The sequence below is a fragment of the Microbulbifer sp. CNSA002 genome, assembly GCF_047324085.1.
Classification (GTDB): Bacteria; Pseudomonadota; Gammaproteobacteria; order Pseudomonadales; family Cellvibrionaceae; genus Microbulbifer.
In genome coordinates, this window is sequence record NZ_CP172449.1 from 3,169,370 (window position 1) to 3,284,712 (window position 115,343).

General features: G+C 49.1%; 97 protein-coding genes and 1 riboswitch (1 of these 98 cut by a window edge). Of the genes, 42 read left to right on the forward strand and 55 right to left on the reverse strand.

Features of this window, described 5'->3' with window-relative positions; genetic code table 11:
• Positions 1-195 precede the first annotated feature (195 nt).
• Together ACG1BZ_RS14095 and ACG1BZ_RS14100 are read left to right on the forward strand one after the other, a co-directional pair.
• Positions 196-429 (forward strand): hypothetical protein, encoded by a 234-nt coding sequence (locus ACG1BZ_RS14095; protein ID WP_413662370.1) that lies wholly within the window; start codon positions 196-198, stop codon positions 427-429.
• A gap of 452 nt (positions 430-881) precedes the next feature.
• Positions 882-1,217 (forward strand): S26 family signal peptidase, encoded by a 336-nt coding sequence (locus tag ACG1BZ_RS14100; RefSeq protein WP_413662371.1) that lies wholly within the window; start codon positions 882-884, stop codon positions 1,215-1,217.
• 174 nt (positions 1,218-1,391) lie between these two features.
• Here the strand turns inward: ACG1BZ_RS14100 and ACG1BZ_RS14105 are convergent, their stop codons facing one another.
• The 4 genes from ACG1BZ_RS14105 to ACG1BZ_RS14120 form a co-directional block, all read right to left on the reverse strand.
• On the reverse strand, positions 1,392-2,861 hold the full coding sequence (locus ACG1BZ_RS14105; protein WP_413662372.1) for a hypothetical protein: 1,470 nt from the start codon (positions 2,859-2,861) through the stop codon (positions 1,392-1,394).
• A 327-nt stretch (positions 2,862-3,188) separates the two neighbouring features.
• The gene (locus tag ACG1BZ_RS14110) at positions 3,189-3,392 is read right to left on the reverse strand and encodes a hypothetical protein (protein ID WP_413662373.1); all 204 of its coding nucleotides are present in this window, start codon (positions 3,390-3,392) and stop codon (positions 3,189-3,191) included.
• Positions 3,389-4,195: a hypothetical protein gene (locus tag ACG1BZ_RS14115; protein ID WP_413662374.1), complete on the reverse strand. Its 807-nt coding sequence runs from the start codon at positions 4,193-4,195 to the stop codon at positions 3,389-3,391. The genes ACG1BZ_RS14110 and ACG1BZ_RS14115 overlap by 4 nt, the downstream gene beginning before the upstream one ends.
• A 519-nt stretch (positions 4,196-4,714) precedes the next feature.
• Positions 4,715-6,079, reverse strand: coding sequence for a hypothetical protein (locus tag ACG1BZ_RS14120; protein ID WP_413662375.1), 1,365 nt, complete (start codon positions 6,077-6,079; stop codon positions 4,715-4,717).
• A 302-nt stretch (positions 6,080-6,381) separates the two neighbouring features.
• Between ACG1BZ_RS14120 and ACG1BZ_RS14125 the strand changes: the two genes are divergently transcribed.
• Entirely contained in the window at positions 6,382-6,621 is a 240-nt protein-coding gene (locus tag ACG1BZ_RS14125; RefSeq protein ID WP_413662376.1) for a hypothetical protein, read from the forward strand.
• 140 nt (positions 6,622-6,761) lie between these two features.
• Entirely contained in the window at positions 6,762-6,968 is a 207-nt protein-coding gene (locus ACG1BZ_RS14130) for a hypothetical protein (RefSeq protein WP_413662377.1), read from the forward strand.
• 464 nt (positions 6,969-7,432) lie between these two features.
• Here the strand turns inward: ACG1BZ_RS14130 and ACG1BZ_RS14135 are convergent, their stop codons facing one another.
• The 3 genes from ACG1BZ_RS14135 to ACG1BZ_RS14145 form a co-directional block, all read right to left on the reverse strand.
• On the reverse strand, positions 7,433-8,809 hold the full coding sequence (locus tag ACG1BZ_RS14135; protein WP_413662378.1) for a hypothetical protein: 1,377 nt from the start codon (positions 8,807-8,809) through the stop codon (positions 7,433-7,435).
• Positions 8,810-9,260: 451 nt separating this feature from the next.
• Positions 9,261-10,064, reverse strand: coding sequence for a 2,5-didehydrogluconate reductase DkgB (gene dkgB / locus ACG1BZ_RS14140; RefSeq protein WP_413662379.1), 804 nt, complete (start codon positions 10,062-10,064; stop codon positions 9,261-9,263).
• Between the two features lie 56 nt (positions 10,065-10,120).
• Complete coding sequence (locus ACG1BZ_RS14145; protein ID WP_413662380.1) at positions 10,121-11,287, reverse strand: MFS transporter; 1,167 nt, start codon at positions 11,285-11,287, stop codon at positions 10,121-10,123.
• 91 nt (positions 11,288-11,378) lie between these two features.
• On the opposite strand from ACG1BZ_RS14145, the gene ACG1BZ_RS14150 reads away from it, so the two are divergent.
• A complete protein-coding gene (locus ACG1BZ_RS14150; protein ID WP_413662381.1) occupies positions 11,379-12,269 on the forward strand; it encodes a LysR family transcriptional regulator in 891 nt (296 codons plus the stop codon).
• 247 nt (positions 12,270-12,516) lie between these two features.
• Positions 12,517-13,542, forward strand: coding sequence for a Gfo/Idh/MocA family protein (locus ACG1BZ_RS14155; protein ID WP_413662382.1), 1,026 nt, complete (start codon positions 12,517-12,519; stop codon positions 13,540-13,542).
• 27 nt (positions 13,543-13,569) lie between these two features.
• On the opposite strand, the gene ACG1BZ_RS14160 is transcribed toward ACG1BZ_RS14155, so the two are convergent.
• Positions 13,570-13,974, reverse strand: a complete 405-nt coding sequence (locus tag ACG1BZ_RS14160) for a secondary thiamine-phosphate synthase enzyme YjbQ (RefSeq protein WP_413662383.1) — start codon at positions 13,972-13,974, stop codon at positions 13,570-13,572.
• Positions 13,975-14,027: 53 nt separating this feature from the next.
• Here ACG1BZ_RS14160 and trmA point away from each other — a divergent pair, with 53 nt between their 5' ends.
• Together trmA and ACG1BZ_RS14170 are read left to right on the forward strand one after the other, a co-directional pair.
• Positions 14,028-15,116, forward strand: a complete 1,089-nt coding sequence (gene trmA, locus ACG1BZ_RS14165) for a tRNA (uridine(54)-C5)-methyltransferase TrmA (RefSeq protein WP_413662384.1) — start codon at positions 14,028-14,030, stop codon at positions 15,114-15,116.
• A gap of 994 nt (positions 15,117-16,110) precedes the next feature.
• A complete protein-coding gene (locus ACG1BZ_RS14170) occupies positions 16,111-18,876 on the forward strand; it encodes a di-heme oxidoredictase family protein (RefSeq protein ID WP_413662385.1) in 2,766 nt (921 codons plus the stop codon).
• Positions 18,877-19,301: 425 nt separating this feature from the next.
• Here ACG1BZ_RS14170 and ACG1BZ_RS14175 read toward each other — a convergent pair whose 3' ends face one another.
• The 3 genes from ACG1BZ_RS14175 to ACG1BZ_RS14185 form a co-directional block, all read right to left on the reverse strand.
• A complete protein-coding gene (locus tag ACG1BZ_RS14175) occupies positions 19,302-20,252 on the reverse strand; it encodes a DUF2608 domain-containing protein (protein ID WP_282932393.1) in 951 nt (316 codons plus the stop codon).
• 427 nt (positions 20,253-20,679) lie between these two features.
• Positions 20,680-20,973, reverse strand: coding sequence for a hypothetical protein (locus tag ACG1BZ_RS14180; RefSeq protein WP_413662386.1), 294 nt, complete (start codon positions 20,971-20,973; stop codon positions 20,680-20,682).
• A gap of 33 nt (positions 20,974-21,006) precedes the next feature.
• Positions 21,007-21,843 carry an SDR family NAD(P)-dependent oxidoreductase gene (locus tag ACG1BZ_RS14185; protein ID WP_413662387.1) on the reverse strand — a complete coding sequence of 279 codons (837 nt, stop codon included), beginning with the start codon at positions 21,841-21,843 and terminating at the stop codon, positions 21,007-21,009.
• Between the two features lie 61 nt (positions 21,844-21,904).
• A riboswitch (TPP riboswitch) is annotated at positions 21,905-22,020 on the forward strand.
• 55 nt (positions 22,021-22,075) lie between these two features.
• On the opposite strand from ACG1BZ_RS14185, the gene ACG1BZ_RS14190 reads away from it, so the two are divergent.
• The 6 genes from ACG1BZ_RS14190 to ACG1BZ_RS14215 all read left to right on the forward strand — a co-directional run bounded on the left by ACG1BZ_RS14190 (position 22,076) and on the right by ACG1BZ_RS14215 (position 27,301).
• On the forward strand, positions 22,076-24,217 hold the full coding sequence (locus ACG1BZ_RS14190; RefSeq protein WP_413662388.1) for a TonB-dependent receptor: 2,142 nt from the start codon (positions 22,076-22,078) through the stop codon (positions 24,215-24,217).
• Positions 24,218-24,278: 61 nt separating this feature from the next.
• Positions 24,279-24,542 (forward strand): hypothetical protein, encoded by a 264-nt coding sequence (locus tag ACG1BZ_RS14195; RefSeq protein WP_413662389.1) that lies wholly within the window; start codon positions 24,279-24,281, stop codon positions 24,540-24,542.
• Complete coding sequence (pnuC, locus tag ACG1BZ_RS14200; protein ID WP_413662390.1) at positions 24,535-25,188, forward strand: nicotinamide riboside transporter PnuC; 654 nt, start codon at positions 24,535-24,537, stop codon at positions 25,186-25,188. Before ACG1BZ_RS14195 ends, pnuC begins: the two co-directional genes overlap by 8 nt.
• Positions 25,189-25,197: 9 nt before the next feature.
• Positions 25,198-26,079 carry a phosphotransferase gene (locus tag ACG1BZ_RS14205; protein WP_413662391.1) on the forward strand — a complete coding sequence of 294 codons (882 nt, stop codon included), beginning with the start codon at positions 25,198-25,200 and terminating at the stop codon, positions 26,077-26,079.
• A 154-nt stretch (positions 26,080-26,233) separates the two neighbouring features.
• Entirely contained in the window at positions 26,234-26,701 is a 468-nt protein-coding gene (locus ACG1BZ_RS14210; protein WP_282932387.1) for a nuclear transport factor 2 family protein, read from the forward strand.
• A gap of 156 nt (positions 26,702-26,857) precedes the next feature.
• Positions 26,858-27,301 carry a YtoQ family protein gene (locus tag ACG1BZ_RS14215; protein WP_413662392.1) on the forward strand — a complete coding sequence of 148 codons (444 nt, stop codon included), beginning with the start codon at positions 26,858-26,860 and terminating at the stop codon, positions 27,299-27,301.
• A 67-nt stretch (positions 27,302-27,368) separates the two neighbouring features.
• Here ACG1BZ_RS14215 and ACG1BZ_RS14220 read toward each other — a convergent pair whose 3' ends face one another.
• On the reverse strand, positions 27,369-27,668 hold the full coding sequence (locus ACG1BZ_RS14220) for a hypothetical protein (RefSeq protein WP_413662393.1): 300 nt from the start codon (positions 27,666-27,668) through the stop codon (positions 27,369-27,371).
• Between the two features lie 106 nt (positions 27,669-27,774).
• On the opposite strand from ACG1BZ_RS14220, the gene ACG1BZ_RS14225 reads away from it, so the two are divergent.
• From ACG1BZ_RS14225 to ACG1BZ_RS14240, 4 genes are all read left to right on the forward strand, one after another.
• Positions 27,775-28,686 carry a LysR family transcriptional regulator gene (locus ACG1BZ_RS14225; RefSeq protein ID WP_413662394.1) on the forward strand — a complete coding sequence of 304 codons (912 nt, stop codon included), beginning with the start codon at positions 27,775-27,777 and terminating at the stop codon, positions 28,684-28,686.
• A gap of 212 nt (positions 28,687-28,898) precedes the next feature.
• Complete coding sequence (locus tag ACG1BZ_RS14230; RefSeq protein ID WP_413662395.1) at positions 28,899-29,567, forward strand: class I SAM-dependent methyltransferase; 669 nt, start codon at positions 28,899-28,901, stop codon at positions 29,565-29,567.
• A gap of 24 nt (positions 29,568-29,591) precedes the next feature.
• Complete coding sequence (locus ACG1BZ_RS14235; protein ID WP_413662396.1) at positions 29,592-30,320, forward strand: hypothetical protein; 729 nt, start codon at positions 29,592-29,594, stop codon at positions 30,318-30,320.
• Positions 30,321-30,361: 41 nt separating this feature from the next.
• Complete coding sequence (locus tag ACG1BZ_RS14240) at positions 30,362-30,841, forward strand: low molecular weight protein-tyrosine-phosphatase (protein WP_413662397.1); 480 nt, start codon at positions 30,362-30,364, stop codon at positions 30,839-30,841.
• 18 nt (positions 30,842-30,859) lie between these two features.
• On the opposite strand, the gene ACG1BZ_RS14245 is transcribed toward ACG1BZ_RS14240, so the two are convergent.
• The 4 genes from ACG1BZ_RS14245 to ACG1BZ_RS14260 all read right to left on the reverse strand — a co-directional run bounded on the left by ACG1BZ_RS14245 (position 30,860) and on the right by ACG1BZ_RS14260 (position 35,072).
• Positions 30,860-31,807, reverse strand: coding sequence for a DUF5996 family protein (locus ACG1BZ_RS14245; RefSeq protein WP_413662398.1), 948 nt, complete (start codon positions 31,805-31,807; stop codon positions 30,860-30,862).
• A 138-nt stretch (positions 31,808-31,945) separates the two neighbouring features.
• Positions 31,946-32,902, reverse strand: coding sequence for an antibiotic biosynthesis monooxygenase (locus ACG1BZ_RS14250; protein ID WP_413662399.1), 957 nt, complete (start codon positions 32,900-32,902; stop codon positions 31,946-31,948).
• Between the two features lie 250 nt (positions 32,903-33,152).
• Positions 33,153-34,148 carry a zinc-dependent alcohol dehydrogenase family protein gene (locus ACG1BZ_RS14255; protein WP_413662400.1) on the reverse strand — a complete coding sequence of 332 codons (996 nt, stop codon included), beginning with the start codon at positions 34,146-34,148 and terminating at the stop codon, positions 33,153-33,155.
• Positions 34,149-34,418: 270 nt separating this feature from the next.
• Positions 34,419-35,072 (reverse strand): hypothetical protein, encoded by a 654-nt coding sequence (locus tag ACG1BZ_RS14260; RefSeq protein ID WP_413662401.1) that lies wholly within the window; start codon positions 35,070-35,072, stop codon positions 34,419-34,421.
• Positions 35,073-35,749: 677 nt separating this feature from the next.
• On the opposite strand from ACG1BZ_RS14260, the gene ACG1BZ_RS14265 reads away from it, so the two are divergent.
• Positions 35,750-36,622, forward strand: a complete 873-nt coding sequence (locus ACG1BZ_RS14265) for a M91 family zinc metallopeptidase (protein ID WP_413662402.1) — start codon at positions 35,750-35,752, stop codon at positions 36,620-36,622.
• A 257-nt stretch (positions 36,623-36,879) separates the two neighbouring features.
• Entirely contained in the window at positions 36,880-37,254 is a 375-nt protein-coding gene (locus ACG1BZ_RS14270) for a SirB2 family protein (RefSeq protein WP_413662403.1), read from the forward strand.
• A gap of 43 nt (positions 37,255-37,297) precedes the next feature.
• Here the strand turns inward: ACG1BZ_RS14270 and ACG1BZ_RS14275 are convergent, their stop codons facing one another.
• Both ACG1BZ_RS14275 and ACG1BZ_RS14280 read right to left on the reverse strand, forming a co-directional pair.
• Positions 37,298-38,764: an alanine/glycine:cation symporter family protein gene (locus tag ACG1BZ_RS14275; RefSeq protein ID WP_413662404.1), complete on the reverse strand. Its 1,467-nt coding sequence runs from the start codon at positions 38,762-38,764 to the stop codon at positions 37,298-37,300.
• Positions 38,765-39,011: 247 nt separating this feature from the next.
• Complete coding sequence (locus ACG1BZ_RS14280) at positions 39,012-39,866, reverse strand: 3-keto-5-aminohexanoate cleavage protein (protein ID WP_413662405.1); 855 nt, start codon at positions 39,864-39,866, stop codon at positions 39,012-39,014.
• Between the two features lie 262 nt (positions 39,867-40,128).
• Between ACG1BZ_RS14280 and ACG1BZ_RS14285 the strand changes: the two genes are divergently transcribed.
• Both ACG1BZ_RS14285 and greB read left to right on the forward strand, forming a co-directional pair.
• Positions 40,129-42,075: a prolyl oligopeptidase family serine peptidase gene (locus ACG1BZ_RS14285; RefSeq protein ID WP_413662406.1), complete on the forward strand. Its 1,947-nt coding sequence runs from the start codon at positions 40,129-40,131 to the stop codon at positions 42,073-42,075.
• 39 nt (positions 42,076-42,114) lie between these two features.
• Positions 42,115-42,615: a transcription elongation factor GreB gene (gene greB / locus ACG1BZ_RS14290; protein WP_413662407.1), complete on the forward strand. Its 501-nt coding sequence runs from the start codon at positions 42,115-42,117 to the stop codon at positions 42,613-42,615.
• A gap of 112 nt (positions 42,616-42,727) precedes the next feature.
• On the opposite strand, the gene ACG1BZ_RS14295 is transcribed toward greB, so the two are convergent.
• From ACG1BZ_RS14295 to ACG1BZ_RS14310, 4 genes are all read right to left on the reverse strand, one after another.
• On the reverse strand, positions 42,728-42,880 hold the full coding sequence (locus tag ACG1BZ_RS14295; RefSeq protein ID WP_413662408.1) for a hypothetical protein: 153 nt from the start codon (positions 42,878-42,880) through the stop codon (positions 42,728-42,730).
• Positions 42,881-42,901: 21 nt separating this feature from the next.
• A complete protein-coding gene (locus ACG1BZ_RS14300) occupies positions 42,902-43,195 on the reverse strand; it encodes a hypothetical protein (protein WP_413662409.1) in 294 nt (97 codons plus the stop codon).
• Between the two features lie 933 nt (positions 43,196-44,128).
• Positions 44,129-44,902: a type 1 glutamine amidotransferase domain-containing protein gene (locus ACG1BZ_RS14305; RefSeq protein ID WP_413662410.1), complete on the reverse strand. Its 774-nt coding sequence runs from the start codon at positions 44,900-44,902 to the stop codon at positions 44,129-44,131.
• A 185-nt stretch (positions 44,903-45,087) separates the two neighbouring features.
• Entirely contained in the window at positions 45,088-45,480 is a 393-nt protein-coding gene (locus ACG1BZ_RS14310) for a hypothetical protein (protein WP_413662411.1), read from the reverse strand.
• 438 nt (positions 45,481-45,918) lie between these two features.
• Here ACG1BZ_RS14310 and ACG1BZ_RS14315 point away from each other — a divergent pair, with 438 nt between their 5' ends.
• The 3 genes from ACG1BZ_RS14315 to ACG1BZ_RS14325 all read left to right on the forward strand — a co-directional run bounded on the left by ACG1BZ_RS14315 (position 45,919) and on the right by ACG1BZ_RS14325 (position 49,013).
• Positions 45,919-47,643, forward strand: coding sequence for a hypothetical protein (locus ACG1BZ_RS14315; protein WP_413662412.1), 1,725 nt, complete (start codon positions 45,919-45,921; stop codon positions 47,641-47,643).
• A gap of 168 nt (positions 47,644-47,811) precedes the next feature.
• Positions 47,812-48,261 (forward strand): MarR family winged helix-turn-helix transcriptional regulator, encoded by a 450-nt coding sequence (locus ACG1BZ_RS14320; RefSeq protein ID WP_413662413.1) that lies wholly within the window; start codon positions 47,812-47,814, stop codon positions 48,259-48,261.
• A 5-nt stretch (positions 48,262-48,266) separates the two neighbouring features.
• Entirely contained in the window at positions 48,267-49,013 is a 747-nt protein-coding gene (locus ACG1BZ_RS14325) for a siderophore-interacting protein (protein WP_413662414.1), read from the forward strand.
• Positions 49,014-49,031: 18 nt separating this feature from the next.
• Here ACG1BZ_RS14325 and ACG1BZ_RS14330 read toward each other — a convergent pair whose 3' ends face one another.
• Positions 49,032-49,583, reverse strand: coding sequence for a hypothetical protein (locus ACG1BZ_RS14330; protein WP_413662415.1), 552 nt, complete (start codon positions 49,581-49,583; stop codon positions 49,032-49,034).
• A 304-nt stretch (positions 49,584-49,887) separates the two neighbouring features.
• Between ACG1BZ_RS14330 and ACG1BZ_RS14335 the strand changes: the two genes are divergently transcribed.
• From ACG1BZ_RS14335 to ACG1BZ_RS14350, 4 genes are all read left to right on the forward strand, one after another.
• Positions 49,888-50,148, forward strand: a complete 261-nt coding sequence (locus ACG1BZ_RS14335; protein WP_413662416.1) for a hypothetical protein — start codon at positions 49,888-49,890, stop codon at positions 50,146-50,148.
• A 461-nt stretch (positions 50,149-50,609) separates the two neighbouring features.
• Positions 50,610-52,745, forward strand: a complete 2,136-nt coding sequence (locus tag ACG1BZ_RS14340) for an acylphosphatase (RefSeq protein ID WP_413662417.1) — start codon at positions 50,610-50,612, stop codon at positions 52,743-52,745.
• Between the two features lie 964 nt (positions 52,746-53,709).
• On the forward strand, positions 53,710-54,330 hold the full coding sequence (locus ACG1BZ_RS14345) for a hypothetical protein (protein WP_413662418.1): 621 nt from the start codon (positions 53,710-53,712) through the stop codon (positions 54,328-54,330).
• A gap of 529 nt (positions 54,331-54,859) precedes the next feature.
• Positions 54,860-56,164: a patatin-like phospholipase family protein gene (locus tag ACG1BZ_RS14350; protein WP_413662419.1), complete on the forward strand. Its 1,305-nt coding sequence runs from the start codon at positions 54,860-54,862 to the stop codon at positions 56,162-56,164.
• 44 nt (positions 56,165-56,208) lie between these two features.
• On the opposite strand, the gene ACG1BZ_RS14355 is transcribed toward ACG1BZ_RS14350, so the two are convergent.
• Positions 56,209-57,888 carry an NAD-dependent malic enzyme gene (locus ACG1BZ_RS14355; RefSeq protein ID WP_413662420.1) on the reverse strand — a complete coding sequence of 560 codons (1,680 nt, stop codon included), beginning with the start codon at positions 57,886-57,888 and terminating at the stop codon, positions 56,209-56,211.
• Positions 57,889-58,170: 282 nt separating this feature from the next.
• On the opposite strand from ACG1BZ_RS14355, the gene ACG1BZ_RS14360 reads away from it, so the two are divergent.
• Positions 58,171-60,138, forward strand: a complete 1,968-nt coding sequence (locus tag ACG1BZ_RS14360) for a DUF3604 domain-containing protein (RefSeq protein WP_413662421.1) — start codon at positions 58,171-58,173, stop codon at positions 60,136-60,138.
• A 299-nt stretch (positions 60,139-60,437) separates the two neighbouring features.
• Here the strand turns inward: ACG1BZ_RS14360 and ACG1BZ_RS14365 are convergent, their stop codons facing one another.
• Complete coding sequence (locus ACG1BZ_RS14365) at positions 60,438-60,887, reverse strand: GyrI-like domain-containing protein (RefSeq protein ID WP_413662422.1); 450 nt, start codon at positions 60,885-60,887, stop codon at positions 60,438-60,440.
• Between the two features lie 104 nt (positions 60,888-60,991).
• Positions 60,992-61,945 (reverse strand): helix-turn-helix transcriptional regulator, encoded by a 954-nt coding sequence (locus tag ACG1BZ_RS14370; RefSeq protein WP_413662423.1) that lies wholly within the window; start codon positions 61,943-61,945, stop codon positions 60,992-60,994.
• 1,047 nt (positions 61,946-62,992) lie between these two features.
• Here ACG1BZ_RS14370 and ACG1BZ_RS14375 point away from each other — a divergent pair.
• Positions 62,993-63,328, forward strand: coding sequence for a hypothetical protein (locus tag ACG1BZ_RS14375; RefSeq protein ID WP_413662424.1), 336 nt, complete (start codon positions 62,993-62,995; stop codon positions 63,326-63,328).
• Positions 63,329-63,425: 97 nt separating this feature from the next.
• On the opposite strand, the gene ACG1BZ_RS14380 is transcribed toward ACG1BZ_RS14375, so the two are convergent.
• The 14 genes from ACG1BZ_RS14380 to ACG1BZ_RS14445 form a co-directional block, all read right to left on the reverse strand.
• A complete protein-coding gene (locus tag ACG1BZ_RS14380) occupies positions 63,426-65,009 on the reverse strand; it encodes an alpha/beta fold hydrolase (RefSeq protein ID WP_413662425.1) in 1,584 nt (527 codons plus the stop codon).
• A gap of 659 nt (positions 65,010-65,668) precedes the next feature.
• Entirely contained in the window at positions 65,669-66,370 is a 702-nt protein-coding gene (locus tag ACG1BZ_RS14385; RefSeq protein WP_413662426.1) for a YopT-type cysteine protease domain-containing protein, read from the reverse strand.
• 775 nt (positions 66,371-67,145) lie between these two features.
• A complete protein-coding gene (locus tag ACG1BZ_RS14390; RefSeq protein ID WP_413662427.1) occupies positions 67,146-67,784 on the reverse strand; it encodes a LysE family translocator in 639 nt (212 codons plus the stop codon).
• A gap of 96 nt (positions 67,785-67,880) precedes the next feature.
• Positions 67,881-68,345 carry a thioesterase family protein gene (locus ACG1BZ_RS14395; protein ID WP_282932335.1) on the reverse strand — a complete coding sequence of 155 codons (465 nt, stop codon included), beginning with the start codon at positions 68,343-68,345 and terminating at the stop codon, positions 67,881-67,883.
• Entirely contained in the window at positions 68,342-69,739 is a 1,398-nt protein-coding gene (sthA, locus tag ACG1BZ_RS14400; RefSeq protein ID WP_108733649.1) for a Si-specific NAD(P)(+) transhydrogenase, read from the reverse strand. The genes ACG1BZ_RS14395 and sthA overlap by 4 nt, the downstream gene beginning before the upstream one ends.
• Before the next feature lie 142 nt (positions 69,740-69,881).
• On the reverse strand, positions 69,882-70,124 hold the full coding sequence (gene nqrM, locus ACG1BZ_RS14405) for a (Na+)-NQR maturation NqrM (protein WP_282932334.1): 243 nt from the start codon (positions 70,122-70,124) through the stop codon (positions 69,882-69,884).
• Complete coding sequence (locus ACG1BZ_RS14410; protein ID WP_413662428.1) at positions 70,121-71,182, reverse strand: FAD:protein FMN transferase; 1,062 nt, start codon at positions 71,180-71,182, stop codon at positions 70,121-70,123. Before ACG1BZ_RS14410 ends, nqrM begins: the two co-directional genes overlap by 4 nt.
• 14 nt (positions 71,183-71,196) lie before the next feature.
• Entirely contained in the window at positions 71,197-72,420 is a 1,224-nt protein-coding gene (nqrF, locus tag ACG1BZ_RS14415) for an NADH:ubiquinone reductase (Na(+)-transporting) subunit F (RefSeq protein WP_108733652.1), read from the reverse strand.
• Between the two features lie 17 nt (positions 72,421-72,437).
• A complete protein-coding gene (gene nqrE, locus ACG1BZ_RS14420; protein ID WP_370452159.1) occupies positions 72,438-72,998 on the reverse strand; it encodes an NADH:ubiquinone reductase (Na(+)-transporting) subunit E in 561 nt (186 codons plus the stop codon).
• 51 nt (positions 72,999-73,049) lie between these two features.
• Positions 73,050-73,706 carry an NADH:ubiquinone reductase (Na(+)-transporting) subunit D gene (locus tag ACG1BZ_RS14425; protein ID WP_282932331.1) on the reverse strand — a complete coding sequence of 219 codons (657 nt, stop codon included), beginning with the start codon at positions 73,704-73,706 and terminating at the stop codon, positions 73,050-73,052.
• A 2-nt stretch (positions 73,707-73,708) separates the two neighbouring features.
• Positions 73,709-74,491, reverse strand: coding sequence for a Na(+)-translocating NADH-quinone reductase subunit C (locus tag ACG1BZ_RS14430; RefSeq protein ID WP_282932330.1), 783 nt, complete (start codon positions 74,489-74,491; stop codon positions 73,709-73,711).
• Complete coding sequence (locus ACG1BZ_RS14435; protein ID WP_108733655.1) at positions 74,484-75,695, reverse strand: NADH:ubiquinone reductase (Na(+)-transporting) subunit B; 1,212 nt, start codon at positions 75,693-75,695, stop codon at positions 74,484-74,486. The genes ACG1BZ_RS14430 and ACG1BZ_RS14435 overlap by 8 nt, the downstream gene beginning before the upstream one ends.
• A gap of 2 nt (positions 75,696-75,697) precedes the next feature.
• The gene (locus ACG1BZ_RS14440; RefSeq protein WP_413662429.1) at positions 75,698-77,038 is read right to left on the reverse strand and encodes a Na(+)-translocating NADH-quinone reductase subunit A; all 1,341 of its coding nucleotides are present in this window, start codon (positions 77,036-77,038) and stop codon (positions 75,698-75,700) included.
• A gap of 374 nt (positions 77,039-77,412) precedes the next feature.
• Positions 77,413-78,798 carry a glyceraldehyde-3-phosphate dehydrogenase gene (locus tag ACG1BZ_RS14445; protein WP_413665874.1) on the reverse strand — a complete coding sequence of 462 codons (1,386 nt, stop codon included), beginning with the start codon at positions 78,796-78,798 and terminating at the stop codon, positions 77,413-77,415.
• Between the two features lie 379 nt (positions 78,799-79,177).
• Between ACG1BZ_RS14445 and mfd the strand changes: the two genes are divergently transcribed.
• The gene (mfd, locus tag ACG1BZ_RS14450) at positions 79,178-82,657 is read left to right on the forward strand and encodes a transcription-repair coupling factor (RefSeq protein WP_413662430.1); all 3,480 of its coding nucleotides are present in this window, start codon (positions 79,178-79,180) and stop codon (positions 82,655-82,657) included.
• A 123-nt stretch (positions 82,658-82,780) separates the two neighbouring features.
• A complete protein-coding gene (locus tag ACG1BZ_RS14455; RefSeq protein WP_413662431.1) occupies positions 82,781-83,776 on the forward strand; it encodes a CsiV family protein in 996 nt (331 codons plus the stop codon).
• 514 nt (positions 83,777-84,290) lie between these two features.
• On the opposite strand, the gene ACG1BZ_RS14460 is transcribed toward ACG1BZ_RS14455, so the two are convergent.
• The 5 genes from ACG1BZ_RS14460 to ACG1BZ_RS14480 all read right to left on the reverse strand — a co-directional run bounded on the left by ACG1BZ_RS14460 (position 84,291) and on the right by ACG1BZ_RS14480 (position 88,596).
• Positions 84,291-84,506: a cold-shock protein gene (locus tag ACG1BZ_RS14460; RefSeq protein WP_020413094.1), complete on the reverse strand. Its 216-nt coding sequence runs from the start codon at positions 84,504-84,506 to the stop codon at positions 84,291-84,293.
• Positions 84,507-84,805: 299 nt separating this feature from the next.
• On the reverse strand, positions 84,806-85,912 hold the full coding sequence (locus ACG1BZ_RS14465; RefSeq protein ID WP_413662432.1) for a mechanosensitive ion channel family protein: 1,107 nt from the start codon (positions 85,910-85,912) through the stop codon (positions 84,806-84,808).
• 81 nt (positions 85,913-85,993) lie between these two features.
• Positions 85,994-87,010 (reverse strand): beta-N-acetylhexosaminidase, encoded by a 1,017-nt coding sequence (gene nagZ, locus ACG1BZ_RS14470; RefSeq protein ID WP_413662433.1) that lies wholly within the window; start codon positions 87,008-87,010, stop codon positions 85,994-85,996.
• 33 nt (positions 87,011-87,043) lie between these two features.
• Positions 87,044-87,673 (reverse strand): TetR/AcrR family transcriptional regulator, encoded by a 630-nt coding sequence (locus tag ACG1BZ_RS14475; RefSeq protein ID WP_282932323.1) that lies wholly within the window; start codon positions 87,671-87,673, stop codon positions 87,044-87,046.
• A 284-nt stretch (positions 87,674-87,957) separates the two neighbouring features.
• Positions 87,958-88,596 (reverse strand): TIGR00730 family Rossman fold protein, encoded by a 639-nt coding sequence (locus ACG1BZ_RS14480; protein ID WP_282932322.1) that lies wholly within the window; start codon positions 88,594-88,596, stop codon positions 87,958-87,960.
• 160 nt (positions 88,597-88,756) lie between these two features.
• Here ACG1BZ_RS14480 and lexA point away from each other — a divergent pair, with 160 nt between their 5' ends.
• Positions 88,757-89,362, forward strand: coding sequence for a transcriptional repressor LexA (gene lexA / locus ACG1BZ_RS14485; protein WP_413662434.1), 606 nt, complete (start codon positions 88,757-88,759; stop codon positions 89,360-89,362).
• 63 nt (positions 89,363-89,425) lie between these two features.
• On the opposite strand, the gene ACG1BZ_RS14490 is transcribed toward lexA, so the two are convergent.
• From ACG1BZ_RS14490 to ACG1BZ_RS14505, 4 genes are all read right to left on the reverse strand, one after another.
• Complete coding sequence (locus tag ACG1BZ_RS14490) at positions 89,426-89,683, reverse strand: hypothetical protein (RefSeq protein ID WP_282932320.1); 258 nt, start codon at positions 89,681-89,683, stop codon at positions 89,426-89,428.
• A gap of 354 nt (positions 89,684-90,037) precedes the next feature.
• Positions 90,038-90,529 (reverse strand): DUF6586 family protein, encoded by a 492-nt coding sequence (locus ACG1BZ_RS14495; RefSeq protein ID WP_282932319.1) that lies wholly within the window; start codon positions 90,527-90,529, stop codon positions 90,038-90,040.
• 3 nt (positions 90,530-90,532) lie between these two features.
• The gene (gene topA, locus ACG1BZ_RS14500) at positions 90,533-93,220 is read right to left on the reverse strand and encodes a type I DNA topoisomerase (RefSeq protein ID WP_413662435.1); all 2,688 of its coding nucleotides are present in this window, start codon (positions 93,218-93,220) and stop codon (positions 90,533-90,535) included.
• Positions 93,221-93,427: 207 nt separating this feature from the next.
• Positions 93,428-93,958 carry a hypothetical protein gene (locus ACG1BZ_RS14505; protein ID WP_413662436.1) on the reverse strand — a complete coding sequence of 177 codons (531 nt, stop codon included), beginning with the start codon at positions 93,956-93,958 and terminating at the stop codon, positions 93,428-93,430.
• 145 nt (positions 93,959-94,103) lie between these two features.
• On the opposite strand from ACG1BZ_RS14505, the gene ACG1BZ_RS14510 reads away from it, so the two are divergent.
• Positions 94,104-94,547, forward strand: a complete 444-nt coding sequence (locus ACG1BZ_RS14510; protein WP_282932316.1) for a universal stress protein — start codon at positions 94,104-94,106, stop codon at positions 94,545-94,547.
• A 53-nt stretch (positions 94,548-94,600) separates the two neighbouring features.
• Here the strand turns inward: ACG1BZ_RS14510 and ACG1BZ_RS14515 are convergent, their stop codons facing one another.
• Entirely contained in the window at positions 94,601-96,466 is a 1,866-nt protein-coding gene (locus tag ACG1BZ_RS14515; protein WP_413662437.1) for an ATP-binding cassette domain-containing protein, read from the reverse strand.
• A 156-nt stretch (positions 96,467-96,622) separates the two neighbouring features.
• Between ACG1BZ_RS14515 and ACG1BZ_RS14520 the strand changes: the two genes are divergently transcribed.
• Complete coding sequence (locus tag ACG1BZ_RS14520; protein WP_413662438.1) at positions 96,623-98,629, forward strand: transglycosylase SLT domain-containing protein; 2,007 nt, start codon at positions 96,623-96,625, stop codon at positions 98,627-98,629.
• A 1-nt stretch (position 98,630) separates the two neighbouring features.
• Here the strand turns inward: ACG1BZ_RS14520 and ACG1BZ_RS14525 are convergent, their stop codons facing one another.
• Both ACG1BZ_RS14525 and ACG1BZ_RS14530 read right to left on the reverse strand, forming a co-directional pair.
• Positions 98,631-98,885, reverse strand: coding sequence for a glutaredoxin family protein (locus ACG1BZ_RS14525; protein WP_413662439.1), 255 nt, complete (start codon positions 98,883-98,885; stop codon positions 98,631-98,633).
• On the reverse strand, positions 98,882-99,742 hold the full coding sequence (locus ACG1BZ_RS14530; RefSeq protein WP_413662440.1) for an FHA domain-containing protein: 861 nt from the start codon (positions 99,740-99,742) through the stop codon (positions 98,882-98,884). The genes ACG1BZ_RS14525 and ACG1BZ_RS14530 overlap by 4 nt, the downstream gene beginning before the upstream one ends.
• A 319-nt stretch (positions 99,743-100,061) precedes the next feature.
• Between ACG1BZ_RS14530 and ACG1BZ_RS14535 the strand changes: the two genes are divergently transcribed.
• Both ACG1BZ_RS14535 and ACG1BZ_RS14540 read left to right on the forward strand, forming a co-directional pair.
• The gene (locus tag ACG1BZ_RS14535) at positions 100,062-100,979 is read left to right on the forward strand and encodes a PP2C family protein-serine/threonine phosphatase (RefSeq protein ID WP_413662441.1); all 918 of its coding nucleotides are present in this window, start codon (positions 100,062-100,064) and stop codon (positions 100,977-100,979) included.
• Positions 100,980-100,996: 17 nt separating this feature from the next.
• Positions 100,997-103,387, forward strand: coding sequence for a bifunctional serine/threonine-protein kinase/formylglycine-generating enzyme family protein (locus ACG1BZ_RS14540; RefSeq protein ID WP_413662442.1), 2,391 nt, complete (start codon positions 100,997-100,999; stop codon positions 103,385-103,387).
• Positions 103,388-103,647: 260 nt separating this feature from the next.
• On the opposite strand, the gene rlmKL is transcribed toward ACG1BZ_RS14540, so the two are convergent.
• Positions 103,648-105,846, reverse strand: a complete 2,199-nt coding sequence (gene rlmKL, locus ACG1BZ_RS14545; protein ID WP_413662443.1) for a bifunctional 23S rRNA (guanine(2069)-N(7))-methyltransferase RlmK/23S rRNA (guanine(2445)-N(2))-methyltransferase RlmL — start codon at positions 105,844-105,846, stop codon at positions 103,648-103,650.
• 434 nt (positions 105,847-106,280) lie between these two features.
• Here rlmKL and rmf point away from each other — a divergent pair, with 434 nt between their 5' ends.
• Positions 106,281-106,532, forward strand: a complete 252-nt coding sequence (rmf, locus tag ACG1BZ_RS14550; RefSeq protein WP_108733677.1) for a ribosome modulation factor — start codon at positions 106,281-106,283, stop codon at positions 106,530-106,532.
• A gap of 63 nt (positions 106,533-106,595) precedes the next feature.
• Here rmf and ACG1BZ_RS14555 read toward each other — a convergent pair whose 3' ends face one another.
• A complete protein-coding gene (locus tag ACG1BZ_RS14555; RefSeq protein ID WP_413662444.1) occupies positions 106,596-107,633 on the reverse strand; it encodes a quinone-dependent dihydroorotate dehydrogenase in 1,038 nt (345 codons plus the stop codon).
• Between the two features lie 104 nt (positions 107,634-107,737).
• Positions 107,738-112,627, reverse strand: coding sequence for an NAD-glutamate dehydrogenase (locus ACG1BZ_RS14560; RefSeq protein WP_413665875.1), 4,890 nt, complete (start codon positions 112,625-112,627; stop codon positions 107,738-107,740).
• A 315-nt stretch (positions 112,628-112,942) separates the two neighbouring features.
• On the opposite strand from ACG1BZ_RS14560, the gene ACG1BZ_RS14565 reads away from it, so the two are divergent.
• The 3 genes from ACG1BZ_RS14565 to ACG1BZ_RS14575 all read left to right on the forward strand — a co-directional run.
• The gene (locus ACG1BZ_RS14565; protein ID WP_282932305.1) at positions 112,943-113,914 is read left to right on the forward strand and encodes an AAA family ATPase; all 972 of its coding nucleotides are present in this window, start codon (positions 112,943-112,945) and stop codon (positions 113,912-113,914) included.
• Positions 113,914-114,891 carry a DUF58 domain-containing protein gene (locus tag ACG1BZ_RS14570; RefSeq protein ID WP_413662445.1) on the forward strand — a complete coding sequence of 326 codons (978 nt, stop codon included), beginning with the start codon at positions 113,914-113,916 and terminating at the stop codon, positions 114,889-114,891. Before ACG1BZ_RS14565 ends, ACG1BZ_RS14570 begins: the two co-directional genes overlap by 1 nt.
• 127 nt (positions 114,892-115,018) lie before the next feature.
• Positions 115,019-115,343 carry the 5' portion of a DUF4381 domain-containing protein gene (locus ACG1BZ_RS14575; RefSeq protein ID WP_413662446.1) on the forward strand. It continues 221 nt past the right edge of the window, so the window shows 325 of its 546 coding nt (coding positions 1-325); its start codon is at positions 115,019-115,021; its stop codon lies beyond the right edge, outside the window.

Here is a 115,343-nt window from a genome sequence, read left to right on the forward strand (position 1 = left end):
CTGTGTACGACGAACATTCCTTTGCGGCCGGGATAGTGCATCTGGAAAGGATTATGATTATCGGCGTGAGTGGATTGAAAACCGTATACATAAGTTGGCTGAAGTTTTTTCCCTGGATATTGCCACCTATGCCGTAATGAGCAATCACTTCCATATGGTACTCTATATTGACAAAAAATATTCAAAGCCTCTAATTTGGCCCAACGCTATCTAAACGGTGATGCTCTTGATCCCTGCGAGCTTACGGCACTAAAAAATGTCGCTTTAATATGGCGAGAACGCTTAACGGATATCAGCTGGTTTATGCGCTGCTTAAATAAGTCTGCCGCTCGCCAAGCTAACACTGAAGACAAATTTAAGCTGGGTCAAGGCGCTCTCGCTGCCTACATGGCCTATATCGACCTCAACTCTATCAAAATGTTACACTAGTCGTGTAACTAAGCGCTCACCAGAAAGCAGTACTCCCTCTCCATTAAACAAGTAAAAATTCAAGCATGTTAAAAGAGCTTTTACGAGTTCGCTCTCTACAATTATTTGCAGTACTTCTTAATGTGATTGTTCCTGGTGCAGGCCTAATGCTGATCGGGCGTTGGCAAGCAGCACTATTTACCCAAGCTGCGCTCATAACTCTAATCGTTACTCTATGCTGGTCTCGTTGGGTCTTTGAACCCATTGGGATTGTAATATGTCTTACTCTGGCGGGACTGGTCTATTTAGCTTCTACTGGCTTGTGTCTCAGTATACCCACCTCCCCTTCAAATAGACTTATTCGCCAGTTTTTGCACACTAATATATTTACATTCGCTTGCCTACTCGGTCTCATTGCGGGATTTCTTTACAAAGATCGTTGGCTGGGTATACATATAAACTATGTACCGAGCATGTCCATGTACCCAACACTGAAACCGGGGCAGTTCATTGTATTGGATACCTGGATATATCAGGACAGAGCACCCCAACCCGATGATGTGGTGGTATTTCAAAGGGGAAATAAAGGTCTCAGGCTTGTCAAACGTGTAGCCCTATGGCCAGATGGCAAGCTACAGCACGAGGGTTTATGGTATGTATTAGGCGATAATCAAGGTGCCAGCCATGATAGCCGATACTTTGGTGGGATTCACACCGAGCAGCTTGCGGGGCAGGTTAAACTAGTACTACTCACCATTGATCACCAGCATCAGTTATTGTCAGACGACACCTTGCGGATGGTGCGTTAGCGTACAAGATTAACTCTTTCAGGGGGGGCGGGGCCAACCTCCCCTGCTTTGACCTTGGCTCACACAGTTTTGATCTATTCTACAAACTCACACTCCTCAAACACCTCTGGCATAAGCACTTTCATTGCACTTATTTTGATATCTTTCTTAATCTGTGGATGCCCCTAATCTATGCTAAGCAACATACTCTGCTTTAAGTTGAGTCAGCTGATTTTTATCCGTACACGAATAAAAACCTCTATCTTCAGCCCATTTTGAAAAACGTTTTTCCATAACGCTCAGATGCTCTTCAACCAACTCCTTCGATTGGCTACAGCCTGAATATTGAAATCGGATAATGCCATTAAAACTCGGCTCAGGAGTAAAGGGCCTATCCTGAAACCTCATCTCCATATAGTTGAAACTATAACGCTGGGCTTCATCACGAGTATAGATTTCACCAAAACGTAGAGCGTCATCCAGACTTTCGCAGGCAATTCTGATAACAAGTTCTTTCTCAGCGGTATTATCTGGCGAGTAGTCTAACTTGATATCCATGTCAGGCTTCGATTCAAACTCCAGCACCTCATCTAAATGTTGAGGGTCAACTTCCAATACTGGGCCTTGAGCGACATACTGCGCATGAGTAACCAGAGAAAAATACTGCTTACCTGAGACTCTATCATGAAAGTCATGGCCTCCGACATAATAGCCTTCAGGAAGATCAATACGGCGCTGCAAAGTTAAACTATCTATATCGTAAATTAGAATCACTCTATCATCAAAATGACTGTAATATATATAGGAGTCATCAATATAAATAGACGGACCCCAGCGCCGATTAAGCGGCACTGAGGTTTCGGTGTCAATTCGATTGATCAGCTCACCACTGATAGCATTAATCAACAGAATCTCGTTCAACGAAACCACATAAAGTACGCCTCCAACCAACTGATAGATATCAACAGCATTAGGCATCTCACGCTCCCATACCACGCTGCCATCTTCATCGTTTAAACCCACCAACACACCGCCACTAAAAGCATAGTGGCTACGCCCCTCAACCTGCTGACGAGACTCTACTTGCGGCCCAATAAATGTAACGATTATACCCTCTATTAATATAGGCTGCAGGGCACTCTCGGATGGAAAATCTTGCTTATAAATCCAGACCTCATTTAAGTTAAGGTCATATTTGAAGAAATGCTCTGCCTTAACATCATAACCATATAGAAAATTATCTATTAAAACATCAGAAATAGAGCGAACTTCTTTAGAAACAAAGTTTCTTGAGTCAACATCAAAAACAGCCAAACTATTTTTAAATTTTTTCGGATAATTTAAGATGGTTGCTGGGAATCTATTTACCTCACCAACCAAGGGGTAAGCTGGAAAAATAACATCCAAAAACTCTTGTGGTAAATTCAATTCTCCCCCAGAACCATTTAAAAACAAAGCCCGATCTGACACCAAGTATCTTCTATACACACTCCCGGCAATTTGGTAAAAGTTAAAACGCTGATCATCACTCAAATATTCTTCATAAGTGACCTCACCATTCTTCAATTTAAAATTCCCGCCCACTCCTGCTGCTAGGTACAGAGTGTCTTTCTTCTCTGGATGACAATGGACGTAAACTCCCTCACAAAAACTATAAACCTTCATACCTAATCGCCCGATTTTATAATACTTTCATGAGCAATCAATGGGCATCCTAAACATTTCAATTGCCATGAGGTAACAGATAATTTGCTCAATATTCTTATCAATGTCATCCAGCCGTTTTAGATTACTGAGCGGAAGTAAGTCTGATATATTGTCAGCTGTCAAACGTTGCATTTCACCTTCTGTTTCCAAGTAAAAATAGCCTAGCCTAGAATCCCCCCTGAGCTAGCGTCTTCTATTAACGGATCTTCTGCAGTATGCATAAAAACTATAGATGCACCCATTTTCTCCAAGTTCTTCTTCAACGATAATAAGGAATATGGAGCCTCAAACCATTCCAGCCATAAATAATTTTTCTCTCACCAATTTATCAGGTGGAAATAAAAGCTCAACTAATTGAAAAATCCGCTTCCAGCCCGGCTTCACATCTTCAGAAAATGCTGGGCGACCTTTTGATGGTAATAGTGAACTCAGAGCTTCGATGATTTTATCATCGTCCGCATGCAGCAAAAAAGTAATAGCTAAGCTCATTCTTCCTGATCGCTTATTACGTTTTCCAAAGCTTCAGCTAATAGTGAAGGGGCATCATCAGCTTTAGCTACGGCAATTAACTTCCGTTTAAGCTCCAATCGATATGGACTTAACTCCGTATCATCGAGCCGCAACAAAACTTTGTACATATCCGACAAGGAATTTTTGTGAACAGGCGCCTTGACTAAATCGTGCAAGTCGCAATAGCGCACGCAATCCATAAAATAATCAAAGGTAAAACAACTGTAACTCCATTTATACTTAAATTCATCAGCAACTTCCCAGACTCGAGTAAAACCAACCATAAACCCCAATGGACTAACGGTAATCGCTCTTTGCTGAGAATTTTTCAGCATAAAATAATCTTTATTGAATAGAGCCTCAGCCACCATTTTTACCATTTTATCCCGCTCAGGAAAGCCATCCAGACAACCTGAAACATAACGTGCAGCACCATGCTGTTGTTCGCGTGCATAGCGTTTTGTAACGGCCTCACTCCAAAACTTTTTCGCCTGATCAACTGTTTCAAATGGCATGTAAGCAATACGATGCTTGAACTCAAACTTAATTATTTCACGCTCACCAGTATCTTCATCCTCTAAAAAACTGACTGGCTCCTTGCCAAACACATAAAACTCTCCTAAGTACTTGTTCAGCGGAGAGCCTCCCGCCACTTCAACATAGCGACGCCAATTTTCTTTACGCTTTTCTATCCATTGTGGGTCATCGGTTTTCCATAAATACTGGAACTGACCATAAACTTCACAGTCTTTTTGATAACTATGACCATAACCTGGCTTCACCCCATCATCTCCTCAAACATTTCTGAACACTCATCAAACATAAAGTATAAACCGCCAACACCATCGAAAAAAGAGTGTAAACCCACAAAATACTGGACATTAATCCAGCAAATGCGTGGACAATCAATGGCCCTACCGCGAAGCATCCAAATATCTCTTGATGAAACACCATATTACCATTGCATATCCCGCTGGGTGCACCGAGCATTCCTTTGTGGTCGGGATACTGTACCTGGAAAAGATTATGATTATCGGCGTGAGTGGATTGAAAACCGTATGTATAAGTTAGCTGAAGTTTTTCCCTGGATATTGCCACCTATGCCGTAATGAGTAATTACTTCCGCGTGGTATTCTATATTGACAAAAAATCTGCTGATAAGTGGTCTCTTTTCTAGGTGATTGATCGCTGGCAAAAGCAATTCATCGCCACTATTGCTAGCAACGTTGCTAACAACTTTCTATAATCTATGGATGCCCAGAATTGTATTAATCCCACTTCATTAAAATAGCTATTTATACTTAGCTCAACTCAATATCAATAGAAAATTGGTAGTCTTGTCCCGCACCAGGATATATTGCCATTTTGGCAAAATTTTCGCTCAAATTATCTACCCAAACTCTTAATTTTTCCTCTGCATCAGAGGGTAAGGCGTCCCTATCCACAACAACTTTAATCTTACCTTTATGGGATTTATCTGGGGTCATTAAAGGAACCCCCGAAGGTTCACCATAGGTATAGGCATATTCTGCTATTAAAACTGCGCCTAGTCGCCTTAGGTCATCTATAGAATTACAACTAATTTTAACTAAGTAGACCCTTTCACCTAATGAATCTTCCGTGACAAGCAATGAACTAGCCAGTTGTTTTTCAGTGTCAATACGACCACCAAAACAATCCTTTTCTACAACAAGTAATCCACTCCTAGCAAATTTTAATGTTGGATGATCCAATCGTAACTGGATACAAATATTCTCATCAGTCTCATAAGGGAGGCCAGCCAAACAAAATTTACAATCATTAGGTAGCTTTCCAATTGATATTAGCCTATCGGCAGCCAAACTATATCTATACAGTATTCGCGTTTTATTTGAACCGACTAAAATATCATTTCCATTTGGAAAAACAATTATCTCATTACCCAGACCCAACTCTATTGACTGTATAAACTCTCCGGTTATTCCATTCAAGACAATGATGTTGCCATTAAGAACCAAGAAATATTTATCCCCTTCCATAAAGGAAAATTCTGGCTCACCCTGATAAGTATATTCCCACACCACTTCGCCTCTATTGCGCGACAAAGCTATTACCTGACCTATATCTTCACCATATACTAACCCTCTATTAACAACCACTAGGTCATCAATGAAATACAGCCCAGACAACTTTCCAACATTTAAAGTTCTATAATCTCTATTAGAAAATAGGTCGACCGACCATTTCATTTCAAGCTTCAAATCAAAAGCTAATAAGCACCGCCCCTCGGTTGTAAAAATAATATTGCCATCTGTTGAAGCACCTATATACCCCCCCTTTATTTTCAAGCAGTCGTCATCTTCCAAATTCAAGACTGCGAGGTATTTTTCCCTCCAAGACCTGTAAATAACACCCGCATACAGACCTTTAATAGATATTGGATTATGAACTAGCAATTCATTTTTAAGGTCTACTTTCCCATCTTGAAGAAGGTGAATTTCGCCTGATTTTGACTTAACTATAATTTCATCTTCAACATAGCTCCAATTATCTAAAGTTGCCGTGGAATTTATATACTGAACAGAGTGCCCACAAACCTCATATATTGCAAAACAGTCCTCGGTAAGAAATGAGGAACCTTTTTTAAAGAACTTACCAAGATCTCCGTAAAACCAAAATATATTCATATTAATCAAAACTCTATCGGTCTTTAACTTTAAAAATCATGAGCAGTTATTGACACCCACACATATAAAGTATAAACCGCCAACGTCATTGGCAAAAGAGTTTCAACCTAAAGATCTATGGATATTAATCCGTATTTATCTACGTACAATTGATATCTCTATCGCGAAGCACCCAGATATTTCCTGATTCAACGCTCTACTTTCATTGCATATCCTTCTATGTACAGCGAACAGCCCTTTGCGCTCGGGATACTGTATCCAGGAAAGATTACCAGCATCGCCGCGAGCGGATTGAAAATCGTATGTATAATTTATCTGAGATTTTTGCCCTGGACCTTGCCGCCTATGCAGTAATGAGCAATCACTACCATGTAGTACTCTACATTGACAAAAAATCTGCCGATAAGTTAGAGGTGATTGATCGCCGGCAAAAAATATTCACGACCTCTAATTTGGCCCAACGCTATCTAAACGGTGATGCTCTTGATCCCTGCAAGCTTAAGGCACTAAAAACGTCGCTTCGATATGGCGACAACGCTTAACGAATGTCAGCTGGTTTATGCGCTGTTTAAATGAGTCTATCGCTCGCCAAGCTAACGCTGAAGACAAGTGCTCGGGGCGCTTCTGAGAATGACCTTTTAAATCCCAAGCTTTATAGGATGAAAAGGCCCTTGCCGCCTGTATGGCCTATGTAGTCCTCAACCTCATCCGCGCTAATATGGCAAAAACCCCTGAAGATTCTGATCACACTTCCATTCAGCAGCGTATTCGTGCATCAATCTTGGACGAGCAGCCCAAAGAGCTACTGCCACTTGTAGGCGGTGAGCGACTGAATATGCCTAAAGGACTTCCTTTTCGACTGGATCACTATTTAGATCTAGTCGATTAGAGCGGGCGGTATCTAAACTCCAGTAAGCTCGGAGCCATTGCTGAAAATATTCCTCCCATACTCGAGCGACTGGGTACTCCACCAAGGCACTGGCTTTATCTTAATCGTAATTTTGAAAGCCGCTTTAAACGTTCGGCAGGGTCTGCTGAGGCCGTACGACACGCTTGCAGGTGACTCAATAAACTGGGTACGCAGCATAGGCGATTCTCAGCTATACCTTTCTGCAACACCCTGCTAACTCCCTTCTATTCTCTCGATACTACTTTCCATACTCACCCATAACCACTGTTTTCTAAGCCCAAGAAAAGATCTTCATTCCGCACTTCACCTTAACTATAAAGCAGAAAGAAATAACTATTAAAACTAGCGACTCCCCTCAATCTATGGGCATCCAGAATTGTGTTATTACGGGAAAAATCGTTGGTTAGTTCGGGATGGCTATATGCCGACCACCCCTGATAATTCTAGCTGGTAAAACTAACCTCAACCTGTAAGTCCTTTGGCTCACCATTGGCATAAGCTTTATTCACAAGCTTTGCGTCATTGGCAATTTCATACAAAGAGGCCTCTAACGCTTTTTTCTGCTCGGCATCCAGAGCATCACAATTTTTAAATACTATTTCTATCTGACCGCCAAAATTTTCACTATAAGTTTGATTCTCATCGCCTGCCACATATTGTACTGCATGGCAAGTAATAGCATCTTCTAAAATAGCCAAACTCTGACGAATAATAGTAACGTAATCATGACTGGCATCAATGGAAAACGACAATATAAATAGCTGTTCACCTTCTGGATAGCGTTCCTGCTCATTATAGATGGGATGCTCTATTTCAAGCTCAAAATCATCGCTACTTAAGAAAGACGCCTTAGTAAAAGGGACAAAATATGCTTTCTTTAACAAAGGATTCCCAGTAGATGCATTACATCGCAATGCCAAACATTCATTTGATTCAGTAATAATCAGGGGGTAAAAACCATTTTGAACCACCTTCTTTTTCTTCAAAAGATCTAAAGAGTTCACATCGTATAAATATAAGTGAGGGTCTGATTCAAACCCAACATAAAAACAGTTATCAGACATCAAATACGCCGAAATTCTTCCCGGCAACTCAACACACTCTATATCTCCACTCAAATGATTCCAAACTAAAATTCTTCCGTTCGAAAAAATAAAATACTTATTACCAACCTTATAAACTGAAAAAGTATTAGAGCCGATATCCTCATATTCAAATTTTATTTTGAATGTGCGCAAATCAAGAACCTTTAGATCGTGTCTCGCCCCCAGATTACTGAAAAATAGATAAGAATCGATTGCAGTGTCACCAGAAGGAATTCCTGAATCATCATACTCAAGTGACGCCAATTCATTAAGCGTATTATCATATTTAACAAACGCTTTTCTTTTTCCGAGCCTAAAAACTAAGTCTCCTTCGGTCTCACAGATAAAAGACGCTCGCCTCTCCGTAAATTGGCGAGACTCCCCACTCAACCTTGAAATGATATCAAAAGACCAAAGACCTAGACTCACAATTTCATAGTTTTTAGTTGTTGTGGTACTTAACGAAGCCTTAAAAGCTTCATCCTCAACCTTAGATAGCTCGCTGTGATTATAGGTGTACCACTCACCCTCCACTGAAACCAGCCAAGCATCCTTATCTCTAGGATCAAGCTGTATAGAATTAAAATATCGATTGAATTCGATAAGCCTAAATTCGTTAAAATCTCCAAGCCATTCGATGTAAGGTTTCAATCCATCTATAAGAATACGATTATCATTTCCTACCGGCCTGATCCAAAATGCCCCCGGGATTAGAAATGTATTTACAACCGCCATAAGTGACTATCCTTTATTCAATGGCTTTAGCGCTAGCTATTATTTTCTCTAAGAATTCGGGGATCATTTTTATGGACACCCATCAGGCAGAAAGTATAAACTGCCAATCACATTAACAAAAGATCGCAAACCTACAGAATACTAGATATTCATTAAGAATTTTACGGGTACAATCGATACACTTCCCTCGAAGCACTCAGACATCTCTTGACGCAGCCTATTATTGCCACTGCGTATCTCACCATGTACGGCGAGCATTACTTTGTGACCGGGATACTAGATTTGGGATAGATTTCAAGTATCAGCCCGACTGTACTGCAAGCCATATAAGCTGATTGAAGCTTTTTCCTTAGACCTTTACCTCCATGTCAAGCGAAGCAATCACTTCTCAAACTAATACACAAAGCGATTGCCTCTATTACACGCATCAATATTTTGAACCTGCTATTGTTTAGTCCCAGTAAGGAGCAAACTCCGGGTTGGCGATACGTTCACCAGCCTCTAAAGCACTAATTTTCCGCATATCTTCATCTGTTAACGTGATCTTAAGTGCTTCCAAGTTTGCATCCAGGTTCTTGCGTTTTGTTGAGGAAGGTATAGTTACAAGCCCTTGTTTCAATTGCCACGCAATGGCAATTTGAGCTGGGGTTGCGTTGTAGCGCTCTGCAATTTTTAATAGCACATCATCAGACATAACTTTTCCCACCGCTAACGGCATATAATCCGTTACCGTAATACCTCTCTTCTTGCAATGCTCAATAACCGCAGTATTTTGCAAGTACGGGTGTACTTCAATTTGATTGGTGTAGATCTTGCCTTCACCCAGAATATCAATAGCGTTGTCAAGCTGTTTGATTGTGAAGTTTGAGACACCGATGTGCTTGGTAAGCCCTTTTTGTTGACACTGGGCTAATAACTTAAGATAGGTTTCCATGGAGGCCCTCCCATCTTTTTCTGGCCAGTGAATTAACAGCAGATCGACCGATTCAACCTTTAATTTTTTGAGGCTAACTTCTACGCTGCTTATGAATGCTTCTTGCGTTAAATTATCTAGCCATACTTTTGTAGTAAGGAACAATTCTTCACGGGTTATTCCACTTTTCTTTATGGCGATTCCAACCTCAGACTCATTGCCATAGATTTGTGCGGTATCAATATGGCGGTATCCCGCTTCAAGTGCCTGTTTAACTGACTCGATTGCGACATCACCTTCTAAGCGGAAGGTACCCATTCCCAAACTTGGTAATTCACTCATAGTACTTCTCTCTTAATGATATTTAACAGATTGTCTTTCATATTTAATAAATTGGCTTACGCCATTTTTAAATGACTATATTTATCCAGTGACCCAGATAGTCGGGTAAGCATCAGTGCCAAAATCATGATTGAGCCTCCGACCCAAGATGTATCCATGAGTGACATATCCTCAATGATGAGGCCACCCAAGAGTGAACCTAGTGCAATGCCAATGTTAAAAGCTGCAATATTGAGCCCTGATGCTACATCCACTGCATGTGGCGTATATTTTTGGGCGAGCTGCACAACATAAACTTGCAGCCCTGGGACATTGTCAAATGCAAACGCGCCCCAAATTAGAATTGTCAATACCGACGTGATGGGATTGGCTGCAGTGAATGTAAAAATAAACAAGATAAAAGCGAGTGCGGAAAATATAATGGATAGCGCCCGAATAGGCCCTAAGTTATCTGCAAGTTTGCCACCCAAAATATTACCAACTGCTACCGAAAAGCCATAGACCAGCATTATTAATCCGATAGCACCGGTCTCAAACCCAGAAACCTGCTCTAAGATTGGAGCTAAAAATGTAAATACGGTAAAAGTACCGCCATAGCCAACGGCAGTCATTGCGTACACTAAAAGTTGGGTTAACACACTGAGCTGCTGAGATAACCGTGCTGGCGGCGACTGTTTGAGATTATTGGGCACCAAAAGCGCACTGCCAATTAATGCAAGCACCCCCAACCCCGCTACCGCAATGAAGGTTGCTCGCCAGCCAAAATGCTGGCCGATCCATGTACCTAAGGGTACACCAGTCACAAGTGCAACCGTCAGCCCGGTAAACATAATGGCGATGGCACTAGCTTCTTTGTCTTTACTCACCAGCCCTGTGGCGATAGTCGAGCCAATTGAAAAGAAAACACCATGAGCGAGACCCGTCAAAATACGCGCCGTAATCAGCGAGCTATAACTGGGTGCCATCCATGCCAAAAGATTCCCAAGCACGAACAACGACATCAGAGCCAACAGCACATGCTTCCGCGGCCAACGGCCGGTTAAGGCCGTTAACACCGGCGCGCCCACGGCGACTCCAACAGCGTGCAAGCTGACCAACAATCCAGCTGACGGTAATGAAATACTCAAATCTTGAGCAATGATGGGCACCAATCCTACTATCACGAATTCGGTGGTCCCGATCGCAAAAGCACTCAGCGTGAGTGCCAACAATGCAATAGGCATACTCTTCTCCCGGAGCAATGAGGTTGCGCCGGAGTATGTGGGCTGATAATTTTATTAAAAACCGCAACACTATCAAATCACCTTTGCAAATATGGCAATAATCTCGCGTACCGAAGATCTAGAAATTTTCCTGGCAACCATTGACTCTGGTAGCTTGTCCGCAGCCGCGCGCGCCCTGGATATTCAGGTTGCACGGGTATCCAGGGCCTTGAGCCGCCTCGAGTCAGAACTAGACTGTACCCTGCTAAATCGGACCACACGCAAACTCGAGTTAACAGAGGAGGGGCGCCTCTTCAGCGACAGGGTGAGGCAAGGGCTGCGATGTTTAAGCCAAGCGGAAGACACCCTGAAAGAACTGAAGGAGCAGCCGTCAGGGCGGCTACGGGTGGATGCGGTGACGCCGTTTATGATTCACCAATTAGTGCCACTACTACCTGAATTTCAACAAGCCTATCCACACATAGAATTAGAGCTTGTCAGCAATGAGAGCATTATTGATCTCATTGAGCGTCGAACCGACGTTGCGGTTCGAATTGGCCCCTTAAAAGACTCCAACTTGCATGCGCGTTTTTTAGGGCGAAGCCCTTTATCCATTGTCGCCAGCCGGCAATATCTGGAGCGCTACGGCTCCCCTAACAATATTAATGAATTAACCAACCACAGGATCATCGGCTTTACTCAATCCACACATCTTAATAGTTGGCCTATCGGAAAAGGCGTTGACATAAAACCGAATATCAGTAGCAGCAACGGAGAGCTAATTCGACAAATGTGCCTGCAAGGGGAAGGCCTGGCATTATTATCGCATTTCATGATTAAGAAAGATTTAAAAACAAAGAAGCTAGTAGAAATACTACCTGGGAGTGTATCCAAGCAGAACCAGCGGGAACTCGTCAACGCCGTTTTCTATCGCAACACAGCCCTATCTTCTCGTATTCGTGCTTTTTTAGACTTTATTGAACCGCGCTTAACACTTGCATAGAAAACCGATGAAAATGCAACACCAATACACTCAAACCACAACGGCAAAAAGACCTAATCATGCACTTTTAAATATCCTGAAAAATCAGCCTGCCTCACTTTATTTTATTAGTCACTGAAACCACTATCCTTAAAAGCAAGGCCAAATTTGATAACCAAACACAAAACCAGCTTAACAAGCTTTGGTTATTCTATTCTCTACTAAACTGGTCCCTGCCATCCCTCAATCCACCTCAAGGCACCCTTCAATGGCGAGCATACGTTTCGGAGTTGTTGGCACAGGCAATATTGCTGACTTTACCTCCCAAGCCATCAGCCAAGCAGACAGCGCCAGTCTTTCCTCCGTCGCAAGCAGGCGGCACACACGGGCCAAAGAGTTCGCCCGCGAACACGGAATTCCCAATGTCTACCCGGATTGGAGGTCGCTGGTAGAGGCGGAAGATTCGGATGCCATTTACGTGGCTAGCCCCACCACCAGCCGCGAGGAAATCTGCCTCGCGGCACTGGCCAACCATAAGCATCTTCTCTGTGAGAAACCTTTTCTCAATACTGCCTCGGTCGACAAAGTTGCCGCTCGGGCTCAGTCTGAAGGGTTGGCATTTATGGATGCCACACATTTCACCCACCACCCCCGCACGGCCAAAATCATTCAGCAACAAAAAAAGAATCTGGGCCCAGTTAACAGAATTCACAGCGCCTTTTTTGTCTCGATGATGGACCGCAACAATATTCGCTTCGATTCACACAAAGAACCCACTGGCGCAATCGGGGATATCGGCTGGTACAACATGCGTGCAATCGTCGAATATATGCACCCCACAGGAGCAATAAAGACAATTTCAGGAGCGATAAAGCGGGACTCACAAACAGGGACCATTATTAGCGGTGCAGGCCTGATTGAATTTGCCAGCGGGCAGACTTCAACTTTTGAGTTCGGATATGACTCAGGCGTTTGGCAAATGGACCTGGATATTCTGGGAGAAAGCGGCCTGATCCAGCTAGACGACTTTGTACTCGACTGGAGAGACAGCGCTGCCTTTTACAATCCTGAATATACGCCAGAATTTGTGGTTCGCAGGGGGCAGGCATCGCCAGATAAGTTCGAACACCAACAAGTGCCAATAGAGCGATCGCAGGCGGTACAGATGATCGAAGACTTCTGCAGCTTAACAACCCCAGATAATCAAGTTGATCGTATCCAGGCTATAGAGAGGGCCCACGCAACCCAGTCATTGATCGACCAGTACTGTCAGGCAGTTGGCGTAGCTGTCTAGCTATCGCCACCAACGCGCGGTATTGAATCAGATATGGAGGATAACGTGCCGAGCCCCGTGGTGATGGCGGTGCTCCCAAAGGTAAATCCCCTGCCAGGTACCCAGCATCAAGCGCCCCTTTTGCACTGGAATGGACAAGCTGGTCGCGGTAAGGCTGCATTTGATATGGGCCGGCATATCATCTGGCCCTTCAAGGGTATGGGTATAAAGCGAGTCATTTTCCGGCACCAGTCGATTGAGCCAGTTCTCAAGGTCACGGCGCGCACTGGGGTCGGCATTCTCCTGGATCAGTAAGCTTGCAGAGGTGTGCTGTATGAAAAGTGTACACAACCCCTCATCGAGAGCCTGCTTACTGACCCAATCAACTACACTGCCGGTAAACTCGTGAAGCCCCTGCCCATGAACCGGAATTTTTATCTCACCTATTGCCATACGGTTTCCTATATAATTCGCGCCCGCTTTTTGTACTGACACCGCATTGTAATATGGCACTGTACCGCGTTAATACTGACGACTACCCACAACAGCTTCAAGACAAGGCCGAGCGCCTGCAAGAGGCTTACAGCAAGTTCACTGACCTGGAGCCGGAACTCTTCCCCTCCCCACCCATTCACTACCGCCTGCGCGCCGAATTCAAGGTGTGGCATGAGGGAGGTGTAGCCAATTACGCCATGTACCGCCAGGGTGAGTACAAGAAGCCCTTTATCATCGATGAGTTTACCGTCGGCTCTGAGCTGATGAACCAGTTGATGCCGAAGGTGCTGGCTGCTGTCAATAATAGCGAAGTCCTACGCAAACGCCTGTTCTCCGCCGAGTTTCTTACCACGCTGAATGGTGATGCGCTGATTACGCTGATCTACCACAAGAAACTGGATGAGACCTGGGAGGAGGAAACCAAAGCACTCCAGGCACAGCTGGGATTCCCGATTTTGGGGCGCTCACGCAAGCAAAAAGTGGTTTTGGAGCGTGACTTCGTTACCGAGAAACTGGATATCGATGGGAAAACTTACCAGTACAAACAGGTAGAAGGCAGCTTTACCCAACCCAATGGAGAGATCTGTCGTTCCATGATCCAGTGGGCGAGAAGTGCCTGCGGAGATAGTGATAGCGATCTGCTGGAGCTCTACTGTGGCAATGGCAATTTCACCATCCCGCTCAGTGAGAAATTCCGCAAGGTCCTGGCCACTGAAATCTCCAAGGTATCGGTAAATTCCGCCCAGGAGAATATCGCCAACAACCAGATCACCAATCTGGATATCGTACGCCTGTCCAGTGAAGAGTTTACCCAGGCCATTGATAAGGTACGCCCCTTTCGCCGCCTTAAGGATATAGATCTGGATAGCTACGATTTCTCCACCGTCCTGGTTGATCCTCCCCGAGCGGGCTTGGATGAAGACACCTGTGCGATGGTCGCCCACTTCCCGAGAATCCTGTATATCTCCTGCAATCCGGAAACCCAATTGGAAAACCTGGAGTCGCTGACCAAAACCCATCGCATTGAACGATTTGCTCTGTTTGATCAGTTCCCTTATACAGATCATACGGAAACCGGGTTATTGCTAGTGAGGAAGTAGTGCCTCACTAGCTGAAGTCCTCCAGCATTCTGATCCTATTGAACGCTGGAGGCCTTCCTAAGTCCATTTATAAAATCACCATAAAGATTCAAAGCTCAGCAATACAAGTAGCTTTTAAAAACTATACTCATTTCTCGATATTATCTGAGCCGAAGAGATTTCAACTTACTTTCCAAACGATGAGCACCATTAAATAATCTACACACCCTGCTCAAGTCATTGCTGTATTAATCAATAGCTAAAACCAACCACTCCAGTAAGCTTGGACTTTTTATAAGAATCAGGCTCGACGTAGCGATGATCAATGTTCGATAACCACTCATAAAAAAGTAAGGCCCACCTTTCAATATACATAATACCTTCACGTATAAAAAATGAATTATCGAGACTTAGAGCGTGACACCTAGTGTTGGTGAGCTTGTTAATTAATAAAAAACACCCATGGGAATAAAGGTAATTGTGGGTAGAAAACTAAATACCAATCTTTAAATAACTATTTTTAGCCGTGTCAAATCTTACACAAGACTAAAGATTAACTTTTTAACGCACTCAGCATCACAACTGACACACGATATCAATCTATAAGCCAGACCTATTAAATAAACCAATCTAAATCACGGACATAAGGTGAACCCTGTCGTATTCATCATGCGAAGTAAAACAGGAAGCTGAGAACAAGTTCATATCGCTTTCCTTCTTAACTTAAATTCATCCCCTCTGGGCGCAGCATAACGATGCACATAAAAAATATAACTATTATGTCGCCCTACAAATCAAGCTAGAAAATTCATTCCCAACATTAGCCAAGAGCAATCATTACCAAAAAACAGCAGCACATACAAACAAAAGGACACACACTAAAAATAATAGTTAAATTATTTTTACCCCGAACCAAGCACACTTAACAAGAATTTTGAAATTCTCCTTTTAAATTAAAGAAAAAGTTCATTTCATCACTATTACTATATATAGCTGTTGATAAAACGAGAAATATATGGATCCGTATTTCAAGAAAACAATCAATCCACTGGCAAAAATCTATTTAACAGCATTTTTCGCCTTATTCATAATGGTATTGTCCGGATGTGGTGGTGGAGGCGGGGATAATAGCTCTGATGAAGACCCCACAGAAGCTACCCCCAACTCTCAGGGCAACGGCTCCAGTGATGAAACACCGACTTCAAGCGATGACCCGGATGAGTCCGACGAAGAGACACCAAATTCAAACAGTGATCCAGCTGAGTCCGATAAAGAGGTTGGACAAAATATTGCAGGTAGTGGAACTATTTCTTCCAGTTCTGGCAACGGGGTCCTTGCCATTGATGACTTAAGAAGGACACTTTGGGAAAGTGGTGATACTGCCAGCACATCAAGCCTCACCCTTGACCTTAAATCTACACACTTGCTCAGCAAAGTGGTCATAGACTGGGGCGATCACAACGCAAAATCTTACGAGGTACTGGGCTCAAGCGACGGCACAACATGGACCACCCTGGCAACAGCTGATTCAGGAGAATATGGCCAACGCATTGATTCTCACCTAATTGGTGGAGAGTATCGCTATGTCCAGCTAAACGGAACTGAACTCAGTGAGGGGAGTTCGCAATATAGTTTGTGGGAACTGATGGTTTTTGATCGTGCGGCAGAGGAAATTAATCAAACCGTGCCCATAGAATATACCCCTCTATTTGATACTGAGCAGCCAGGAGAAGAGTCCCAACACTGGTATATTCAGGAAGATGGCACCATTGTAACACTGGCAAGTGGCCGAGCACGTCTGCGACATGAATCCGAGGATAGTTTTTACGAGTTCCCGACCTTCTACTTTGAACACAGAACCTTTGGCATAGAGATTCACGACCATACGCCCGCCGGTGAGAACCTGATTGAGATCTTTTACTCTGCCGAATACGCGCTTTATCGGCCACCCGAATGCCGCTCCTCTTATTCAAATGAACACCGCGCTGACTTTAATAGCAACGCCAGATTTGATGAAACCCCTTTCCGGGAAGCTGATGAAGATGGGAGAGGCCAAGTCTGGGTATGTCGTATCACCTACGATGCTCACGATGGTGATGACGGGCAGCTGGAAGTCGGCGAATGGATGGAGGTGGAGTTTCAGCAATTCATTGGCATTGAGGAGGGCGATGAGAATGTCAGTGGGCAGACAGTTTACTACACAGACACCTACCGCATTCTCCTGGGCCAACCCGGTATTCATATGGTTGCAGACCTGGAAACTGAGACCGCTGTTGAAAGTGCCGGTGAAGCAACCGCAGCATACATCAGGGCTACTGACCCGGTACCCGCTTCAGAAGTCATTTCAGTAAATACTGACGATAATACTCTTACCTACTATGCAGGCAGCGATGGTAAATGGGCAACGGCTTCCGACGCTGATGCCGTTGAAGTCACCTACCCAATACTGGATGGTATTGATGTCTATGATACTTACATCGTGGATAGCGGAATCGCCGACTGGACAGCCTATTTCAGAGAAGCCCTCAACATCCAGTGGGAGACGCACAACGAGTTTCTAGATGGTCGCAGGATATTCCACACTCGGTTTAATACCGGAGAGCACGAGGAACTCGGGAACCCAGACTTCAACCATATGGCAAACCTATCAGCAGGCTTAACCATTGAGCAATCATGTCTGGCGTGCCATATCAATAACGGCCGGGGCCCGGCCCCCTCAGAGGCTAGTGTTCCCAATTCGATGGTCTTTAAGCTGTCGTCCGGTGCAATAACCCAAGCAGGACAACCCCTGCCAAACCACTACTTTGGCCCTGTCCTCCAAACCCATTCACTCAATAGTGACATAGCCCCAGAAGGATCTATTCAAGTCACCTATAGCCCCATTCAAGGTAGCTATGCCAATGGGGATAGCTACACCCTACAGTCCCCCACTTATGTAGTAACAACCAATGAAGGTGAAAACACATCCGCTGATTACTTTTCGCCACGTATGCCACAAAACATCACTGGCTTGGGCTTACTTGAGGCGGTTGACGAAACAGAAATCCTTGAGTGGCACGACCCTAACGATTCCAATAGCGATGGTATCTCTGGGCGAGTATCACTGGTCGATACGGGCTCAACACCTCTTCCCCAGGTAGGACGCTTTGGCTGGAAGGCTACCCAACCGAGCTTGCGCAGCTTCTCAGCAGATGCGTTGAACAATGATATTGGCGTGAACACAGCACTGGAACCCAATGCAAACTGTGGTATCGAACAGCTGGAATGTAAAAAGCACAGTAATCACAACGAAGAGCTCACTGATTCTCACCTGGACGACCTAACTACTTATCTTCAGGCACTGGGCGCACCGCCCAGAAATCCCGATTTAATCAATGAATCCATCGTGGCTCAGGGTGAAGCTCTATTTGAATCGATCAACTGCTCATCCTGTCACCGGCCAGAGATGAACACCAATCACGCTCACCCTCTTGAGGAGTTGAGAGGCAAGGTCATTCGCCCCTATACAGACTTACTCCTGCATGATATGGGCGAAGGTTTGGCAGACAACTTGACGATTAGCGCGGAGTACAACCGCGAGTGGAGAACGCCTCCCTTATGGGGATTGGGTGTTAATAGCGCAGTGAATGGTCACAGTAATTTGTTGCATGATGGTCGCGCCCGGTCTATTGAAGAAGCCATTCTCTGGCACGGGGGAGAAGCTGCTGAGAGCCAACAGAACTATATTGATCTGTCGGCTTCAGAGCGAAACTCGCTACTCAAGTTCTTACAGTCGCTGTAAACCATAACCTAACCAATCACAAGGGTATCCAGCTAAGGTCATAGCTTGCTGGATACCTTTCTGGTGGAGATATACGTTATTGTTCACTGGAAAAATTCAAAGCTTTTACAGAAACGTCCATCCGCAAATAACGTGCTCTATTTTTATCAAAACTTAAAAAATCGATTCAGTAGCAATGGTGCGGCAAGCCTGCACTCCGCTAAAAAGACCTAGGCGCGTGGCTCGCGAAATTACAGCCGGTTAATGCTCCTCCCTCTTCAACTGAGTTATAACCGATTAATCGTTATACAACGACTACCATCTCTTCTGAGTGCTCTGCACCTCCAAAATCGATTAAACATTAGAGGTAGACGTATACACTTCCCTTTTTACTTGGATGACAGTTTAGAAATGGAGCCGTTGAGCTTAGTTACAAGGAAGTTAAACTAGTTTTCAACAGCCGGCATTAATAGCGCACTATTAAGACTCGCCATGATGGTTTCCCATCTCTTTTTCGCAGTTTCTTGTAATGCTTTTTTCTGAGGCCCGTCCATAAAATCCTGCTTGTGCTTACTTAGACGGGTGTAGTGCAGGGCTATTACCTCATACTTCTTATTGTCCTTGAATGCCTGGTAAACACTTTCGACATTCTCAAAACTGTCATCAATGAAGATAATGTTGGAAATTAGGTAGTGCTCACTACTATTAGCCGAAGAATTGTAGGATCGCAGCAAGCAGTCAAGCATAAAGCCTTTATCTTGCCCGGCTAAGTACATAATACCTTGCCGATAGCTTACTGGCCTTGCCTCACTTAAATCACAGGGCTTAAACGGACTTGCAAGGCTAAATTGATTATTTGGACTGAAGTTGAGAGTATTTGACCGAATAAGCTCTAATAAATTTTGGTAGGACGTATTCGGGGTTGGCAAGCGTTTGAACTGTCTCTCAGTAGCTGAAACATCTGCATCGCCCCTTGCAGTTTCAACCATCAATCGCACCCCACTTTGCCTCAAACTGTCAAGTACCGGCACAATATTGTCATCTGTATAAACCATATTGCTCACAGAGAAGAGCAAACCGGATATATTAATCAACTCCTCTTTTGTTTTTGCCACAAGGAAACCTGAATTAGGATCGGTTTCCAATAAAGTTTCCTGCCATGAGTACCAAGCTGCGCCACCAAGATATTGACATTGAGACTTTTCAGCGCAAGGCATCATACTCAAGGTGTCATCATTATCCATAACCAGTAACGTATTTATTGGGGTGGCTGATTCTTCAATTATATTCTGGACGTCCTCAAAGCTGTTCACCTCTTTCTTAATAGCACCGGCAGACACACAATGAGAAGCCACAATTAAAACAATCGAATACAGTAGAGAATTAAACTTGCTCATAAAATAAATTCCTTTTTACTTACCCTGATTATTAACACAAAAAAGTGAATGATTTTGGCGTAGCTGGAGACAGAGACTGTACTGGCATAATGCCTAGACTAGATAGTACTTAACTTGTGCCCCTGAAAAATAGCAATTTATCATTCAGAGCCAAAAAAACAGAAAATCGAATCAAGTTCTGAGGGGGTACCAAATAGGAAGCGTAAGCCGCCAGCTCTATTAGCAAAGAAATAATACTTAATCTGTGAATAATTTGAACAGAGCTTCATATTGTTGTCGTACAATACAACCACCAGCCCCTTAAAAGATATACTTTTCCCAAACCCGGATATTAGATTCTGCTATTAGCGGCATAAAGTTGCCCCTCCCCCAACTCGGCATGCTGATAATTCGGCACGCCGGGTGCTTCTAAATAAGCTGCTCCCCATTAAGCGAATCTGCGATCCAAATTCAAGGCACCACAGCCCTGACAGTGTTTTATAAACGCTTCTTCTATGCCCAGGGGCTCCTGGCAGTAAAAGCAGTGCCCAGATCTTACCGTTATATGAACAGCCAATTTTTTGCTGTAGAGCATAGGCAATTTAAGTTCACCGCTCAGCGCTTTTATCAAACTTACGCTAATACGCCCCTCAGAAAAATTCCGCGTAATTTTTTGAATGTTCGGCAGGGCCTTATCAGCAAACTCCCAAACTTCACCACAGTGGTCACAGGAAATCATCATTTCCCAATTTACTCCGCCTTTCCAAAGATACAATTATTTTAGTCCCAAAGGCTGAAGTATTTTCTCCATCTGCTTAAAGGAAAGGCGACACAGCAAAGAAGGAAATAATCTTTCCAGCCACCACAGCAACTTAAGTTTTGCTGGCACAACAATGATTTCTTTGTTCTTTGCAATTTGAAACAAAGCCTTTTCTGCAAAAGCATCAGCAGATATTGGCCCCAGAGGCTCGAACATCTCTGCCTGCTGTTGAAGTGGAATGGGGGTTGGCATCCGCCCACTGACGCCACCTCCCTGCAAAATCGGCGTTGATACTGCCCCGGGGCACAAAACACTCACTCGAACACCGCAGGACCCAGCTTCAGGGCGAATAGCCTTTGATATTGCCACCACAGCACTCTTGGAGGCTGAGTAGGCGGCCATTGCTGGCGACGGAACTAAAGCCGCCATTGAGGCAGTATTGATAATATGGCCAGAGCCCTGGCGCTTCATGGCCTGGAAACCACATTGGAGCCCATGAATAACGCCAAACAAATTGATATCAATCGCCGCTTTCCAATCTTCAAGATTATGATCGGAAAAATATCCACCCACCCCTATACCAGCATTGTTAAAAAGGAAATCTAACGGAGATATTTCACTAATGACCTGAAAAAATTGATCAAAATTACGAACATCCAAGTGAACAAACGATGCTCTCCCACCGGACTCCTGTATTTGGCTGACAACCTGCGTAGCCAGGTCCCGCTGGATATCCGCGATAATGACTTGAGCCCCAAGTGCTGCCAGTCGACATGCCAAGGCCGCACCGATTCCAGAAGCACCACCGGTAATCAGTGCCGTCTTGCCACTAAAGTAAGATACCTGATCCATAAGCGCTTTCCCTTCCTTGCTTTTACCACTTTATACCCCAGTTTCTGCTATCATCGCGCCCGCAAAACCTAAGGGGTGGCCTTGCCTGAGATGTCCGGGGATCAAATTGGTCTGTCGCGACAAACCCTTGAACCTGATCCGGTTAATACCGGCGTAGGAATAGGTAGACAAAGCAAAACCTCCCCACGTCGCACTCCGGGTCTCTTTCACTGCCGTTATTCGAGAGAGAACCATGAAAAAACAGTTTCCCACCCACCCTATTGCCTGGTCTGTCAGCCTTGCCAGCAGCCTGTTCGCCGGTATCGCCACCGCCAATACCGCAGAAACCGGGCTTGAGGAAGTGGTGGTTACGGCACAGCTACGGGAAACCAACCTTTTGGAGCTTCCTTCCAGTGTTACCGTACTGGATGAAAGCGCGATCGATGCGCGGGGCGCGGCCAATCTGGACCAGCTTTTAAACATGGCGCCCAATGTGAATTTTTCCTCCGGCGCCTCCAGGGGACGATTTGTTCAGATTCGCGGCATTGGTGAGCGCAGCCAGTTTATCGACCCAGTAAACCCCTCAGTTGGCCTGATCATCGACGGTATCGACTTTACTGGCCTGGGACTCGCAGCCAGCACCCTGGATATCGATCAAGTGGAAATCCTGCGGGGCCCACAGGGCACGGTGTACGGCGCTAATGCCCTGGCCGGCCTGATCAACATGACCAGTGCAGCGCCCACCAGTGAGTCAACCACCAAGGTGTCCGCCGAGCTAAGTGAGTACAATGGACAGAGTCTGTCCGCGGCTACCAGTGGTTCTTTGAGCGATGCTCTTGGCTATCGATTGGCTGCCAGCAAACGCAAATCCGACGGCTATACCGAGAATGTGTATCTCAACCGAGATGACACCAGTAATATTGACGAGTCTGTACTGCGCGGTAAGCTGGCCTACTCCCCGTCCGACGATTTAAAGCTGGGCGTTACCCTCTTCTATATCGATGTTGATAACGGCTACGATGCTTTCTCTCTCTATAACACTCGCGAAACCCAATCTGACCAGCCCGGCTGGGATCGCCAGGAAACCTTTGCCGGCGCATTGACTGCTCAATGGTCTGGTAACGAGAACTTTACTCTAGAAGGCACTCTCAGCCTCGCCGATTCAGATACAGAATATGGCTACGATGAGGATTGGAGCTATGTCGGCTTTCATTCCTGGGAATACAGCTCCACGGATAATTACCAGCGCGATAAAGACAATATCAGTATTGACCTTCGCGCACTCTCTACCGAAGAGTCCAAGTTATTCTGGGATCGCAGCCACTGGGTAGTGGGCCTTTACGGCCGCACGGAGCGCGAGGACCTGAATCGCAACCAGAGCTTCCGCAGCACTTTTGATACTGAAAACTCTGCCATCTACGGCCAGCTCTCTACGGAAATCACCCCAGCGATCAACTTGATCACCGGTCTTAGACTGGAAAGACGCGAAGCCGATTACTCTGACTCCTATAACATCGATGCAGATAATGGTGAAAATCTGTGGGGCGGCAATATATCCCTGCAATACCATTACACCGGCAACACCCTGCTCTACGCTACGGTTTCCCGGGGCTATAAAGCCGGCGGTGTAAACGGCAGAATCATCTCAGAATCAACAAGCAACACTGAGATCAACAGTGACATGTTCGAGTTCGATACCGAACAACTGCTCAACTATGAATTAGGTATTAAGGGCAGTTGGCTGGAGAATCGTTTGCAAGCCCAGGTTGCCGCTTTCTACCAGGACCGGGATGACGTTCAGGCCAAGGTTTCTATCTTTAACCCTGCCGACTACTCATTTAGTGACTACCTTGCCAATGCAGCCGGCGGAAGTACTACTGGTCTTGAGGTGGAACTGAACTATCAGGCTACCGACGCCCTGCGCTTTTTCGCCTCTGCTGGCTGGCTGAATGCAGAATTTAAAGACTACGAAAGCAGTTCCCACGTCGATGCCCGAGATGACTACGCAGGAACGGTGTTGGCTGCGGTTGATCTGGATGGCCGCGATATCGCTCACGCCCCCAACTACCAGTTCTTCACCGGTACAGAAATCGATCTGCTTCCCAACCTGATCTTGCGATTGGAGCTTGAGGGTAAAGACGAATTCTACTTCTCAAACAGCCACGACGAAAAATCCACAGCCTACGAACTGGTCAATGCTCGCCTGACCTACCAGGGAGATAACTGGGATGTTGCCCTGTGGGGAAGAAACCTGACTGATGAAGATTACTATGTGCGCGGGTTTTACTTCAGTAACCAGTATGGCAACAACCCGGCCAATGGCTACGCACCCGAGCCCTACTATCAGTATGGTGAGCCACGGATTGCCGGGGTAACAGGCACCTACACCTTCTAATCACTCAGTGACTTTGGGGCAGCGCTTCGCTGCTCCAGAACTCTCTATCAAGAGGGAAATTATGCAGCTCTCTATCGAAATCAGTATGTATCCGTTAAAGGACGAGTATATCCCGGCTATTCAAGCGTTTATCGCACAGTTAAACAGCCACCCAGAACTCAGGGTAATCACCAATACAATGAGTACTCAGGTGTTTGGCGATTACGATCTGCTGATGGATGTGCTCAAGTTGGAAATGCGCAAATCCTACGAGCAGTTTGGCCGCGCCATTTTTGTATGCAAGTTTATTGACGGCGACCTGGCCCCGGGAGAAGCGCATGTTTGACCAGGATATCAGCACCGCAATCAGCGCTTCGATTGCGGCCATGTCCCTCTGGGAGGTAGCCGCTGTAATACTGGCTCTGGCCTATTTGCTTCTGGCCATGAGGGAGAAAATCAGCTGCTGGTATGCCGCCTTTGTCAGTACGGCGATCTATCTGTTTCTGTTTTGGGATGTCAGCCTGTTAATGGAGTCTGCTCTACAGGTTTTCTATCTGCTGATGGCGGTTTATGGCTGGTGGCAATGGCGAAATCACCGCAACCGGCAGGACGATCTCAAAATCCACCGCTGGAGCGGAAAAACCCACTCGATAGTTATTGGCGCTACCCTGATACTGACGTTACTGATCGGCTACCTGCTGGATCGCAACACCAGTGCCGCCCTCCCCTACCTGGATTCATTCACGACTCTGGGGGCAATCGTCACCACCTATATGGTCACCCGGAAGGTACTGGAGAACTGGCTTTACTGGATTGTCGTAGACGGAGCTTCAATCTATCTCTACCTGGACAGAGAACTCTACCTTACTGCCGTATTGTTTATGCTGTACCTGGTGCTGGTTGTGATTGGCTATTTCCAGTGGTTGGCCATTTTCCGAAAAGAGAAACAACAACCCGATAGCGCTCCTCAAACAATGGCAGCGGCACAGTGAACAACTGATATGAGCCAGGACTTGAGCAACATCATCCCCAACGATTGGCATCATTGGAGCAAGGCCCGGCCCACGGTGGTCAGGGCCCTGGCTGGGGGGCTGACCAATAACGCCTTTCTGGTTGAGTCCGCCGATCAGCGGATGGTGCTGCGGATAAACTCCAGCATCAGCGATCAGCTCAATCTCGACAGGGCTGCTGAACAGCAGGCGCTGCAAGCTGCCACATATTCCGATAGTTGTGCCCCTTTGGTTTACTGTGACCCGCATTACCGATATTTGCTGACCCGCTATATTGAAGGCACTCCCTGGGATAAAAATGTCGCCCACAGTTTGGAAAAACTTGCCGATCTGCTGCGCCGTATACACGGCTCCCCTGCAATTGATGCCCAATTAAACATCGGTGAGAAAATCTCTAGTTACAGGCAGTTTATCGACAAGCGAGCCAGTTATTTCCACTTGCTTGACACACTGCAAGAGAAACTTCCGCAATTAATTGACGCTGCTTATCGGATGGGCGACGAATTTTGCCTGTGTCACAACGATCTAACGGTTGGCAACCTGATCTGGGCTCCCTCTGACAAGCTATACGCTATCGACTGGGAGTACGCAGCAATGGGGGATAAATTTTATGACCTCGCTGTTTTGGTAGAGGAACACAACTTGAATCAGCGAGAGCAAAATAGTTTACTGGAGTGCTATCTTAATCGCACTGTGTCACCTGAAGACAATCAGCGCTTGGGGTTATGGCAGCTGATCTACGGTTACCTTTGTATTCTCTGGCACGGGGTACAATGGAGTAACCAAACCCAAAGGTCCCCGGAGCAAGGGAGATATATCGGGAAAAAAGCCCAACAGTTATTGAAAGGCCTATCGGCTCACAGCCTCAGCTGAGTAATCCCTGCTAGAATAGGCCCAATCCCTAAGAAGCGACTTTCAGTCACTGCGGCGCAATCCAAGTTGCTGTCGAAGTAATTCAACTAGGGCCCGACTCGGCTAAAATACCCCCCTTTTTTCACACCCCTAAAATAACCACAGAGGTACTCCTGTGATCAGATCATTTTTTGCAATACTACTTACCTTGATCGCAATCAACGCACAAGCAGTAGAGAAACCCGAAGGTTTTAAAACGATAGACGGGCTGTTTGCTGCGCTTTCAAACCTGGATCACCAGGCTATGCGAGACGGCGTCAGCGACGATTTTATACTCCTTGAACACGGTGAAGTCTGGGATATTGAAGACCTTATCGCCGTAATGAAGCCCAAGCCCTCAAAGCTGGAAAGAATCAACTACTTCAGCATTATCAATTTTGAAGAGCGTGAGAACCTGCTGACCATCAACTACTGGACCAAGTCCATTTTTAAATCCGAGGATGGCAATAAAGAAGCGGTGTGGTTGGAAAGCGCCATTGTTAAGAAAATCGATGGCAAGTGGCTAGTAGCCCAATTGCACTCAACCCGCCTGCCCGCAGAGAAATTCCCCAAAGACGTCCAGTTTGAGCAGCAAGTCCTATAATAAAATGCCTTACAGGCCCTGATCGCACAGGGCCTGTGTCCATTTGATCGCTCTCAGGCCCCTCCCAACTGGAACAACTACCGGATTTCAAAGCTTCCAAGTGCTAGTATGTGACTCTAAATTGCATATTAGTCTCCAGTTCTAAAGGGCCACTCAATGAAGCTTAATGTTTACCTCTCCGGCGAAATCCACTCCGATTGGCGTGCGCAAATTATCGAAGGTTGCCAAAAAGAAGGGCTGGATATCTCCTTCTCTTCCGCAGTCACCAACCACGATGCCAGCGATGCCGCTGGTGATGGCCTGGGTGAGGAGCAGAACGCTTTCTGGCGGGATCACAAATCTGCCAAAGTTAACGCAATCCGAATCAAGCACCTGATTGAAAACTGTGATTTGGCGGTGATTCGATTTGGCGAGAAATACAAACAATGGAACGCCGCATTTGATGCGGGCTTTTGTGCAGCTTTAGGCAAGTCCTATATCACACTTCACGATGAATCCTTGGTGCACGCACTCAAGGAAGTGGACGGTGCCGCCCAGGCCTGGGCACAGACCCCCGCACAGGTTGTCGATATCCTGAAGTACTTAACCACTCAGGCCTAAAGAGCTTCTGGATAGCAGGCCGGCAGGCATCTACTGACAAAACTGCACAACCAGTAGGTGCCGCCAGCTAAAAGCCGTAATTAAGGACACCGGCATAGTTCGGCCGAGAGGCTGCCTCTGCTGATGGGTTGTGCACTAGCTCGCCGCTACGATTGATCGCATAGATTTCTGCACCGCAGTGCTTGCAGAATGCCTTCTCCCGTAAAGCCCCCTCTTTAAAGTGGTATTTGCGCAGTGACTTTTCAGGATCGCTGATATGGATAGCGACTTCAGTATCAGCGTGCCCCCTTTGGCCCGCTGGTACAAACAGGGCATCTATAAGCTTGTTGAAATGAATCGCTCCACAATGACAACTTAACGGATTCATAGCCTTATCTCCCTGGTCGATTAGTATGGGGAAGCAGTTTACTATTTACTTTAATTTAACAAAGGGGATATATTGAAAAGATCTTTTAGCTTTAAGGAAACAGTCTGTGCGTAGAGAGTACGACAAATACCATTTGATCAACGTTTTTTGTAGTGTTGTTGATCACGGTTCCTTAAGCAAAGCTGCCAAGCACTTGGGCCTGTCTACGCCCACCGTGAGCAAGACTCTCGCCCAACTTGAACAGGCCCTTGGCCAGGTATTACTCAATCGCACCACCCGGGCAATCGCTGTCACAGACGCCGGAAGGATTGCTTACCAGAAAGGGCAAAAAATAATCAGCTCATTCACCGAACTGGAAGACCAGATTGCAGAGGCGGCAACGCTCACCCGAGGAAAATTAAAAATTACTTTTCCGGAAACCCTCGGCTTAAAAGTATTCAGTCATATCTGCAATGACTTCCAGAAAGCATTCCCCGATTTCAGCTTGGAGCTTATCTTCAGCCCCTACCACCTGGATTTAATCGAGGACGATATCGACATTGCTTTTCGCGTCTGGGAAACCCTGCCCGATTGCCAGTTTTACGCCCAGCCCCTATTTAGTATCCGCCCTATTTTTATTGCCGCGCCGACCTATCTGGAAGAACACGGCAGCCCCAAATCCATTGCCGAGCTCAGCCAACACAACATCATGCTGACCCGCCTTGACGGCCTGGAAGATGGCTGGTCCATTGATGGGAAGTTCTATCAATTCAATGGAAATTTAATCTCCAATAAAACTTTCCATACCCGAGCAGCCGCATTAAACGGGAATGGCATTGCCAAGCTTCCCTCCTATTTTTGCCAACGGGATATCAAAAAGGGGCGACTGGTAGAGGTACTCCCTGAGCTGGAGCGAATAGATAAAACCGTAGGCGCTATCTATAAAGTAAAGCGAAAAGATTCAAAGAAAATTGACGTGTTTTTGAACTTTGCACAAGAGCGCTTGCAGGAGTATGACTTTAGCCTGTTTGATGAATGAGAATGTGCCACTAAAGAACTCTGCAGCGATTAGAGATCCTCTGTGAAACACTCAGCTGTTTAGCACCACATTAGGTGGTACCATAGAACAACAATAAGCGGCTTGCTGCTGGGGCTGAAGAGAGTGAAAACAATACTCTCGAAATACACTGTAGATACATCCCCTCTCCTTTATTGGTAAAGCCGCACAACAGTCATACATTGGAGCTTGAAGTGACAATCACTAAAGAGGTCGAACAAGGCCAAGCTGTCTATTCCAAACCCGTACTTTGGCTTTATGATATGTGGGTTCTGGGCATATCAAACCGCTTTATTTGGAAGTGCCCAACTCCTGGAATACTAGAGCACTTCAATCGAAATATATCCTCCAACCACTTGGATGTAGGTGTTGGAACGGGCTACTTTATGGACAAGTGCCATTTCCCCTCCGACAAAGTCCGCCTCGCCCTGATGGACCTGAATCAAAACAGCCTGGATATCTCAGCGCAAAGAGTGGCCCGGTATAATCCAGCACAGTTCCGCTGCAATGTCCTGGATAAAATTACTTTAGAGACTGAAGTTTTTGATTCAATTTCCTTAAATTACCTATTTCACTGCCTTCCCGGCAAGCTGTCAGAAAAACTGGTTGCGCTGGATAATGTCGCAACCCTGCTATCGGATTCAGGCACCGTCTTTGGTTCCACCATCCTGTCCGAAGGCGTACCGAAAAGTGGGGCAGCCAAGAAGTTAATGGCTATCTACAATAAGAAAGGAATATTTTCTAATACTCAGGATTGTGAAGAGGACCTCAATACATTCCTTGCCAGTCGATTTAAGGAGTACAAAATAGAGGTTCGCGGGTGTGTAGCACTATTCAGTGCGCGGTACAAAATCACTGGCTAGAGTATCTATAGGGCACTTATGAGGATGAAGTTCTCGTTTAAGTTGGGGCTGAATAGTCCACTGATATTCCTTCCCTTGTCAGCTTTAGCAGTAGCTCCCACTTATTGCCTGGGCCTGCATTTCAGTGTGTTTGAAGATAAATTTGAGTGCATTGATATTCACAATTCTCTAAACTGTGCACGGTCAATCGAAAGTGGATTGAGTGATCAGGTCAACCATATCCAGCGGACGCAACCAGGGCACCTGACTATAGCCCTGAATAGCGGAAAATCACTGACGTACACAGACATCCTTCCCGCTAATAATCCCGTAGAACATATAGCCTACTCTGCAATTGAGCAAATAACTGATAACCTGCTACTGATTCATCAACAGCTCTGGGAAGCACATTCCTATATTTTGCTCGACCTGAGAAACGGCCATGAATATTCTCTTGCCGGCTACCCTTTGCTGTCTCCACAAGGCGGCTACCTTTTTGTTGCCGAACAAGACCTGGACGCCGGTTTTAATGAAAATGCCTTACAAGTTTACCGCTTATCTGAAAATACTTTGAACTTACTATATGAGCTAAAGCCTGAAAACTGGGGGCCAGAGCAAGCTGACTGGGTAACAGAAAATACAGTCTCTTTCACACAAAAGCAGCTTAACCCCAACTATTTTTCAAATGAAAATCAGCCCTTTTATCTTGAGACTGAAGCTGTGCTCTCTATTGCCCCTGATAGCCAGCGTGTAAACATTCGATATTTTGATTAAAATACCCCTCTTTAATGTACCCGAAATATCTTGGAGCTATTTTGACAGCCAATTCAGATCTCTCGATATTATTTGTCTGCCTCGGTAATATTTGTCGTTCCCCCTTAGCCGAAGCCGTTTTCCGCACCAAGGCACAGCAGGCAGGTATTCCTGTTTCCGTCGACTCTGCGGGCATTATCAGCTACCACGCGGGTAAGCGACCAGATCCGCGAACTTTGGCTATTGGTGAAGAAAATGGCTATTCATTTGAAAATAGCTACGCTCGCCAGGTAGCCACCACCGACTTTACAAAATATGATCATATCTTTGCGATGGACAAAGATAACCTGGAAGCACTGCAATCCTTACAGCCTGATTCATCAGGCGCCCAACTAGGGTTATTTTTATCAGTGTTGCAAGATAGTGATTTAGCTGAAGTGCCCGATCCTTACTATGGTGGTATTGAAGGGTTTCAACATATTCTCCAGCTTATTGAACAAGCATCTGATGCATTTATCGAGCAGCTTAAAAACAGAGAATAAGCAAAGCCCCCACAAATTCTACCGGGCTTGTGGGGGGAAACTTTCCTCCAAGGCGGACCTATCCCACATTCCCTTATCGGCTGCGGCTTCATAAGTACTCTGCAAAAAATCAAACAGCGCCTCATCGGGGGAGCGTGAAGCTCTCACCGCATCATAGGGCAGCAAGAACTCTCCCAAATCTTTGGAATAGTAAGCTGAGGCGGGCGCGACCCTTGCTTCGGGAAATCCTTGGGGCTCTGGGTAAGTATATGAATAGAAGCAAGCACCATCTACACCACCGCCACCAGGCCAAAAACCGGCACTGCTAACTTCATGGGAGTATGCTTCCCTGGCCACCCAATCGGGAAAGTGTGGAACGCCTCCAGGGTGCGGAGGCGCCTCCCTGCCAGAAAAACGGGTAAGTGCTAAATCAAAACTTCCCCAAAAAAAATGAATTGGACTGCACTTGCCAATAAAGCGACTGCGAAACTCAGTGAAAACCCGATGAATTTGCACCAACGCCTGCCACAGCTGCCTAGCATATTCGGGATCATACTCGTAGTTATCCTGATCCCTCTCAAAGGGTATCGCATCCGCCACTTCGGATGGCATGGTGTTAATCTCAACCGGTATACCTAGCTGCTTGAGTGCAGCCATTACTTCCCAGTAGAAATCAGATACTGTGCGGGACTCCAAGGGTAATACCCATTCTCCCCCCTCAGTGGTCAACAGCTTCAGTACGTGATGATAGAAATCAAAGCTAATAGAAAACGACCGCCCTCCATAAGGGATAAGAGATGTCTCCAGCCCTCTGGCGGTAATATATAAAGGAACATGCCAGGAGTGATTGATCCAAGGAGTTTGTACCAGGCGAATCTTGCCAATAACCTGCATCCACATATGCAGGGTGGCAATCGTATTTACCGACTCAGCGTAGGGTAACTCTGGCCAGTCTTTACTCTCAGACCGATTCTTTAAGTTGCTCACTATACGTGCTCCATCTATCCTTTGACTCGCTCGATACCTAGTGCCTTCTGTTAACCGCCAAGCTTAGACCACTAAAAATACCCCGTCCGAAAAAAACTAAAAACAGATAAACAGCTCTCTTTTGATCATCATGAAAGACTACTTAAAACTCAGGCTCGACAGCCAAGCAACAAGCATTATCGAGACCCCATAGAGAACAATAATGATAAGGGTTCCGATAGTGTTGATTTTTGTTAGCTGTCCTGACTTGTCAGACAACCAAATATTAAAAGCTCTAGTGATCAGCGGCATCGCCACCCAAGTAAGCGACGCAACAATTAATAAGTTGATAAAGAAGTTAGTCGTCGCAAAGGGCCAACTCTCTACCAAAGGTAGCAACCACATCGTAATAACCATAACTATCGGATATAACATCAATAAAATGAGCATGGCCATTTTCCACTGCGAGGGCGCGGTGTCTTGAGCTCGGCCACGAGCCCGAGAAAACCAATCCTCAAAGCCATGCCCTATCCGCTTTATTTTTACATCTTCAAAAAACCCTTCACCACGTTTTACCAATCGCTTATGTTCATCAGAATTAAGCCAGTTATCTAAATGCTTATTGGAGTCAAATCGAAATATTGCAACCCACTCCTCTTGAACCCCCTTTATTGGCTTAGTTAGACCAGCACCCAAGAAGCCTGGATATTTTTTAAGTGCTTTATCAATTTCTTTCTGCCACTGCATATATTCACGAAAAAATTCAGGCTTCACTTTTTTGGATATCACAATCGTTACGGGCACTGTTAGTTGATCTGCACCAGCGATAACTTGAGATACTACTTCAACCGAGAATTTCTTCTCTAAAAAAGCAATTAGATCTTTAAGTAAGTTATTTCCAAGAAACGTTTCAAGGTGAGCAACCGTATCAAATTGAAATATTTGCACCCACTCATTTTGGATATTAGAAACGGGCTCTAACAAATTCACCTCGAGCAGCCCATCACAATCTAGCGCAACATCCACCAGCTTCTGATGCCATGATCGATACTCATCCCCCAGGTACTTTGGCACCTCCTGAGACAATACGAGACAAGCACTGGAACCTTCTTCCATTATCTGGCAGCAGCCTCCGGCGGATGAACTAGAGATCAAAGTATTATGCAAGCAGAATGTACTTGTGTTCATTTTTGCGAACGAATGCTTTTGCTGAAAACTATCGCAACAAACAAACTTAGACGAAATGTCCGGACTGACATCAAGGGTAGCATTTGGGAAGTAACGCTCCGTACGAATGACGGAGCGGTCTGCAGAAGTGTCGCCTATTTGGGTGACACTTCCGCTAGAAAAATAAATGCGCGAGCAATCAGCCAGTCAGGCTTTCACTAACAACCAGTACTTTGCCGTCACGCCCGCCTGCCGCAGCTATTCGTACCGCTTCTTTAATTTCAGACAGAGGGTATGTGCCATGAACTGGTGCAGATAACTTACCTTCCGCTACAAGCTTTGTGATAGTGCCAAAAACTTCCTGTTGCCGCTCTGGGGATGCCGAGCCGAACCATTTGGCCAACCAGAACCCGCGCACGGTGATATCTTTAAAGATGATCATCCCCGGTGCGATAACGCAGGGTTCCCCACTAAGCGCGCCATAATTCACTAAGGTTGCGCCATTTGACAGAGCTTCGCCCATGCGAGCAGTTGCCATTCCACCAACAGCATCAATGCCTAGCTTGATCTCAGCACCACCAGTAGCCTCAGCCACTCGCTTACCCAGGTGCTCACCATCCACGAGAACCACATCAGCGCCTGCGGCCTTCATCGGCTCAATCAAAGACTCACGGCGGACAACATTGATCACTTTCAGGCCCCGCAACTTGGCCAGGGTTGTCAGATAAGACCCCACCCCGGAGTTTGCGGCATTTTGAATAACCCAATCCCCCTCCTTGAGATCTACAAATTCGCTCAACAGCAAGTAAGCCGTTGGCGGATTAATCGTTATCATGGAAAGCTGTAGGGGGTCTACATTATTCGGGAGCGGAATCAGCCCCTGAGCATTGGCCACCATATGAGTGGCCCAGGTGCCGCTTCCTACCGGCAGGAGAACGACCTGGCCAATGGCTGGCGCGGTAACATTAGGTCCATGTTTGACGACCTTAGCAACACCTTCATTGCCTCCAACCGCAGGAAGAGGAGGCAACATCCCATAATCGCCCGTCAGGGTCAGAACATCTGAAGGGTTAATTGGAGCTGCCAGCATCTCCAGCAACACCTGCCCCTCTTGAAGTTCAGGGGTATCAAAGGACACCGCCTCAATAACATCCTGCGGCACTGGTCCGCGCTCTTGATATTCCGCCTTTAACATATCGCCGTATCCTTTTTCCGATTGATTATGAACAACGACCTTCACTCTGTACAAAATGTACCATGAACACTAGAGTTTGACGCTTATTAACAGTGGGGCCATTTAGCTTCCTCCTGATAAATCAAACCCATTTACAAATCGCCATTTGGATCTACTTATGTGTGGTTCAAGCTAGCAATTTCAAGTCAGCCACTTGAAGATACTAAAAAGGGAGAAGGGAAGAATACACCGCGCTTGGGACCCTATGAGGCATGGATGCCGATTAGGAGCTTACAGGGATGTATTCACAGCGTGTCTCGAGTGCGGTGTATTCTTTCCTTCCACCCCAGTAGTAAGTCCAATGAAGCAAATTGCAGCAGCGATAACAATAAGCAGAAAAGAAGTTAAATTAAGCAGGCCGAAGTAAATAACGGCACTTTTGTGTTCTACCCGATCAATTACCGCCTTAAGCACCGGGTCCGCAACAGCAAATGCAGGGTCAGGCTCTATCACAGAAGCTAGAATGGTATAATTCCTGCCCTTTATTGTTTCGAATACATGCAGTGTTTTTCCCATTGTTGACCTCCAAAATCCTGAGGCCTTGTCACCGCTCTTACCCACTGCAACCTCAACCCCCTCCTCTAAAATTGCCCAATCGATAGCCAGCGTTTCAGAATGAGCTTTATACTTTTCCCTATCAAGAAATTGAATACCCAACCGACAATTTTGCTCGTGAAAATCAAGCACCCTTTCTGTCCGCAACTCCAGCTCGTAGGGCACACTTAATTGCGATCGGAAGTTAAATTTACTTCTCCACTTTTTTGTAACATCAACAGGATACTCAACCGCTATCCATTTATATTTTCTATAGGAAACAGTTGCATATACCAGAATCAAAACCGCAATAACAACTAACACCAGCGCTAATTTAATGGTTAATCCCACACCTCTCCCCCAAATACTTTCCTTAATACGTCACAGCTACATCCCTTGAGGCCCAAGCAGAACCAAGAAAACACACAATGCAAGCCAAACTTAGCATTTCGCAGTACCCAAAAGCAGGCAAACACATACTAAAAAGGGAGAAGGAAAGAATACACCGCGCTTGGGAGCCTATGAGGCATGGATGCCGATTAGGAGCTTACAGGGATGTATTCACAGCGTGTCTCGAGTGCGGTGTATTCTTTCCTTCCACCCCAGTAGTAAGTTGCCAAATAGCGCTCTCCAACACTGCTCAACGGACAATTATTTAAATTTATTAAAATAATCATCATGGAAAATAAAATATATAGCAAAACGTACCAGTTGGGAGTAGAGTCGTAGAGGCATCCCTAAAATAATCATTTAGATAGTTACAAGATGTATTTCAAAAAAATTACAAAAAAAATTTTAATTTTCCAGGAATTCATCCTGCCTCGCTTACAAAATATACAACCTGACCAAAGAGAACTTTTCAGTTCAAAAATTCTAAGCAAGTACAGAACACTATTATCAAAATCATATCGATTAATACCTTTGGCTTTATGCTGCTTACGTATTAATTTCCATTTAAGAAACTTCAAAAAGTCACAGCTTTTCTCAGCCACGATAATTCGTATTGCGAGCAGGACAGGAGAATAACAATGGGACTCTGCATTGACTCCAGTAATATCACGTTTATCACACAAGTAAGGGCTGCCCTGAATACTCTTGTCGGCGGTGTCGGTACCGCGCTTACCTATACACAGGAGCGATACCGAACCGGGGGGCGACATGTGCTGCGAATTACAGAGGGAGTTGGTATTTTGACTGCAGCTGGCTTGAGGGCAAACAGCACCACTCTGCTACGCCGACTAATTACCAGCCGCCACGACACCAGAATTACTGAGCACCACGCTCTCGGATTTCGTCCCGACCAGTGGCTGATGGATCAGGTATGGAGCGGCTTTAAGAGCTACCTCCCACTAGTAAGCCCGGACAGAGGCTTTATGGCCAAAGTGATGAGCAGCGGCTCCAGCGGCGTTGTAATGTGGAACAATACAGCCCTGCAAACCGCCAACCTGGCCAACAACGGCACCGTGGCAATGGGGAATTGCCCAAGCTATATCACCCTGGCCCATGAATTGGTCCACGCTGACCGCTGTAATCGCGGGCGATACCTGTCGGGCAGTGCAAATTCCACTTTCCTGGCCGATGAACGCCAGGCTCCCATGGGTAGAGTGCTCCGCCAGCAAAATGCTCCCTTAACCATGGCCCGCATTGCCAATGGCGGTCTAAATATTGTTTATAACAATATAACTATCCCAAACCGCAACAACCTGATCTCAACCAGGACTAGCGGCTGGATTTGGGTAGGTGGCTCCATGGAATTGCGTGAGGAGATCGCCACTGTCGGGCTCAGTGACGATGACGGTAATGTACCTACTGACCCGCTAGCCATTAACGAAAATATGATTCGGGCTGAACATGGCGTAGCGCAACGAATGAAGTATGGCCAGATCAGAAACCTGAACTAATCTCGCGCATATGGCCCCCGCCGGCACCAAAACCTGAGGCCGGCCCACCAAAGCAAACTGACAGATATGATCTGTGTACCTACTGCTAGCAGTATTAACTTATAAGATATCGCTAGCAGTAGGTTTCTTGCCTTCCCCGCTTTGCATATTGCATCCGACCACAGCATGTCGTTATGCTTTGGCGGCTAGAATCACACCTTCCCTTTGTCTGGAAGGTACACAGAACACCTTGGTCAACATACAGCCAGATCATAACCATGATTGATTATGCCCTTATAAAACACGTTCACATGACTGCCGCAGCGCTCAGTATCCTGCTGTTTACCATCAGAGTGGGATTGGAGTTCAGCCACAACACGGACTGGCGAAATGGCCCTCTGCGCTGGGTGCCACACCTCAACGACACTTTGCTGTTAGCTGCGGCTGCCGGACTGGTGGTTCTCGGCAGCTGGAACCCGGGCACATCGCCCTGGCTAGCTGCGAAAGTAGCCCTGGTATTTGGCTACATTATTGCTGGCGTCTTCGCTTTGCGCCCCAACTTCTCCAAGCCAATTAGAATCACAGCCTGTGTACTTGCCTTCCTGCAAGTAGTCGCTATTTTCTATCTGGCGATGCACAAGCCCAGCTTGTAACTGGATGGCATTGAGTACTCTTGGTATCAACCTCAAACTGGTATCAACCCCAAACATCGTGCTCAATGCCTTTTATTTTAAATTTACTTCCATTGAACACCGGCTCACGCACCCCGGAAGACAACTGACTCTCGTAATCTGCCATTACCTTAAAGGCCACACCAGACAAAAGTAAGATGGCTATAAGGTTTGCCGATGCCATAAAACCCATCGAGACATCGGCCATACGCCAAAGAAAGACAAAGTTTTCCGCACTTCCCGTATCTGCCACCCAAGCCCCAAAAAGTACGAACATCAAAAACAATAGCCGATAGCATAAGATGGATGTTCGGGTGTGGTAGAGGTAATAAATATTGGTTTCGCCGTAATAGTAGTTACCGATAATTGATGTAAAGGCAAAAAACATCAATGCAGTAGCAATAAAACTGCTTCCCCAGGTACCCACCTCGCTCGCCAGCGCGTCTTGAACCAACTCAACCCCTTCCAAATTACCGACCATAAAGACATCTGCCACCAAGATAATTGCTGCCGTGGAAGTGCAGATAATAATGGTATCGAGAAATACCGATGCCATTTGCACGTATCCCTGCACCATTGGGTGTTTTACATCTGCAGCAGCAGCGACATTCGGCGAGGAGCCAAGTCCAGCTTCATTGGAAAACAGGCCCCGCTTGATTCCATTGGCCACCGCCGCACCAAAGGCCCCCGCCCCAGCCTCCTGAAACCCGAAGGCATTTGCCAGAATTTCCAACAGCACCCCAGGTAATTCAGCAATATTGGCGACCAACACATAGAATGCTACCAACAAGTAACCAATTGCCATAAAAGGGACAACAATACCGGCAAAGCGCGCAATTGAACGAATACCGCCAAAAACAATAATCCCGGCAAAGAGCGCAATAAAAAAGCCCACCCATAAAGGGCTTACACCCCAAGCTCCATACAATGCGGCAGCCATCGTATTTGACTGCACAGCATTAAAGGTAAATCCGTAACAAATCATGAGAAAAACTGAAAAAGTCAGGGACAGCCATTTCCACTGTGGTCCCAGCCCCTTTTCAATGTAATAGGCAGGCCCGCCGCGAAACGCCCCGGGAACATCGCCGCGCTCTTTGTAAGTTTGCGCGAGAGTATTCTCCACCAAACTGGTAGCCATCCCCAGCAAGGCCACCAGCCACATCCAAAACACCGCTCCGGGCCCGCCAGCGGTTATAGCCACAGCCACACCAGCAATATTTCCGGTGCCGATTCTCGCAGCTGCGCTAGTGGCAAATGCCTGAAATGCGGTTACTGAATTTTCATTTTCCTTATGGATGCCACGAATCATGACTTTGACCATATGACCAAAGTGACGAAATTGTATAAAGCGAGTGCGAATAGAAAAGTAGAGCCCCGCCGGCAGCAATCCTAAAATCAAGATTCCAAGCCACCAGATGCCACCGACGCCACCCCAGGCAAGCAGGTTTGCCCACTCGATCAGGGTAGTGAAATGATCCAGAAACCCTTGCATTGACCACTCCCAGGACAACTTATCGTTATTAAACAAATCTGTTATTTGGCTCTAAGACTAGCAGGCCAATCTACTAGTCACCTTGGAGTTAATGCTGGAAAAACAGAGCCCATCGGCTCCGTATGACAGAGCCGCACCAGTATTCTGATGCGGCCCAAAAGGAAGAAAAGTAATAGCTGACAGTCTACAGCCTCGGAAAGTAATTCCGCAGCAAGGGGCCGGACGCAAACATTGGCGCATGCTGCTTTTAGCAGAAAATCTCTCGCGCCCGACTCGGGGACACCACCTTTCGCCCAGTCTCTTCAGCTACAGCCGCAAGAGCCTCAATCAATTGACCATTCCCTGAAGTTCGCTCTCCTCCCGGCAAGTAAAAGGTATCTTCAACTCCAGTGCGCAAATGGCCGCCCAATTCTGCAGTCTTGCGATGCACCGGCCAGATTTCCTCACGGCCGATCACTGTGCTCTGCCATAAGCTGCCGGGCTTCATATATTTTGGAATAATTTCCAGCAAATCGGGATCGGCAGGCATACCTGAAGCCACTCCCATCACCAGGTTGTAGTTGGGCTTATCCACCATCCCTACATCCGCATACATTCCCACAGAGCGAACGATACCGATATCAAAGCACTCAAATTCCGGGCGGGTACCGGTCTCCCGACAAACTGCCAACAGCTCCTCTACCTTACCGACCGGGTTATCAAATACCATGGGTGGCCAAGCCCAGGTGCCGTTGGATCGCGCCTTTAAATAGTTCAGGCTTCCCGCATTACAGGCGGCAATTTCCGGCTTACCGGCACGCACACAACTCAAGGGGCCTTGCTGATCCCGTCCGATAGTGCCAGTTGAAAAATTTAGAATAACGCCAGGGCATTTATCGCGAATTGCATCGGCAATTTCCAAGGCTATTTGCGGGTCCCAGGTGGGTAAATGGCCTTTATTTTCCTCTTGCGCGCGGAAATGAACATGCATAACGGAAGCCCCCGCATCGTAGGCTTCACGGGCGGATTCCGCCATTTCCTTGGGGGTTACCGGGACCGGGTGCTGCTGGGGGTTGGTAAGCACTCCGGTTAGGGCGCAAGTAATCACCACTTCATCAGACATCGCTGGCTCTCCTGAATTATCTTTGTTAAGGCCGCTGTTTACAGGGCTATCCAGCGTTGAGCGCCGCTCCTACAACACCAACTGATCGTAAAAGGACCAGAGCGAGTGGAAGAGCTGATTCTGGATAGTGCATCGACAAAATACAGCACCAAGCGCTTGCTTGGTTACGCGAGACTATCATAGGGCCCCCGCCAAGGCACCTTGTTTCCCCGGATTCATCTCGGCAGAATGCGAAAAAACCCAATAAGGAAGTAAGTACCTCATGAGCGAGACTATCACTCCAACCATCGCCACTTACGGCAGCTGGAAATCTGCAATCAACGCAGAACTTCTCGTGGAGGGCAGCGTTCGCCTGGCAGAAGCCAATTTAGTAGATGGCCGCTATTACTGGCTGGAGTCCCGCCCGTCTGAAAAAGGCAGGAATGTACTGGTGCAGTATTGTCCAAAGAATGGGCGCAGAGATCTCACCCCCGCCCCAATCGCCGTACGCACCAAAGCCCATGAATACGGAGGCGGCAGTTACCTTGTTCACGGTGACACCGCCTATTTCGTACTGGCAGAAGATCAGCGCATTTATCGCATGAAGCTCGACAATGCGATCCCCGAAGCAATCACCGCAGAAAATAGCTCCCGCTACGCCGATCTGATTATCGACCCTCTGAGAAATCGATTAATTTGTGTCGAGGAAGATGCCAGTGGCCACCAGCAGGGCGAGGAACCCCGTGCGCGCATTATCGCGGTAGACCTAAACAACCCACTGGCTAATTCACCGACAATCCTTCAGGAGGGGGCAGACTTTTATTCGAACCCAACCCTGAATCCGGCCGGTGATCGACTCGCATTTCTGCGCTGGCACCACCCTAACCTCCCCTGGGACGCGACAGAGCTCTGTATCGCCAAACTCGATCAGGTGGGGGATATCAGTGAAGTCACCCAAGTAGCCGGCGGTGAGAATGAATCCGTCTTTCAGCCCCAGTGGTCTCCTGAGGGCGAACTCTGCTATGTCTCTGATCGCAACAACTGGTGGAACCTATATAGGCTGGGACAAAGCGAACCCTTGTGGAAAAAAGAAGCAGAATTCGCCACACCACAGTGGGTATTTGGAATGTCCACTTACGGCTTTATTAGCCCCACGGAAATCCTCTGTACCTACACCCAGAATGGCACTTGGCACCTTGGAAAGGTCGACATAAAAAGCGGAGAGCATCAAACTCTTCCCCAGCCTTATTGTGATATCGAAAGCCTGCACTGTGAAAATGGCAACGGGGTGATGATTGCCGCAGGTGCAGAGAGCTTTCCCGCTGTTATTAGCTTTAACCAAAAGACGGGTAAAACGAAACAGATTGCCAGTAGCAATAGCAGCTCGCTGCCAACCGATTTGTTCTCCATCGCTCAAGCCGTCACTTTCCAAGTGGATAATCGCGCGGTACACGGGTTTTATTACCCACCCCACAACCCCAACTTCCAAGCACCTAGTGGCGATAAGCCACCGCTGATTGTATTTAGTCATGGAGGCCCCACCGGCGCTACATCAGCAGGCCTCAGCCTGAAAGTTCAATACTGGACAAGCCGGGGATTCGCCATTTTGGACGTAAACTACTCCGGCAGTACCGGCTATGGCCGCAAGTATCGGGACCGCCTCGCCGATAAATGGGGCATCTATGACGTGGAAGATGTCTGCGCTGGTGCAGAATACCTGGTAGAAGATGGGCTCGCCGACCCCAATCGCCTGCTGATCAAAGGCGGTAGTGCCGGCGGTTACACAGTGTTGGCAGCGTTGACTTACCACGATACCTTTAAAGCGGGTGCCAGCCATTATGGAATTGGGGAGTTGAGCAGTCTCGCCAAAGACACCCATAAGTTTGAGTCCCGCTACCTGGATAAACTGGTAGGACCCTGGCCTTCCGCAGAAAAAATCTACCTTCAGCGCTCACCCATTAACGATGTGGAAAAGCTGAATTGCCCCGTGATTTTCTTCCAGGGCATGGAGGACAAGGTAGTACCACCCAACCAAGCCGAAACCATGGTGGATGCCCTGAGGGAGCGCGGCATTCCGGTGTCTTATATTACATTTGCCAACGAAGGACATGGGTTCCGCAGTGGCGACAGTATCAAGTTGGCTCTTGAGGGAGAGCTTGAATTCTACAGCCGCATATTTAATTTCCCGCTCGCAGAACCCGGCCCGGGAATTACCATCGAAAACCTATAATTAAACAATATTGAATTAAAAAGAGTTTAAAAAAATACTATGGGAAGATGGAGACCGCCGCGTCCACGCGGCTCCCGCTACATCACCGCAGAGGGCGCGCAACGTATGCGCGCCGAAGTTAAGCACCTCTGGGAGGAGGAACGCCCCCGGGTAACCCAGGCGGTTAGCGACGCCGCCAAACTGGGAGATCGCTCGGAAAACGCAGATTATATCTACGGTAAAAAAAGACTGCGGGAAATCGACAGCCGCGTGCGCTTTCTCACTAAGCGCCTGGAAGAGATTTCTGTTGTAGATCGAATACCGGACGATAAGGAAAAGGTTTTTTTTGGGGCCTGGGTAACGCTTGAAGATGATGAGGGCGAGAGCGTTTGCTACCGCATTGTAGGACCCGATGAATTCGATGTAAAAGCTGGCTTGATATCCATGGACTCCCCCGTTGCCCGTGCCTTATTAGGGCGCAAGCTCGATGATGAAGTGGATATCCGTCAGGGGGAAAAGTGGCAGACTTTTTATATTACTGACATTCGTTACGAGGAGTAGAGATCTTGACTTTCTCAAATACTTAGTTTGAAGGAGTCAATTTAGCAATCCCGTAATTAAAAAGGCTTATTCCACAGAAATAAGCCTTCAAAACTAAACTGCAAGAACATCTTCAGAGATTATTATAATACTGAATCACACCAACAATGCTTCCACCAGCAAAAGCAGATTTAACCTGCTCTGAACTCATTCCAATTTTCAAATCTGCATTGTTCACGTTGAGCTCAACAAACAGGCTTCCCGCTTGGGAATAAGCATATTCCACTCGACCACCGCCTCACTGAGGTCAATAATAACTGCTATATAGTTTTGCCCCCTCTTCATCAGAGATCGCAGTTTGAAAATCGCTTATCGCATCGGAAACATCACTTTCAATTCTTTGCCGCTCTTGCAACACGGCCTGTAAATTATCTTCAACTTGCTGGGTTTCTTCTGTTAGCTGTCCAAAGCTCTGAGACAGTACTTGCAGAGTGGATACATCAGTAGTGATCAGGTCCATCTCTGCCTGCTGATCCTGAATACTCTTTTGATCCGCAACAATTTTTGCAGCAGCCACCGGCCCCATCACAAACCATTTCAACAAGCCCTCTGGAAAAGCCACGATAGAAGCAACCGTACCGAGAGAGATAACAGTGGCATCGGCAATATCCAGCGTAACGATGCTGGCAGTCAGGGGTTTGATATCTGCCTGTAAATTCTTGATATCCTGCCCCAGATCAGCAATTTTCTGCTCGTCAGCCTGGGAATCCTTTACAGAATTATCGAGATAGGTTGCTTCTTATAATGAATCGCAAGCAAAAATACATTTATATTCACATTGCTGCTATCAAATCAAACCCTCTAGTCCAGTAAGCACCGATCAGAATCACTCAGCCTGGCAACTATCTCCGTCAAATGCTGCAATCAAATCCAAGGCACCCCCAACCTCTTTATATATGATTAGCTTCCGACTATAAGAACCCAGCAGCCACGAGCCGCAGGCCACCCAGTAAGTGACTTCTCTTGAGGTAACACAGAAGACGCTTTGCGCATCAGATACACGCCAAAACAATCGTCCTTTGGAAAACCCCCTACTCTCGAGTCTCAAAACGCCAATATTATTCTGTTTAGCCCATTGAAGAATTTGCTCCCTGAAAAACTCGGATCTAATCGGCATTAACAAATAGGGAACCACACCCAACAGGGCCAATAAGGCCACTATTACATTATTCCCAAGAGAGGGGCTAAACACATAGGCCAGCTTCCCCAAAGTTACCGATATTATTAATACAATAAATGGACGCATATTCACTGCCGCCGATTTCAGTTCCCTTTAGAAAGAATGGTAGATAAATATGCAGAGACAAGATTAAGCTACAGGGCGATCGAGTAATCCCGAATTGGTTGCCCTCGCTATAGCATATTGAAACCAACAGGTAGAGATTGGTCGCATCGAGGCCAAACTCGTTAGAGGTTGACCCGCAGAGTGACTGCCTAACGATAGAGCAAATACACAATAAAGTACTGGAGCAATTTAGTTGCTCTCGATTAAACCCAGCATTTCTTTTGCAACCAGCGCAGAAGAAGGTAAAAACATTGTAGAAACTATACGCTGATCGGATATGACATCATGCTTATCTGCAACATTATCCTTATTAATAATAATGGCTCCATTCTCTCGAAGGCGTTCCTCTACCAAGAACGGTAATAAAGTGCCCTGCTTAGCCCAAGACTTCTCTTTTTCTGTGGAGTCCGGGAAACCGGCAACCTTCTTGCCCTTTACCATATAATGGCCATCTTTCAGTTTCACATCAGCAAACGCACCTGCCCCATGGCCACAGCTGCCCACAACTCCCCCTTTCTGGTAAATCCCACCCATAATATTTAGCAGCTCACGATTGGATGCCACATCAAATAAGGTTCCATAGCCACCACCGATATAAACAGCTGCATAATTCTCTATAACTACTTGCTCAGGCTTTAGTGAACTATTAGCCCGCTCTAAAAAACCTTCATGTTTGATGGTGTAACTACTAATTCCCAGTGGATCCATCATAAACGGGACCACGCCACCTTTTGGCGAAACAAAGTCCACGTCATACCCATGGGAAACAAAAATATGGTAAGGCGGAGCGTACTCCCACAAATTATTTCTCGCATCATGCTTCTCCGGATCACCCATATCCTGAAGATTAGAAGCAACGATTAGTATCCGCTTAGTCTCAGCTGCTTGTGAAGGTGTAATAAAGCCCATCACAAGAATTATCATATTGCAGATAAGGCTACAGATTTTTGCCGTTTTTCTCACGTTTAACTTCCCCATTCGAATAACTTTGATACGAAATAGATAGATTACATGAGTAACGTACAACCTTGTCATAAGATCGATAGTTTGCAGGAGAAAAGCGATATAGCGAGATCAAACTGCCACTGAAGTAACAACGGCCAACATTTCTATAGCGCGAAGCCTACCACCACAAAGTTAACACCCTATTACCGAGCAGCCTTAATACTTAGGGCAGTAACAACACCCCAAATCCAATTGAAAAATAACACCAGGACTGGTGTTAAGACTCCCAACTCAAATCCGGCAACACCCTTCCCCGCCATCACAGGGAAAACCACAAACAATTGAAATGCAGAGGGAAACAAACTAAGAAGAGCTCCTTTTAAAAGTAACTTTGATGACCAGAATGGAAGAATAAATAGCAGTCCCCACAAGCCACCCCAAACAATACGAGGATAAAGCCACTCAGGAGATAGCGGAGGGGCAATTGATACGCCAAAAGCGGCATTAATCCCCAACTGGCCAAATAGCCACACCGCAATACTGTTTGCCAAAGCACCGAGACTTCCGGCTGCGAAGAATATCAGTAGGTTTTTCATCTCCCTCTCCTAGAGTTGTAGGGCCACTGCAATATTTACTCGCGAATCAATCCACAATATAGAAGAACCATCGTCACCCAACGGAAAATAACCTCGCTCACGATTCACAACCCCACCCGAGATGACAGAGTAATTTTTCTACTTTACCTACCCAATAATACAGAGCATAAACCAGATTTATCTTGAGTACGTCTGCGTACCAATTAGACACAGCAGAAACGCCAGAAAAATTAGATAAAGCACCAGCCCCCTACTTCTCAAGAATGACTACTTAAAAAATATTTTCAATTTGAGAACCAGCAATATCCGCTGATCGTTTTTGCAACTAATCCCGAAAGAAAATAACTAGCTTCTCAAGCGCCAAATTTATGTAATAGGTAAGTGGTACGCTTGTATTTATTTTATAAATCAATTAAAACCAAATAGGAACTAGTACTTATGAAAGTGCCATCAGCAGGAGTGCTGTACCCGATTTTATTAGGATTGGCGATCCAGTCAGCGACTTCTCAAGCCCAGTCCTTTGATGAGAGCGCCTATATTGACAGGCAGCTACAATATATTGAGGAAGGAGTCACCTCTACCAACGATACTGCCGTCGTACTTCAGGCATACACCGGTGATGATCTCAACTGGGATGCGCTAAATAAGAACCTGGATGTACTCCGCAACGGCGGCAAGAAAAATTCTGACTTCACTCTCACCCGCCTAATCCGCATCTTGTTCTTCCGCCCCGAAATAAAAGACGAACTCTTTGCCGCACTCGACGGCTATCACTTCTGGTTTAAAGAAGGCGGGACGGGTGACCATGTCTTTGCTTCAGAAAACCATATGATCATGTACACCTCTGCCCAATATCTCCTCCAGGAGAAATATGGGGCATTTGAGGACGACAGAACTTATAAGCGCCTAAAGCGTTATCTGGAAGTGAAGAACCAATATGGTTACTATGAGTTTTACTCCCCTGTTTACTACCCCTATACCCTCTCTGCACTGCTAAACCTTGTAGACTTTGCAGAAGATGAGGAGATCCGTGAACTTGCAATTGGCGCTGCTCATCGCTTGCTGCAAGATATTTTATTAGTGACCAACGACCAGGGGATCAACTTCGCCGCTGCCGGGCGCAGCAATGACGGCTACCGCCGCAATGGGTCCGGAGGGAATATCAACCGGATTATCTACCTCCTGACAGGTCTGGGCAAAGAGTCAGTTCGCACCCCCAGTCCCGCCGGCGTAATGCTCGCCACATCAGGTTTGGAAATCACCGATGAGGTTTTCGAATATTTCGGTAAAGATCTCAACATAAATTATTCAGTCGGCCATTCGCTGGGGGATGCCAGAAACGAGATCTATGCAGACTTTCCCCGAGAAGAGCGCGTACCCTTCTATTGGAGCCAGGGAGCCTACTTCCACCCCGATGTCGCAGCGGATACCGCCTGGTTCGCCAGCAAATACCAACTCGAAGGTTATGAGGGGCTCAAAGCATTTGACCAGTTCCTGGGACTATCAGAAGCAGCCGCCCCTGCGGCCGCCAAGGCCGGGGCTGTATTCAGCCGCAGCTCTGTCCTCTCCTCGGCCAACTTCTCCATGTACAAAGATGGCGGAGTCATGATGCACTCCATCCAGAATTATTGGGGAGGCCGCCAGGGCTACCAGCAAACCCCCTGGATAGCCACCACCGGTTCCCAATCTATCTGGGCAAAAGTCGGTGACGGCAATAGCACCATGCAAAATGACCACCTGCCGAAAATAAAGCAGGTAAACAATGTCGCCGTGATCCAATACAACCCCTACCCGGAGATAGAACTGTTTCACTCCGGCGGCTCCGATGTCGCTCTACAGTGGCCCGAAGAGTTCGAGGAGGAGTCCCGCAGCGGTAACTGGAAGTTTGGTAGGGAAGATGATGGATACGTGGCCGTCCGCTACCCCTGTGGCAACGGTGACTCCAACACTGTGACCTGTGATTGGAACGAGCAGACCTGGGTCGTCATCATGGGAAGTGAAGAGCGCTACGGCAGCTTTGATGCTTTTAGACAGAAAGTACTCAATGAGGTCAGTTACGATGCCGACTGGGAATGGCACGGCTCCTTCTGGAAAGGCACCTTGAAGTATGTGTACGATTCAGATGTAAAGTTTGATGGAACCGATATCAGCTTAACTTGGTAACACCTAATTAAGCTCACGGGAAGGGGATACCCCCTTCCCAGCCTCCCTGCACCCCCAACCAAATTACCCTCCACAGACTATCAACCCAACCTCCTTCCATCTGAACTTAGTTGACAGAGTCAACCAATATCAATAAGGTTGACACTATCAACCAGTTAGCATGGCGCCATGAAAGATACCGCAATCAATGAATCCCTCCACCAGCTTATTCACGCCTACAAACGGCGTTTGCGAGCTGGAATACAGGAGCAGCAAATTGGCTTGCCGGTGAGCCATATACGGGTACTCAAAGGTGTCTTCAAATTTCCACTGAGTACTGCCCGGTCAATTGCCCAGCGGATGAATTTGGACAAAGCCCAAGTAACACGAGTGCTAAACGACCTGGTGCACTCAGGGCTAATCGCAAAGACCGACAACCCCAACGACCGGCGCAGCCAGTTTTTGACACTAACTACTAACGGAATAAGCACGCTGGAAAAAGTGAGCAGACAAGAAGCTGAAGTGGCCAGGCAAATGACTCGCAACTTGAGTACTGAAGAGCTAGAAAACTTCGCCCGCATTGCCAGCGTTATGGTCGCCAATATGAAAGAGCACCCCACCCCTGACGAAAGGAGCTAAACCCTATGGCCGAGAAAGTTACCAGAGAATTGGTCGTTATTCGCAGGACACAAATTACTGAAAATATGCTGCGCATCACCCTCGGTGGCGATGATTTAAAAACTCTCGCCCCCAATCAGGAAAGCGCCTATATCAAATTTCTGTTTCCACAAGCTGGAAGCGAGCGCCCGCTATTGCGAAGCTATACCATCAGGCACCAGCGTGAATCTGAAATTGATATCGACTTCGCCCTGCATGAACACGAAGGGCCCGCTCTAAGCTGGGCACTTAAAACACAGCCCGGCGATACGATTTTAACCCGAGGCCCCGGCCCCAAAAAAATGACCAATCCTGAGGCAGACTGGTTTTTACTATTGGGGGACATGACTGCACTGCCAGCCATCAGCGTAAACCTTGCGGAGCTACCCAAGGATGCAAAGGGTTACGCATTAATTGAGGTCTCCAGTGAAGCGGATATTCAGGAACTGGAGCACCCAGAGAATCTGCAAATCCAATGGATTATCAATCCGGCTCCATCCGGCGAGAAACTACTGGAAAAATTACAAACACTAACTTGGCTCGATGGACAGGCCTCCGTATGGGCCGCCTGTGAGTTCGACAGCATGCGCACCCTACGGCAGTTCTTTAAGCAGGAAAGAGTAATCCCCAAAACCCATATTTATATCTCCAGTTACTGGAAAATTGGGCAGTCGGACGAAGGCCACAAACTCGCCAAGCGCATGGACAATGAAAAGATGGAAGGACAGGGATAACTTATAGGTAGGCTTTCCCTATTCAACAGAAGTAGGCTTACCTAATCGATACCAGTAATTAGACAAAAAACCCCGGGCATCGGGTTTAGAAATCTGCCTGATAATTTCCGGGGTACCGGACCTGCAGCGCCATTGGTACATCGAGGCACGGCCAGCCACTACCGCAGGGATGATCCCGGAACTTTGATTATCTTTGCAATATGAAAGCATGGCACTACTCGGCTCCTGACCAGTGTCAGCTTTCTCATCACAGGGGAGATTAGCCCCAACAAAGCAGGCATAGACACTTCCATCCATACATCGCCAATAAGTCCCCCCCGCAATCCAACCTTCAGGCGCTTCTGCACCGAGATTGACCGCTCTTCTGATACCATCAACGATTTCCTTCGGCATAGCTTGGCCGGCAAAGCGCTGAACTGGGTTATCATCGTTTACCACCGCCACACAGTAGTCGAAAGGACTAGTGAGAGCGCTCACCTCTCCCACTTTTTTATCTATAGAGTTAACGTAATTTATTGCAGCAAAGAAGAATACAAAACCTAAAACTGTTGCACCCAAGTTTTTCTGCATCAATACTCTCCTCAAATAAAAAACAAGCCAACCACCTAACTGAAGATTCAATACACCATAAATATCAGAAGCATCTACTTTAGTTTGATCAAACCTACCCCTTAAGGCCGAACAAAAAGTGTTACACATAAGTTGCTTTTTCAAACTGACAGTAAAAAAACCACTACCACAAATCAACCAATAAATCCAAAAGCGATACCCGAATAAAATTTAAAAAGAAAAAATGGGGATGCCTAAAAAAAACAATCTAGAAAAAGACAGAAAAACTGATATATTTCTTAAAAATTCGAACCGGAGACTTCCATTGAGCCAAGATCTGCCACCCTCTGCCAAAGGTGTACCCAACTTAGAACTGCCCCAATGGATTAATTGCCAAGAACGCTTGCCCGAGCAGTCCGATGCGACCTCTCGCGGTTACGTCCGAGTCATATGGAAATCCACCAACAGCTCTAATGGTGTTATTACGCGCACCTGGGAAGTTGGCATGGACCACTATGAAAATGCCCACAATTATCTGGGCTGGATGCCTATCTCAATCATTGTCGAATCTACCGAAACCCATTAAAGCGAACAGTTCAGTTCTGACAGGTATGAACTCTTCGACAGCTGCTGATATTGCACAGCACACCAGTAGCAGCTACAAACCCTTCACCCTAAAAAGGGGCAACCAAACAGGTCAGCCCCCTCCAAGCCAGATTCTATCTCACTGATTGACCCCGCCCATCACTGAACAGCAAACAGCCAATCCAACTCCTCAAGCTTTCAACAGCCTCCCATTGACTACAATCATACTGCGCCTGCCGATATCCAACTGAGAGAATCTGGCTAAGGCTCCGCAAGAATCATCCTGCATTTCACTGTTCAACCTTATCGACGCCAAAATGTTAGTAAGCTTGCCATCACCCAATTCTTGCGAAGTGGTCTCAGATACTATGACGAGCGGCCTGACTCTCGGCAGGATACTTGCCTTTTTGATTGCATTTCTCAGTTCAAATCTCCCATCAATGCAGTGAATAGTGTTCAGCCATGACCCAAATTGTTGAAAACGTCAATGCCAAGCAATCACCCTCTTTCTCCTTAGATAACCTGCTAAAAAGCGACCTCTTTGAGCGTGAAAATAGCTATCTCGATTCGAAGTATTTTGGAATGAAAGGAGAAATTAATCAGCTGTTGATTACTGAAACAGCCAAAGATATGGGAATGCAGGTCGATTATTACTCCAAAGATTTATACAAGATTACATATCAAGAAAAATATGTACTCTTTTGCGGAAACTCTGCACTGGTATCTGAGGCCTATCGTGCTTGCGCTCAACAGAAGCATCTGACGAAAGACTTGCTTGCTAGGAATGGTGTCCCCGTGGCAACAGGTCGGGTCTTCGACGATATCAAAGCTGCAACAGACTATTTCTCAACACTTCACTACCCTGTGGTCATCAAGCCAGTTACAGGTAGTCATGGCCGAGGTATTACCACGGGGATCACATCGGTCGATGCATTGCAAGATGCCTGGAAAACCGCCAGCGCCAAATCAAATAAAATAATCATCGAGCGCCATATCAGTGGCTGCGACTTAAGAGTGAATGTTATCGGGGGATGCGCGGTGTCTGCTTGCCTGAGAATTGCTCCCAACGTCATTGGAGATGGAACGCATAACATCAACGAACTAATCTCGGAGAAAAAAAACAATAAAAGTAAACGCAACCCAAAGTATCGTGTGGACTCGGACTACATACTCAGAACAGAACTGCTGGATGTGAATGGTATTTCCCGTGAATATGTTCCTGCTGAAGGAGAACGCATCTGGTTGGCGGGCGTAGCAAATATTTCTGCGGGAGGAGAAAGTATTCAGTTATTGGACAGACTCGACACTGAGGTCATTCAGGTTGCAGAGCGTGCAGCCAGTGCATTTCCTGGGATTTACTATGTTGGAGTGGATATTATTGTCCCTGACAACTCCTCCGAGACAGCCAGCTCTCCCTATGTGATCGAAGTCAATACAAACTCTGCAACCTCAACACCAGTTTTTCCTGATTTTGGTAAACCGATCGACCTCCCAAGGCTACTTCTGGAATATCTATTCAGCGCCTCCGGGCCAGCCCGCACCATTCAGCACGCCGAGAAAGGCCAGTATTGTCCTGGGCCCCACCCTATCAGACTAGCGGCACCATGGAACTATCCATTCTACACACCAAGATTCCGAAACCGACAAAACGCGCTGATCAGCTTGGCTGCATATAAATACGATTTGAAGCCCTACAACATCAGCACCAGTATCTCTGGTGTCGTATACGGCGACAAACATGTCTTGTTTCATCAATCGACCCCCGATCTTGTGCCTCAAGTAGCGCGTCGTGCCTGCCTAAACCGTGTATTACGAAACAAGAGACTAAACGAAGCAGGGATCAATACGAGCTTGACTTCATCCACTCATGATCCTGGTAAAGTGCCTTCTCGGCTCCGAAAATTTCGTGCCCTTACCATTGGCGGACAGGTTGTTGCCGCATTGGAAAGAGGGATAGAACCAATCCGCAATTATGAAAGTAATAACATTGAGACACACCAGCAGCGCTTCGGAGAATTTTTTCGCGACGTCAGTGAAATATTGCATGCAGATTTCGCATCAATTGCGACCCAATCTGTAGAGGCGCTATTTAATCCACTAATTGCGGGAGTCGACATAGTCGCAGAAGACATTAGTCGGCCATTACCATCTCAGTATTGGATGGTAAGCCAAATCACATGTAGCCCCTCGCTAGATTGGCATTACTTTCCCACTTATGGTGTTGGGCGCGATGTCGCCTCGGCATTGCTACTGCAACTCTTTCCCAGGTTGGAACAAACCATAATTCAGTTGCAGCACTGGAGAATCAGGGTCAAAGGAAAAGTTCAAGGTATTGGATATCGAAAGTGGGTTCAACGTTCAGCATTTAGCAAGGGCATCGTCGGAAAGGTATTGAATAGACCTGACAAAAGCGTAGAGATATGGGCGCAGGGCTCTCATACCGCCCTTGCCGCGTTACTTGACCAATGTGCATATGGCCCACATGAAAAGCCAAGCTTCGATATCGATCTGGAACCTCTCCCCATTACCGAATATCAAGGCTTTCGGGTTGATCACTCAAGTTCTGCCGCACATCCTGGAACTTCGTTGAAAGAGTGAAGTTCCAATGACCGTCAGCCACTACTCAATACAATAAAGCTGGCGTATGTATCCGCCACAGACCGACGCTATGTCGCGTAGCCTCGCCGTATTGAGGGCTTCTTTTCCGGGACTCAAATCAACCGGGGAGACCGTCATCACCTGGCTTCTCAGAAAATCATCACAACCCTCAACGCCCCCCTTGTTCCTGTAGCAGCAGTAGAAAGCTTGAACGCCGTGTATTTCTTTCACTCTCCGCTTTTAGTTACAGCCCGCTTCCTGCCTGAAAAAACCTCTCAGAAAATGCAATAAATAAATACCCGCCGCTCAAGCGAAGCTGTTTACCTAAGGGTTTCGAAGCTGCTAAATCACTGAGAAAAGCTGACAGAAATTCTATCCCACAAGCCAGAATTATTTGATAAACGCGCCAAGGCGAAAAACTATAAAAATCAATCCAACTAACCCACGCTATTTGGTAGTTCTAATCGGCCTTATATTGACTAACCACTACCAAAAGGCACCAACCACCTGTAGCAATCCCCGCCCTTTTAGTCGAGGAGGATTTTAAACCACAGCCCTTTGCTTTAAGATCGCTTGAAACAACTGATTAGGAGGTTTTTATCAAGCCGAGTGGCCAGTTCTATTGATTAACCCAGCCTTTTAGTGAATAGAAATATAATTAGCCACAAAGCTACAATCTCACTTTTTGCAGTAATAGCCGCCATTGGATAGACCACTGTCGGCGAATGGAAAATAAATAGGCCAGCACAACATAAGTCTTTGCTGGAAGGTGCTAAGCGCATCTAAAACATCTTTTCATTCAAAAGGCTGCGCATACTTTTTATCTGAAAACTGTCAACAAAATGTAACCAAAAATCCAACTGGATTATTTACTAGCTTTCAAATGAATTCACTTTAAGCCTTAAAATTTTGACATCCCTGAGTATCAGAAAGCCCTAATCCAAAAACCCTAAGGAGGTTTATCATGGAAATGAACTTTAAAGATAGAGGATTTCTCTCAACGTGGCATTTAAATATGGTCACCTTTGATAGAGAAGATAACCTGTGGTGCGTTGGAACTTCAAATAATATCGGAAAGTGGAATTCAAGAACTTTTGGTCTCGTTGACAAAAAAGAGTACAACCAATCCTGGGATTCCAAAATGATTGCATTTGACAAGTCAAATGCCATGTGGAGCGTTGGGACTAAAGGTAATCTTGCCAAGTGGAATACCACCGCTGGAGCCTGGGAGGAACCTGAGATTAAAAAGCCCTGGCCCCTAAAAATGATTGCCTTCGATAACTTTGGAGTAATGTGGTGTGTAGGCGCTGACGGTAATGTAGGTCAATGGAACCCCATTGACGGCAAGTGGGATGATCAGGGTGATCTCGGCGGCTGGAAACTGGATTGGATAGCCTTTAGACCTGGTGACCCAAGAAATGATATCTACTGCGTGGGAACCGAGCACAACCTGGGACTTCACGACCCCAAATTCCCAAATGACACTTTCCATATCGCCTCCAATTTTGAATGTAAAAGCCTCTTTTTCCATGAAATATTTGGATTCTGTGTCGGTACTGAAGGCAATATGGGTGTCTCAATTTAATAGGCAATAACTTTATCTGCTGAATAATATTCATTATTTTCAAGCTATTTCGTTGCCCCACCCAAAAAGTGCTCCTCTGGACCTTTTTGGGTGGGGCGCGGCACTTATCAGGTAAATAGTCCAACAACTAGATACTCTCCTGACCAAACCATTTCCCAGCCAATAAATGGAGCTCTCAGTGGGTTTCAAGGGCTGGACAAGTGGACCTCCCATTTCGCAGTGAAGGGAAGCTGTTCTCGCAAATGACATCGTCCTCCTGAACAACTCACCCTCAGTCTCCATCAGGTAAGCACCACGCCATTGCATCGACCATGCCAGCAAGTACGAATCCCGCTATATATCCAAACACAGCCACAGCAAGATATTTCATCGTTTAATGAGTCAAGTAGTATTCAAGCGGGAAAGCAAATAAAGACGACTAGATGCTATGACGAATTTGATTCTGGGTGATACCCTGCCTTTTTCACCTACAAGCGGATAAATTGTCTAAATTCTCTTGTAGATCGCTGTCACAGTACGGAAAGCCGACATGCAAAAATCGCCATGGGTTGAAAACGCCATCGCAAAAGCGGATGCACACTGGCAGGCATCCAAGTCCACCATTGAAGGAAAAGTATTCAGTGATGTACAGGACAACCAGGGCCTTCAGTATGTCGATATCGTGATGGAAGGTGGCGGTATGCTGGGGATCGCCCTGGTCGGATATACCTACATTCTGGAAAAGGCGGGAATTCGGTTTCGCAAAATTGCTGGAACCTCAGCGGGTGCCATCAATGCGCTCTTCTTGGCAGCGGCCGGTACACCGAGCACTGGCAAGAGCGAAAAGCTCTTGGGTATCCTCGCCAATGCCGACTTTGCCAGTTTTGAAGATGGCGAGCGCTATGCACGCAATACGGTACAGCGCCTGCTCAAGGGCAAAGGCTTGATGAGTAGTTTGGCACTGCACCCCTTCGATTCTATCCGCACCTTGCGGCACCTGCTCAGACATAAGGGGCTAAATCCGGGAGATACCTTTACCCAGTGGTTACAAACGGAGTTGAAACAGCTGGGCATCACCAACACCGCACAGCTCAACCAGAGAATTAACCAGTTCCCACAGCTTCTGTACCGCGGCACACCAGATCACTTGATAGGTAGCGGCGAGGTTGCCCTGGTGGCAGCGGATATCACTACCGAGACCCGCGCGGTATTTCCAGCCAAGGCGCCGCTCTACTTCGATAATCCGAGCGCAGTAAACCCCGCGGAGTTCGTACGTGCCTCCATGTCGGTACCCGGTTTCTTTAAGCCCTACACCGTAAAGGGCATCCCCCAATTAAGTGAGTGCAATACTGTCGCCGAGAATTGGCGCAGCATTAAAGGTATCGGTGATCCCAAACGTTTTTTCCGCGCTGGCTTTCCCAAAGATATTGAATTTGTTGACGGCGGCCTTGTCTCCAACTTCCCTTTCGATATCTTCCATAAACCCATCGGCACCCCCAAATTGCCAACCTTTGGGATCAAGTTGGAAGTGGACCTGTACCAGCCAAAATCAGATAAGGTAGGAAGGTTTGCGATGGGGCTGATCAGCACTTGTCGCAATATGCTCGACAACCATGTACGCGCGAGCTTGAACGCGGAATACCATGCGCTGGTAAAAGAAATCCCCATCAACCCCACCGATACCGGAGAAAACCCGCACTGGCTGGATTTTTCCATGCCGGACCACCACTGCGAACACCTGTTCCTATCTGGCGTCAATGCAGCAATTGAGTTTTTGAATCAGGGATTCCACTGGGAGGATTACTTGGTGTTGCGCCAGCCAGACTCCTTCTATACCGGGGAAAAGCTGGCTTAGAGACAGGCCCGAAGCGATAGTCGCAAGGGGCCCAGCGCTCTTATTTAGAAAGAGCGACGACGATAAGAGCGGTAATCTGCACGCCAGAAGTTACGCTCTAGCAAACGCTCTAAATGCTCGCGGCTCACCTTGGGCGCAACGCCATCCAATTGCGCCTGGGCAGCCACTGCCCTGGCAATATGCATGCTCACTTCGCGAATATCATTCAGGTGTGGCAATAAGGCACCCTCGCCATCTTTCACCACCGGCGCCTGCTCCGCCAGGGCGTTGGATGCTGCCATCAACATACTGTCAGTCACTTTCGAAGCACCGGAAGCAATCACGCCGAGGCCAATACCTGGGAATATGTAGACATTGTTACACTGCGCTACCGCATAGTGATGACCATCGATTTCTACCGCTGCAAAGGGGCTGCCGGTAGCTACCAAAGCCTCGCCCTTGGTCCAGCTGAATATCTCAGTTGGAGTCGCTTCAGCCCGGGAAGTGGGGTTTGAAAGTGGCATCACCAAAGGTCGGCGGTGCCCCTTGTGCAAAGCTTCGATTACTGGCTGGGTAAACAGGCCACCCTGCCCCGAAACACCAATCAGGATGCTGGGCTCAACATTACCGATCAATGTCTCAAGGTTCCAGCTGGACACTCCATCGTACTTGCTCGGGTCCTGGGCCAGAGCTGCTTGGAAGTCGTGTAGGCCTTTCATATCGGAAGTCACAAGCCCGTAGCGATCGAACATAAAGATCTGTTCGCGAGCCTCAGCATCGGATAGACCGGCCTGCACTTTTGCACTGACGATTTGCTCGGCAATACCACACCCGGCTGAGCCGGCACCCACGATCGTCACCTTCTGCGCGGCGAGGGTTTCTTGCCAGGTCTTACAGGCAGCCAGGATAGTACCCAGTGCTACAGAAGCCGTGCCCTGAATATCATCATTAAAACAGCACAGGCGGTCGCGATAGCGCTCTAACAACGGCGTGGCATTGGTTTGGGCAAAGTCCTCAAACTGAACCAATACCTTGGGCCAGCGACGCTTTACCGCTTCAATAAATTGCTCCAGGAATTCATCGTACTCTTCCTGGGAAATCCGCTCATGGCGCCACCCCATATACATGGGATCACTCAGCAAAGTGCGGTTATTGGTGCCAACATCCAAGGTGACAGGCAAGGTATAAGCCGGGCTGATACCGCCACAGGCGGTATACAGGGAGAGCTTGCCAATAGGGATACCCATGCCGCCGATACCCTGATCACCCAACCCAAGTATCCGTTCGCCATCGGTCACCACAATGACTTTGACGTTCTCTTTAGTGGCGCTGCGCAGAATATCGTCGATATATTCCCGGTCCGGATAGGAGACAAATAATCCCCGGTGGTTGCGATAAATACTGGAAAACTCTTCACAAGCTGCACCTACAGTGGGGGTGTAGATAATCGGCAGCATCTCTTCCGTATGATGTTCGATCAGATAGAAGAACAACGTCTCGTTGTCGTCCTGGATTCCCCTCAGGTAGATATGTTTTTCCAGGCCAGTCTTACACTGCTGGAATTGGAGGTAAGCGCGCTTGGCCTGCTCTTCAATCGTCTCAACGGTATTCGGCAGAAGACCGACCAAATTAAACTCGAGACGCTCTTCCAAGCTAAATGCGCTGCCTTTATTGAGCAGTGGTATTTCCAGTAGGGAGGGGCCTGCATGGGGGATGTAAAGTGGACGCTTTTCGTTGTTACTCATATGCCTGCTTTTGCCTATCGCCCGGAGCGATGATTATTGCGTAGCCATATTTCAATATGACTGAATTAGCCAACCATGTTCTTGAAGTTGCATAAATGTGCTAACTCAACTGGAGCCGAAGACTATCTATTGTGCCGATAGATAACAAGGCCCCCGGTGTGGCCCAATTCGCGAATAAACAGAGTCGCTCAACTATGCTAGCTGTAATTTATCTTCTCTTCGCAACGAATTCTTTTACGTTAAAAAGCGATCCGACACATTCAGGAAATGGAGCCGCCATCGATGCACAAGAGCAAAGCTGGATTAACCCTGCTCCTCTTTATTCTTGTACTCAGCCTTTATAGTTGCAGTAAAAAGTCCGACGGAGATAAAAATACAAGTTCAAACGCCCGACAAACAGAGGGCGCCACTCCAGAAAAACAACGGCCGCTCACGGCGATGGCACCGGAGATAGAAGCGGAGCTGGAAGCTCAACGGGACAGCGAAAAACGCATCGCTCGCAATGTCTATTTTGGCGATACACATGTCCATACTGGCTGGTCGGTAGATGCGGGGTTGGATGGCGCAATTCTTACTCCCGATGACGCCTATCGATTTGCCCTGGGAGAAACTGTTACCTCCAACAGCGGACTGAAAGCCAAGCTCAGCCGCCCTTACGACTGGTTCATGATCACCGATCATTCAGACGGTATGGGAGTTATCAGCGAGATCGTCGATGGCAATCCGGAAATGATGTCCAATGCCACCCTGAAAAAATGGCACGAGGCATTAATTTCAGGCAGCGAAGAAGCGACCAATGAAGCAAAAAGTGAAGTCATCGTGCTTCAATCAGAAGGCAAACTGCCCGAGCAAGTAATGGACCCCAAATGGATGAAATCCGCCTGGGAAAAAACCGTTGAAGCCGCAGAGAAATATTACAAACCCGGAGAGTTTTCTACCTTTATCGCCTTTGAGTGGACGGTTAACGCCGATGGTGGCGACAACCTGCACCGCAATATTATTTTTCGTGATGGCGCAGACCGCACTAAGACCCTACTTCCCCTAACTACCTTTGATACCGAGAACCCGGTAAAACTCTGGGAGTGGATGAAAGCCTACGAAGACAAAACCGGCGGGCGGGTGCTCGCCATCCCCCACAACGGCAATATGTCTAATGGCCGTATGTTTATCGAGCGTCAGTTTGATGGCTCCGAACTCACTCCAGAGTGGGCACAAATGCGCGCCCGCTATGAACCCCTTTATGAGCTGGTGCAGGTAAAGGGACAAAGTGAGTCCCACCCTGCCCTCTCCCCGGAAGATGAATTTGCCAACTGGGATCTGTGGGATAGAGGCAACCTGATCTTAAAGCCCAAGCCCCCCGGTGCCCTGCAATACGAGTACTGGAGGGAGGCACTGAAGTCTGGCCTACGCCTGGAGGAGAAGCTGGGCACCAACCCTTTCGTGCTAGGCGCAAACGCAGCCACCGACACCCATACCGGGCTTTCGACACCGGACCAGGACAACTTCTTTGGCAAGTTCAAGACCCTGGAACCCAGCAACAAGGAGCGCTGGGCATTTCCCCTGCTCAAGGGAGTTGGTGGAGAGTACTTCGGCTGGGAACAAGCTGCCTCAGGCGTTACGGGAGTCTGGGCCAACGAGAATACCCGGGAGGCAATATGGGATGCGATGTACCGCAAGGAGACTTTCGCCACCACAGGCCCCCGGATCTCAGTTCGCTTCTTTGGAGGCTATGACTATAACGATGAGGATATTCACGGTGATCTGGTCGCCAATGGCTATAAAAAAGGCGTGCCAATGGGCGGGAAGCTACCTCAAGCCAGTGAGGGACAGGCGCCGACATTCCTTATCGCAGCACTGAAAGACCCTGAGGGCGCCAACCTGGACCGTATCCAAATCATCAAGGGCTGGTTGGATAGCAGCGGACTCACCCGGGAGAAGATCTTTAATGTGAAGTGGTCTGGAAGCCGTAAGCTGGATACCGAGGGAAAACTACCCCCAGTTGGGACTACTGTGGATATGAAGACGGCGGAATACACCAACTCCATCGGCTCCCCTCAGCTAATCGCGGTATTCAAAGATCCCGACTTTAACCCCAAGGAAAGAGCCGTCTACTACCTGCGCGCCCTGGAGATACCCACACCTCGATGGACTCTATTTGACAAGGTACGCTTCGGTACTGAAATGGATGAAAAAGTACCCCTTACCCAGCAGGGGCGAGCATTCAGCTCGCCAATTTGGTATTCACCCTAGAGTTAAGGAGCCTCTGAATAACTCCGTGATACCTCTGGCTTTCAGAGCGGTTCACAATCAAGGCGCGGCTTCGCAGGAATGTCTAGACCTTTCAAGAAGTCGCAACGCGGAGTGTGAATCGCTCTGCAAGCCCCGAAGGGCGGGCCTTGAAGGCCGCACCTGCTGCGTTGCAGCTCTTGTAAAGGGCTACGGCCATTCGCGGCGAGCTGCGCCTAACATCTGCAGCCTTCAAGACTCGCAGAGGCATTACGGAGTTATTCAGAGGCTCCTTAAATAGCCCGTATATATACGCGATTCAATTACTTGATGGATATGGCTATCTGAACCTCATTTCCATCCACATACTGCTCAAAATCTGTGGTGAAAGCTCGCTGATGGGGGCAATCCTCCGCAGCGAAGTAACTCCAAACCTCGCCCCACAAATCAATGGCGACCTGAGGCATTTCCCCTTTGGCGGAAAACATCAGGTATTTGCCTGGCAGTATTTGAATCGACTTGAAATCCTCAGACATATCCTTCGACAACATATCTGAACATGCATAGACATCAAAAAAGCCGGTATGGTCAGATTCGTAGTTGGAGTAAACACCAAATACCTTAGGGTTGCCCCTTAATTTGGGGGCAGCCTCTGCGCCGAAGCGCTCCCACATTGGCGTTATCTTTGCTGTTTTTGGGTCAGACTCATTAGCGTTCTTAGTGCGGGTATAAAAACCCACTAATTCCAGGCCTTCTAATTCTCTAACTTCCATTTTTATGGACCAATTATTTAGTTATTCGTAGAGTGCCGAATACTATAACAGCTCTCCGGGAACTGGCCAGGCGCACACGGTCACAAGAAATCACAAGTACCTTTTCAAGCTGACTTTACGGATTTCTGCCTTACCTCTGAAGGGGGGTACCCATACATCGATTTATAAAGCTGGGTAAAATAAGATTGACTTGAGAATCCGCTCTCCAGAGCTATATCGACTAAACGCTTATTGGTAGTCTTCAACTGAATATCAGCATGTTGTAACCTACGTTCGTTAATCCAAGCCTTTGGTGACTCAGCTTTAAAGACTTGGCCAAACTTATTCTTGAATGATGTGAGACTCATCCCAATCTGTTTAGCATAATTTGCTACAGACCAGTGCTGAGTAGCATTTTCCTCCATAAATCGACGGAAACGTTCGTTCACCGGATTAACCTGCCGAAGCAACTCGTCAGCTAAGCGGCAACCACAAGCTCCCTGCAGCTTCAAGAGAAGTAGTTCTTCCAGCTTTAAATAATTCAAACTCTCATCATTTAACTTGCTAAATGCACTCAGTGAATCCAAAGTAAAGCGTGTCAAGTCACACTCTGGAAAAACAAAAGGCCCGCTTTTGGGAAGCGTTGTCACGCTGGATGCAAGAGCGTTCTTTGCTTTAATCAGTACGCGAGTGTGTCGCTCATAAAATCGTGTCAGCATGACCGGGCTGATACTCGCACAGATGATTACTAGGTCTTCTCCCTCAGACAAATTATCAACTGTAACATGGCTCATTTCACCCGATAGCCAGATCTCCCCCGAAGCCATAGGGAATTCGCAAGCATCACTATTGATATCAGCAACACCTGAAATCACCATTGTCAGATTAAAATCTGAAGAAAACCCAATTGAAACATTTCCATTTGGTGAAACAAGTATCTTTTGAAACCGAAACAAGTCACCTAAATACTGACTTTCAAATAAGACATTTTGCCTTATGTGAGTGTCCAAATCCTTTTGGCGAGGGGCAATCATGGAATTCACCAATAAATTTACTTCTTCTGTATCTTTACGCTTCACCTGACTCAGCTGAAGCCAAGCTCCAATCACGACACTTTTGTTTCCACTGTGCTCAGGGAGCACTCATCAAGAGATCCGTGCACGGGGTGCGTGGTCACCAAGGGGGAGACAAAGCCGCTTTCGAGTTCAGCCATTAAAACCCACAATCGTTGAATTGAGCGTTTGAAGAATCATTTGAAAGGCGGATACAGCGAAACTATTTGCAGGACTAAAGTGCCAACCTCTTTAGGAAGGGCAACTTTATTAGCCAGGATAAGGGGAAGGTCTCATAAATTAACCTATAAACAGGAACATACAATCCTGCACTACTTAGCGGGCCCTTCCAAAATTCAATTATTCTTCATGCGCGACAAAGCAAGTAGACACCCCAATGCACCCTTTACATTTATTTACACTACCTTAAACGGAACAAGAGGAGTCTCTGAGAGTGAGGGATTGTGAGGTTTAAGCATCGCCTATTCTATTAGAAATAGTGTCACCATATGAAAATTACTGACTTAAAAACCCTAAGTATTCACTAGCAGCCCGGTGGTAATGAGAGACCTCAGGTATTTGGCAAAAGATATCTAAAACAGGCCCCATAACCATCTACTGGCTTTGTAAATTATGGAAAACCCAAACAATTTGCCTGATTAAGCCCCTCACTCTGGTGTAATCACCCAAAAACCGCTAGGTAATCACAAAGATACTGCCGGGTAATGCAGCTGTTAACTTAACTATCTTTAAACTTAATAAACATTTGATTTGTACCAGGTATGATTTTTTTCTAAAATGTGAGAAGATAGCTTTTAACAATATCCCTCGGCTCGTCATGACGGACTCTGTACCAAATAGGTGCCATGGAACCAAGTGGAATATTTATTGATAAATTGAGAGAAGTTTTATATATAAACTATGCAAGCGGATAAGGTCATACCCATACTTAACTTCTATTTTTCAATTATAGATTAGTATTTATTAAGATCTTTTCTGTTAACTCTTTAATTTGCCAGTATTAGTAATCAGCAAAACACCCTAAACCAATAAACTCTTAAGCCTTTGAGATTTATGTCAACTAGTTACTCTAAAGAATTAAATCGGCTTGCCCAACTTATGTGGGAGCAAGAAGCGGAGTTGGAGCTTAAGCCCCAGGAAGAGAAAGAAGCAGCCCCTGAAAAGTCCTCAGTCAACAACGCTCCTAATGACGTTTTTTGGGGCAAATGGAAAGGGCGATATATCGTGGTAATGCGCTATATATCTGGTAGAACAACCTCCAATGTTAAGCTCCCCAATATATATGCCGATGAGGCCGATGCCCGCTCTGCCGCCCTCGATATCATTCGAAAATTTCCAGAAGCATCTATTCGCTATCTTTCAGCTAAAGAACTGGCTGTTTACCTATAGCCAACCCTTAAGAGCTTTAGTTGTTGGTTTTTGAGCAGGGTGGCTGCACTGCAGAACCGCCCCCTCATATTATTTTTATAGGTCACACTATCGGCGATTAATGCTTTGATATAAATTGACGAACTTCCTCCACAAATACATTGGAGGCAGGCTCACGCCCCAGGAGTAAGTGACCGTCGCTATTGAGACCAACAAATCGAGCGCCAGGTATAGCAGAAGCAATTTCACAGCCCGTCTGAACAGGAATACGCTGGTCCCCTAGTGAATGGATCACCAAAGTGGGCACATTAATCTCTTTGAGCTTGTCCCGCACATCAATACTGCCAAAAACCGATAGGAAGCGGACAGCATTTTCCGGCGAAGTAGTCAGCCGCTGAAACTCATTAAACCACTCTAATTCGCTGGCATTCGCGCTTGGCATAAATGTCGTGGAAAAAATCTGCCGATAAGCAGGATTATCCTGTCCCCAGCCCGTCGCTGTCAGGGTCATTACTGCTTCGCGCTCTTTTATCGTGGCCTCACTGGCACCTATTCGCCAACCTGCGTGATAACCCCCAAACAAAATCAGCTGCCTAACACGCTCTGGATGCCTTACTGCATATTCAATAGATACTGCCGCTCCTTGCGATATACCTAGCAAAGTAAAGTTATCAACTTCACAGGCATCGACGACTGTCTCAAGGTCTGTAACAAACGACTCAAAAGAGATATTTTCAACTTCCCAATCCGACAGGCCATTCCCACGCTCATCGTAACGAATAAACTGGTGGTCGACAGAAAGCTCCCGAAACAATGGACTCCATATGGGAGAGTCCCAGTCATGCTCTAAATGACTCAACCAGTTTGCGGCTTTAACTATTGGAAGCCCCTCTCCCATCTTGGCATAGGCAATACGCACACCATCGCTGGCCGTACAAAACTCAACCTTCTGTTGAGTTAGCAGTTTACGCCCCGTAGCCAAATCATCACCGGACTCCTGAACTACCGACTCACCAAGCCTGCAGGGCGACCATGTAATGCCTGCTTTGCGGAATCTTTCAGCAAGCCTTGTCCGTTCAAACTCCACTTCACTACTCAATCCCAATGAGCTCAACAAATGCAGTAACTGCGTTGCAGCGTTTGGGTTATAGGGCTCCAATGCCACCCAGCTGCGGGCCCAAGTTAACTGGTCCGGTATAGGAACACCCGGGTGAGAGGACAAGCGGGACAGCGCCCTCCCTTGCAATTGAACAATCTCTTGACGTTCAGACAGCAACCACCGTTGAAATAGTTCTTGATCGGGCAGATCGATCCCATCCAGGAAAGGCTCCTGCAGCTGTCGATGGATATCTTCCAGCTCTGCTGCCAAAACGCCGGGGGAATCAAGCTTAAGTGCTATTTCGGCAACATCAATACAAATGCCTTCCGTATCCAAGCTGACACGCTCTCTATCAGCAATGAGGCGCTCTATTTCTGGGTCGTTGACAATGGATCGAATTTTACTCAAAGACCAGCGCAGGGAGGCACGCGGATCATCGGGCAGCTCCCAGAATATCTCACATAAGCGATCCCTCCTGTGAGGTCTCGCAGCCAACAGTAAGAAAGCCAAAAGTGCTCGAGTTTTTCTTGAGGGTGGTAGATTAACTGGGCTGCCATCACGGGAGACAAGAAGGTCGCCCAGCATTTGGATTGAGATTCCCATTGATAAGTTATTAACCCCTGAAATGTAAGGTACTAGCAGTTCTCAGAGAAAGGCGCCGGTGATTTTCTCAAGGATAATTGTTAGCTGCAAACACCGCTCGCGAAAGATGTGAAACCCTCTGCCAAAACCCCTTATTCCGAGTCGCTTGGCAATGACAGTATAAACGCCGCTGTGAGGCTTATCCCTACCCCCAAAAGCGTACTCCGCTAGGTTTCTTTGAGGGCCTAGACTGAAATTGAAAGATTGGTCTAATCCGATAGCCTCTTCAAGAGATACTGAGAACGCCAAAAATAGACCCAAGAAAAGGGCTGAATACCCCTGAGCCAGGCGAACATATCATCGGAAATTATAAAAAGTAGAAAAAAGTATTGAGAGGCCAAGTGAACATATTGAAAGTGAGTTAAAAACCTATTTTTACAAACTCAAAAACTATGTCAGCGCGAGACTTATAATTCAGGAGAATAGCCGGAGTTTTGACTCACAAAGGCCTTTCAAAGTTTAGGCTAAGACACGTACGAAAAACGGAAGATCAAAATAAAAACTGAATAAGCCTAAAGTAGAAGGGAGAGCGGCTCCTCTAGGTTTACAACCCGTAGACACCCTACCCAACTATCCAAAGTGCTCTTCAAATGCGCAAGCGCTAACTCACAAGCCCTAATTTATCTGTCGCTATGCACAAAGATATCAAACCCCAAAGCCCTTGAAGTTCTATATAATCTCGAATCACTATGATAGTGCTCATACCACTTTCTAAATTGTGAATATTTAAGAAATTTAAACTCACCCTTATTAGGATCAAAAAAATAACTTACTTTATCAGCAGATGGCTCAACACGAAATGCCATCGCATGTCCCCAACCAGTACCAGCTGTCCTTAAGACGCAGTGGATAGTATTGGACTGCTGCTTGAAGCAGTCTTTAGATTCAAGAACATCGAAAGATGCGGCGAACTGATCTTTCAACGAAGGACTTTTTTTCTTCTGTGCAATACCGCTACCCGCCTGCCCAATATTGCGAAACCCCTGAGATTCCAAATATTGTTTAGTCTCCTTAATCATCTCAAAAGATGTGCTAGGCCTACCCTCAGTTCCATTTGCAAACTTAAATCGATACATAGAGGCAAATCTCTGAGCGACCACGGCTATTTTTGTATCATCAATACTGCCACCGGTAGTTAACGCATCCTGAAGCCCCGACTGAAGGGCTTTACTGACCCAGCTAACTGACAGAGCCTCACAAATCCCACCCTTGGTATGTGGATGCTTTTTGGTGATTTTTGAATAGCTTCCCTGGCTGAATTTCCAGGTTAACTGCCCACCGTAATTGGACGCACTTGCATCACTATTCAGTAAACTTGGCATTTTTTATCCTCACATCACAACCGAATATTCGGCTTTATTTATATTATCCGGGCTTTATGCAAACAATGTGCAAATTTAGTGATTAATTATTATTAGAAAAAATATCACCCGAACATTTCCTTTAAAAAGCACGACAAAATTCAAAGAATGCACCTCAACCGATCAACTCATCACAAAAAAGTGACAAACAAAACACTGAGGTATCACCCACCTTTAAGGGAACCTTAAAATTAAAACGCAGCTTAGTAATGACTATATTAGTTTGAATGGTCGAAAATATAACGCTTTCAACATGCTATATTTTTACAGACTACAAGTCCACGACAAGCGATCAATGTCGCCATCAGGCAAAACAACCACAAAATAACTACTGTTATTTAAAATTCACTACAGGCATCAAGGTATTTCGGTTTACTTAAGGGGCCTCTGAATAGAGACTGGTTTTAAATATACTTATCAGTACAGCAATTTAACTAAACACCCAGTTAATTTTAAATCAACACATTGATTTAATTACCCTCGGTGAACAGGCACCAATCCGTACCTTTCGCTACACCGCATAACGTACTCAAAAGAGACATAAACAAACGATCAGAAGTAAGAATCAATGAACTTGGATCAAAAAGGCTAAAGAGCCACTACATCGTGGCTCTTTTTTGTCTCGGAGGGATATTGCTACTGTTGTGCTCCTTACCCGCCAGGGGAAGTTTTAACCTAGGGCGGAAGGAATAAATACTGGAAGCCCTCGAAACAACATCAGTTACACGAGAGAATCTTAAGTATCCTGGCGAACCACTAAACTGCCAAAACCAATCAATAGGCCACCACTAAAACGCTGAACCCATCTTTGCATATTCCCACCAATGGAAGCCACTTTCCACTTCGACAACATAGTCGCAAGTGCCAGAAACCACAGGAATATTATTGATGCATGAAGTGAGACCAATAGGAAAGCCTCATAGTAACTAGAGCTGCCAACTGAGATAAACTGCGGAAAGGCCGCGAGATAAAACATCGATACTTTGGGGTTAAGAATCTGAGTCAGGAAACCCTCTCCAAAATTTCGGAATGAGTTCCCAGGAGCTGCTGTAATTGGTAACAATTCATCCCCTGTATCCTTCACGGAAGATTTTGATAGTGTGGCTAATATCGTTTTCACTCCCAAATAAACCAGGTAGGCGGCCCCAAGATATTTGATGAATGTATAAATTTCAGCCGACTGCAATATAATCGCCGATAAACCCAAGATCGAAATGGCACCATGGGCAAATGTTGCTGAAACCAGCCCAAAAATATTCTCCACTCCCGGCCTCAGCCCCCTACTAGCTACTGTTTTAAGAATCAGGACGCTGTTCGGCCCTGGTGAAATAACCAACAAAAGAGAGATTGCAGCAAATGCGAGGATTTCACTCATAATAATAAACACCTTAAAGAAAGCCAGTGGATAAGGGGTACATCTAAGGGGTATATCTAAGGAGGTCGCCGAGCCAAGGGTTGGCTCGGACTAAGGTCAATACAGGTAAGTTGCCGTACCGGTAGCAATCAATTCATCCGTGTCGTTAATCAACTCCATTCTCGTTACAACCAGCTTGTTACCGGTGCGCAGAATTGAGCCATGGCAGAGAAAGTGTTCTCCCCTGCCCGGCTTTAGGTAGTCTACACGCATGTCGACCGTACCCAGCTTTAATAGGCGATCCACTTTTTCTTTCCAGTGCACATCTCCCAGATGCTGGTAGGCGGCGACCATTGCGGTCAAACCACCAACCGTATCCAGGGCGGTGGCAATTACGCCACCGTGCAGGATGTTCTTCCACACATTGCCTATCAACTGTGGGTTCAGTTCAAAGCCTGCGGAAAGTGTGAGCGCCTCCAGGTCCAGGTCGCGCATCTCAAGTCCAATTTGTTGATTAAAAGGAATCTGCTCAAAAAATTCCTTTACCAACGCCTGAAACTCACTGGGTGAGGGTTCTGTCATAGGCGGGCAACCCGGTTGAGCCCATCCAGTGCAGCACTGCGATATGCCTCTGCCATGGTGGGGTAGTTAAAGGTGGTATTAACGAAATAATCGATTGAATTATTCGGTGCTGGTTGTTTCATAATGGCCTGGCCAATATGCACAATCTCAGCAGCCTCTGCTCCAAAGCAGTGAATGCCCAGGATTTCGTGAGTCTCGATATGGAACAAAATCTTGAGCATGCCTACGCGCTCACCAGAAATCTGCGCCCGCGCAGTGTGCTTGAACAGTGCGCGGCCCACTTCGTAGGGTACTTTGGCTGCGGTGAGCTCTGATTCGGTTTTACCCACAGAGGAAATCTCTGGAAGGGTATAAATCCCGGTAGGCGCATCTTCAATTACTCGATGGCCACGGCCCGCAATCGCTGCTGCAACCGCACGCCCCTGGTCATAAGAGGCACTGGCAAGGCTGGGCCAGCCAATCACATCACCGACCGCAAAAATATTTTCAATTTCGGTACAGTAGTGATCGTCAACGCTCAATTGTCCGCGATGGTTCGCTTCCAGACCGACATTCTCCAGGCCGAGGGAGCTGGTGTTACCAGTACGGCCGTTACACCAGAGCAGTGCATCCGCATGGATACGTTTGCCGGACTGCATCTCCATAATTACGCCCTGCTCATTGGGCAGTACCCGCGCATACTCCTCCTGGTGGCGAACAGTCACGCCCATATCGCGCAGGTGATAGCTCAGCGCATCAGAAATCTCATCATCGAGAAATTCCAGCAGGCTGTTACGGGTATTAATCAAATCCACCTTAACGCCAAGGCCAGCGAAGATAGACGCGTATTCACAGCCGATAACACCAGCACCATAGATCATAATGGAGTGAGGGGTGTGCTGCATATCCAGGATCATATCGCTGTCGTAGACCCGCTCGTGATCAAAGTCTACATCGGCGGGACGATAAGGGCGTGAGCCAGTAGCAATAATAAATTTCTTCGCTGTAATAGTTTCCGCCGCACCATCGGGCATAAGCACCTCGACAGTATGTTCATCGCGGAACTTGGCTTCGCCGACGATCAGCTCAACCCGGTTGCGGGCATAAAAAGAAGTGTGCATTTCCACCTGATAGGAAATAACTTTATTCACCGTCTGCATTACCTGGGGGAAAGTAAGGCGGCGGGGTTCACCCAATGCGCGAAAAACGCTCTGGGTGTTATAACGCATCAACTGTTTGACAGAGTGGCGCAGCGCCTTGGAGGGAATGGTACCTTTGTGAGTACAATTACCACCAACCACTTGGCGCTTTTCAATAACCGCAACGCGCATGCCCTTTTTTGCTGCGCTCATTGCGGCGGCCTCTCCAGCCGGGCCAGAACCAATTACTACCAGGTCAAACTTTTGCTCAGCCATTAAATGCTCTAATTCTATTTTCCAAACGGAGTACACAGCGTTTTAGCGCTATTTACTCTTAATTTACGATTATCGACACCACTTGTGCCAATGACATAAAACAACAAGCCCGTTGATCACGGGCTTGTTGGAGAGGGAAAGCTTACTTGCGTTTAGATGCGTCGTAAGCGAGATCTTCGGCAGTCATCTGCTGCTGTCTTTGCCTCTCCTGTTCCTTTTCACACTCATCGTCATCGCCACCACAGACTGTGCAATCCTGCTTCATGCCGATATTGTTGAGCCCGCCACAAGTTCCCTTTAACGGTTTGTTCTGAACCATGGCCCCGATCGCCATACCGGCAACAACGAGCAACATGGCCACAAAGGCAAATATGAAAATTGTCACTTCTCAGACCTCTCTACATAAGGTTTAAAGCCAGAGCTAGAACGCTCTTCGAAACCTGAATCAGTTTTCACCACCATAAAGACGGCTAGATTATCTCTTTCTGCCAGCGCCATGCCGGCATCAGCACCGAGGACATTGATCGCGGTAGCCAGACCATCGGCTTCAGCACAGGTGTCGGCAATAACGGTTACCGATGCCAATTTGTGCTTGATGGACCGCCCGGAGCGTGGGTCAATGCTATGGGAGTAACGAACACCATCCCTTTCGTAGTAGTTGCGATAGTCTCCACTCGTAGCTACTGCCTTCCCACTCACCGCAATTGGCTCCTGCACCATCTGCCCTGCCACGCTGGGTACTTCAATGCCAATTACCCAGGTCTTACCCTTTGGATTCACACCCTTAGTTCGCAGTTCACCGCCAATTTCGACCAAGTAGTTTCGAATACCCAGGTCTTCCAATAGCTCGGCAACCCGATCAACGCCATGGCCCTTGGCAATCGCTGAAAGATCCACCTCAACGGGGCGGCTCTTGATAACAGTGTCTGGCTTACGGGTCAGGGTTAACGCATCGGAACCGACGACGGTCAGCAGATCGGCAATGTCTTTATCTGAGGGGATATGCTCCGGTTCCGGTTGGGGACCAAAGCCCCACAAATTGACCAGCGGGCCGACCGTCACCTCAAAAGCGCCCTCACTGCGGCGATAAATATCCAGGGACATTTCCAGCACATCTGCCAAGTGTTGGCTAACCGGGATCGCCTGCCCTACCGGGCTTTGGTTAAAGCGCATTAACTCAGAGTCGTCGATATAGGTCGACATCTCCTGGTTGACTTGCTGCAACTCATCGTCAATCAACTGCTGCAACTCACCCTGTTCCAGACCAGGGGGCACCTGAACGACGGTGATGTGATAGCTGGTTCCCATGGTGCGGCCAGCCAACTGCCAGGACTCCGGCGAAGGAGCACAAGCCGATAAAATTACAGCCGCCCAAAGCAAAAACAGGGCCGTAAAGACGGGCCCTGTTTTTGAGTTTGTCGGGCCTGTGATTGCTTTTAGCAAGCTAAGCCCTCCAATTATCCGCCGAAGTCATCCAGCAGGATATTTTCATCTTCTACACCCAAGTCCTTGAGCATATTGATGACTGCCGCGTTCATCATGGGCGGCCCACACATGTAGTACTCACAATCTTCCGGAGCCGGGTGGTCCTTCAGGTAGTTTTCATATACCACGTTGTGGATGAATCCGGTGTAACCGGTCCAATTGTCTTCCGGCTGAGGATCGGACAGAGCCACATGCCACTGGAAGTTATCGAACTCGGAAGCCAGACCGTTGTAGTCATCTTCGTAGAACATCTCGCGCAGGGAGCGCGCGCCGTACCAGAAGCTGATCTTACGGGTGGAGTTCAGGCGCTTGAGCTGATCAAAGATGTGTGAACGCATTGGCGCCATACCGGCACCACCACCGATAAATACCATCTCGTTGTCAGTTTCCTTGGCGAAGAACTCACCAAAGGGACCGTACACCTTAATCTTGTCACCTGCCTTCAGGCTGAAAACGTAGGAAGACATCTGACCCGGCGGAATGCCCTCAGTGCGGGGCGGCGGAGTCGCGATACGGATGTTGAACTTAACAACACCTTTCTCTTCCGGGTAGTTAGCCATGGAGTAAGCGCGAACCACTGGCTCAGTCACTTTGGACTCCAGCTTGAAGAAGCCAAAGTGCTCCCAGTCGCCACGGTACTGCTCTTCGACATCGAAGTCGGCAAACTTGACATGGTGAGCCGGAGCTTCCAGCTGTACGTAACCGCCAGCGCGGAAGTCAACGTTTTCACCTTCGGGCAGACGCAGGGTCAGCTCTTTAATAAAGGTGGCCACGTTCGGATTGGATTCCACAGTGCACTCCCACTGCTTAACACCAAACACCTCTTCCGGCACTTCGATTTCCATGTCTTGCTTAACCGCAACCTGACAGGAAAGACGCTTGCCTTCTTTGGCATCGCGCGGGGTAAAGTGAGCCGCTTCAGTCGGCAGCATATCGCCACCACCGGAATTCACCTTACAGATACACTGCGCACAACTGCCGCCGCCGCCACAGGCGGAGGCCAGGAACAGGTTGTTGGCAGCCAGGGTTTGCAGCAGCTTGCCGCCGGCCGGTACGGTGAGAGTCTTCTCACCGTTAACCAGGATGTTGACGTTGCCGGTGTTTACCAGGCGCGAGCGGGCCGCAAGGATCACCGCTACCAGCGCCAATACGATGACGGTAAACATCGCTACGCCGAGGATAATTTCAATACTCATTCTATTGTTTTCCCCGCTTAGATATCGATGCCGCCGAAGGACATGAAGCCCAGGGACATCAGACCAACAGTTACGAAGGTGATACCCAGACCTTTCAGGCCATCCGGAACGTCACTGTATTTCAGCTTTTCGCGAATACCAGCCAGAGCGGTAATCGCCAGTGCCCAGCCAAGGCCAGCACCGAAGCCGTAGGCAACACTCTCGCCAAACGCGTACTCGCGCTCAACCATGAACAAGGAAGCACCCATGATGGCGCAGTTCACGGTAATCAGCGGCAGGAACACACCCAGCGCGTTGTAGAGAGCTGGTACATATTTATCCAGGAACATCTCCAGGATCTGTACCAGTGCCGCAATTACGCCGATGTAGGACAACAGGCCGAGGAAGCTCAGGTCCACGTCGGGGTAACCGGCCCAGGCCAGTGCACCGTCTTTCAGCAGGTAGGTGTAGATCAGGTTGTTCACTGGTACTGTCAGAGTCAGCACCACGATAACCGCAACACCCAGGCCAATAGCGGCCTCGATCTTCTTCGATACCGCCAGGAAGGTACACATACCGAGGAAGAAGGCCAGCGCCATGTTTTCAACGAAAACGGCGCGGATAATCAAAGAAATATAATGTTCCACGGATTAGGCCTCCTGCGCTTGGGAATTAGGCGCAATCTTGAACTCATCTTCTTCCACCTGTGCCGGTTTCCAGGCACGGATCGCCCAGATGAACAGACCGATCAGGAAGAATGCACTCGGCGGCAACAGCAGCAGGCCATTGGGGATATACCAACCGCCGTTGCTCACGGTAGTCAGGATATCTACACCGAACAGTTTGCCGGCGCCGAAGAGTTCACGAACCACCGCGAGACCGATCAGGATCACACTGTATCCCAGACCGTTACCAAGACCGTCGAAGAAGCTGGGCAGCGGCGGGTTCTTCATAGCGAAGGCTTCCGCACGGCCCATTACGATACAGTTGGTAATGATCAGACCAACGAATACAGACAGCTGCTTGGAGATGTCGTAAGCCAGGGCCTTGATCAGCTGGTCTACCAGGATTACCAAAGAGGCAATCACGGTCATCTGTACAATGATACGGATGCTGTTCGGGATCTGTTTGCGGATCAGGGATACCGCAACGTTGGAACAGGCCACAACCGAGGTCAGTGCGATACACATTACCAGGGTAACCTGCAGCGAGCTGGTAACAGCCAGTGCAGAACAGATACCCAGGATCTGCAGCGCGATCGGGTTGTTGTTAAAAATCGGCTCTAGCAGAGTATCTTTGATTTTCATGCTTATGCCTCCCCTGCTTTCAGGTTTTTCAGGAAGGGACCATAACCCTGGTTACCCAACCAGAAGTTCACCAGGTTGCTAACGCCCTTACTGGTCAGAGTTGCACCAGACAGGCCATCTACTTCGTGAATCGCGTCTGGGCTGTTGGGGTTAACCTGACCCTTGATCACTGCGATATCCACGTCGCCCTGGTTGTTGAAGACTTTCTTACCAATCCACTGGGCTTTCCAGTTGGGGTTGTCAACTTCACCACCCAGTCCCGGAGTTTCCTTGTGCTCGTAGAAGCCGAGGCCCGCTACGGTGTCGAGGTTGCTCTCCAGAGCGAGGAAGCCGTACAGGGTGCCCCACAGGCCATAACCGCGAATCGGCAGAATGATCTTGTCCAGCTTGCCGTCTTTCTCTACCAGGTATACCTCTTTGGTATTTTCCCGGCGGATAATTTTGGCAGTGTCCTCGTCAGCCGGCAGTTTTTCACTATCAGACGGGATCTTGGCAGCAGCGCGACCGCTGCCACCAGCCGGAGCCTGATCGGTAAACTTACCGGTATTCAGGTCGACGTATTTGATTTTTACGTCGGCGAAGGCCTTTTCGACTTCCGCTTTATCAGCGTGAGAGTCTTTCAACAGGCCGCCAGCCATCAGTACGTTGCGCTTCATGTCCAGCTCGGCATTCGCCTGCTGGGCAGGCTTCAGCATTACCGCAGCGGTGGATACCACTACGGAGCACACCAGGCACATTACCAGCGCGACAATCAGAGTACCGGTTACGGAATCTTTATTAGCCACGTGCCAACCTCCGTTTGATATTGGACTGCACCACAAAGTGGTCAAACAGCGGAGCGAACAAGTTGGCGAACAGAATCGCCAGCATCATGCCTTCCGGGAAGGCCGGGTTCACCACACGAATCAGGACAACCATCACCCCGATCAGGATGCCGTACCACCAGCGACCGGTGTTGGTCATTGCAGCGGATACAGGGTCCGTAGTCATAAAGATCAGACCGAAGGCAAAACCGCCCACTACCAGGTGCCAGTACCAGGGAACCTGGAACATCGGGTTGGTCTCGGAACCAATCATGTTAAACATGAAAGAGGTGGCCATCATGCCCAGCAGAGTGCCGGCTACGATGCGCCAGCTGGCAATCTTCATGCCCATCAGGATTACGCCGGCAATCAGGATAGCCAGGGTAGAAGTTTCACCAATGGAACCATGGATCTGACCGAAGAAAGCGTCGAACCAGGTTACCTGGCCAACAGCAGCATTGACGATACCGTTCTGGATACCTTCGCTGGCCATAACAGACAGCGCAGTAGCACCGGTATAACCGTCAACCGCAGTCCAAACCGCATCTCCAGACATTGCTGCCGGATAGGCAAAGAATACGAAGGCACGGCCGGTAAGAGCCGGGTTGAGGAAGTTCTTGCCGGTACCACCGAATACTTCCTTACCGATAACTACACCGAAGCTGATGCCCATAGCCACCATCCACAGAGGCAGATCCGGCGGACAGGTCAATGCGAACAGGATGGAGGTTACAAAGAAGCCTTCGTTGACTTCGTGACCGCGCACCGCAGCAAACAGGACTTCCCAGATACCGCCCACAATAAAAGTGACCGCATAAATAGGCAGGAAGTACATGGCCCCGTAGACAAAGTTGTCCCACAGGCTAGCTGGGTTGTAGGAAGTCAGAGCGCCGATAATGGCGTGACGCCAGCCGGACAGATCCGGGTTGGTCATACCTTCCAGAATGGTGTTGGACTGGAAACCGATATTCCACATACCGTAGAACGCCGGGATCATGGCACAAGCCCAAACGGTGATCATAATACGCTTCAGGTCGATACCGTCGCGCACGTGAGCAGTGGTTTTGGTCTTGTCTGCCGGCTGGAACAGACCGGTGTCAATCGCTTCAAACAGGGCGTAGAACTTTTCGAACTTACCGCCTTTGTGAAACTTGGGTTCGATCGAATCGAGGAATTTACGCAACATACTTACCCCTCCTTCTCAATACGGGTCAGGTTGTCCCGCAAAATGGGGCCGTACTCGTACTTGCCCGGACACACAAAGGTGCACAACGCCAGATCTTCTTCGTCCAGCTCCAGTGCGCCCAGCTTCTGAGCCATTGCAGTATCGCCAACGATCAGGGAGCGCAGCAACTGAGTGGGCAGTACATCCAGCGGCATGACTTTCTCATAACTACCGACCGGTACCATGGCACGCTCAGAACCGTTGGTGCTGGTGGTGAAGTTAAACAGCTTGTTCTTCACCAGGCGCGACAGATAAATCGGGAATACAGAGAAACGCTTATTACCAGCACGCAGATAGTGCAGGAACGGACGCTCATCGCCCTCTTCCAGTACAGAGATCTGGTTGTGGTAGCGACCCAGGTAAGCCATCGGGCCAGCAGCGGTGCGGCCACCGAATACAGAGCCGGAGATGATGCGATCGTTATCGCCTTTCAGCTCATCAGAAGTCAGGGTTTCCAGACTGGCACCGAGGCGGGTGCGCAGCAGACGCGGCTGTTTGACCTGAGGGCCTGCCAGGGAAACGACACGATCGGTAAACAGCTTACCGGTGGTAAACAGTTTGCCTACAGCGATCACATCCTGGTAATTAATGGTAAATACACTGCGGTTGCCAGAAACTGGCTTCAGGTAGTGGATGTGGGTACCGGACAGACCTGCCGGATGGGGGCCGGCAAAGGTTTCGCGGCGAATATTCGCTGCGCTCGGTACTGGAATATCCGCATCTGGAGCAGTACAGACGTAAGTGGTTTCTGCCAGCTTGGAAAGAATCTCGACGCCCTGAGAGAAGGCTTTGGGATTCTCAGCAATCACTACTTCTGGATTGGCTGCCAGAGGGTTGGTGTCCATCGCATTGATAAACACAGCTACCGGCTCAGCGTCCAGGGCGGGAACGCGGCTGAACGGGCGGGTGCGCAGTGCGGTCCACATGCCGGACTCAACCAGGTTTTCAACGACCTGTTCGCGAGTCAGACCAGACAGTTTATCTGCGCTGTAGCTTTGGAACTGTTCCGCTGCATCGCCGTCTATGCCAATCACGACGGATTGCAGAACACGACGAGCGCCACGGTTAATCGCAACAACACGACCGGCAGCAGGCGCTGTGTAGCGCACGCCTTCAGTTTTTTTGTCGCTAAACAACAGCTGACCAAGATTGACGCGATCCCCTACAGCCACTGCCATTGTCGGCTTCATCCCGTGATAATCGGGGCCGAGAACAGCAACGGTCTTGATCGCAGGTCCTTTTTGAATGACCTGCTCGGGCGCGCCGGATATGGGTAAGTCCAATCCCCGACGGATCTTTCTCATACGCCTATGCCTAAGTTTCTAGTTTAAAAAAATTGCAATAGGACCCACCGTCCCATGCCTGGGATGACGGGTCCTATTGTGGAATTCCGTGCTGCGAGGGCTTATGCCGTATCACCCGTGAACCGGGAGGAAGGAAGCTAACTAAAAAGGATGTGCGCGCTAACTTCTCGGCGCACGGCCGCCCCGCAAAATCGCGCGCATTATAAAGATGGGCCAGAGTCATTACCAGTCTGGAAAGTCTTTAAGTGGCACTAAGATTGGAAATTTCTGTTGAAAAAACAGGGATTTGGGGAGATATGGTGCGGCGACTGGAACAGTCGCCGAAACCCCGCAGTCGGATCTGGGTACCGACTGCGGAGAGGTGGCGTGACGCCTTAGTCCTCTTGCGGGAACAACTTGTAGCGAACACCAGCCATATCTTCCAGGCAGCGAACTACCTGACAGCTATAACCGAACTCGTTGTCGTACCAGCAGTAGAGCACAGCGTTCTTGCCATCCACGATAGTCGCAGTGGAATCGAATACGCAGGCAACGCGGGAGCCAACAAAATCGCTGGACACCACTTCCGGGGAGTTGGTGAAATCGATCTGCTGACGCAGCGGCGAGTGCAGTGCCACATCGCGCATATATTCGTTCAGCTCTTCCTTGGTGGTCTCTTTACCCAGGTTCAGGTTAAGGATCGCCATGGAAACATTAGGAGTCGGAACGCGAATTGCGTTGCCGGTGAGCTTACCTTTCAGCTCGGGCAGCGCTTTGGCAACCGCCTTGGCAGCACCAGTTTCAGTCAGAACCATATTCAGCGCTGCTGCGCGACCGCGACGCTCACCTTTGTGGTAATTGTCGATCAGGTTCTGGTCGTTGGTGTAAGCGTGTACGGTTTCTACGTGGCCGTGCTCAACGCCGTAGCCATCCATCATCGCTTTCAGGACAGGCACGATGGCGTTAGTGGTACAGGAAGCGGCGGACAGTACCTTGTCTTCCGGCTTGATGTCGCTGCTGTTGATACCGTAAACGATATTCTTGATATCGCCCTTGCCCGGTGCAGTCAGCAGCACCTTGGAAGCGCCTGGGCTCTGCAGGTGCTGGCTCAGACCTTCTTCATCACGCCATACACCGGTGCTGTCAACGATAATCGCATCGTCGATACCGTGCTGGGTGTAATCCACTTCCTGAGGGGAGTTGGCGTAGATGATCTTGATTTCGTTACCGTTACAGATCAGGGAGTTGGTCTCCTCGTCCACACGGATAGTGCCCTGGAAGGCGCCATGTACGGAGTCGCGACGCAGCAGAGAAGCGCGCTTCACCAAATCGTTGGGGGCCTTGCCCTTGCGCAATACGATAGCGCGCAGACGCAGAACATCACCACTACCAGCCTTGTCGATCAGCAGGCGGGCAACCAGACGGCCGATACGACCAAAACCGTAGATCACAACATCTTTGGATTCGGGCAGAGGCTTGCCGGCACCCGCTGCGTCGGACAGCTCTTCACGTACAAACTCGTCCACAGACAAGCCGCGATCGTCGCGCATGTACTTGTTGGTCATGGTTCCCAGGTCGATATGTACGGGACCCAGCTCCATCTTGCAGATGGCTTCCAATACAGGGAAGGTTTCAAACTCGGAGAGTTCATTTTCCTCAACCTGACGCACGAAACGGTGCGCTTTCATAATGCTCAGCACTGAGCGATTAACCAGGTTGCGGCCGTACATATAAATACCGACGTTGCTCTCACGGTTGAGCTTTCCAATCATCGGAATCATGGATTCAGCCAGTGCTTCACGCTGTTTCCAGTCCTTGAAAAAGTCCGCGGGCTTCGGTCGCTTCTGAGTCACTATCGGACACCTCTGCAATGTATTTAGTAGGCAAGAAATACGGCCTTGAAACCACTCAGGACCGCATGGCTGCGCATTATAGTGTTCGCTTTACACTGCGCAACTGAGCAAAAAAGAGCCAAAAAAATGTAGTAAAACTACCTTTTTGTAGTCCACCCGAGCGACATTGCGCAATCCATAAAAAAGCGTAGTTGTTCCCGACTGGAAACACAGGCAGGGTTAACATTCCCTGCAAGTAAAACTGTTCGCGGCTACAATAGCCGACCTCGAAGACATCTCGAATGAATGCGCGGATATATAAGGAAAGATGACAGAAATACAGCCCCTGACCCCACCGAAGTTTCGCTCCTCCAGTGACCGACAATTTTGGGGACAACTGCATGGCGCAGCTGCCGCGCTCGCCATCCTCAACGCGGCACGCAATAACAAAGCGCCCACCCTGTTAATCACAAAGGACAGTCTCGAAGCGCACCGTTTAGAGGTGCAATTGAAATTTTTTAACAAAGCGCGGCGAGATAAGGGGGAAAACGGGGAGCTGGAAATTTTCCATTTTCCCGATTGGGAAATTCTCCCCTACGACACATTCTCTCCCCACCAGGACATCATCTCGGATCGCCTCGCCACCCTCTACCAGCTGCCGAAAATGGGGGGCGGGATCGTCATAATCCCAGTTAGCACCCTGATGCACCGGCTACCACCCTGCAATTATATTGCCGGCAATGCGCTGATATTGGAGGAGGGGCAGCAGTTTGATATCGATATCCAGCGGAGACTGCTGGAGCAGGCCGGCTACCACTGCGTAGACACCGTCTACGAACACGGTGAATTCGCTGTGCGCGGCTCACTGATGGATATTTTTCCAATGGGCAGCCCCCTGCCCTACCGCATCGATCTGTTCGACGATGAAATTGAATCCCTGCGCACCTTTGACCCGGAAACCCAACGCACCATCGACAAGGTGAAAACCATTCACCTTTTACCTGCGCGGGAATTCCCTTTGCACAAGGCTGCCCTATCAGGATTCCTGCAAAATTGGCACGGTGAATTCGATAGCGACCCCAGCCAAGTGCCAATTTACCAGGATATCAGTGCAGGAATTGCCCCGGCGGGCATTGAGTACTACCTGCCCCTGTTCTTCGATGGGAACTGCTCAAGCCTGTTCGACTATCTGCCCGAGGGCAGCCAGGCATTTTTACAGGGAGATATCCAACAGCCGCTGGACAATTTCTGGCGCGAAGTCAGCAATCGCTATGAAAGTCGTCGTGGCGACCTGACCCGTCCCATATTGCCACCGCGCCAGATTTTACTGGAAATTGATGAGCTTAACGGTGCCCTGAAGTCCATGCCCCGGGCAATCTTCTCTGCGGAGAGTCTTCCGGAAGCCCAGGGCAACTGTAGTTTTGACACTTCCGTCCCCCCCTCACTGCCAGTAGATGGCAAGTCCGAACAACCCCTGGCTGCACTGGAAAGCTACCTGATGGAATACTCCGGTCGGGTGCTATTTTGTGCTGAAAGTAGCGGGCGTCGCGAAGCGCTGCTGGAGCTATTAAAGGGCATACGGCTCAGCCCTCCCAGCTTCCAAAGTTGGCAGGACTTCCTCGCAGCAAAGGACACTATCGGCATTACCGTAGCCCCCATCGATCAAGGGCTGCTGCTTAAGGACCCGCAAATCAACTTGATCGCGGAACCGCAGTTATTTGGTGAGCGGGTACTGCAGCAACGCCGCCGTAAAAAAGCCAAAGATGAAGCGGACAACGCGGTTAAAAACCTGGCTGAACTGCGCATGGGCACTCCCGTCGTTCACATTGATCACGGCGTAGGTCGTTATCGCGGCCTACAGCACCTGGAGATCGACGGGCAACCGGCAGAATTCCTGACCCTTGAATATGCCGACGATGCCAAGCTCTACGTACCGGTAGCCAGCCTGCACTTGATCAGCCGCTACTCCGGTGCCGATGAAGCCCTGGCCCCACTGCACAGAATGGGCAGTGAACAGTGGCAAAAAGCCAAACGCAAAGCCGCCGAGAAAGTCCGCGATGCAGCTGCAGAGCTGCTGGATATCTACGCCCGCCGCGAAGCCCGTATTGGCCATGCCTTCGATAACCCTCAATTGGCCTACCGAGAATTTTCCGCAGGTTTCCCCTTCGAGGAAACTCCAGATCAACAACAAGCCATCGAGGCAGTTCTGGGGGATATGCTCTCAGATAAGCCGATGGACCGACTGGTTTGCGGTGACGTGGGATTCGGCAAGACAGAAGTGGCCATGCGAGCTGCATTTGTCTCGGCCCACGCAGGTATGCAAGTGGCCATGCTGGTTCCCACCACCCTGTTGGCCCAGCAACACTATCAATCCTTCCAGGATCGCTTTGCCGATTGGCCGATCAATATCGAGGTGATCTCCCGCTTCCGGTCCGGCAAGGAAGTGGACAGCGTGAAAGAGAAGGTTGCCAGTGGCAAGGTGGACATCCTGGTTGGCACCCACAAGCTGTTGCAAAGCGATCTGGACTTTAAAAATCTCGGCCTGCTGATTATCGACGAAGAGCACCGCTTTGGCGTCCGGCAGAAGGAGCGTCTGAAGAGCCTGCGCTCCGAGGTGGATATCCTCAACCTTACCGCCACCCCTATTCCCCGCACCCTGAATATGGCCATGGCCGGTATTCGCGATCTATCGGTGATCGCCACCCCACCAGCACGACGTCTCTCCGTGAAAACCTTCGTGCGCGAGCGCGATGATGCCCTGGTAAAAGAGGCTATCCTGCGGGAGATATTGCGCGGCGGTCAGGTGTATTTCCTGCACAACGAAGTCAAAAGCATTGAGCGAATCGCGCGGGAGCTACAGGAGATGATTCCCGAGGCCCGTATCGGCATAGGCCACGGCCAGATGCGCGAACGGGAGCTGGAACAGGTAATGAGTGACTTCTATCACAAGCGCTTTAATGTCCTGGTCTGTACCACCATTATCGAAACCGGTATCGACGTCCCCACAGCCAACACGATACTGATCGAGCGCGCAGACAAGTTCGGCCTGGCCCAGCTTCACCAGTTGCGCGGTCGCGTGGGACGCTCGCACCACCAGGCCTACGCCTACCTACTGACTCCCAACAAACGCTCCATGACCAATGACGCCGTGAAGCGCCTGGAAGCGATTAGCGAGGCCCAGGATTTAGGTGCAGGCTTTACCCTGGCTACCCACGACCTGGAAATTCGCGGTGCAGGCGAACTGCTAGGTGAGGAACAAAGCGGGCAGATTCAGAGTGTCGGTTTCAACTTGTATATGGAGATGCTCGACAAGGCAGTGAAGGCCATTCGCGAGGGCCGCACACCGAATATTGACGAACCCCTCGAATCCCCTGCGGTGGACGTCAATCTGCGGGTTGCTGCGCTGATTCCCGAGGACTACCTGCCCGATGTCCACGGCCGACTGATCATGTACAAACGCATTGCCAATGCCACTGACGGGCAGCAACTGAAAGAACTTCAGGTAGAGATGATCGACCGTTTCGGGCTACTGCCGGAATCGGTAAAACACTTGTTCCGCACCACGGAGATCAAGTTAAAGGCCGAGAATATGGGCATCCGCAAACTTGAGGCCTCTGCGGCAAGAGGGCGTATCGAATTTGCGGAGAATACCCGTGTAGATCCGCTCACTTTGGTTAAGATGGTGCAAACCCAGCCGGGACGCTACCAGCTGGCCGGCGCAAACCAACTGAATTTCAGTCTCGATGAGGAGGGTACTGATCGCAAGCTCCAGGAAATTAACGAAGTTCTGGAAAAGCTTGCACAGTGATACCATCCGGCAGGCAGCAGCGGGAGCTGGCGGCAAAACTAATGAGTCTCCTACTCCCGCTTAAACGGCCTGTCGGCAATGACACCCTCTGCACCCAAATAGAATTGTTTAAGTGGTAAACCCATGAAAAGGATAATTAGCCTCTGCTCAACCCTGGCGCTCACGCTGGCAGCAACCAGTGCCCAGGCCGTCAACTACGCTGGCAATACTTTCGAAATAGAAATGATCGTATTCGAGCGCCCCCAGGGGATGGAAAGAACCGCAGAGACCTGGCCGACGGCACCCCGTCTTCAGTATCCATCAAAGTGGATCGACTTTGACACCCTGCGCACCCCAACTCAGCCAACAGAGGATGAGGTGTTATCGCTTGAAGACATCATCTCGAGCCCAGATACGAGCGGCCCAGCCGATATTGAATCATCGGAACTTGAGGGCGACGCATCTACTAGTTTGCAGAACTCTGAGCAAGCACCAAGAAACTTGCTGCTAAGACCAGTACCCAGGCTGCTGGACAACAAAGCCGCCGCAATTTCCAGGGCTGGTGACAGGGTCCTGTTTCACAAGGCCTGGCGCCAGGTTTTAAAAACCAAGAGAAACTCCCCGGCCATTCTGATTGATGGCGGCAGCCAGCTCAGCGGCCACAGCCAGCTTGAGGGATCTATCACCCTGAGTGTCGCTCGCTATTTACATATCAGTACTAATTTGTGGCTCAGCGATTTTTATACGCAACCCGGGGAACACAGCATTCTTCTTCCTCAGCGCCCACAAAATAAAATCGAAAAGCCACTACAAATCCTAACCGGCAATTACAGTGATATTGAAAATTCATATTCACAAAATAACGGGTTTGATATCGAAAATAGTCAGGGCGCAATTAACACAACTGAGCCACTCACACTGGGCGAGCCGGAATTTATAAAAGAAGAGCCATTATATGTAGCCCATGCTGCAAGACTGCAACACGAGAGACGTTTGCGTAGCGGACAACTTCATTATATCGACCACCCTGCATTTGGCATTCTTATTGAAGTGCGCACTGTAGCCAAACCCAAAGAAGACTCGCAGAATATGAATATACTTAATTCCGACCAAGAAAAAGATAACCGCACAGAAAGTTAATTTATTTAAATAATCGACTTTCGCCAATCGCCCCTGCAAATCTTGCAGGGGCGATTATTTTAAATATACCTTTAAAACTCTTCACCTCAAACGAATTAATTTCACCATCACTGCAAGCACACCCCACCCAGCCGATATTTAATCAATTTATCTTTAATCAAAATACTGCCAGCAAACAAGCAAATACCGCCACCCCACAACAACATAAAATTGCAATCAGTGGGCCAATATTCCGGAAGTATTAAAATAATAATTAGCACAGCGGTATTGAGCACAATAAACTCACTCATATACACACAATTACATTGGGGACTTTAGGTGGGGTGGGATATGACCAAATCTACAAAGAGGGACACAAATGCAACTTAAAGAAGAAAAGCCTATATCCACTGCAAAGTAGCAAACAAAAAAGCGGATCATAAAGATCCGCTTTTCAGAGGCGCTGACAGGGCCGGCGTCAATCGAGCCGCAGGACCCTACACGACAACAGTTCTTTCAACGAGTGATCTATAAATCACTCACAGGGAACAACATCTTCCGCCAGCAGTCCTTTGTCACCTTGTTGCATTTCGAACTCTACCGCCTGCCCCTCATTAAGGGTTTTGTAGCCCTCGCCGCGAATGCTGCGATAGTGAACGAAAATATCTTCAGTTCCTTCTCCACAGGTGATGAAGCCATAACCCCGTGCGTTATTAAACCACTTCACTGTACCTGTAACGCGATCACTCATTGAGAAAACCTCATTATTGTTATTGCGCCTACCTCTTTTACCTCACTGCTCAATTCGGCAAGAGGGGCAAACGCCACCCCATTGTTAACAAACTGCTCCATGCAGAATGCTATCTTGCTTAATCCGATGAGCATATACTCAAAGGACGTACCCTGATTCTTAGATAAAACAGCGCCAGTGTCTAGTTTTCTATGTGAAATAAATACTACGTTTTTCCCAATATGCGTAATTAACCGTCAAAATCTTCAATAGTGCTCAATTAGAAACTAATCATTTGTACCTTATTGCACTCCCATTCCTCAACTGTCTAACGCGGCCTCTCGCGTTAATGAAGGTATATCGGCAATATGTAATGTTGAGGTTGGGAATGCACAGGATGCCCCATATCCCTCAATTATTTTAAGAATCGTTAATAGAACATCCTGTTTTACTTCATGATAACGAACCCAATCGGTAGTGCGGGTAAACGTATATATAAAGAAATCCAAAGAGGAGGAAGCAAAACTATTAAAATTAACAATAAGCGTACGATTAGAATCAATTTCCGGATGTTCCTGTAACATATTTTTAACATCCGCCACGATGGCCGCCATATGGTGGGCATCTTCATAACGAATACCAATCGTTTCAAAAATCCTACGATTTAACATACGGGAAGGATTTTCTACCGCAATCTGGGTGAAGATACCATTGGGAACATAGACGGGTCGCATATCAAAAGTGCGGATTCTGGTCAGGCGCCAACCGATATCTTCCACGGTCCCCTCAATCTCCTTATCGGGGGAGCGAATCCAGTCGCCCACCGCAAAGGGCCGATCCAGATAGATCATCAGGCCACCGAAAAAGTTTGCCAGCAGGTCCTTGGCCGCAAAACCGACAGCCAGTCCGCCAATACCACCAAATGCCAAAACACCGCTGACGCTGTAACCCAGGAACTGCATGACCACAATTCCCGCCGTGATCACGATTGAGGCCCTGACCAGTTTGCCGATCGCACGTACCGTAGTGGCATCCATCGGCTTGCCCATATAGCGCGGATCGCACAGGTTATGTTCCACGCTGTGTGAGAATCGCCAGGCAAACCAAGCCATCACCAGGATCAAGCCTATTTCCCGCGTCGGTGCAGCCAGGGAGAATATCTCGGCACCAGTGGCGTCCCCCGCTCGCTGGGCAGCGACAGTCAAGCCCAACAGCCATACCAATACCTGCCCGGGAGGGGAGAGCGCCCCAACCAAGGCATCATCCCAGGGGTTAACCGTCTTTTCCGCCTTAATGGCCATGCGCTGCACAAACCGGCCAAATAACCAGGCCAACACCCCAGACGCAAGTACTATGAGGAAAACAGAAACTATCCAGACCCGGTTCTCACCAAGCCAGGACAACAGCACGCTCTCAACGGACTCCACTCGAACCCCTCCGCTTTAACCAACAATCAGTAATATCCGTACAACGCCTTCTCAATAGACGACGGATCTCAACAACTTATTTCAGCGCATTATGGAAGCTAACCACTCCCTGGTTCTGTGCCACCGCGCACTCTTCTCAAGCTCCTCCCAGGAGCCGATCACCGGCCTGCCACCCATAGCCGACAACCGATGAGTGGACTCCGGTTTGGGCACAAAGGTATCCAGTGCCGCCAGCGCCTCAAAAGCGCCGACACGATTGTTGCATACGATACCCATATCACAACCGGCTTCCAGGGCTGCGCGAATCCTATCGCCATAGCCTCCGGCCGCACCCGCCCCTTCCATAGACAGATCATCACTAAAAATCACTCCATTGAATCCCAGCTGTCGCCGCAATACATCCTGCAGCCAATAGCGGGAGAATCCCACCGGCTGGCTATCAATGTTGATGAAGCGGATATGGGCCGGCATCACCGCGGTAAGTTCCTGGGTTCCAATACAATCGATAAACGGAAGTGCATCGGTTGCCATGACCTGATCCAACGAGCGCTTATCCTCTGGCAACTCCACATGACTGTCTTCCAGCACGTGGCCATGCCCCGGAAAATGCTTGCCTGTCGTGGCCATTCCCGCTTCGCGCATCCCTTGGATAAAGGGGCGAGCCAGTGCGGTTAACTGGGCGGGGTCGGGGCAAAAACTCCGATCGCCGATCACCCTGCTGTGACTGTCATCCGCATCCAAAACCGGCGCAAAGCTAAAATCCACTCCTACAGCCAGCAACTCTGCGGCCAGCAGCCACCCCACATCCTGCAACTGCTCGTTACTGGCGACAGCACTGAGGGCCTGCATTGAGGGTATTCGCGTAAAGTCATCGCGAAACCGCTGAACCCTACCACCCTCCTGATCTACCGCTAGCAGGATCTCTGGTCGCACCGCACGGATGGAGTTAACCAATTGGATAAGCTGCTTGCGATCCCGATAGTTTCTCGCAAAAAAGATCAGCCCGCCCACCATCGGATGCCGAAGTAACTCACAGTCTTCCTCGGTGAGTTCAAGCCCCTCGATATCCACCATGACCGGTCCGGGTGGTAAAGACATATTAAGTTCCTTATCGATTTAAGAGTGCGCCCACTAATTATCTACCTTCAACATGGCCGAAGCAGCGGGTACCAATCGCTCAAGAGTCTGGGTCAGGGTACTGTCAGAACCGAAATCCTCCCGCAGGATAGCCTCAATCGCATCGTGGCTCGACAGTGTGAAAATGGTCGCTCCCAGCATAAAGTAGAGGCGCCAATAGAAAGTTTCTGGGTCCAAGCCCGGTAACGCTTCAGCCAGCAATCCTGCAAAACGACGGTAAGTATCCCCGTATCGAGATACGATAAATCGACGCAAATGCCCCTGGAACTGGGTATAGGCCAATCCTAAAAGACGCATAAATCGCTGTGGATCCTTTCCCTCCAGCCCAAGGCTTCCCAACCCAACTCGATACAGGCATTCGATCAGCTCCTCCACCCCCAGGGGCTGCCCCAGGGCAATACGGCGATCAAGCTCTTCTTCCAGAGCGTTAGTGAAAGGCGTTAAAAAGCGTTCAAATACCGCCTGTATCAATTCTTTCTTGGAGCCGAAATGGTAGTTAACTGCCGCCAGATTAACCCCGGCCGTGCTGGTAATTGTTCTCAATGAGGTTTCAGGAAAACCCCGTTCGGCAAACAGCACTTCCGCTGCATCGAGTATCCGGCTGACCGTATCTATCTGGCTCATAAGTATCAAACCACCATTTAAAACATACGTTTAATCGACGCCAGAGTAGCATATTCTCACTGATCTAGAGCCCGCCAGCTAAGCTCTCCACTCAGCAAGGTACAAGAGTAAAAATAACAGGGAAATGTATGTCAGGCGGTAAGATCAATACTGCAGGAGTTGATCTCCCGCCAACTTGTGCAAGTACGCCACCCCACCAGCCGGCATAGCCTTTTAGTCCGGGGGGTAGCTTTAACAAAAATAACTTTGAAAATTTTTTCGGTATTTTAAGATCACCCGATTAATTATTCTTTCACCTGCATATATTTCATAATCAGGGCCGCAGCCTCCTCCACACTATCAACGATATGAAAAAGGTCTAGATCACTGGCATCGATACAATCGCGCTCTAACACTGTATCTACCAACCAATCGTACAGCCCACTCCAGTAACGCTTACCTACCAACACAATTGGGAAACGCCGCACTTTCTGCGTTTGCACCAAGGTAAGAGCTTCAAACAACTCATCCAACGTGCCGTAGCCACCGGGAAGTCCAACGAATCCAAGTGCGTGTTTTACAAACATAAATTTCCGTACAAAAAAGTATCGGAAGTTCAAACTGATGTCCTGATATGGATTTGCCGCCTGTTCAAAAGGCAGCTCTATGTTTAACCCAATTGATGCGCCGGGCTGCCCGAAAGCCCCTCGGTTACAAGCCTCCATCAGCCCCGGCCCACCACCGGTAATCACGGGGATCCCTTCAGCCGCGAGCAACTCTCCCAACTTTACCCCCTGCTGATATTCAGGACTGTCCTCTGTAAATCTCGCCCCTCCAAACACTGTCACTGCACCACCTAACGCTATCAGCCGCTCTATCCCATCTACCAATTCAGACTGAATACGAAGCACTCTCCAGGCTTCCGGCATTTTTGCATCCAACATTATTTTTCCCTCTTTGTCAGTTCCTTCAACGCTTTCTTCTCTCCTTGCTTTCTCCATCAATGTAGCAGCTCACAAAGACTAAAACCTGAGGATTGCGCGAACAATAAATCTGTATATAATTCCAGCAACTGTATATAAATACAGAAAACTAGGTAAATCTATGACCAATCTCACCGCTCGTCAGTCCCAGGTTCTCGACCTGATCAAGTCCTACCTGGATGAAACAGGCTACCCGCCAACGCGGGCAGAAATTGCCCAGGAGCTCGGCTTCCGCTCACCCAATGCCGCCGAGGAACACCTGAAAGCGCTCGCCAGAAAAGGCGCCATTGAGATGGTTGCCGGCGCTTCCCGAGGCATTCGAATTCCGGATCACCAATCCGGCTTGCCGATTGTGGGTAGAGTAGCTGCAGGGAATCCCATACTCGCAAGCGAACATATTGAAGATTATTGCGACTTGCCCGCGAGCTTCTTCCATCCTCCCGCAGATTATTTGTTGAGGGTGCATGGTATGAGTATGCGAGATGCGGGCATTCTCGATGGAGACTTGCTGGCAGTGCAAAAGACCGAGCAGGTGCGCAATGGCCAAATCGTCGTTGCCCGTATCGATGACGAAGTCACTGTGAAACGCTTTCGCCGCAAGGGAAATCAGGCAACCGTTCAGTTGCTACCTGAAAATGATGACTTTGAGTTAATTCAAGTCGATATGAGAGATAAGAACTTTGTGATTGAGGGATTAGCCGTAGGGGTCATTCGCCAAGCGCCTTAAACCCCTAAAAACGACAACAGCGGCCATTGGCCGCTGTTGATAAAACTCAAACTAACGCTGACGTTAGTGGATAGTATGATTTACCGGCATTAAATCATCTTCTTCCTCGAAGTAACCAGCCTCAAGATCGTCTAGATTTTGTACGGCTTCAATGCCCGCTTCCAACATAGCCCTTGCCACAGCAACCTTGTTCTTGCGCAAAAACTGAAGGCTTTCCGCAGAAAAAGAAATGCTCACCAAAGGGTCCTCTTTGTGGCCAGCACGACGCAAGGCTACATCGCCATTAGCCAGCTCAATTATTTCAAAAGTTTCGGAGGACATTCGCTTTTCCTTCACGGCACAACAGTTTGCGCCCAGTGTACCACAGGCTTGCGATAAGTTTCATTCATCCAATTTGAGGGCTTCTGGCTCCTGACTTTCGAGGCAGTCTATTGCCAGTACGCTATATCAAAGAATTACCTAAACCACTCAAGAGATCACAAGAGAAGAGTGAATTGCTTTGCACGTTGCACCGGTTGCGGGTTATGTCGAGTGGGCCACAACTACTCTATTGTGACTCACTCAAAGGACAGCGGAGTTTCCCGCAGAAGTGCGCCTAATATCAACAACCTTCAAAATTCGCAGAAATATTACGAACCTATTCAGAAGTTCACCGAAGTCGAATATGCGTATTAGTTAACACTCATCCAAGTGAGCGCGCTGCCTCACCACCAATTCATTCAGCGAGCGATGCCACTGAAGCAGCAACTCTTTGGACAAAGGTGCAAACTCGGGCTTGGCAACTTCGTTGTGTAGCGGGATTAAATTAACCTGTTGCTGTTTTTCATCAGCACCCACAGATATTTTCTGCTGCTCTTCCCAGGCGTAAAGCATATGGGATAACCAACTCTGCGGGTCGCCGACCAGGCCGGACAGCTCATTGGCCTCTGCACTAGCCCTACCCTGAACGCCCAGCGCATCAATTATCAACTGCGGAGACTCCGGTTCGAACCCCAACTGAAGCTGGGCTGCCTGCTCTGCCAGAAAGGCCCGATAGGCCTTGCACAACTGCATCAACGCTGCCTCTTCCAGCGCATCGCGCTGGAGAGGCAAATCCCACGGCTGTTGCAGCAACAGCTGGCTCTTGCGTAGAGCCGAAGTGACATGAATCGTGTAAGAGTTACTCATTACCTACTTCTTTGCCGCTGTCTTTTTAGCTGCCGGTTTCTTGCGCTTGGCGGCAGTGCTCTTGGTGGAGGCCTCTACTTTCCAACCACCATCACGATAAAAAGCACGCCAACCGGTCGCTTTGCCCTCTTCCTCAGATTGAACATATTGCTCCTGGGTTTTGCGGCTAAATCGAACTACGGTATCCCGCCCACTATCATCTTGCGTCGGTGCAGAGAATAGGAAACTGTACTTTGGATCGATCTCCCTCTGGTGAGGCAGCAGCTCTTTAACCAGGGGCGCACGGGTCTCACGGTTTTTCGGGAACTGGCTGGCAGCCAGGAATAGACCCGAGGCACCATCGCGCAGGATATAGTGATCCTCCACTTTGATACAGGCCAATTCCGGCATGGGAACCGGATCCATTTTCGGTGGCGCCGGCTGCCCATTTTTCAGCAGCTTGCGGGTGTTTTTACAGTCTTCATTGGTACAGCCGAAGTACTTGCCAAAGCGACCAGACTTCAACTGCATATCACTGCCACACTTATCGCACTCAATAATGGGGCCGTCATAGCCTTTAATTTTAAAAGTGCCCTGCTCAATCTCGTAGCCATTGCAATCCGGGTTATTGCCACAGATATGCAATTTACGCTGCTCATCTAACAGGTAGCTATCCATAGCCGTGCCGCACTTGCCGCAGCGGCGCTTCTCCCGCAGCAACCTGGATTCAGCTTCCTCGTCCTTATCCGCATCGACCGCCTCATCACCAGAAACCAGGTTCATGGTATTGGTACAACGCTCTTTTGGCGGCAGTGCATATCCAGAGCACCCCAGGAATACACCGGTGGAGCCAGTGCGGATCTGCATATGGCGGCCACATTTGGTGCACTCGATATCCGTGTCTGTCGGCGTATTGCGACGCATACCTGCATCGGCAGACTGGGCTTTTTCCAGGCGCCCGGAAAAGTCCTGATAAAACTCATCGAGCAGTTGCTTCCAACCCTTATCGCCGTCGGCAACCGCATCCAGGGATTCCTCCAGGTTTGCGGTAAATCCGTAGTCCATCAGGTTCTTGAAACTTTCGCTGAGACGGTCGGTAACAATATCCCCCATTTTCTCAGCGTAAAAACGACGGTTTTCCAGGCGGACATAACCACGATCCTGGATCGTGGAAATAATGGAAGCATAGGTGGAGGGGCGTCCGATACCGCGCTTCTCCAGTTCCTTAACCAGGGCCGCTTCACTAAACCGCGCAGGCGGCTTGGTAAAGTGCTGTTTGGGATCCAGCTGTTGCAGGGATAGCTTTTCGCCTACCTTCACATCTGGAAGCACCAGATCTTCATCTTTTTTGCCGCTCGGTGGCGCAACTTTCAGGAAACCATCGAAACGAATTACTCGACCCCGCGCACGCAATTCAAAGTCACCTGCGCTGACCACGATTGAAGAGGAAGTAAATTGGGCGGGCGTCATCTGACAGGCCACGAACTGCTGCCAAATCAGGTTGTATAACCTCTCCGCATCCCGCTCAACCCCGGACAACATATTTGGGGCGATACGAACATCGGACGGGCGAATCGCTTCGTGCGCCTCTTGAGCGCCCTCTTTACTGCTGTAGCTATTGGAGCTTTCTGGAAGATACTTATCGCCGTAATTCTCGGCAATATAATCCCGTGCAGATTCCACAGCTTCTTTACTGAGGTTGGTGGAATCTGTACGCATGTAGGTGATATGACCGGCTTCATACAAGCGCTGGGCCAGGGTCATGGTCTTCTTCACACTGAAGCCGAGGCGGTTACTGGCCGCCTGCTGCAAAGTGGAAGTAATAAATGGTGCGCTGGGCTTGGAGCTGGTTGGCTTATCGTCACGGGCGGAAACAACAAACTCACTGGACTGAAGCTGCTTGGCAGCACTCATTGCCAGCTCTTCGTTGGTAGGACGGAAAGCCTCACCAGCCTGCTTTTTCACCTCGAGGCGCAGCTTGGAAGCCTTTGCCGTCGCCGTATCGGCAAACAGGGTCCAGTACTCTTCCGGAATAAACGCGCGAATCTCCCGCTCCCGCTCAACTACGAGACGGACCGCAACAGATTGCACACGCCCCGCAGACAAGCCTCTGGCCACTTTTTCCCACAGTAGAGGGGACACCATATAGCCAACGATTCGATCGAGGAAACGGCGCGCTTGCTGGGCGTTTACCCGATTAATATTCAGACGGCCGGGATCTTTAAAGGCCTCCTGAATCGCAGACTTGGTAATTTCATTAAACACTACTCGGCGGTAGCGATCGTTATCGCCACCAATTGCTTCACGCAAATGCCAGGCAATTGCCTCTCCCTCGCGATCCAAGTCCGTTGCGAGATAGATATGATCGGCGCCTTCGGCGAGTTTTTGTAACTCACTCACCACTTTCTCTTTACCCGGCAGTATCTCGTAGTGGGCTTGCCACTCGTGATCCGGGTCTATCCCCATACGCTTAATCAGCTGATCGCGGTTTTTCTTCCGCTTGTAAGCCTCTTTCGCCTCGGGGGAAAGCTTGCGTGTTTCCGCTGCACGACGGGCGCGCTCCTTTGCGTCAACCGGCTGTTTATTGCCCCCACCTGTGGGCAAATCGCGAATATGGCCGACACTGGACTTCACAACAAAGTCCTTGCCGAGATATTTATTGATGGTTTTCGCTTTGGCCGGTGATTCGACGATGACCAGTGATTTACCCATAAGCCTTTGATTTCAAATGAAAATTTACTGCTATTGCAAGTCTTTCAAGCCCTCTTATCGGGCTTGTGCTGCGCGAATATATAAGCCTCACTTCAAGCGCGGTCAAGCAAAGCTGACAATTTTCCACTCACAGTCACCAAATTTGGCACTGGGCAGTCCGCCTAAATGCGACTCAGTAGACGCTCTTTTACACCGCTAATACGGCAATCAGGACAGCCCCTCAGTCGCCGCGCGCGAACTCACTTTTCGAATAGCTTCTTCTATTAAGGGGGTGTACTCATCAAGCGACGCCATCAGTTTCTGGAAGGCTTGATTGCCTCCTGACTCCGGCCACTGAATACCGAGACCCACTGGTGTTGCAGTAATCGCACAGGCATCCCGAGGGATTTTTCCCAGTAGCTCGCGCAAATATTTCCATGCCCCTTGCGGAGCTGGCTGGCCATCAGCCCAATCCCAAACACCGGAAAAATTGAGTTCGTGCTCAATCCGTTGCTTATCCAAAACCCACCCCACACTCAGGCCTTTGCGGTTCTGCCAGCGGTGATAATAGACAGCCGCAGTCCCATCACCCAAAGCCGCAGGCAACGCTTGGATTTGCACGGTAATGCCAGCCTGGGCCGCCCGGCTACGCAAATCTGCAAGACGGCTGTCACGGGCATTGGGCTTTAGCCACATCACCGGCCCCAGCACCAAAGCGATGGCAAATCCGACGATAATCACCGGCAACCAATCAGACATAACCACTCCTCATCAGTGGAAAAAAGTGACTATTGTGCGGTGTTCCGCGTGATCTATGTCAATCGGTTTTTTTTGCGGTAGACTCAAAATAGGTGTCACAAGGGTGTTTTTCACAGTCAATAAAAGGGATAGGAGCAGGTAAATTATGGCGAAATACCGACACATCCTCGTGGGCTTGGACCTGTCAAAAGAATCTTCCCAGGTGCTTGATAGGGCCGCTGATATGGCTGAAGCATTTGGTGCGGAGTTAAGCTTACTTCACGCCATTGAGCCCCTGACTTTTGCCTATGGCGGCGACATCCCAATGGACCTCTCCGAGGTACAGGACCAACTACAATCCCAGGCCAAGGAGCAATTGCAAAAAGCCGCCGATCGGCTGGATATCCCCGCAGATCGCCAGCACGTAATACTCGGCCAGCCATCTACTGAGATTCATCGCTTAGCCAAAGATATCGAAGCTGACTTAATCATTATTGGCAGCCACGGTCGTCACGGCTTAGCACTACTACTCGGCTCTACCGCCAACGGCGTTCTCCATGGCGCCAAATGCGATGTTCTGGCGATTCGGGTACATATGGAAGACGAATAATCCTTCAAAATTGGGGAGGGGGAAGCAGCAATAATTGCAGCTTCCCCTTCAACTTAGTCGTCTCCCCCCTCCAGCTCTGACCAGCGTTCAAATGCCTCTTCGAGCTGGGCTTGTCTTTCCGTCAGGGTGTTCAGCTTAGCCTGCACCAACGCCTGCTCCTGCTGATAAAAACTGGGGTCGGCAACCTCTTGCTCAATACCCCCTATCTCTTCTTCCAAAGACTCAATCAAGGCGGGCAGGCTATCCAGCTCTCTTTGAAGCTTATAGCTCAGTTTCTTTTTCTTCGCCGGAGCCGCCTCCTGGGACTGGGGCTTTTCCTTTGGTTTACTAGCAGCTGGCTTAACTTCTTTCAGCTCAGCGACAAAGCTGCCACCTTGGCGCACAAAATCTCCATAACCACCCACGTATTCACGGATGCGGCCATCCCCCTCAAATGCGAGGCATGAGCCCACCACATTATCCAGGAAAGCACGGTCATGGCTCACCAGCAGAACCGTTCCGCCAAAGTCCAGGAGTAACTGTTCAAGCAGCTCCAGGGTTTCTACATCCAGGTCATTGGTGGGCTCGTCGAGCACCAAAATATTGGCGGGCTGGCTAAACAATTTTGCCAGCAAGGCGCGATTTCGCTCTCCACCACTCAAGGCGCTGACTTTAGTACGGGCTTTAACACCACTAAAAAGAAAATCGGCCAAATAAGACATTACATGGCGGCTTTTACCACCAATAGTCACTGAGTCGCGCCCTTCGGCAACATTATCGAGCACAGTCAAATCGGGATTCAGCTGATCCCGGCGCTGATCGAAATAGGCCACTTGCTGCTTGGTACCCAGGCGCACACTCCCCCCCTGGGACTTTAGCTCTCCCAGCAGCAATTTGATCAGGGTACTTTTGCCGACACCATTGGGGCCTATTAGGCCAACGCGGTCTCCGCGCATCAGCGTGAATGATAAATCCCTAATCAACGGTTGCTCATCGGGATACGCAAAAGTGACGCCCTTCAACTCAGCAACCAATTTGCCGGACATCTCACCGCTATCCAGTGCCATCTTGGCTATACCCTGCTGGGACCGGCGCGCTTCCCTTTGGCGACGCAGTGCTTGAAGCGCTCTTACCCGTCCCTCATTACGGGTTCGGCGAGCCTTGATGCCCTGGCGAATCCAGGCCTCTTCCTGTGCCAACTTCTTGTCGAAAAGAGCTTCATTTTTTGCCTCTTCTTCAAGAAGCTTCTCTTTTTCTTCCTGGTAACGGTCGAACTTGCAGCGAAATGTCCGCAGGTGTCCACGATCCAAATCCCATACGCTGGTGGCCAAACGTTGTGCCAATGCACGATCATGGCTCACAAACAAAAGAGCGCCACGATAGCTGGCGAGGAAATTCTCAAGCCATTCGACTGCAGCAATATCCAGGTGGTTGGTTGGCTCATCCAGTATCAGCAGATCAGGCTCCACCACCAAAGCGCGAGCCAGAGCAGCACGGCGCTGCCAGCCACCGGAAAGGTCGGCAACCTTTTCGTCTGCATCGAGCCCCAAACGATCTAATACACTGTCCACTTTCGGCAGCAGCTCCCAACCGTGAGCCGCTTCGATTTTGGCTTGTAGCTCTGCTGTGGGGGAGTCCCTGTACGCCGACAAAACAGCGCCTATTTCGCCCAAACCCATAGCCACATATCCGTAGACAGAATCGGGGCAATCGGCAGGTAACTCCTGCTCCAAAACCGCTTGAACCATACCGCTGGCACGAACAATCTCGCCGCTATCCGCGTCAACTTGCCCCGCTATCAAGCGCAACAGGCTGGATTTCCCCTCCCCATTACGCCCCACAAGGCATATACGATCTCCACGCTCAACTTTTGCGCTGACATTGTCTGCCAGTACCTGGGTCCCGTAACGAAGACTGACCCCATCCAATAGAAGCAACATAAATAGGCACTACAATTATCAAACCCGAACCTCAATCCCGCTGATGAAAGAAGCGAAGTCGGCTCTTTCGGGTTCTGTGAAAAATCAGCTATTTTACGCGTTTTTACCGTATAGTCAGTCATAGCTGGAAACACACGTCCAACTGAGGTAATTGAGATGTCAGCTGACGCAAAAGGAATCGCGCTTCTTTCTGCCCTAATCATCACCTGTCTCTGCACAGCCGTGCCCACTAATGCACAATCTGTTCAGTCAACCGCTATCGCACCGGAAGTATCCGAAGATAATCGTGCGGCGCAGAGAGAAAAGCTGCGCCAGGCCCGGCAGGCGATAAAATACAAGGATCGACGGCAACTTCGAGCACTTAAAGCTGAGCTCAAAGATTATCCCCTCGCTGCTTATATTGACTATTGGGCGCTCAGTGAAAAACTGCACCAACTGCCCTTAAAAGAAGTTGATCAATTCCTGGAGAGCAACAGAGGCACGGCTATTGGCGACTGGATGATGGTCAGGTTGTTGCGCCAACTCGGTAGTCAAAAAAAGTTCTCGACTTACCTGCGCTATTACCAACCTTCGCAACACAGTCGCACCTCCCTCCACTGCTATTACGCCGATGCCCTATCGCGCCGAGACGGCTATCAGGCAGAAACACAGCAGTTGATATCAGAACTCTGGCTTGTTGGGCGGTCCCAAGTCGAGGAGTGCGACCCCGTTTTTGCCCGCTGGATGAAAAACGGCGGCTTGACGCAGGAACTCGCTTGGAAGCGGCACCTGCTGGCAGTCGAAGAAGGCAATCTCGATTTGGCACGTTATATCGCCAAAAAAATGACGCCAGCACAAGCAGAGAAAGCCAAACTTTTACGCTCGGTCCATCGCAACCCACAGAAGCTTCTCACTGACACCAAGTTCGCCTACAACCCACTGGAATATCGCGATATCGTGTTGCACGGATTGCACCAATTGGCGAAAAAAGACGCGATCAAAGCTGAAACTGCGTGGCACCGCTATCAGGCCAGCTACTTGTTTTCCGATGCCCAACAAGAAGCCATGTTCAAGCACTTGGCGCGTCAATTTGCTCGCCAGGATAATATGCAGCGCTTGCAACAGCTGGTTGAACATCACACAGTGACCGATGGCCGTACCATCGAGTGGCTAGCCAGACAATCCCTACGTGAATTAAATTGGCAACAGGTCGCGTTCTGGATTGACCGCCTGCCAGAGGAGAAACAACAACTCGACCGGTGGATATATTGGAAAGCCCGCTCACTGGAAGAACTTTATGGCACAGAAAGTTCCGAAGCTTCCTCCCACCTTTACCGCAAAGCCGCCCGCAATCGCAGTTACTACGGTTTCCTTGCCGCTGATACCTTGGGGCAACAGTACAGCTTTGAGCACCGGCCGGCACCAATCACCCCCATTCAAGTGCAGGAGATGGCAAAGCGCCCCGAACTGCTGAGGGCCCGAGAATTACAAGCGATAGGCGAACTCTTCCATGCCCGAAGGGAATGGAGCTATGCCACAAGAGCTATGGACCACCAGGAATTACTTGCGGCTGGCAAAGTAGCTAGCGCCTGGGGTTGGTACCATAAATCAATCCAGTCAGTGCTTGCGGCTGACTACCTCGACGACTTGGAGCTGCGATTCCCACTCGCTTTTTCCGATATTGTTCACGATGTGAGCAAACAGGTTGGTGCCCAGAGCTCGGCACTAGAGCCATATCTGATTTACGCTGTGGCACGACAAGAGAGCCACTTTAGCCACGATGCAAAATCCAGCTCCGGGGCCCTGGGACTTATGCAATTGCTCCCATCCACGGCAAAAGCTACTGCACGCAGAGCGGGGGTGCGCTATCGACGCAGCTGGGACCTTTTGAGCCCCAATACTAACATTGCGCTGGGCAGCTTTTACTTAAGTAGCTTACTTAACCGCTTTGACAATAACCGCTTTCTGGCAGCCGCCGCCTATAATGCCGGGCCAACCCGCGTAGCGGGATGGCTAAAAGAGACCCGAAAACAGCTGCCCTATGATGTGTGGATTGAAACCATTCCATTCCGGGAAACGCGTAATTATGTGCAAAATGTACTCGCCTATTCTGTAATTTACGCCTACCGAAGCGGCACCAAGCTGCAACTATTAAGGGAGAGTGAAGCTGCGAGCCGGCTGTAATTTAAAGCCTCTCCTTCAGCCAATCTTGCAATTGGACCTGGTCAAACGGCCAACCGCAAACATCGTCGGGGTCTCCAAGGCCAACCACCGGAATGCGGATAGAAAAGCGCTCCATTAACGCTTCATCCTCGGCGATATCCACCTCGCGAAGACGCAAGTTGAATTTTTCCAGGGCAGGCCAAATTTCAATTTTGGCTTTTTCGCACAGGCCGCAACCCAAAGTGGTGTAGAGCAAAAGCTCTTTTATATCGCTCATCCAAAAACCCCCTGGCTGCTGCCCCAGAGATATCCCGCAACACTTAGCGCAAGCCCCACTATTAAAAGCCACGTTTTACTTTTAGCCTTTGGCTTATCGACTTCCTCAGGTACCTCCTCGGACAAACTGGGTTGCACTGCGTAGGGGACTGTATCGGCTTCTCCAGAGACAGAGGTAGAACTGGGCAATTCGAACTCCGGCAAAGCCGGGCGTACAGCCGTGCGGTTGTTATCGTCAGCTGGGCCGACAATTGAAAAACTTAAAGTGTCGAGCCGGAGCTCATCTCCCCTGCGCACCCGACTCTCACTAACCTTTCTATTATTGACAAAAGTCCCATTTGCCGAACCTAAGTCAATAACGAACAGTAAGCCCTCCCTTACTTCGAGACGAGCGTGCCTACGCGAAAGATGAGAAAGCGAAAAAGTTATGTCACACTCATCGGAGCGCCCAATTACCGCACTCTCTTTCACAGGGAACACCTTTCCTGCAATAGCCCGGTGATTGGCTCTTAGCGCCCAGGCAACGCCCTGATTCGAAGCAGCCTTAGGGGGGCCAGACTTAAGCTTAGTTACCTTAGGGTCGATTACCTGGAGTAAACGGCTGCCCACTTTGACCTGATCGTTTATTTTTAACTGGCACGGCGTACCAGTTGGCTGACCATTAAGCAAGACACGGGCCGCGCCCGACAAATTGTGCAAAGTCAGAACATCGCCATTAACCGCAATTTTAAGGTGCGACTTCGCTACGGAATCATCGGCAATACACAAGTCACTACTCTGCGCCCGCCCCACAGTTACTCCCGGCGATACCAGCCATACGCTCTGGCTGAGATCATTGACATCACAAAGTTTGAGCATCGAAATCGCTCCTAAAGCCAAAATGGCCGTGTGAAATTGGCCAATTATTGAAGACAGTGAGCTTAACTAATGTTAAAAAGCAGCCGAAACACTCACTTTTATTGATAAAGTTGAGTTTATCATGGGCGATATCATTAGCGTGTGATTCGGTTTGCAGCTTAAAATGGCCCAAAGGTCTAGTATTTAACAGATTCAGCGATGACCTACAAAGTGATCGGCAACTTGAATAAGCCGAGAGCACAACAGGGAAGAGGCGTGTGATTACCGGAGGGTTATCACCGTTAGAAAGATTAAATAAATTACAGGTAGTTGCACGCCAGTGAGTGAAGCCAAAGTACGCGAAGTATCACGGCACAGCGGGATAGTTCAGCAAAGCAAAGACGCTACACGCAGTGCCGGCGCAACCCATACCGGCTATAAGCGTGAACAGAACGAAGATGCCTATTGGGCTGCGGAAGACAAAGGTATCTGGGTTGTAGCCGATGGCCTTGGCGGTCACCACGCTGGTGAACTCGCGAGCAAAACTGTTGTTGAAGAAATCCAAAAGTCAGCGGAAACTGACAAGCACTACGAGCGTGCCTTGCAAAAAGCGCACGCCCTTTTACTGGGCGATGAACAAACCACAGCCAATATGGGCTCTACTGCGGTCGTTGTTGCTGAAGAGGGTGACTACTTTCATATCTACTGGGTTGGAGACAGCCGCGCTTACCTCTGGGCTCCCGAAGGCACAACAGGGAAGCTCACCCAACTAACCAGCGACCACTCCTACGTACAGATGTTGATGGATTCAGGCGCTATCAACTCCGAAGAAGCCGCAATTCACCCCAACCGGCATGTAATTACCCGATGTATCGGCGGTAGTACCAACCCCAAACTCGAAGTGGACCGAGTCTCCTATCGCTGGGCAGCAGGACAGAGACTACTCATCTGCAGCGATGGACTTAGTTCGGAAGTACCAGCAAATTCAATCAGCCAGATATTGACAGAAAACAGTGATACACACAGAGCAACAGAACTTCTAATCGCTGCAGCATTGGATGCAGGAGGCAAAGATAACGTCACTGTTCAGGTCATAGATGCCCCATCCACAGCGCAACCTTCTTCTACCGCATCCCTCAACCCAATTAGCGAGCCCACCCTGCCCGGCTCCACACTCAGAAAGTATCGCCCCTTCATTCTCCTCTTCACAGTCGCCTTAGCCACCGCAGTTGCCTACGGACTTTCAACTCTGCTTTAAGATAGGGAAAGCACTTCATGGAAGTCGTCAATAGCGGCACCTCTTCACTGCAGATACCGGGCTACCGCATCCTCAAGAAGATCAATCAGGGGGGAATGTCCTCAGTCTACCTGGCTATACAGCGCAGTGTGGGCCGGCAGGTGGCACTAAAAGTTATGTCGCCAGTATTGAACGCTGATCCAATATTCAGTGAGCGGTTCCAGCGGGAAGCAAATATCGTTGGGCAGCTGTCACACCCAAATATCGTCGGTATTCACGATATTGGCCGCTACCGCAGCCTGAACTATATCGCCATGGACTACATGCCTGGGGGCTCGGTCGCAGAGCGTTTAAGCAAAGGTGGGCTTGAGCCTCTTGAGGCGCTTAATGTTGTGCGCCAGATAGCCATGGCCCTAGACCACTCCCACAGCAAGGGCTATGTACACCGAGACCTGAAACCGGAGAATATCCTGTTTCGCGAAGACGGATCGGCCGTACTCAGTGATTTTGGGGTTGCCCGGGCTATCGCGAGAACCACCCGTATGACTAACAGCGGGATGGTTGTGGGAACCCCTCACTATATGAGCCCGGAACAAGCTCGCGGAGCAGCGGTTGACGGTCGTGCCGACCTGTATAGCCTGGGAGTTGTTTTCTATGAAATGCTCACAGGAGCCGTGCCCTATCAGGCAGACGAAGCCGTCGCCATTGCAATAAAGCACCTCACCGACCCAATACCGCGATTGCCAGCCCGATACGCACTTTATCAGCCTCTACTTGATCACTTCCTGGCCAAAGATCCGGATAAGCGATTTCAACGCGGCCTGGATATCGCCGATGCCGCAGATGATTTGGTTGCAGCCCTCGCCGGAAAGCCGGCCAACCAAATCAGCCAGCTCAACAATTCAACTTTAAAAACTTCCAGCTTGGCAAAAGCACTTGTACTGACCATTTACGGCAGTGTGGCAGACCAACTCGGGAGAGTTGCTTCCAGTTGGAAACGGAAGGAAACGCCCGAGAAGCCAGAGCGTAAGGAGCAGGATACTGTTGTACGCCTGCGGCAGTTCCTCGCTGAGCCAACAAAACACAAGCGCTCCTGGCTTATGAGCAGCTTTATCGCTGTTGGCCTTACCTCAACCTGGGGCCTGTATAGCATCGTTGATCACAAGGCCGGCTGGCAACTTGGACTACCTATATTGGACGGCGCTGCCGATTTTACAGCTGCCACCCTACTAGGTACCGCGGAGCAGCCTGCCAATATTGCTCCAAATTCAAATACAGAGTCTGCGCCAACTGAATCAGCAGCAGATGCCCTAGACTCACAGGTACAAGTTACCCAGCTAAATCTACCTTCCTCGCTCAATGCAGATGCACAACTACCCCTCAGTGGTAATCAGGCACTGATTGCCAGGAGTAATATTGAGCCCCCAAAAGTTCTCACGCCTGAGCCTGCAGAGCCAAGAGCAGAGAACCAACCCAAGCTGTACAGCCTAACGATTAACACAAAGCCGTCTGATGCCCGTGTGCGGATAATGAACATAGCCCCCCGCTACCAGCCGGGGCTTGAATTGAGCCCAGGCAAATATGATGTGGAAGTGAGTAAACGGGGCTTCAGTAAAGTTCGCCAGTGGGTCTTGCTGGAAGAACAAAACCTCGAAGTGGCGATCGAGCTGGAACCTGCCTACTTTATCGGCAAGCGATTTCAATCTGAATTATCCTCTGGTGGCTTGGGCCCGAAAATGGTCGCAGTGGGAGCAGGCAGCTTTACCATGGGCAATAACCAGCGGCGATTGGCCAGCCCTGCGCACAGGGTAAATGTAGAGCAGGACTTTGCTATATCCATCTATGAGGTCACCTTTGCCGAATACGATCGTTTCGCCGAGGCCACCGGCAGTGCTAAACCCAGCGATGCAGGCTGGGGGCGCGGCGATAGACCGGTAATTAATGTGACCTGGCGGGACGCACAAAGGTATGTGAAGTGGCTGTCAAAGGAGTCTGGTAAGCAGTATCGGCTGGCCAGTGAAGCCGAGTGGGAGTACGCAGCCCGGGGAGGTAGTTCCCACCAATACTGGTGGGCTTCCAGCGACGTCCGGGGAAAAGCGAATTGCCGCAGGGGTTGCTCTAGCGAATTTACAAAGCTGTTCAGTATCAGTACAGCTCCCGTAGGGCATTACCAGGCGAATCCTTTTGGCCTTTTTGACACTGCAGGGAACGTGGCTGAGTGGGTGGAAGACTGCTACCAAGCTGGATACAACCCAACAAAAACTACTTCAGCGCCTATAAAGATTAACGGCTGCCAACTTCATTCTGTAAGGGGCGGCTCAATGCGTGATACCTCTAGTAAGATTTCTTCTGACTACCGAAAAGGCCTCAATGAAACCGCGCGCTCAAAGGATGTGGGGATACGGGTTGTAATGGATCTGAATGAATAGATCCGAGCTCACAGCGAATCGGGTTTCTGTGGTTGTACCGTCAACTTTCGCTATCTTTTTATTTATGCAAAGTTCTAGCTGAAAGCCGCTGGCCCAAATTAACCTAGAATTGAATTACAAGTAAATTGACACTGGACGGCGATTTACCTCCAGCTTGTAAAATCCCTCAATTTCAATGGTCAAAACCTATTAGACCTTAGGTATCTTAGGCCGGCTATTAAATCAAGCCGGCCATAAATCACTAAAGCGTTAGTACCACCCTACTTCAGCCGGAGCTCCCAAACATTGTGAATTTTTGGGTTGCGCTGAAAGTCCTTATCCAAAAGGTTCAGCTTCTCTACCGAATATTCACTGGAAACGTCCTCGTCCATCTTAAAGCTGCGCAAGTTGTTGGAAAACACCAAGCGACCTTGAGGCGACAACAGGGACATACACTGACGAATCAATTTCCCGTGGTCCCTCTGAATATCTAATACCCCGCTCATCTTCGCGGAATTGGAGAAACTCGGGGGGTCCATGAATATTAAATCGTAATGGCCTTTCCTGTTCTGTTGAGCAGATTCAAGCCACTGTAAACAATCGGCCTCGACCAACTGATGGCGATAAGGATCCATGTTATTAGCACGGAAATTTTGTCCCGCCCAGTTTTGATAGGTTCGCGACATATCGACACTAGTGCTTTGCTTGCAACCACCCAGAGCCGCTTGGACCGTCGCACTGGCTGTATAGCAGAAAAGGTTTAGGAATGTTTTACCGGCAGAAATCTCTCGTAGATATTTGCGCACCGGGCGATGATCGAGGAAAAGCCCTGTATCCAGGTAGCTCCACAGATCTACCGCCAACTCAGCACCATACTCCCCAACCCAGAGCTCCTTTCTGGATTCCGTCTGCTTCTGGTACTGACTGCCACCCTTACCTCCGCCCTTGTGGCTGTGGCGACGGCGTTCTTTAATACTGATATTCGCGCGAGGCAATTCGAGCACGGACTGAAGGGCCCTTAACAAATCGCGCAAGCGCCCCCGAGCCTTCTCTTCCTCGATAGTGGCCGGCGGACGATACTCCTGCAAATGCGCGTACACGGCGCCATCTAGGGTTTTATAGATATCGATCGCCGCAGCATACTCAGGCAAGTCCGCATCGTAGAGGCGGTAACAATCCACGCCACTCCTCGCGGCCCATTTACCCGTAGTGCGCAGATTTTTGCGCAAGCGATTTGCTACCATCTCCGCCTGGGGTGACAACTTCGGCCCAGCAGCTTCACTCGCCGCCGCCCCACTTTGCGCACGAACCTCAAACATCAGCAACTGACTGGGGATACTGCCATTGTATAGCTGGTACTGCTTGTGAGAGCGTAAACCGGTGGCATAACCCAGTTCCGGATTGCCGGTAAACACACCGACCAACCAGCCCGGGAACTCCGCCTTTAACTGCCGCCCCAGTTCAAAATAGGTCTCCCGCAGAGCTTCCTGCTCACCCAAGCGCTCACCGTAGGGCGGGTTTGTCAAAACCAATCCCGCTTTGACTTCTCTATGGCTCGGTACCCTAAACCCTGCTACTGGGCGGCAACTCACTCGCACCTGGCGCTCCAGACCGGCCCGGGCAATATTAGCCTCAGCCGCAAACAAGACTTTCGCATCGGCATCGTAACCGCGAATCTCTGGCAGTTCGCGCGCCAGGCCAACGCCTTGACGCTGCAATGCCTCTTCGCGAAGCTCGTTCCAAATATCGCTTTGATGGTTCAGCCAGCGCTCAAAACCAAAGCTATCCCGCATTAATCCCGGTGCCATATCCGCAGCGATCATCGCCGCCTCCACCAGAATAGTGCCCGAGCCACACATCGGGTCGAGCAAGGCTCCACCCTGCTCAGCAATCTTTGGCCAGCCGGCTCGCAGCAACAGTGCTGCCGCAAGGTTCTCTTTCAGTGGGGCTGCACCGATATGGGTTCGGTAGCCACGGCGATGCAAGCTGTCACCGCTTAGATCGATGGCGATATCCAACTTATCCCGATGCAAGCGCAGGGCAACCGTCAAATCTGGATGATGTTTATCAATACTTGGACGGGCTCCCGACTGGCGGCGAAGGCGGTCGACAATGGCATCTTTTGCTTTTTGAGCACCGAACTGACTATTGCGGATCTCTCGATTGGTCCCAGAGAATTGCATCCACAGTTTGCCCGAGGGGCGAATGTGGAGTTCCCAGGGTTGCTCGGCAACTGCTTGGTAGAGGTCTTCAGCGGTGGCTACATGCACCTGCGCCAAACGCAACATAATGCGGTTTGCCAAGCGACTCCACAGACAGCAGCGGTAAGCCAGCTTCAGGGAGCCGGAAAAATACACTGCCGCCGGCTGCTCCCTTACAGACCCTGCACCCAGGTCGCGTAATTCATTAGCGAGCAGTCCCTCTATTCCCTTGGGACACGTAGCCGTAAACTCAAATTCTTCAGTTTGTAAATCTGTCAAAATACTTACTCATTAAGCTCCTCCTGTGGAGGAAGTTTTGTGCGCCAATAAAGACCGCCCACTTAAAGCTGCCGGCAACGTCTGCGCCGCCAGTACGCACAAATAAAACTTGGAGGCAAAACCTTTACCGCCCCCAACTAGGGAAATTGAGCATTATCGCCTTGCCCAAAAGAGGACGATTATCCCATTTTGTGGCAGAAGAGAATACGCCCTGCCGTTAATTACTACCTGCCCCATAAGTCATACTGTCAACTAGAGATGTTTTCCGATTCCCACGCAGCCACTTTACTCTTACTAATAAGGTGGATTGGGTCGGTCCGTTCAAAGACTTATTTCCTTCACTAAAATTCATTGAGAGACACCCCCAAATAGAGCCGTTTGCGAACCTGCCGACAAACTGTCCACAGACCGACAAAGTAGAGGTGCCGTATACGATGAAACGCCAAAAACGAAATCACGCCGACAGGGCATTTTACAAGGGCTATTTGGCAGCCCTGAACAACAAGTCTATGGATAGCTGCCCATTTGTCGAAGAGGATCCTCATCAGGAGTGGATCAATGGTTGGCGTGAGGGGCGGGAAGATTACTGGAATGGCTTCGACAGAGTGACCAAGGCGCAAAAACTGGAAATTTATGGCGCCGTTTCTACCGACATCCAATACCCTGACGGGTGGAGTACCATTTAGCGATGGCAAGGGGGCTTATCGTCAAAAGCCCCCCTTTTCCTAGCAATCAGCAACTGATACAGCTTACCCTTGCTCTGTTCGGCGACGCTCCAAAGCAATTGCCTCTGCCGCCTCACGAATCAATTCAGGCCCCCGATAGATAAAACCGGTATACATCTGTACGGCAGTCGCCCCAGCACGAATCTTTTCAGCCGCACTGTCACCATCAAAAATACCGCCAACCCCAATAATCGGGATCTGCTTGCTCAACTCTTTCGATAACAGCTCGATGACCTTGGTGGATTGAGCTCTCAGGGGTTTTCCGCTCAAACCGCCCTCTTCGCTACCATGGGGCAGCTTGGCGACTGAAGACTTATCGATCGTCGTATTGGTAGCGATCACGCCGTCGATATCGTACTCACACAGCGCCTCAGCTATCTGCGCCACCGCATCGCCTTCCATATCCGGGGCAATCTTGACAGCGACAGGGACGTAGCGATCACTCTTTTGAGCCAGCTCCATCTGCTTGTCTTTGATGCTGCCCAGCAAGCGATTGAGACTGTCACCAAACTGGAGGTCACGTAGCCCTTTGGTATTGGGAGAGGAAACGTTGGCAGTGATGTAGTCGGCGTAGCGGTACACCTTCTCCATACACAGGCAGTAGTCATCGGCGGCCTTTTCCACTGGAGTATCAAAGTTCTTACCTACATTGATCCCCAAGACACCGCTATAACGGCGCTTTTTCACTCGTTCAATCAGGTAGTCAACACCGAGGTTGTTAAAACCCATACGGTTAATAATCGCATCGGCCTCTTCCACCCTAAACAGCCTTGGCAGCGGATTGCCAGGTTGGGGGCGCGGTGTCACGGTGCCTACTTCAACGAATCCAAAACCCAGGGCTCCGAAACCATTGAAGGCCTGCGCATTCTTATCCAGACCAGCGGCCAAACCAACTGGGTTGGGTAGAGTGAGCCCCATCAACTCGACCGGATCATCCGGCACCGACTTTTTGTACAGGGACATCAAACCGAGACGCTCTGCAGCGCCAATGGCATCAATCGACAAATGGTGGGCCCGCTCAGGGTCAAGCGCAAACAAGGCTTTACGCAGTGTTGAATACATACCTTTCCTTACGTGGGGAGGCGAACCCTTCAGAAAAACGAAGGGCTCTATCTTGTGATGACGATACTACAGGGACCTTTGAGCGGCCCCTGGGCTCTATTCCGCTACTGTTCTGCCAGGGTTTCCCGGTCCGCAGTGGCGTGGGCGAGATACATTAGCTCGCGCAAAGCCACAGTGAACATGGCAAAGTCACCGACAGAAGTAGACTTCAACTCGGCAATCATATTGTGCCAGCGTTGAATTGCGGGCGCCATGATAGCGCTCCAGCGGGACATTGCACCCTCTACATCAAGATTTTCAGCCTTGCCCAAGCGGAGGATGTTCACCGCCAGTGTCGACAACTGGCTGTCCAGGTCATCCATACTGGTCTCCCGGGCCTGCGCCTGCCAGAAGCTGTCTACCGGCAAATCGACGATCAGATTGCCAAACCAATGCAGGTTCAACTCATCCGACAGCCTGAAGTAAACCGTGGCAACTTCCTCTACGGGAGTATCGCTAGCTCGCGCCGACTCGGAAATACCCAGTGCCGAGTAGAGGTAGGTGGGCGACGCCGACAGCAGGGCCAGGGCCTCTGGTACCCCTGCTTCCAGGAGTTTCTGGTAGCGCTGCTCCCATTCGTTAAGGGGCTCGCCACTCAAGACCTGCGGCAACGCTGTAATAACCCGCTGTACCGGCTCCTGGAACAGCTCGCAGTTGGTAGCTGGCTCCAACTCATTGCGGCGATTGCGCAGGAACCACCGGGTTGCCCGGCGCACACGGCCTATCATCGAGTTCAGCAGTTCCGTTTGCAGCTCCGCTGGCACCTTGTAGTCCAGCGCAGCCAGCTGCTCCTGGAAGTCGTGCATCTCGTACACATCGCGAGCGCTGACGTAAGCAGCAGTTACATCATTCACATCGGCGCCAGTAGCTGTACCGATACGGTTGTAGAAGGTGATACCCATACTGTTAACCATCTCATTGGCGACCTGGGTAGCCACGATCTGGCGCAACAGCGGATGGTCATAGACTTGGTCGCGATAACGCTCGACCAATTTTTCCGGGAATGCAGACTCAACCGCAAAACGCACCCGCTCATTGTCGGTGATTTGTGCATTTTGCAGCTCTTCTTTCAACTTGACCTTCACGTATGAAATTAGAACCGATAATTCAGGGCGGGTCAGGGACTGCCCTTTGTGCTCGCGTTCAGAAATCTGCTCGTTATCAGGAATAAACTCCAGCGCGCGGTTCAATCGGCCGTCGTCTTCCAAAGTGTTGATGGTTCTGCGGTACTCATCCAGGCGCTTGGCAACCTGATATTCCGCCACACTGAGGGCAAAAGTCTGCTCATAGTTATTGTGCAGCACCAATTCACCGACAGCATCGGTCATCCCATCCAGCAGCTCATTGCGCTGCTTTTCCGTCAAATCACCCTGGGCAACGACTTTATCCAGAAGGATCTTGATATTTACCTCGTGGTCAGAACAATCCACACCAGCCGCATTATCGATAAAGTCGGTGTTACAACGCCCGCCATTGAGAGCAAACTCAATACGTCCACGCTGGGTCATACCCAGGTTGCCGCCCTCGCCAAAGACTTTGGCACGCAACTCCCGGCCATCAACGCGCAAGTGATCGTTGGACTTATCACCAACTTCGGAGTCCGTCTCGGTAGTAGCCTTAACATAAGTGCCAATACCGCCATTCCAGATCAGATCCACCGGCGCTCTGAGCAAGGCACTAATCAGCTCGTTGGGGTTCAGTTGATCCTGTTTGATATCAAACGCTTCTTTCATTTCAGGCGTAATAGCAATGGCCTTGGCGCGACGCTCAAAGATACCACCACCTTTGGAAATTAATTTGCGCTCGTAATCTCTCCAGCTCGACCGGGGCAACGCGAACAAACGCTGGCGCTCTTTATAGCTGGATTCTGCATCCGGATTGGGGTCCACAAAAATATGCAGGTGGTTAAAGGCCGCTTTCAGGCAGATATGCTCAGACAGCAACATGCCGTTACCAAAAACATCTCCACCCATATCGCCAATGCCGACAACAGAGAAGTTTTCTTTCTGGACATCCACCCCCATCTCACGGAAGTGGCGCTGCACCGATACCCAGGCTCCACGGGCTGTAATACCCATTTTCTTATGGTCGTATCCCTGGCTGCCACCGGAGGCGAAAGCGTCGCCCATCCAGAAGCCATACTCCCCGGCAATGTCGTTGGCAATATCTGAGAAAGTCGCCGTCCCCTTATCCGCAGCCACTACCAGGTAGGGGTCATCCTCATCCCGGCGAACAACATATTTGGGTGGTACAACTTCGCCGTCTTTCAGATTGTCAGTGATATCCAAAAGGCCGCGAATAAAGGTTTTGTAGCAGGAGATTCCCTCTTCCATCATGGCTTCGCGACTGCCATCGGTAGGCGGGCGTCGAACAACAAATCCACCTTTTGCACCACTGGGTACAATAACCGCATTTTTCACCGCTTGGGCTTTTACCAGGCCCAGAACTTCTGTGCGGAAATCTTCCAGTCGGTCAGACCAACGCAGGCCGCCGCGAGCGACTTTACTGCCGCGCAAGTGCACACCTTCCACACGAGGGGAGTAAACAAAAATCTCAAACTCCGGGCGGGGTTCGGGAATGCCGGGAATATCCCGGGGACTGAATTTGATCGAAATATAATCCTTGGGCTGCCCTTCATCATCCACCTGGAAGAAGTTAGTGCGCAGGGTCGCCAGGATTAATTCCAAATAACGGCGCAGAACCAAATCTTCATTCAGGTTATCAACCGTATCCAAACCATCGTGAATTTTAGCGATCAAGCGCTCGACACGGGGCTGCTCCTGCTTACCAGTGCTTAAACGGGGATCGAACATCGCCCTAAACAAGGCTACCAGGTTGCGGGTGATATCCACGTGGCTGGCCAGGGTAGCGGCAATATAGCTCTGGCTGGCACCAGACTTGGTTTGTTTCAGGTAACGGGCGTAGGCACGAAGCATGGATACTTCGCGCCAGTTAAGGCGGGCGGCCAGCACCAGGCGATTGAAGGCATCGCTTTCCGCCGTATGATTCCAGATCGCCGCGAACGCATCCTGGAACAGGCCACGGGATGCCTGCGCATCAATTTTGGTGGGCAGACCAAATTCCAGATGGAATTCGTGCATCCACACATCGGTATAGCCACGGGGGCGAATCGTATAGGGGAATTCACCAATAACCCGCAAGCCCAGATTTTCCAGCACGGGAATCACGTCGGAGAGCGTCAGGCCGCTGCCCCAGTTGAATACCTTGAACCGCAGGCTGCCCTGAGCGGCCCCCACCGGCTGGTAGAAACTCATTGCTACCCGGTTATCTTCACTGAGGCTCTGAACGGCTGCTACATCCTGCACCGCAATACGAGGCTCAAAGTCTTCACGGTACCCCGCCGGGAAGGCGCGGCCAAAAGTACGATAGAGACGACTGCCCTCTTCTTCCCCGCTATTTTCAATTAGTGATCTTTGGAAAACATCTTCCCAGGAGCGGGTAATATCCACAATTTGCGCCTCCAGCAGCGCGACATCAAAATCAACAGGCTCATCGGGGGACACGCGGAAAACAAAATGAACCCGCGCGAGAATGGATTCGGAGAAGAAAGTGGTGAAGTCCGAGTCCTTCGCATTAATCGCTTTGGCAATATGCGCGCAAATCACCTCGCGCACATCACTGTTAAACAGCTCACGGGGAACGTATACCGTGGCAGTAACAAATTTACCAAAGGGGTCGCGACGCATAAACAGACGAAGGTGAGCCCGCTCATTTAACTGCAGCACACCCATTACCACGTCAAACAGCTCTTTGGTGCTGCCCTGGAAAAGTTCATCCCTTGGGAAGGTATCGAGAATCCGGCGCAGGGCTTTGCCATCATGCCCCTGTCCGGAGAGACCGCTAGACTCGATGATCGAGGCCATCTTGCGGCGAATAATCGGAATTTTCGCTGGGCTCTCGGTGTAAACCGGCGAGGTATAAAGCCCCATAAACGCCGCTTCACCAATCACCTCACCCTCGGTGTTGTAGCGCTTAATCATCACGTAGTCCGAATAGGCCGTGCGGTGCACCCGGGACTTAACGGAGGACTTGGCAAATGTCAGGTAATTGGGCCCTTGGTAGAAACGCTGCTTCCCCTCACTAAAAGAGGTTTCCAGCATCGGCGCAGCCTCTTCCAGCTTTTTGAAAATACCGAGCCTGCGGTCTTCAACTTCATTGAGGATTTTTTTATCCCCGACAACACTGAACTCGTATTCGCGATATCCCAGGAAGGTGAAGTTACCATCGCGCATCCACTGTAAAAATGCACTAGCTTCCAATAGGTTGGTGTCTTCGTCTGGAAGTCCCGCCTGTAACTGTCCCTCCATTGCGCTGCAGGTTTCCAGCATCGGGACATAGTCGTCCACTACCAGCTCCACATCGCCGAGTACGTCTTTTAAGCCAGTCATCATGCCTGAAGCGAACTCAGATGAAGTGTCGTGATTAATCTCGACATAAATCATCGCTTCGTTCGTGATGCGCTTCCCTTTTGCCTGCGGCTTTTCACCCAGTAACTCTTCCTCTGGCGGCAACAGGCGAGTCAGTTTCCCCTTGGCATCGCGTTCGACTCGAACTACCGTACTCTTTATCGAATGAGTCACTGTATTTCGGCGATTGATCTCCATGCGAATGGAGTCCACCAGAAATGGCATATCCCGCTGCAGCACGCCAATGACCGTATGCGAGCACTCCCAACCATCGTCTTCGAGGCGGGGGTTAAAAACCTTCACCTTGGGTAGGCCGCCCGGGCGCTGTTGAATAAAGTTCCACCAGGTGTATATGCAGCCATAGACGTCAACAAGACGACGACCGGCCAGATCCTCTAATGGGTACTGATTGAGGAACTGCTGGGCAAAAGCCACAACGGGTTCGGCTTCGCTGGTCAGCTTGTCACGAATCAGCTCGCAAATCTGCGCAACTAATTCTTCACGGCTGTCGGTAATAACCGTCGCCATATTCACGGGGAACCTCCCAATCTCATTTTTGTCACATCGAATCCAAACACTGTAGATCCGAAAAGGTCATCATCTCAGCCCATACGCAGCTGCAGGGTCGAGTCCTAAAAATTACACTTTCAGTCAGACAGTGAGGAGAAGTCCATTCCACCTCAGAATCTAGTCGGCTCGGCAGAGGCCTACGTCTCAGGAGTTGCCTCTTCATTTGGTGCCGCTAAAATCATCAGTCGCCACCTTCTCGGCGGCGACTATATATAGATGGTAGAAAGCCAGCCAGGTCCGTGCGGCGGCTAAATTCTCAGAAGAAGAGATACTATGGAAGCAAACCAGACTATTAGGGATCATATCGCCGCTTTGGGCGATTGGTTGGAAGAGCAGATTATCGGTCAAGAGAGATTGGTTAACCGATTGCTGATCGCCATGCTGGCCGATGGCCACCTTTTGGTGGAGGGAGCGCCAGGCCTGGCCAAAACCAAGGCCATTAAAACACTGGGCGAAGCTATTGAGGGTGACTTCCATCGCGTTCAATTTACGCCAGATCTGCTTCCGGCGGATATTACCGGCACCGACATTTACCGGCCGGAAACCGGAGAGTTCCATTTTCAACCAGGTCCAGTGTTTCACAACCTGATACTGGCCGATGAGATTAACCGTGCGCCAGCCAAAGTTCAGTCGGCGCTGCTCGAAGCTATGGCAGAACGGCAGATCAGTGTCGGCCGAAAAACTTATCCCCTTCCCCAGTTATTTTTGGTAATGGCTACCCAAAACCCTATTGAGCAGGAAGGGACTTATCCTCTGCCAGAGGCACAATTAGATAGATTCCTAATGCAGGTAAATCTTGCCTATCCCAATGCGGAGGCGGAAGCAAAAATCCTGCGCCTGGCCAGATCCGAGGCTAGCCTTGGCGAAAATCGCCCCACTGAAATTATCAGCCAAGAAACCATTCTTCAGGCGCGCAACCAAATTCTGGAAATGCAGATGGTTGAGGCCGTGGAAACCTATACTGTCCAACTTGTCATTGCTACTCGCGAGCCGGCGAAGTATGACAGCGAGCTGGCGTCATGGCTAGATTTTGGTGCAAGTCCGAGAGCAACAATTGCATTGGATCGCTGCGCGCGCGCTCACGCCTGGCTCGCTGGGCGCGACTACGTCACCCCAGATGATGTGATGAATGTCGCCCCCGATATTTTACGCCACCGACTCCTGTTGAGTTTTGAGGCCGAAGCGGCGGGAATTACTACCGACCAGGTAATTGAGCGATTACTTCAACAGGTGCCTGCGATCTGATGTCCGCTGAAGCATCCCCAACTGAGCTCGAACTGCGCGGGGCTTATCCCGAAGTAACGCCGTTGGTACAAATGCGCTACGCCGCACGGCAGTTGCAATTATTCAAACCGCGCCTGGCCCGCAGTGATCAGGCCGGCAGCCTGCTCACTCGCTACCGCGGCCGCGGCATGAATTTTGAGGAAGTGCGGAACTACCAGGCCGGCGATGATGTACGCTCCATTGACTGGCGCGTAACAGCTCGAACCGGCCAAACCCACACCAAACTTTACCAAGAGGAGCGCGAACGCCCGGTAGTTATCCTGTTGGATTTGCGCTCGCCGATGTTTTTTGGCAGCCAAAGGGCATTTAAATCGGTGACGGCCAGCGGCATTGCGGCAGCGCTGGGTTGGGCTGGTTTACAGCACAGCGATCGGATCGGGGCATTGCTTTTCTCCGACCGGGAAATAGACACAGTGCGTCCGCGCCGCAGCCACCACGCCGTACTTTCGATGATTCACAGTACGGTTGCCCGCGCTGCGGAACTGAGCAGCCCCATCCCCGAACAGGGCAGCCAAACACTGAAAACATTGCTGGAGGAAGCGCGAAGAATCGCACGTCCCGGTAGTGCGCTCTTTTTAATCAGTGATTGTCACGATCTCGACGAGAGCTGCTCACAGCCACTCTATCTTTTATCCCGCCATGCCGACCTGCAGGTACTGAGGGTATCGGACCCGCTGGAGCAACATCTGCCCGGCCAATCCCTCACCATATCTGACGGTCGCCAGCGCACATTCCTTCATGCCGGCAACAGGCCGGTACACGAACATTTTGCCGAAAAGCAAGCCCGCGCCCGCGCCGAGGTTGAACAACTGTGCCGGCGTTATCGGCTGCCGCTGCTGGACTTTGATAACACCCAACCGCTTATTCCAGCACTGATGTCCGTCTACGGCTCGCGGCAAAGAAATAATGGCTGGCAAAATACGAGAAGGCCCAAGTAGTAATGAGTTTGAAAGTGCAGAAAAAGCTAGTCGCCAGTGTTTTGGCGAACCAAGGAGCGAAGGCAAAACGCACTGGCAATTTAATTGAGGGCCAGTCGTGATAAAAGGAAGTCTTCTGGCAAAACAAATGCAATCCCCAACACCGCAAGCGCCTTCGCCCGAGGCCCAGGAACTGTTATCGCAACTCCGCGATATACAAGAGCCCAATGCGGTTAATTGGTGGCCACCCGCTCCAGGCTGGTGGATGTTGGCCGTATTAATTCTTGTCTGTGTGGCCGCCGCTGCCCTATGGTGGCGGCAGCGGCGCAAAAAAATTGAACGCAATCGCTATCGTGTCGAAGCAGCCTCACTGCTCGCCGCAGTAAATACTGAGGAGCTGGATGCAGTTCCAGAAATTAATGAAATACTTAAGCGAGTGGCAGTTACAACATACAGTCGCACAGAGTGCGGCA

What these genes read in the sequence shown, in the direction of transcription:
- ACG1BZ_RS14460 (WP_020413094.1), bottom strand. Translation starts at nt 84,506, where the DNA reads ATGAGTGATCGCGTTACAGGTACAGTGAAGTGGTTTAATAACGCACGG.
- ACG1BZ_RS14145 (WP_413662380.1), bottom strand. Translation starts at nt 11,287, where the DNA reads ATGCCTATTGCATTGTTGGCACTCACGCTGAGTGCTTTTGCGATCGGG.
- pnuC (WP_413662390.1), top strand. Translation starts at nt 24,535, where the DNA reads ATGTTTGACCAGGATATCAGCACCGCAATCAGCGCTTCGATTGCGGCC.
- ACG1BZ_RS14250 (WP_413662399.1), bottom strand. Translation starts at nt 32,902, where the DNA reads ATGGAAGAAGGTTCCAGTGCTTGTCTCGTATTGTCTCAGGAGGTGCCA.
- ACG1BZ_RS14505 (WP_413662436.1), bottom strand. Translation starts at nt 93,958, where the DNA reads ATGTCTGATTGGTTGCCGGTGATTATCGTCGGATTTGCCATCGCTTTG.
- ACG1BZ_RS14265 (WP_413662402.1), top strand. Translation starts at nt 35,750, where the DNA reads ATGGGACTCTGCATTGACTCCAGTAATATCACGTTTATCACACAAGTA.
- ACG1BZ_RS14215 (WP_413662392.1), top strand. Translation starts at nt 26,858, where the DNA reads ATGAAGCTTAATGTTTACCTCTCCGGCGAAATCCACTCCGATTGGCGT.
- ACG1BZ_RS14155 (WP_413662382.1), top strand. Translation starts at nt 12,517, where the DNA reads ATGGCGAGCATACGTTTCGGAGTTGTTGGCACAGGCAATATTGCTGAC.
- ACG1BZ_RS14280 (WP_413662405.1), bottom strand. Translation starts at nt 39,866, where the DNA reads ATGTCTGATGAAGTGGTGATTACTTGCGCCCTAACCGGAGTGCTTACC.
- ACG1BZ_RS14220 (WP_413662393.1), bottom strand. Translation starts at nt 27,668, where the DNA reads ATGAATCCGTTAAGTTGTCATTGTGGAGCGATTCATTTCAACAAGCTT.
- greB (WP_413662407.1), top strand. Translation starts at nt 42,115, where the DNA reads ATGGGAAGATGGAGACCGCCGCGTCCACGCGGCTCCCGCTACATCACC.
- ACG1BZ_RS14255 (WP_413662400.1), bottom strand. Translation starts at nt 34,148, where the DNA reads ATGTTAAAGGCGGAATATCAAGAGCGCGGACCAGTGCCGCAGGATGTT.
- sthA (WP_108733649.1), bottom strand. Translation starts at nt 69,739, where the DNA reads ATGGCTGAGCAAAAGTTTGACCTGGTAGTAATTGGTTCTGGCCCGGCT.
- ACG1BZ_RS14315 (WP_413662412.1), top strand. Translation starts at nt 45,919, where the DNA reads ATGAAAGTGCCATCAGCAGGAGTGCTGTACCCGATTTTATTAGGATTG.
- ACG1BZ_RS14180 (WP_413662386.1), bottom strand. Translation starts at nt 20,973, where the DNA reads ATGATGATTTCCTGTGACCACTGTGGTGAAGTTTGGGAGTTTGCTGAT.
- ACG1BZ_RS14560 (WP_413665875.1), bottom strand. Translation starts at nt 112,627, where the DNA reads ATGGCGACGGTTATTACCGACAGCCGTGAAGAATTAGTTGCGCAGATT.
- ACG1BZ_RS14555 (WP_413662444.1), bottom strand. Translation starts at nt 107,633, where the DNA reads ATGTATTCAACACTGCGTAAAGCCTTGTTTGCGCTTGACCCTGAGCGG.
- ACG1BZ_RS14170 (WP_413662385.1), top strand. Translation starts at nt 16,111, where the DNA reads ATGGATCCGTATTTCAAGAAAACAATCAATCCACTGGCAAAAATCTAT.
- ACG1BZ_RS14425 (WP_282932331.1), bottom strand. Translation starts at nt 73,706, where the DNA reads ATGAAAATCAAAGATACTCTGCTAGAGCCGATTTTTAACAACAACCCG.
- ACG1BZ_RS14355 (WP_413662420.1), bottom strand. Translation starts at nt 57,888, where the DNA reads ATGAGTAACAACGAAAAGCGTCCACTTTACATCCCCCATGCAGGCCCC.
- ACG1BZ_RS14110 (WP_413662373.1), bottom strand. Translation starts at nt 3,392, where the DNA reads ATGAGCTTAGCTATTACTTTTTTGCTGCATGCGGACGATGATAAAATC.
- ACG1BZ_RS14395 (WP_282932335.1), bottom strand. Translation starts at nt 68,345, where the DNA reads ATGACAGAACCCTCACCCAGTGAGTTTCAGGCGTTGGTAAAGGAATTT.
- ACG1BZ_RS14205 (WP_413662391.1), top strand. Translation starts at nt 25,198, where the DNA reads ATGAGCCAGGACTTGAGCAACATCATCCCCAACGATTGGCATCATTGG.
- ACG1BZ_RS14150 (WP_413662381.1), top strand. Translation starts at nt 11,379, where the DNA reads ATGGCAATAATCTCGCGTACCGAAGATCTAGAAATTTTCCTGGCAACC.
- ACG1BZ_RS14275 (WP_413662404.1), bottom strand. Translation starts at nt 38,764, where the DNA reads ATGCAAGGGTTTCTGGATCATTTCACTACCCTGATCGAGTGGGCAAAC.
- dkgB (WP_413662379.1), bottom strand. Translation starts at nt 10,064, where the DNA reads ATGAGTGAATTACCAAGTTTGGGAATGGGTACCTTCCGCTTAGAAGGT.
- ACG1BZ_RS14455 (WP_413662431.1), top strand. Translation starts at nt 82,781, where the DNA reads ATGAAAAGGATAATTAGCCTCTGCTCAACCCTGGCGCTCACGCTGGCA.
- nqrF (WP_108733652.1), bottom strand. Translation starts at nt 72,420, where the DNA reads ATGAGTATTGAAATTATCCTCGGCGTAGCGATGTTTACCGTCATCGTA.
- ACG1BZ_RS14175 (WP_282932393.1), bottom strand. Translation starts at nt 20,252, where the DNA reads ATGAGCAAGTTTAATTCTCTACTGTATTCGATTGTTTTAATTGTGGCT.
- ACG1BZ_RS14375 (WP_413662424.1), top strand. Translation starts at nt 62,993, where the DNA reads ATGTCAACTAGTTACTCTAAAGAATTAAATCGGCTTGCCCAACTTATG.
- ACG1BZ_RS14160 (WP_413662383.1), bottom strand. Translation starts at nt 13,974, where the DNA reads ATGGCAATAGGTGAGATAAAAATTCCGGTTCATGGGCAGGGGCTTCAC.
- ACG1BZ_RS14105 (WP_413662372.1), bottom strand. Translation starts at nt 2,861, where the DNA reads ATGAAGGTTTATAGTTTTTGTGAGGGAGTTTACGTCCATTGTCATCCA.
- lexA (WP_413662434.1), top strand. Translation starts at nt 88,757, where the DNA reads ATGACCAATCTCACCGCTCGTCAGTCCCAGGTTCTCGACCTGATCAAG.
- ACG1BZ_RS14540 (WP_413662442.1), top strand. Translation starts at nt 100,997, where the DNA reads ATGGAAGTCGTCAATAGCGGCACCTCTTCACTGCAGATACCGGGCTAC.
- ACG1BZ_RS14495 (WP_282932319.1), bottom strand. Translation starts at nt 90,529, where the DNA reads ATGAGTAACTCTTACACGATTCATGTCACTTCGGCTCTACGCAAGAGC.
- ACG1BZ_RS14530 (WP_413662440.1), bottom strand. Translation starts at nt 99,742, where the DNA reads ATGCTCAAACTTTGTGATGTCAATGATCTCAGCCAGAGCGTATGGCTG.
- nagZ (WP_413662433.1), bottom strand. Translation starts at nt 87,010, where the DNA reads ATGTCTTTACCACCCGGACCGGTCATGGTGGATATCGAGGGGCTTGAA.
- ACG1BZ_RS14125 (WP_413662376.1), top strand. Translation starts at nt 6,382, where the DNA reads ATGTATAATTTATCTGAGATTTTTGCCCTGGACCTTGCCGCCTATGCA.
- ACG1BZ_RS14385 (WP_413662426.1), bottom strand. Translation starts at nt 66,370, where the DNA reads ATGCCAAGTTTACTGAATAGTGATGCAAGTGCGTCCAATTACGGTGGG.
- ACG1BZ_RS14565 (WP_282932305.1), top strand. Translation starts at nt 112,943, where the DNA reads ATGGAAGCAAACCAGACTATTAGGGATCATATCGCCGCTTTGGGCGAT.
- ACG1BZ_RS14350 (WP_413662419.1), top strand. Translation starts at nt 54,860, where the DNA reads ATGCAAAAATCGCCATGGGTTGAAAACGCCATCGCAAAAGCGGATGCA.
- ACG1BZ_RS14445 (WP_413665874.1), bottom strand. Translation starts at nt 78,798, where the DNA reads ATGATTCCGATGATTGGAAAGCTCAACCGTGAGAGCAACGTCGGTATT.
- ACG1BZ_RS14520 (WP_413662438.1), top strand. Translation starts at nt 96,623, where the DNA reads ATGTCAGCTGACGCAAAAGGAATCGCGCTTCTTTCTGCCCTAATCATC.
- trmA (WP_413662384.1), top strand. Translation starts at nt 14,028, where the DNA reads ATGGCACTGTACCGCGTTAATACTGACGACTACCCACAACAGCTTCAA.
- ACG1BZ_RS14330 (WP_413662415.1), bottom strand. Translation starts at nt 49,583, where the DNA reads ATGCAGAAAAACTTGGGTGCAACAGTTTTAGGTTTTGTATTCTTCTTT.
- ACG1BZ_RS14380 (WP_413662425.1), bottom strand. Translation starts at nt 65,009, where the DNA reads ATGGGAATCTCAATCCAAATGCTGGGCGACCTTCTTGTCTCCCGTGAT.
- ACG1BZ_RS14235 (WP_413662396.1), top strand. Translation starts at nt 29,592, where the DNA reads ATGAAGTTCTCGTTTAAGTTGGGGCTGAATAGTCCACTGATATTCCTT.
- rmf (WP_108733677.1), top strand. Translation starts at nt 106,281, where the DNA reads ATGAAACGCCAAAAACGAAATCACGCCGACAGGGCATTTTACAAGGGC.
- ACG1BZ_RS14490 (WP_282932320.1), bottom strand. Translation starts at nt 89,683, where the DNA reads ATGTCCTCCGAAACTTTTGAAATAATTGAGCTGGCTAATGGCGATGTA.
- ACG1BZ_RS14135 (WP_413662378.1), bottom strand. Translation starts at nt 8,809, where the DNA reads ATGGCGGTTGTAAATACATTTCTAATCCCGGGGGCATTTTGGATCAGG.
- ACG1BZ_RS14525 (WP_413662439.1), bottom strand. Translation starts at nt 98,885, where the DNA reads ATGAGCGATATAAAAGAGCTTTTGCTCTACACCACTTTGGGTTGCGGC.
- mfd (WP_413662430.1), top strand. Translation starts at nt 79,178, where the DNA reads ATGACAGAAATACAGCCCCTGACCCCACCGAAGTTTCGCTCCTCCAGT.
- ACG1BZ_RS14345 (WP_413662418.1), top strand. Translation starts at nt 53,710, where the DNA reads ATGGAAATGAACTTTAAAGATAGAGGATTTCTCTCAACGTGGCATTTA.
- ACG1BZ_RS14510 (WP_282932316.1), top strand. Translation starts at nt 94,104, where the DNA reads ATGGCGAAATACCGACACATCCTCGTGGGCTTGGACCTGTCAAAAGAA.
- ACG1BZ_RS14480 (WP_282932322.1), bottom strand. Translation starts at nt 88,596, where the DNA reads ATGTTGGATGCAAAAATGCCGGAAGCCTGGAGAGTGCTTCGTATTCAG.
- ACG1BZ_RS14270 (WP_413662403.1), top strand. Translation starts at nt 36,880, where the DNA reads ATGATTGATTATGCCCTTATAAAACACGTTCACATGACTGCCGCAGCG.
- ACG1BZ_RS14340 (WP_413662417.1), top strand. Translation starts at nt 50,610, where the DNA reads ATGACCCAAATTGTTGAAAACGTCAATGCCAAGCAATCACCCTCTTTC.
- ACG1BZ_RS14285 (WP_413662406.1), top strand. Translation starts at nt 40,129, where the DNA reads ATGAGCGAGACTATCACTCCAACCATCGCCACTTACGGCAGCTGGAAA.
- nqrE (WP_370452159.1), bottom strand. Translation starts at nt 72,998, where the DNA reads ATGGCGCTGGCCTTCTTCCTCGGTATGTGTACCTTCCTGGCGGTATCG.
- ACG1BZ_RS14190 (WP_413662388.1), top strand. Translation starts at nt 22,076, where the DNA reads ATGAAAAAACAGTTTCCCACCCACCCTATTGCCTGGTCTGTCAGCCTT.
- ACG1BZ_RS14325 (WP_413662414.1), top strand. Translation starts at nt 48,267, where the DNA reads ATGGCCGAGAAAGTTACCAGAGAATTGGTCGTTATTCGCAGGACACAA.
- ACG1BZ_RS14390 (WP_413662427.1), bottom strand. Translation starts at nt 67,784, where the DNA reads ATGAGTGAAATCCTCGCATTTGCTGCAATCTCTCTTTTGTTGGTTATT.
- ACG1BZ_RS14310 (WP_413662411.1), bottom strand. Translation starts at nt 45,480, where the DNA reads ATGAAAAACCTACTGATATTCTTCGCAGCCGGAAGTCTCGGTGCTTTG.
- ACG1BZ_RS14365 (WP_413662422.1), bottom strand. Translation starts at nt 60,887, where the DNA reads ATGGAAGTTAGAGAATTAGAAGGCCTGGAATTAGTGGGTTTTTATACC.
- ACG1BZ_RS14360 (WP_413662421.1), top strand. Translation starts at nt 58,171, where the DNA reads ATGCACAAGAGCAAAGCTGGATTAACCCTGCTCCTCTTTATTCTTGTA.
- ACG1BZ_RS14185 (WP_413662387.1), bottom strand. Translation starts at nt 21,843, where the DNA reads ATGGATCAGGTATCTTACTTTAGTGGCAAGACGGCACTGATTACCGGT.
- ACG1BZ_RS14570 (WP_413662445.1), top strand. Translation starts at nt 113,914, where the DNA reads ATGTCCGCTGAAGCATCCCCAACTGAGCTCGAACTGCGCGGGGCTTAT.
- ACG1BZ_RS14435 (WP_108733655.1), bottom strand. Translation starts at nt 75,695, where the DNA reads ATGTTGCGTAAATTCCTCGATTCGATCGAACCCAAGTTTCACAAAGGC.
- ACG1BZ_RS14320 (WP_413662413.1), top strand. Translation starts at nt 47,812, where the DNA reads ATGAAAGATACCGCAATCAATGAATCCCTCCACCAGCTTATTCACGCC.
- ACG1BZ_RS14100 (WP_413662371.1), top strand. Translation starts at nt 882, where the DNA reads ATGTCCATGTACCCAACACTGAAACCGGGGCAGTTCATTGTATTGGAT.
- ACG1BZ_RS14515 (WP_413662437.1), bottom strand. Translation starts at nt 96,466, where the DNA reads ATGTTGCTTCTATTGGATGGGGTCAGTCTTCGTTACGGGACCCAGGTA.
- topA (WP_413662435.1), bottom strand. Translation starts at nt 93,220, where the DNA reads ATGGGTAAATCACTGGTCATCGTCGAATCACCGGCCAAAGCGAAAACC.
- ACG1BZ_RS14195 (WP_413662389.1), top strand. Translation starts at nt 24,279, where the DNA reads ATGCAGCTCTCTATCGAAATCAGTATGTATCCGTTAAAGGACGAGTAT.
- ACG1BZ_RS14130 (WP_413662377.1), top strand. Translation starts at nt 6,762, where the DNA reads ATGGCCTATGTAGTCCTCAACCTCATCCGCGCTAATATGGCAAAAACC.
- ACG1BZ_RS14440 (WP_413662429.1), bottom strand. Translation starts at nt 77,038, where the DNA reads ATGAGAAAGATCCGTCGGGGATTGGACTTACCCATATCCGGCGCGCCC.
- ACG1BZ_RS14475 (WP_282932323.1), bottom strand. Translation starts at nt 87,673, where the DNA reads ATGAGCCAGATAGATACGGTCAGCCGGATACTCGATGCAGCGGAAGTG.
- ACG1BZ_RS14120 (WP_413662375.1), bottom strand. Translation starts at nt 6,079, where the DNA reads ATGAATATATTTTGGTTTTACGGAGATCTTGGTAAGTTCTTTAAAAAA.